A 111,660-nucleotide genomic window follows, 5' to 3' on the forward strand; every position below is an offset into this window, starting at 1 on the left:
GCTTAGCAGGCACGCAAGGCGGGGGCAATGGGGTGGCGCTTCCCGGGTGCGCGGAACGCATGCGGGGCCGACGAAAATCGGGGTGGGGAGGCCGGGCGCCTGCGTTGGCGGCTTTTTTACCCAATGTCGGTATCGTTCCGGCGATCTGGCGCGTTGTCCGTTTGAAGTTTTGCGCGAACGTGCCTATGTCTTGCGGGTTGTATTTTTGAAGGAAGGGTGTTGACCTCGTGACCGTCATCGTCGTGCTGGCCATGATCTTCGCACTGCTGGCGTTGCGGCTTTACTCTGTGCTCGGCAAGCGCACGGGTCATGAGCAGCGGCAGCTTCCCACGCCGGCCGACGATCGTCCGGCCGCGCCCATGCCGTCCTCCGGGCAGGTCGATAATCGCACGCCCGCGCAGCGCGCGGCCGACAATGCGGTGGCAGTGCCGGCCCAGCCCGGCCTGCGCGCGATCATCGCGACCGACCGCAACTTCGATGTCGCGCAGTTTCTGGGCGGCGCGAAGGCGGCCTATGGCATGATCCTCGAAGCCTATTGGAAGGGCGACCGCGAGACGCTGCGCACCTATTGCGCGGACGATGTGTATGAGGCGTTCAGCGCCGCCATCGACCAGCGCGAGGCCGATGGGCTGACCATGGACAACAAGCTCGTCCGCATCGAGGACGCGCGGATCGACGCTGCGCGCGTCGAAAGCGGCACCGCGTTCATCGCGATCCACTTCGAAGCCGATCTGTCCGCTGTCACCCGCGACCGGGACGGCAATGTTGTGGCCGGATCGCTGGACGATGCCATCTCCACGGCGGAAACCTGGACGTTCAGCCGCAATCTCTCCAGCCGGGATCCCAATTGGGAGCTGGTGGAGACGGACGAAGGCTGATCGCGCGCAGGCGGATCGCCATGCCGGCTCGTTTTCAGACTCGTTTCAAGCAGCTTTCCGCTCTGGCAAGCGCGCTGGCGCTTGCGGCGTGCGGGAGCATGATTCCGCCGGGTGGGCCTGGTCAGCGACCCGTCCCCTCCCGGCCTTCTTCGCCCGCCACGCCGCCGCAACCGGCAACCCCGCGTCCGCCGCTTACCCCGGTCCCTGCGCCTACCCCTGCGCCCGATCAGGCTGAGCTGGCGCCCGCCGTGGCGGCCGGCCTGACGCCAGGGCCAGCGATCGACACGGTCCTGCCGACCGCATCCGAGCGGATGGGGCAAGCCTTGCGCGCCTTCCGCCTCTCCTGCTCCTCGCTGCTGCGTCGCCGCGACCAGAGCGGCCTCACTGGCAATGCCGACTGGCAAACGGCCTGCGCGGCGGCGGCAAGCTGGAGCGAGGCAAACGCGCGCGAATTCTTCCGTCGCTATTTCGAAGCCGTGCAGGTCGGTGACGGCAAGGCGTTCGCGACCGGTTATTACGAACCGGAAATCGCCGGCTGCCGCACGCGCGCCGCGGGCTGCGAGACGCCGATCTATCGCAAGCCGGACGATCTCATCGAGGTCGATCTCGGCCTGTTCAGCGAGAGCCTCAAGGGTCGGCGCATCAGGGGCAAGGTGCAGGGCTCCAGCTTCGTGCCCTATGATGACCGGGCGGCAATCACCGCAGGCGTGCTGAACGGGCGTGGCCTGGAACTGGCCTATGCCGTCGATCCGGTCGAGTTGTTCTTCCTCGAGGTGCAGGGCAGCGGGCGGTTGCGCCTGCCTGATGGCGGGATCATGCGCATCGGCTATGCCGGGCAGAATGGGCGCGATTATACCGGCATCGGCCGGCTGATGCGGGACCGGGGGCTGATCCAGATCGGCTCGATGCAGGACATCATGAGCTGGCTGCGCGCCAATCCGGCGCAGGGCCAGGCGATCATGAACGAGAATAAAAGCTACGTCTTCTTCCAGGAGCTGACCGGTCCCGGGCCGCTGGGTGCGCTGGGCGTGCCGGTGACGGCGGAGGTGAGCGTCGCGGCCGATCCGACCTTCGTGCCGCTTGGCGCGCCGGTGCTGCTGTCGCTCGACCGGGCCGAGCCCAACGGGCTCTGGATCGCACAGGATACCGGCGGGGCTATCAAGGGCAGCAACCGCTTCGATACCTTTTGGGGAGCCGGTGAGCGTGCCCGCGGGATTGCCGGCGGCATGTCGGCGCGGGGGAGCGCGCTGCTTCTGCTGCCGATCGGCACCTATGCCCGCCTGACCGCTGGCCGCTGAGCATGGCCCGACGGGTTCTCACGCCCGATGAGCGCGCGCTCTGGGGCAAGCTGACCCGTACCGTGACGCCCCTGCGGCGGGTCCGTCCGCTTCCGCCGGTGGAGCCGGTCTCGGCAGCGGCTTTTGCTGCGGCGCTGGATGCCCCCAAGCCGGTCAAGGGCCGAATTCCACCGAGTCGTCCCATGGCGCCGCCGCCATCCCCGCCGGCGCCCGCCGCCGTGCCCGTGCTGGACGGAAGCTGGGAGAAGCGCATTCGCTCCGGGCGGATTATTCCCGATCATGCCATCGATCTGCACGGCCTCAATCTGGCGGCAGCGCATATCCGGCTGGAACGGGCCATCGGCGATGCCCTCGCGCAGGGCTGGCGGGTGCTGCTGGTTGTGACCGGCAAACCGCGACCCGCTCCAGCGCCCGGAGAGACCCGGCGACGCGGCGCGATTCGCGCCGAAATCGGCGATTGGCTGGCGAGGAGCACCCATGCCCACCGCATCGCCAGCGTCCGGCAGGCCCATCCTCGCCATGGCGGCGATGGCGCTCTCTACGTGATTTTGCGCCGCAGCAATTAGGCAGCGCTGCGTGGCCCGGGATAGCCATGCGCACGAGGATGTCCGCACTGGCATGTCGCCCGCTGGCAGGCAGGAAACCGCCATTTGCATCCGTTCATATTCGCGCTCCGAAATGAGACAGAAATTTACCGCATTTGTGCGAAATCCCATTGGACGGAGGGTTAAGAATCGATTAACAATTGCCTCTCTTATGTGGGAGTTGAACATGAACATGAACCTCTTTGCCAAGGCGTCTGCGATCGCCCTCGGCCTTGCCGCGGTTACCCCGGCGCAGGCCGTGACCTTCCTGTACTTCCCCGGCACGTCCGCACCGACGGCGGGCTACAATGTGATCAACCAGTTCGACACGACGGCTGGCATCACCGGCTCGAACTTCCAGATTAACACGCCGCCGTCCAACTCGACCGGCGCGCCGCCGGCCTATGCGACGTTCGGTTCGTCGTCCTATCTGTCGGTTCTCGCCAACGGTTCTGCGACGATCAACTTCGGCGCTGCCAGCGCGGTGGAGTTCGACTGGGGTTCGATCGACGCCTACAACACGCTGACCGTTCTGCTGGACGGTGGCTCCAGCTTCGTGATCACGCCGGGCGGCAACTTCACCAACGACGCCGACGGCAACCAGATCCTGGCGAACACCAACGGTCTGTTCCAGATCTTCGCTGAGGGTAACGAGAAGATCGTTGGCCTGACGCTGGAATCGAGCCGCAACTCGTTCGAGATCGACAATCTCGCGACCGTTCCGGTTCCGGAGCCCGCCACCTGGGCGATGATGATCGCTGGCCTTGGCCTGGTCGGTGGCGTGATGCGTCGCCGCGCTGGCGCCACGAGCGTCACCTTCGCCTGATTTTCAATCAGTCGACAGATTTGGGAAACGCCGTCGGTTGGGAGGCCGGCGGCGTTTTCTTTTGGTTTTAGGATCGGCGGTTCAGCAGGTGAGGCGCAAGGCTGCCTGAGCGGTTCGCCCTAGTGCCGCCGCGTCAACCGAGCGTTGGGGCTGCGCTCAGGATCCGCTTGTAGATGCGCGTGAGGCTTTCGATGTCGGCCAGCGACACCGCCTCATCCAGCTTGTGCATCGTCGCATTCAGCAGACCGAACTCCACGACCGGGCAAAGCGCCGAGAGGAACCGGGCATCCGAGGTGCCGCCGCTGGTGGACAGTTCCGGTGTGACGCCGGTTTCGGCGGCGATCGCCTCGCTGATCAGGCTTGAAAACGGACCCGGCTGGGTGAGGAACGACTCGCCGCTGATCATGGCGCGCAGCGTGCCGCCTTCGGCCTCCACCAGGGTGCGGATTCGGGCAACGAGATCCTCACCGCGATGCAAATCGTTGAAGCGGATCGAGATACGGGCCGTGGCCTTTGCGGGAATGACATTGGTTGCCGGATTGCCGACATGCAGGTCGGTAATTTCGATATTGCTCGGCTGGAACCAGTCGGTGCCCTGATCCAGTTCGATCGCCTCAATGGCGGACAAAATGCGCACCAGCGGCGAAATCGGGTTTTTCGCCAGATGCGGATAGGCGACATGGCCCTGCATGCCCTCAACGCTGATCCACATGTTCACCGAGCCGCGCCGGCCGATCTTGATCATGTCGCCAAGGCGCTGGACCGAGGTTGGCTCGCCCACGAGGCAGACATCGGGCGTCACGCCGCGCTCGGCCATGTGGCGCATCAGCGCGCGCGTGCCGTAGACGGCGTCGCCCTCTTCATCGCCGGTGATGAGCAGGCTGATCGTGCCGGGCAGCGAGGTGCCCTCGGCATCGGCCTGCGCGATGGCCGCGACGAACACCGCGATGGAACTCTTCATGTCCACAGCGCCGCGCCCGTAGAGCAACTCGCCGCGCCGCTCGGGCTGGAAGGCGTCGCTCGTCCAGCCTTCGCCGGGGGGCACCACGTCCAGATGGCCGGCAAAGGCGACATGCGGGCCATCGCCCGTCCGGCGGACCGCCAATAGATTTTCCACCGGCCCGTGCGGCGGCTCGCCATCGATGAAGCGCTCGACGGTAAAGCCGAGCGGGGTCAGCATCGCTTCCAGCGCATCGAACACCGCGCCGCTCGCCGGTGTGACGGACGGGCATGCAATCAGCGCTTCGGCAAGCGCGACAGGATCGGTGAGGGACGGGGCGGTGCTCATGGCGCCTGCGTTAGCCAAGCTTGCGCGCCAAGGGAAGCGAGGTCCGCGCCCTGCGCTCCCTCTGGCGGTGATGGGCCCCCTGCGGTAGCGAGGAGGGGCGCAACACAGGAGGAGCCGACATGCCCAAGATCGAGATCGAGCAGGTGGAGCAGAGCAACAGCACGGGCTATCCGCCGCCGTTCAACGAGCCTGTGGCCGGGCGCTGGCACCGGCGGCTGGGGCGCCATGCCGGCCTGACGCATCTGGGCGCCAGCCATGTCGTGCTGGAGCCGGGCGCCTGGTCCTCGCAGCGGCACTGGCATCTGGGCGAGGATGAGTTTCTGATCATGCTGTCCGGGCAGGCGGTGCTGATCGAGGACGAAGGCGAGACCATCCTGCACCCCGGCGATTGCGTGGCCTGGGCCGCGGGCGTCGCCAATGGCCATCATCTCGTCAATCGCAGCGATACGAATTGCACCTTCATCTGCCTGAGCGCGGGGAATCGCGATGCCGGCGGGCGCTATTCAGATATCGACATGATCTTCACGGTCGGCGGCTATCAGCATCGCGATGGCACGCCTTATGGAGCCGAGCGCCTGCCGTGAGTGTAAAGGCTAAGTTGCGCGATTCTTCGTCCACCTTCTCCCCTTGCGGGAGAAGGATACGCAGCCTTGCCGCTATCAGCGGCTAGGCGGAGTTGGATGAGGGGTAGGTGATCTTTGATCTTTAGATCGCTGGACCCTCTGCCAGCTTTGACGGGGCCGTAAACCCATAAGCGGAATGACCGTGATTGATGAGATCTTAGCGCCGGTATATTTGCTCCAGCCAGTAATCGTTCATCCAATCGGCATACCCAAGTAGTTCACCTTCTCGTCGTTCATGATCGGACGACCATGGATCATCGCTCAAGATGAGATCGAGCATAGCTTGAATGCGCCATTTCTCGCTTGGAAGGGCATAAAGAATATGGTGACGGCTCCCCCAAGTGGCGTCTGATGAATGATCGTATCGAACGATCCGCCCTGCTTCGACATGGCCGTCAAACAGGCGCAGGTATCGACAAACAACCTCCGGGAAACGGTCCTTGCCATCGACAAAGTAGGCCAACGGCTTTTTCCCTGCCAACATGAGACCAAGCTCTCGATTGGTGTGGACGAGATAGGGCAGGTTACGCAGGCGTTCGTTCAGCATCTTGTCGAGAATACTGGAGCGTTAAACTTCTGCAATTGGGTCGAACGCACACCTGCGTTTACTACGCGGTGCGGGTATAGCGTCCACACTCTGGCACGCATTTACGAGTGTACGGCCTAAGGCAACGCTGCCAAGTTTCCGCATCCCTCCTCAAGGGGAGCGGGTTCGAGCTAGGTTGCAGACTGTCCCACGCTCCCCCGAAAACATCATCCCGCGCCCGCTGGCTCCAGCCGCGGAATGACCCAGCTTTCCCGCGCGGCATCGTGCAGCCATTCGCGCATCCATGGGTGGGCGAGGATGGCGTCCATATAGGCGCGCGCTGTTGGCGGTACTGCGATGGAATAGGTGACGAAGCGCGAGACGACCGGCGCGAACATGATGTCCACGGCGCCGAAGGGGCCGAAGAGATAATCGCCCTCTGCCCCGAACCGCGAGCGGGCCTGTTCCCACAGGCTTACGATGCGCCCGACGTTGGCGGCGACATCGGGGCCGAGATCGCGCGGGGGGAGGATGTGGCGGGTGTTCATGCCGCAGGTCTGGCGTAGCGGCTGGTAACCGGAATGCATTTCCGCTGCCATCGAGCGGGCAAGCGCCAGCGCTGCCGTGTGCTGCGGCCAGAAGCGGGTGCCGCCGGAGATCGCGTCGAGATAGTCGATGATGGCAAGACTGTCCCACACGGCGATGTCGCCATCCCACAGCGTCGGCACCTTGCCGCCGGATACGGCGAGGTCGCTCTGCGCCTTGCGGGCCTCCCACGCCTCGTCGAACAGCGGGACAAGCACTGTCTCGAAGGGCAGGCCGGATTGCTTGGCGGCCAGCCAACCGCGCAGCGACCAGCTCGAGTAGACCTTGTTGCCGATGATGAGCTTCAGCATCCGCACATCTCCCCTTGCTCGATCAGAGGCTGAGCATCAGCCCGGCCAGCGCCGCGCTCATCAGATTGGCGAGGCTGCCGGCGATCAGGGCCTTGATGCCGAGTCGGGCGATCATCGGCCGCTGATTAGGCGCCAGGCTGCCGGTCACTGCCATCTGGATGGCGATGGACGAGAAGTTGGCGAAGCCGCACAGTGCGAAGGTGGTGATCGCCACCGTGGCGGGCGATAGCGTGGCCTGCACCTGCCCCAGCTCGATAAAGGCGACGAACTCGTTGAGCACGACCTTGGTGCCGAACAGGCCGCCCGCGACCTGCGCCTCGTTCCACGGAATGTTGAGCAGGAGCATCACCGGCGCGAACAGCTTGCCGATTAGCATCTGGAAGCTGAGATCGGGATAGCCGAACCAGTTGCCGACCCCGCCGAGCAGGCCATTGGCCAGCGCGACCAGCGCCACGAAGGCAAGCACCATCGCGCCGACCGCGACGGCCAGCTTCACGCCAGTCTGCGCGCCTTGCGCGGCCGCCATGATGAGATTGGCGGGCTTCTCCTCCTCATGGGTGGCATCGGGCAGAATGACCGGCTCGATCTCGGCATCGTCCGGATTATCCGGCATGATGATCTTGGCCATCAAGATGCCACCCGGCGCGGCCATGAAGGCGGCGGCGAGCAGATAGTCGATCTGGATGCCCATCGAGGCATAGGCGGCGAGGATCGTGCCGGCGACGCCAGCCATGCCGCTCGTCATCACGGTGAACAGCTGGGCCGGTGTGAGGCTGGCGAGGTAGGGCCGGATGACCAACGGGCTTTCGCTCTGGCCCACGAACACATTGGCGGCGCAGCACAGGCTCTCCACGCGTGAGATGCCGGTCACCTTCTGGATGGCGCCGCCGACCCAGCGGATGACGAACTGCATGATGCCAAGATAATAGAGGATCGAGACGAGGCTCGCGAAGAAGATGATGACGGGCAGGGCGGCGATGGCAAAGCTGGTGCCGCCGACCTCCGGCCGGGCGAGCGGCCCGAAGATGAAGTTCGTGCCCGCCTGCGCATAGCCGAGCAGATTGCCCACGCCATGCGACATGGCGGCGATGGCGGCCTTGCCGGCGGGCACGTAGAGAACCAGCAGGGCGATGCCGGCTTGCAAGGCGAAGGCGGCGGCGACGACGCGTAGGCGGATGGCGCGCCGGTTGCCGGAGAGCAGCACGGCGATGGCAAGAATCGCGACGATGCCAACGAGGCCGATGAGGATGGGCATGGAGTGGCGGCTGTCCCCTGTTCGCATGGCCCGCCAAAGGGCCATCAGCGCGAATCGCTTATACAGGCGCGCTGCAGCGCGGCAATCGGCTGCGCGGCGCCGGGTGTCGTTGCACGGCGGCGCGTGGCATGCACGCACAGGGTCTCTTCCCGCCTCGCTGCAAAGGCATTAAGCGACGGGGATGACCGCACCCGCTCAGGCCTCGTCCGCACCCATCGCCCGCTCGCTGTTCGTCCTGTCCGTCTTCTATGGCGGCATGGTGTGCATCGCCGGTGTTCTCGGCAACAAACAGGTTTCGCTCGGGCCGCTCGGCGCCATCGGCTCGGCGCTCGGCTTGGGGGACTTGGCGGTAGAAGCCGGCATCTTCGCTTTCCTCCTGCTGGTCGTTGTGTCGAGCGCAGTGGCGGAACTGCATGGCCGGGCCGTCGCCAACCGGCTGGTGCTACTGGGCTTCATCCCGTTGATCGTCTCGATCCTGCTCTCCGTGGTCGTGCTGGCCCTGCCGGCCGCGCACGAAATGGCGCCGGAGCGGCAGGCAGCCTTCGCCATGATCATGTCCGGCACGCCGCGCATCTGGGCGGGCGGCATCGTCGCTTACGGTATTTCGCAGATCCTCAACGTCACCATCTTCGCTGCGCTCAAGGGGCAGGCGGGGAGCCGGCTGCTGTGGCTGCGCGCCGGCACGGCGAGCGTGCTCTCGCAGATCGTCGATACGCTGCTGTTCGTCACCATCGCCTTTTACGGCGTCTTTCCCATCGGGGCGCTGCTGGTGGGGCAGATGCTCGCCAAGGTGCTGCTCTCGGCCTTGCTGGTGCCGCCGGTCATCTATGCGTTCGTGGCACTGGGGCGCCGGCTCGACCGGTAATGTAAATCCGTTCGGGCTGAGCTTGTCGAAGCCTCGCTATTCTTCTTTAGGGAGGGAAAGAAGTAGCACGGCCCTTCGACAAGCTCAGGGCGAACGGGGAGGTAAGGGATTCCAGATCCCTCCATTCTTGCAGCGCGGGCCGCAAAGCCTTATGCGCCCGCGCATGACCGATCACGCACCCGATCCCGCCCTGCTGGCCAAGGCCGAGACCCTTACCGAGGCGCTGCCCTATATGCAGCGTTATGCCGGCGAGACGTTCGTCGTGAAATATGGCGGCCATGCCATGGGCGACCCGGAAGCCGCGCGCGATTTCGCCGAGGATGTCGTGCTGATGAAGATGGTCGGCATCAACGTCGTGGTCGTCCATGGCGGCGGGCCGCAGATCGGCGCGATGCTCAAGAAACTGGGCGTCGAGAGCAAGTTCGTGAACGGCCTGCGCGTGACCGATGAGGAAACCGCGAAGATCGCCGAGATGGTCCTCGCCGGATCGATCAACAAGGAGATCGTCGGCTGGATCGCCCAGGCAGGTGGCCGCGCGGTCGGCATTTCCGGCAAGGATGGCGGTCTGGTGCTGTGCGAGAAGGTCGGCGGAAAGCGCGAGCCGGACCCGAACAGCGGCATCGAGCGCAATGTCGATCTGGGCTTCGTCGGCGACCCCGTGAAGGTCGACCGGCGCATTCTCGACAGTCTCTCGCGCGACGGCATCATTCCGGTGGTCGCGCCGGTCGGCATTGGCGCCGACGGGCACACCTATAATGTGAATGCCGATACGATGGCGGGTGCGATTGCCGCTGAACTCGGCGCCAAGCGCTTCTTCCTGCTCACTGACGTGGCGGGCGTGCTGAACAAGGACAAGGATCTGCTGAGCGATCTGACCCCGGCGAAGATCGGCGGTCTGGTCGAGGATGGCACGATTTCCGGCGGCATGATTCCCAAGGTGGAAACCTGCGTGAAGGCTGTCGAGGGCGGCGTGGAAGCGGCGGTCATTCTGGATGGTCGCATTCCGCATGTCATGCTGCTGGAGGTGTTTACCCGCCAGGGCGCCGGCACGTTGGTGCATCTGTAACGCGCGGCGCGCGGGGGCTATGGCGGTAGAAAATTACCGCCCTCAAGCAACTTGCAGCCGCTAGGCCCGCTGGGCTAGACTCTTTTCAACCTTCCACCACAGGACGAACCATGGCCGTTGCCCTTATCCAGACCTTGGCGATCCTGCTGAATGTCGCCTGGTGGATCATCATCGTTCAGGCCATATTGAGCTGGCTGATCGCGTTCAACGTGATCAACACCAGCAATGATATCGTGCGCAGCATCTGGGTCGCGCTGGACCGGCTGACCGAGCCGCTCTATCGGCCCATCCGCCGGATCATGCCGGATCTCGGCGCGCTCGATCTCTCGCCGATGGTCGTGCTCATCATCATCATCATCCTGCAGGGGCCGGGCCTGACCGCGCTGGCAAGCCTGCTGCTCTGAGCGGACGTGCGCCGTGCCGCTTCGTCGTGACGGCGCAGACCTGCTGCTGGCGATTCGCCTGACGCCCAAGGCTGCGCGCGCGCGTGTTGGCGGGACGTTCACGGATGCCGCCGGGCAGCGCTGGTTGCAGGCCAGCGTCACCGCGCCGCCGGACAAGGGCAAGGCCAATGCCGCCCTGCTGACGCTGCTCGCCCGACATCTGCGCGTGCCCGGATCGTCGATTTTGCTGGAGACAGGGGATACCAACCGGCTAAAGCGCCTGCGCATTGCGGGTGCTGATCCGCACACGGAACAGTCTTTGAGAGAGATCGCTGAGAAGGAGCGAAGCGCGACATGAGTTTGGGCAAGGAAATCGACGGCAAGGCATTCGCGGCGAAGCTACGCGGGCGGATGGCTGAGGCAGTCCCCGCTTTCGTGGAGAAGACCGGGCGCAAGCCGGGCCTCGCGGTGGTGCTTGTCGGTGAAGACCCGGCGAGCAGCGTCTATGTCCGCTCCAAGGGCAAGGCGACGGTCGAAATCGGCATGAACAGCCTTGAGTTCAAGCGCCCCGCGACGATCAGCCAGGAAGAGCTGATCGAGCTGGTCGAAGAGCTGAACGCCGATGATAGCGTGGACGGCATTCTCGTCCAGCTGCCGCTGCCTGCCCATCTCGATGACAAGGCGGTGATCGCCACCATCGATCCCGCCAAGGATGTCGATGGCTTCCATGTCGTCAATGCCGGCAAGCTGGCGGTGGGCGATCCCACCGCGCTGGTGCCCTGCACGCCGCTTGGCTGCCTGATGCTGCTCAAGGACGAGCTGGGCGACCTCTCCGGCAAGGAAGCGGTTGTCATCGGCCGCTCGAACATCGTCGGTAAGCCGATGATGCAGCTGCTGCTGGCCGAAAGCTGCACCGTGACCGTGGCGCACAGCCGCACGCATGATCTGGCCGGCGTGGTCCACCGCGCGGACATCGTGGTTGCGGCGGTCGGCCGGCCGGAAATGGTCAAGGGCAGCTGGATCAAGCCGGGCGCTGTGGTCATCGACGTGGGCATCAATCGCGTGAAGGGCGATGAGGACGGCAAGAGCAAGATCGTCGGTGACGTCGCCACCGCCGAGGCGATCAACCATGTCGCGGCGATTACGCCCGTGCCGGGTGGCGTCGGTCCGATGACCATCGCGGTGCTGTTGCGCAACACTTTGGTCGCCGCGCACGTTCGCGCGGGTCTGCCCGCACCCAAGGGCCTTTGATCCGCCGCGCTGCCTTTGCCTTGCTCGCCACGCTCTCCTTGGGCGTGGCGGCTGGTCCTGCGCAAAGTCAGCGCCAGATGATGCCGAGCGTCGGCGTCGGCACGGCCAATCCCAGCGCCATCGTCGCTGCCGAACTGGGCATGGCCCGCCAGGCGCGCGAGGAGGGGCAATGGACGGCGCTGCGCAAGCTGGCCGACAAGGACGCCGTGATCTTCGCGCCCGGCCCGCTCAATGCGCAGGCTTGGCTCAAGCAGCAATCGGACCCCGCCCAGCCGGTGCGCTGGAGCCCGCAGCAGATTTTCATCGCCTGCGATGGCAGCTATGCCGCCGCGACCGGGTCGCTGGAGCGGGCGAACGGGCAAGCGGCGCGGTTCGTCACGCTTTGGCGCCAGCAGCGCAAGGGTGATTATAAGTGGGTGATGACGGCCACCAGCGACACGCCATGGAGCGGCGAGGCGGACGGCATGATCAAGGCCTCCGTCGCCGATTGCGCGCGGCGGGATGAGCGGCCGGAGCGGCGCGATCGCGATATCGTGCGCCTGCCGGACCCGCCGCCGGCCAGCGGGTCGGCGCAGTCCGAGGACGGGTCGCTGCGCTGGACATGGGCGGTGAGCGGCGATGTGCGGACGCTGGAGGTCTTCCTGCGTCGCGGTGCCGGTGAGGAGCGGGTCATTCAAGAGACGGTGGCGGAGCGCCCGCGATGATGGAGCTCTTCCTCGCGGCGTTCATCACGCTGTTCGTCGTCATCGACCCGCCGGGCACGGCGCCGATCTTCAGCAGCCTCACCATGGGCGCGAGCGGCGCCCAGCGTCGCAGCATGGCGGTGCGCGCGGTGATCGTGGCGGCCTGCATCCTGCTCGCCTTCGCGCTGGCGGGAGAAGCGTTCCTGCGCACCCTCGGCATCACGCTGGAGGCGTTCCGCATCGCGGGCGGCATCATGCTGTTCTTCATCGCCATGGACATGGTGTTCGAGACGCGGACGCGGCGACGCGAAGACCGCGCGCAGAAGATCAAGGAAACGCCGGAAATCGAGGATGTCGCCATCTTCCCTATGGCGATGCCGATGATCGCCGGGCCGGGGTCGATCGCGACGATCATGCTGTTGATGGCGCGGGCGACGGGTCCGCAGGAGACGGCGATCGTGCTCTTCGCGCTCGCGGCCAATCTGCTGCTGATGCTGGCAGCGCTCCTGGCGGTCGGCCCGATCATGCGGGTGTTCGGCGGTCAGGTGGAGGCGGTCATTACCCGCTTGCTGGGTGTGATTCTCGCGGCGCTTGCGGTCCAGTTCGTGATCGACGGATTGCGCCAGAGCATTCTCTGATTTGAGAGGTAAGGGGCCGGAGAGACGGCTCCCCGACCCTTCCCATCATACCGTTCAGCTCGCGACGGCGGGCACGATCTTGATTTCCACGCGGCGGTTCTGCGCCTTGCCGTCAGCGGTTTCGTTACTGGCGACCGGGCGCGTCTCGCCATAGCCCATCGTCGCCATGCGGACCGGATCGACGCCGCGACGTCCAAGATAATTGGCCACGGCCTGCGCGCGACGCTCGGAGAGTGCCTGATTATAGGCCTCGCTGCCGTCGGAATCGGTGTGACCCAGCACGTCGATCATCGTCTTGGGATATTCCGCAAGGGTCGAGGCCACCTGATCCAGCGTGGACTGTGCCTGCGGCTGCACCGTGGCTTGATCGGTCGCGAAGGTGATGCCGGACGGCATGCGGAGCAGCAATTCATCGCCCTGACGAACGACATCGACGCCGGTGCCGGCGGTCTGCTGGCGCAGCTTCCTCTCCTGCGCATCCATATAAGCGCCGACGCCCGCGCCGGCCACGGCACCAATGCCCGCGCCGACGATCTTCTCCGTGCGGTCGTTGCGGCCGCCCAAAATGTCGCCGAGCAGATAGCCGCCGAGCGCGCCACCGACGCCGCCGATGGCGGCCTTCGAAATGGTCCGATTGCCGGTTTCGGGATCGGTCACACAGCCGGAGAGGGCCAGCGCCGCCAAAGCGGTACCGGCAAGCGCGAAGGGGGAATGGCTGCGAAGGCTCATGATTATCTCCTCAAGTCTGGCCTCCCACGCTGTTACGCGGGAACCCAGCCATTAACGGCGCGGGAACCTGATTAGTTCCTGAACGAGGGAACTCTTGCCGGCCTGCGATGTTGCCCGGCAATGTTGCAAGTGGCTTTCCGTAGCGAAAGCCGCTAAGCTTTCAGCCAACAACCCCCTTTAGAAGAGACCATGCCGCCTTTTCCCTGGCTCGATGCCGCCATCGTCCTCGCGCTGATTGCGCTCAACGGCGTCTTTGCCATGTCCGAACTGGCCATTGTCTCGGCACGCCGGCCACGGCTGGAGGCCATGACCCGCAATGGCAAGCATGGGGCACGGGCCGCGCTGGGCCTCAGCGCTGAGCCGGGCCGCTTCCTGTCCACCGTCCAGATCGGCATCACGCTTATCGGTATTCTCGCCGGTGCCTATTCGGGCGATAAACTCGGTGGCCCGCTGGGCGCGATCTTCGCCTATCTGGGCATGTCCGCGAACCTGGCCCAGAACACCGGTTTTGGCGTTGCGATCGTCGCGACGACCTATGTCTCGCTGATCATCGGCGAGCTGGTGCCCAAGCAGCTTGCGCTGCGCAATCCCGAGCCGTTGGCCTGTTTCGTCGCGCCGTTCATGATCATGCTGGCGCGGGTCGCCGCGCCGATCGTGTGGGTGCTGGATCAGTCCAGCGAGGTCATCTTCAAGCTGATGCGCCTCAAGCGCGAAGGCTCGGACCATGTGACCGCGGAGGAACTGCAGCTCATCGTGGCGGAAGCCAGCCGGCACGGCGTGATCGAGGAAAGCGAGCGCGCGATCATTTCCGGCGTGGTGCGACTGGCCGACCGGCCGGTGCGTGAAGTGATGACGCCGCGCCGCGATGTCGACTGGCTGGATGCCGATGCCAGCGCCGAGCAATTGCGCGAGAAGCTGCTCGCCACCCCGCACACCCGCCTGCCGGTGGCGCAGGGCAGCGTGGAGGACATTATCGGCGTCGTGCAGGCGCGTGACGTGATGGCCGCGCTGTTCCGGGGAGAGGCGCTGGACCTGCGGGTACTGATGCGCCCCGTTTCCATCGTGCCCGATCAGGTGGATGCCATGGACGCCCTCAATCGCCTGCGGGAGGCCGACGCCCCCATGGTGATGGTGCATGACGAATATGGCCATTTCGAAGGCATTGTGACCCCGGCAGACCTCATGTCCGCCATCGCTGGCGAGTTCGCGTCGGACAGCGATCTTTACACCCAGCCGATGGTCACGGAGCGGGAGGATGGCAGCCTGCTCGTCTCCGGCCAGATGGCCATCGACGCGCTGGCCGAGCGCATCGACCTCGATCTCTCCGAAGACCGCGACTACGCGACCGTTGCCGGCTTTGCGCTGGCCGTGCTGCGCCACCTGCCCGAAGAGGGCGAGCATTTCAGCGAGCAGGGCTGGCGGTTCGAGATCGTCGATATGGACGGGCGCAAGATCGACAAGCTGCTGGTCAGCGCGGAAGATTAAGCCGCACGCGCGGGCGTTCGCTCAGGCATAGGCATAAGGCCCGCCCGCCTCCAGCGCGCGCTGATAGGCAGGCCGTGACTGCACCCGGTCCAGCCAGGCGATGGTCGCGGGACGGCTCTCGTCCAGCCCGCCCCGGCTGCGCGCGGCCTCCAGCGGAAAGCTCATCATCACATCAGCGCCGCTGATCTGGTTGCCGGCAAACCACGGACGCCGACTCAGCTCGGCTTCGACATAATCGAGATGCACGTCGATCATCGGCTGGATGCGCTTGACGGCGACCTTGCCGACCAGCGGAATGCGGGAGAGCACGAGCTTGAGCAGCAGCGGCGGCATCATCGATCCTTCCGCATAATGCAGGAACATGCGGTATTGCAGCTTACCGTCAGCGTCATCGGGCGGCCCGAACTGGCCGGATTTCTCCACCAGATACTCCACGATCGCGCCGCTCTCGATCAGCGCGCGGCCCTCGTCTTCCAGCACCGGCGACTTGCCGAGCGGATGCACCGCCTTGAGCGCAGCGGGCGCAAACATCGTTTCGGGATCGCGCTCATAACGGCGCAATTCATAGGGCAGCCCCAACTCCTCCAGCATCCACAGGATGCGCTGCGAGCGGGAATTGTTGAGATGGTGGACGATCATAGGCGTGCCCTTGCAAATGATTGATCCCCCGCGCCCTTGTCCCTGATGGCAAGGGGCAGAGTCAAGGCAAGGGGCCGTGGTCTATGGGTCAGGCGATTAGTCCGCTGCGCTGCCGGCTTCCCGCGCGATTTCCCGCCATCCGAGGTCGCGCCGGCAGAAGCCGCCGGGGAAATCGACCTGATCGACCAGCGCATAAGCGGCGTCGCGTGCCTGTGTGACCGTGGCCCCGCGCGCGGTGACGTTCAGCACGCGGCCGCCGCTGGCCACGAGTTGCCCGTCCTTGAGCGTCGTACCGGCGTGGAAGATCTTGGCACCATCGGGTGCCGTCGGAAGCGCGATGGGCGCGCCTTTCTCGGGCGTGCCGGGATAGCCCTTCGCGGCCAGAACCACGGTGAGCGCCGGGTCGGGCGCGAAGCTGGGGCCGCTGGCCTCGTCGAGCGTCCCTTGCGCGACGGAGAGCAGCAGCGCGACGAGATCGCTGGTCAGCCGCATCATCAGCACCTGGCATTCCGGGTCGCCAAAGCGGCAATTATATTCAATGAGCTTGGGGCCGTCCGTGGTGAGCATCAGCCCCGCGAACAGCACACCGGAATAAGGCGTGCCGCGCGCGGCCAGCGTCGTCACCGTCGGGCGGATGATCTGGTCCATCACGGCATCCTGCAGGGCAGGTGTGAGCACCGAGGCCGGACTATAGGCGCCCATGCCGCCGGTATTGGGGCCGGTATCGCCTTCACCCACTCGCTTGTGATCCTGCGCCGAGCCGAAGGCGACGACATGCGTGCCATCGGTGAGGGCGAAGAAGCTGGCTTCCTCGCCTTCCATAAATTCTTCCAGCACCACTTCCGCGCCCGATGCGCCGAAGCTGCCGCCGAACATGTCGCGGATCGCCTCTTCGGCCTCTGCGCGCGTCTGCGCGATGATGACGCCCTTGCCGGCGGCGAGCCCATCGGCCTTCACCACCACCGGCAGGCTGAAGTCGCTCAGCGCCGCCAGCGCCATCTCGGCGCTGGTGCAGCGGACATAGCCGGCCGTTGGAATGGCGGCATCGCGGCAGAGATCCTTGGTGAAGCCCTTGGAGCCTTCAAGCTGGGCGGCAGCGGCGCTCGGTCCAAACACCGGGATGTCGACGGCGCGCAGGCTGTCGGCAATGCCGTCCACCAGCGGAGCCTCCGGGCCGACGACCACGAGGGCAATGCTGTTAGCGCGGCAAAAATCGATCACGGCGGCATGATCGGCAAGGTCGATATCGACCAGGCGCGCCGCCTCGGCTATGCCGGGATTGCCCGGTGCGGCGAACAGGCCGATGCAGAGCGGCGATTGCGCCAGCTTCCAGGCGAGGGCATGTTCGCGCCCGCCACCGCCGAGCAAAAGGATATTCATGAGCGATTTTTCCGTCAGTGAGGATGCGTCCGGCCGCCTGTTAGCGCAGGAGCGCGCGGGGGACAATCTGACCGCGCTCAGCATTTCCGAACTGTCCGCCCAGCTCAAGCGCACGGTGGAGGACCGCTTCGGCTTCGTGCGCCTGCGCGGCGAAATTTCGGGCTTCAAGCGGGCCGCCTCCGGCCATGTCTATTGCTGCCTCAAGGACGATGCGGCGGTGATCGACGGGGTGATGTGGAAAGGCACGGCGGGCCGGCTCGCCTTCCGGCCCGAGGATGGGCTGGACGTGATCGTCACCGGCAAGGTCACGACTTATCCCGGACGCTCCAAATATCAGATCGTCATCGAGAGCATGGAGCTGGCCGGCGAGGGCGCACTGATGCAGCTCTTCGAGAAACTCAAGGCACGCTTGTCCGCCGAAGGACTGTTCGATCCCGCCAAGCGCCGGCCAATCCCGATGCTGCCCGATGTGATCGGCGTGGTGACCTCGCCCACCGGCGCAGTGATTCGCGACATTCTCCACCGGCTTGCCGATCGCTTTCCGAGCCGCGTACTGCTCTGGCCCGTGCTGGTGCAGGGGGAGGGCGCAGCGGCACAGGTGGCAGCGGCGGTGCGTGGCTTCGGCGCGTTGCCGGCCGATGGCCCGATTCCGCGCCCCGACGTGCTGATCGTGGCGCGCGGTGGCGGCTCGATTGAGGATTTGTGGTCGTTCAACGAGGAAGTCGTGGTGCGGGCGGTGGCGGAGTCACCGATTCCCGTCATTTCCGCCGTGGGCCATGAGACGGATACGACCTTGTGCGATTTCGCTGCCGATCTCCGCGCGCCGACGCCCACCGCTGCTGCGGAGATGGCCGTGCCGGTCCGCGCCGACCTCGCCGTGCAGGTCGCCGAGCTACGCGCCCGGATGCAGCGCTGCGTGGCGCGCGGCCTGGACCGCAGCCGCGAGCGATTGGAAGCGCAGCGGCGGCTCCTCCCGCGCCCGGACGTGCTGCTGGCCCAGGCCCGCCAGCGCGCGGACGATCTCGGCGACCGGCTGCGGCGGGGCCTTTCCCACCGGGTGAGCCGGGCGCGCCACGAGCTGGCGGATGCATCCGGCGCATTGCGGCCCGCGTTGCTGCAGAGCCACCTCGCGCGGGAGCGGCAGAAGCTTGCCAACGTCCGGCTCTCGCCCCTCGTGCTCGAGCGCCGGCTGGGCGACGCGCGGCGGCAGCTGGATGGGCTGTGGCGGCTGGCCCAGTCGCTCAATCCCGATGCGCCGCTCAAGCGTGGCTTCGCGCGCGTGATGGCGCAAGGCCGGCTGGTGCGCTCCGCCGAGGAGGCGCGCGCGGCGGGGCGGGTGACGCTCAAGTTCGAGCAGGATGAGGTGACCGCACTGACGCAGCCCGCTGCTGTCGGCGGCGACTCTCCGCCGCCGGCGCCCCGGCCGGCGCGCAAGGCCGCCCCTTCCGCGACGCCAGCGCGGCAGACCGACCTGTTCGACTGACGGCGCGCCCTTGCCTCGCGCCAGCCGCGCGGCCATGAGTGCGGCATGACAGTTTTCCGCTTCCGCTCTCGTTCTGTTCTGGCGGGAGGTCTGCTCGCCGCACTGGCCGGCTGTTCGACCGTCCCGCCGCCGCCGCCGGAAGCCAGCGCGCTGCCCATCGAGGACGTGCCCGATCTCGCACTGCCCCAAGGGCCGGCGACGTTGCAGGTTCGCGGCACGCCCCGGCAAGGGGCACTGCTGCGCGGTCTCGTCCCCGTCGGCACGCTGGGTCTTACGCTCGATGGCGTGCCGGTGGCCGTGGACGCCGAGGGAAACTTCATCATCGGGCTGGACCGCGATGCTCCCGCCACCATGACGCTGGAAGCGACCGGGCGCGATGGGCGCAAGCAACGGCGCGTGCTGACGATCGCGCGCGGCGACTGGAAGATCCAGAACGTCAATGCCTCGATCACGGGGAGCGCCACCAGCGAGGAATTCCAGCAACGGCGGGCGGGCGAACTGGCGCGCATCGTTGCCGCGCGGGGAGATCCGCAACTGAGCAATGGCTGGCGGCAGACATTCATCTGGCCGGTGAAGGCGCGCATTTCCGGCGTGTTCGGCTCGCAGCGCATCTATCGGGGCACGCCGGGCAGCTACCATAGCGGGCTCGATCTCGCCGGTGGGCAGGGCACTGTCTATGTCGCGCCGGCGGACGGCGTTGTCGTGCTCGCCAGCGAAGCGCCGTTCACGCTGGAAGGCAAGCTGCTCATCATCGATCACGGCATGGGCCTCAACAGCGCCTTCCTGCACAGCGATCGGCTGCTGGTGAAGGAAGGCGATGTGGTGCGCCAGGGCCAGCCGCTCGGCGAGATCGGCGCGACGGGCCGCGTGACAGGTCCGCATCTGCACTGGAGCATGAAGTGGAACGATGCGCGGATTGATCCGTTACCGCTGGTACAGGGCCAAGCGGCTCGCTGATCGACAATCAGGCTGGATGCCGTAGCGTCCGGCTGTCGGTCTCATTTGCTGCATTGCAGCACGATGTGCCAAGGCCACAGTGGCGGGTGCGGCGGTCTGAAAATGCCCCCTTTGAGCATCGGACGCTACGGAAAGCTACCCCGTGGGTCGCTCCGATTTCGCCACGAATTCCATGTTGATTCGAGCTGCGGTGTGAGAAGATTAACAAATAGTTTCTAGGGAAACTGCGGTTCGGGACGATTTGTGTCGTGCTGTGTAGATCGCCGCTAATATTGTTACAGCGGACCGCAGGGGCCGGAGGCACCCGGATCGGCGATTTTGTTGCATGAATGTGACATGTACGGGAAAATAGCCCCTTCATGCTGCACCTGCGCTTTACACCTTTAACCAATCCGCACAGTTTCACGGCCATATAGCGCAGGGGCCACGCGTGTTGTCGTCGGGAGACCGAGAGGGCGACGCACGATCCCCGCGTTTCGTGCGGCCGGATATTCCCGGCCGCAGTTCGCAAATTCCAGAGCAAGGGACTGGATCGTGAAGAAAACAACATCGCAAACATTGCTGAAGCTGGCAGCTGCACCTGCCGTCCTCGGCCTCGCCATGCTGAGCTCCGCCGCACATGCGCAGGAACCGCAGAACGCGGATGCCGCCGAGGATGGTGAGGTGATCGTCGTTACCGGTTCGCGCATTGCGCGGCCTGAACTCGAAGTTGCCAACCCGATTGTGGCCGTGACGGCGGAAGCCATCGAGCGTACTGGGCAGATTAACGTTGCAGACGTACTCCTGCGCAATCCTGCGCTAACCGCCTCGATCGGTTCTTCGCTATCGGGCGGTGCTGACTCGGGCTTCGGCACGACTGGCGCGAACCTGCTCGATCTGCGTAATCTCGGTACCAACCGCACACTCGTTCTGGTGAACGGCAAGCGCCATGTTGCGGGTCTTCCTAACTCTGCAGCGGTCGACATCAACTCGATCCCGCAGGATCTCATCGAAAAGGTCGACGTGCTGACGGGCGGCTCTTCGGCAGTCTACGGTGCAGATGGCGTGTCGGGCGTCGTCAATTTCGTTCTCAAGCGGAATTTCGAAGGACTGACGGTCCGTGGTCAGACAGGTGTCTCCAGCAAGGGTGACGCTGGCTCGCAGTTCATTTCCGCTGTGGCTGGCAAGAACTTCGCTGACGATCGCGGCAATATTGCGGTTGCTTACGAATATTCTAATTCGGGCCGTCTGCACAGCTCGCAGCGCCGCTTTACCGGCGATCCCTCCGTCTATACTGAAATTCTCCGCAATCAGGATGATATTCCGGATAATCCGAACGTCTACGACCGGATTGTCTATGGCAATCTGACGTGGGCGGACAGCGCGCCGGACGGGGCCGTCGACCTAGATCTTGATGGTATCCCCGATTTCACCGGTTCTGGTCTCCCCTATGATCGCGGCCTCCCCTTGGTCGGCGGCAATGCGCGCGCTGTTGGTGGGTCCAATACGCCGGTCGCCGGATATTTCGGTGACCTGCAGCCGCAAATTACCCGTCACGCCGTGAACGCGCTGGCCAGTTATGAGTTTGCGCCTGCGCTGCGCTTCTACGCCGAAGGCAAGTACGTGAAGACGGACTCCTACTCGGTCGCCCAGCCTTCCTTCGACTTCTATACATATCTGCAACCGGATAATGCATATCTTGTCGATCGTTTCGGTCCCGGCGCGGCGCCGGATGGCGCACTCCTGTCGCGTGACAATATCGACTTTGGCCTGCGCGGCGAAACCGTCGAGCGTGAGACGGTTCGGATCGTTGCCGGCTTCGAGGGCGAGTTGACCGATAATCTGCGTTACGACGTGTCATACATTTTTGGCCGGACTTCGAGCCGCAACTCGCAAACTTCCAATCTCATTTCAGACCGTTACTTCGCGGCGCTCGATGCGGTGCGCGATCCTGTGACGAACAACATCGTTTGCCGGTCTACGCTTGATCCCACCAGTGACATCGATCCCGAAAACTTCGGCGCTCCGGCGTCAACGTTTACTCCGGGCGCCAACAGCCCCTGTCGGCCGCTCAACATGCTTGGGTATGGCGTTGCCAGCCGGGAGGCTCTTGATTTCGTCCTGGCTGACAACCTCAGCAAGTCTCGCGTATCGCAAGAAGTGATCTCGGGCTACATATCGGGCGATACCGAAGCGGTATTCAGCTTGCCGGGTGGACCGATCGGTTTCGCGATCGGTGGCGAGTATCGTCGTGAAACCAGCCGTTCTGATCCCGATCAGATGGTGCAGAATGGCGAGTTCCGAGACTTCGCCGCGATCGCGCCCAGCAGCGGATCTTTCAACGTCAAGGAAGTGTTCGCTGAGCTCAGCGTTCCGGTGTTCAGCAATGTTCCGCTGGCCGACACCCTGTCCTTTGGCGCAGCCATCCGTTATTCGGACTATTCGACGATTGGAACCACCACCACCTGGAAGGTGGACGGTGTCTACGCTCCGATCCGTGACATCCGCTTCCGTGCGACATATTCGGAAGCAGTTCGCGCACCGAATATCGGAGAACTGTTCCGTACCCCGAGCGGTACATTCGACTTCGTCGTCGATCCTTGCGACGTCACGCGTCTGAACGACGGCACTCAGTACCGCGCGGCGAACTGCTCTGCGATCCTTTCCGGACTGGGTCTGACTCCGGGGCAAATCGCTGCTTTCAGCCCCTCGACGGATTCGCAGGCGACGACGTCACGTCGTGGTCTCACTGGGGGCAACCGGAACCTGCAGGAAGAAACTGCGCGTACGTGGACTGCCGGTGTCGTTCTCCAGCCGAGCTTCATTCCAGGCCTCAGCCTGACATTCGACTGGTATGACATCAAGATCGCTGGCGCGATCAACACGCCGACTCCGACCGAACTGGCCGAGCTCTGCGTGGATCAGCCGACGATCGACAATGTCTACTGTCAGAACATCTTCCGTGATCCGACCAGTGGCTTCGTACTGGGTGATGGCAACGATCCTGCGCGCCGGAACGGCTTCATCATTGGCCCGGAAAACGTCGCGGCGTTCCGGACCGCAGGCGCCGACTTCTCGGTCAACTACGTTTTCACACCGGGTAACCTTGGCCAGTTCCGCTTTGGCCTGACGGGCGGATATCTGGACAAGATTACCTTTGTTCCGACGCTGGGCGCGGATGTCGACGACGACATTCTGGAGCGCTACAATCCCCGCTGGCGCGGCACGCTGGATCTGTCCTGGAAGCTTGACAATGTCAGCGCAAGCTACGGCCTGACCTACTGGAGCAAGACCCGCCGCTACACGACGGAGCAGATTGCTGCCAATCCGGACCTGACGGATCCCAAGTACTTCTACTATCGTCCATTGTTCCAACACGATGTGCGGGTTGCACTGGAAGTCGAGAAGCGGTTTCAGCTCTATGCCGGTGTGAACAATCTGTTCGATTACCGGCCAGACATCGGGATGCTGAGCTACCCGATCTCGGGCGTCGGTCGCTATCTCTACGCCGGTGCCAAGATCACGCTCGGTCCTGTATTCTGATCTAGCAACTCAAACATGAACGGGCCGGGAAGAGCCATCCTCCCGGCCTTTTCTTTTGCCTTTCAAGTTCGGCCTTGCCTCACCCCACCGTCAACACCAGCGCCCCATCGCCCTCATCGACGCGCACGGTTGCGCCGTCGGGCACTTCGCCGCGCAGGATCAGGTCGGCGAGCGGGTCTTGCAGATATTTCTGCACCGCGCGCTTCAAGGGGCGGGCGCCGTAGACCGGATCATAGCCCACCCGGCCGAGCCAGGCGCGGGCGCCGTCGGTGAGGTCGAGCGTCACCTTGCGATCCTTGAGCAGCTTGCCGACGCGAGCGACCTGGATGTCGACGATCGGCCCCATATGCTCCGCGCCCAGGCGGTGGAACAGGATGATCTCGTCCAGCCGGTTGAGGAACTCGGGGCGGAAGTGCGCACGCACCACGTCCATCACCTGATCCTCGACCTTCTCCACCGGCTCATCGTCGCCAAGGCTGGTGAGGAACTGGCTGCCGAGGTTGCTGGTCAGCACGATGATCGTGTTGGTGAAGTCCACGGTGCGGCCCTGGCCATCGGTCAGGCGGCCATCGTCGAGCACCTGGAGGAGCACGTTGAACACGTCGCCATGCGCCTTCTCCACCTCGTCGAACAGCACGACCTGATAGGGCCGGCGGCGGACGGCTTCGGTCAGCACGCCGCCTTCCTCATAGCCGACATAGCCCGGCGGTGCGCCGATCAGCCGCGCGACGCTGTGCTTCTCCATGAACTCGCTCATGTCGATGCGCACCATCGCATTGCTGTCGTCGAACAGGAATTCGGCGAGCGCCTTGGTCAGCTCCGTCTTGCCGACGCCCGTCGGGCCGAGGAACAGGAAGCTGCCGAGCGGACGGTTGGGGTCCTGCAGGCCGGCGCGTGAGCGGCGCACGGCGGTGGAGACGGCCTTCACCGCATCGGCCTGGCCGATCACCCGGCGACCCAGTTCCTCCTCCATGGCCAGCAGCTTCTCGCGCTCGCCTTCCAGCATCTTGTCGACCGGAATGCCGGTCCAGCGCGAGACGACGCTGGCGATGTCCTCGCTGGTCACTTCCTCACGCAGCATCGCGCCCTTGGAGGCGGACTGCGCCTCTTCGAGCTGCTTCTCCAGCGTGGGGATGGTGCCATATTGCAGCTCGCCAGCCTTGGCATATTCGCCGGTGCGCTGCGCCTGCTCCAGCTGGATGCGCGCGGCATCGAGCTGTTCCTTGAGCTTGGCCTCGCCTGCGATCTTGTCCTTCTCGGCCTGCCAGCGGCCGGTGAGTTCGGCCGATTGCTGCTCCAGATTGGCGAGGTCGCCTTCCAGCGCCGCCAGCCGGTCCTTGCTCGCCTGATCGGTCTCCTTCTTCAGCGCCTCGCGCTCGATCTGGAGCTGCATGATCCGCCGGTCGAGATTTTCGATCTCCTCGGGCTTGGATTCCACTTCCATGCGGATGCGGCTCGCGGCCTCGTCCATCAGGTCGATGGCCTTGTCCGGCAGGAAGCGGTCGGTGATGTAGCGGTTGGAGAGCGTCGCGGCGGAGACGATGGCCCCGTCCGCGATCCGCACGCCATGGTGCGTCTCGTACTTGTCCTTGATGCCGCGCAGGATGGAGATGGTGTCCTCCACCGTCGGCTCGCCAACGAACACCGGCTGGAACCGCCGCTGGAGGGCGGGGTCCTTCTCGACATATTTGCGATACTCATCGAGCGTGGTCGCGCCGATGCAGTGCAACTCGCCGCGCGCCAAGGCCGGCTTCAACAGGTTGGAGGCATCCATCGCGCCTTCGGATTTGCCCGCGCCGATCAGCGTGTGCATTTCGTCGACGAAGAGGATGATCTGGCCGTCCGCGCCCTTCACCTCGTCGAGCACGCCCTTGAGGCGCTCCTCGAATTCGCCGCGATACTTCGCGCCGGCGATGAGGCTGCCCATGTCGAGCGCCATCAGCGTACGGTCCTTGAGCGTATCGGGCACGTCGCCATTGGCGATGCGCAGCGCAAGGCCCTCGGCGATGGCGGTCTTGCCGACGCCGGGTTCGCCGATCAGCACCGGGTTGTTCTTGGTGCGGCGAGCGAGGATCTGGATGGTGCGGCGGATTTCCTCGTCGCGGCCGATCACCGGATCGAGCTTGCCATCGCGGGCGGCCTCGGTGAGGTCGCGGGCGAATTTCTTGAGCGCGTCGTAGCGGTCCTCGGCGGACGCGGTGTCCGCCGTCCGCCCGCCGCGCAAGGCATTGATTGCCCCATTGAGCGCCTCGGCCTTCACGCCGGCGGTGGCCAGCGCCTTGCCGGCGGCGGTCGTCGTCGCCAGTGCCAGAGCGAGCAGCAGCCGCTCGACGGTGACATAGCTGTCGCCCGCCTTCTGCGCGACCTGCTCGGCGGAATCGAGCACGCGTACGGCGTCATTGTCGAGGCCCGGGGTTTGCTGCGCGCCCGATCCGCTGACGGCGGGCACCTTGGCCAGCGCCGCGTCGGTCTCGCGCAGCGCGGTCGCGGCATCACCGCCCGCCGCCTTAATGAGGCCGCTGGCCATGCCCTGCTCATCCTCGAGCAGCGCCTTGAGTAGATGCTCCGGACTGATGCGCTGGTGGTTCATGCGGATCGCAACAGTCTGTGCGCTCTGCAGGAAGCCTTTGGCCCGGTCTGTGAACTTTTCGAGATTCATACTATCTCCCTTCGCCCGCCACAGATGGTGTTGCTATTTCGCAACACAAGAGGGCGGTGCGTTTTTCTCCGGCGCGATCCGGGCAGCATGATCGACCGCTGCCAATATGCCATGCCAGCTTCGATATGATCAACGCTCAAGCTCGCTGGCGGGTCCTCAATCCGGGGCCGGTTCGATCCGGCGCTAGGCTTGGCCGCCGCCTGCCGCTATGGTCCGGCCATGGTTCAGGCCGTCGCTGCTACGGGTGGCGACCTGTTGATATTCGTCGGAGATTCTATGCGTCTGACTGTTCGTCGTTCGACTGCCCTCATGTATCTGGGCGTTTGCAGCCTTGCCCTTACGGCATCCGTGCCGGCCTGGTCGCAAGCGCAGCCCGCCCCCCGTCCAGCAGCCACCGCGACGGCCAGCGCAGCCGTCAAGCCCGCGCCGCTCGCCGATCTCATCAAGCGAGTCGACATTCCCTACGAGACGTTCACGCTGCCCAATGGCCTGCGCGTGATCGTGCATACCGATCGCAAGGCGCCGGTCGTCGGCGTGACCGTCTATTACCGCATCGGCTCCAAGCATGAGCCGGAAGGCAAGACCGGCTTTGCGCATCTCTTCGAACATCTGATGTTCGGCGGGTCGGAGAATGTGCCCAATTTCGATGAGCCTTTGGTCTCGGCCGGCTCCACCCCGACCAATGGATCGACGTGGTTCGACCGCACCAATTATGTCGAGACGGTGCCGACGGGCACGCTCGATCGCGCGCTGTTCATGGAGGCGGATCGCATGGGCCGCCTGCTCGGCGCGGTGACGCAAGGCAAGCTCGACGCCCAGCGCGCCGTGGTGCAGAACGAGAAGCGGCAGGGTGACAATCAGCCCTATGGCCTGGTGGAATATGTGCAGCTTGAGACGCTGCTGCCCAAGGGCCATCCCTATGGCCACTCGACCATCGGCTCGATGGCGGATTTGGACTCCGCCTCGCTGGAGGATGTGAAGGGCTGGTTCCGCGATCATTACGGGCCGAACAACGCGATCCTTGTGCTGGCCGGCGATATCGACGCCGTCACGGCCAAGGCGAAGGTCGAGAAATATTTCGGCGGCATCGCGGCGGGGCCGGCGGTCAAGCCGGTTGCCGCGCCGATCCCGACGCTGCCCGCGCGGGTCGACAAGGTGATGAAGGACCGCGTGGCGACCACGCGCATTTATCGCATGTGGGTGACGCCGGGTCGCAATGACAAGGATGCGCCTTTGCTCTCCGTGGGTGGCGCGGTGCTCGGCGGTCTCGCCAGCTCGCGGCTGGACAATATCCTCGTCCGAGACGAGCAGATCGCGGTGAGCGTGACCGCGGGCGTGCAGCAGTTCGAGCAGCTCGGTTTCTTCATGGCGACGGCGGATGTGAAGCCCGGCACCGATCCGGCGCTGGTCTCCCGCCGGCTCGATGAGATTATGGGCGATTTCATCAAGACTGGCCCAACAGCCGACGAAGTCACCCGCGTGGCCACCCGGCAGGTGGCCGGCGAGATTGCCGCGCTTGAAGTGGTCGGCGGATTCAGCGGCAAGGCGTCCACCTTGGCTGAGGGACTGTTATATTCGGACGATCCTGCCCAGTACAAGAAGGACCTGGCGGCCATCGCCGCCGCGACGCCCACGGCCGTGACGGCGGCGATGCAGCGCTGGCTCACCCGCCCGGTGTTTGCGCTGACGGTCGAGCCCGGTGAGCGGGAGGCCTATGCGGACGCCACCGTCGCCGCGCCGGGCGAGAATGCGCCGGCGGACGTCGCGGCGCCCAAGCCGACGCTGGCGATTCCGGACGTGACGCAAAATCCGGACCTCGATTTCCCCGCTGTGGAGACGGCGACGCTTGGCAATGGCATCAAGCTGCACGTCGCGACCCGCTCGACCGTGCCGACGGTCAGCATCGCGGTCAATTTCGACGCTGGGCTTGCCAGTGACCGGCGGGACCGGATGGGGCTGGGCACGCTGATGCTCGACCTGCTGGAGGCCGGCACCACCAGCCGCTCGACCATCCAGATCGCCGAGGAGCAGGAGCGGCTCGGCGCCAGCATCTCGACCGGGCAGAGCATGGACCGCACGTCCATCTCCCTGTTCGCGCTCAAGCCCAATCTGGCGCCTTCGCTCGACCTGCTGCAGGATGTGATCCGCAACCCCGCCTTCGCGCCGAGCGAGATCGAGCGGCTGCGGACCATCCAGCTTGCCGGCATCGCGGCGGAAAAGACGCAGCCCAGCGGCCTTGCCAACCGGGCAATCTCGCCGCTGCTCTATGGCCCGCAGCATCCTTATGGCGTGGTCAGCGCGCGGGGTGAGGAGACCACGGTGAAGGCGATCACGCGCGACGACCTCGTGCATTACCATGGCGGCTGGATCGTCCCCAGCAAGGCAGAGATCTTCGTCGCCGGGGACATCACCATGGCCGAGATCAAGCCCCTGCTGGAGGCGCGCTTCGGCAATTGGCCGCAGAACCGCATGGCCTCGCCGGTCAAGGATTTCTCGGTGGCGGTGCCGACGCCCAAGCCGGGCATCTACCTGATCGACCGGCCGCAGTCGCCGCAGTCCGTCATTCTGGGCGGGGTCGTCACCAAGGCGACCGGGCGCGATGACCTGGTCGCGTTCAACATGGCGAACACCGTGCTGGGCGATGACTTTCTCTCGCGGCTGAACGCGGACATTCGGGAGGCCAAGGGTTGGTCCTATGGCGTGCGCGGTGCGCTCAGCCGGCGGCTGGAGCGCAGCCCCTATCTGGTCAGCGCACCGGTGCAGGCGGACAAGACCGGCCCGGCCATCGCGGCGATGCGGGATCAGATCGTCAGCTTCCTGGGGCCGAAGGGGGTGACGCCGCAGGAATTCGCGCGCGTGGTCAATGGCGAGATCGCCGGGCTGCCGGGTCAGTTCGAGACGACGGGCGCCGTGCTCGGGCAGATGCAGGCTGACGCCCTGTTCGGCCGGCCGTTCAATTACGTCGAGACGCTGCGGGCGCGCTATCAGGCGCTCACTCCGGCCCAGCTCGACGCGGCGGCGAAGCAGCTGATCGATCCCGCACAGCTGAGCTGGGTGGTGGTTGGCGACAAGAGCCAGATTGCGGACCAGCTCAAGCCGCTGGGGTTGCCCGTCACGGAGATCACCCCCGATGCGGCCCCCGCTCGCTGAATAACGTTCATTCCGGAAGGAGAGATGAAATGGCCAAAGTAGACGGCGCTTATGATTGCACCACCAAGACCCCGATGGGGGATCAGGCGAGCGTGTTCACCGTCGTGACGGATGGAGACACGTTCAACGGCACCAATGCGGGGCCGCTCGGCTCGCTCGATGTGAAGAACGGCAAGGTGGATGGCAACCGGCTGACCTGGACCATGGAGATGACCATGCCCATGCCGATGACGCTCACCTGCGAGGCAATCGTGACCGACGGCAAGATCAGCGGCACCATCGATGCCGGCGCTTTCGGCACCATGGCGATGACGGGTACGCGCCGCGGCTGATGGCCCGTCCGCCAGCAGCAGATCATAGAAAAGGGCAGCCTCCCGCTTGGAAGGCTGCCCTTTCTTTTTGGCGCTGTGGCGCGTGTCAGTCGACCGTAACGGTGACTGCGCGACGGTTCTGGGCCCAGCTGGCTTCATCCGAGCCGAGTGCGACCGGGCGCTCCTTGCCGTAGCTGATCGTGTTGATGCGACCGGCATCGATGCCGAGCGACGCCAGATAGTTCTTGGCGGCATTGGCGCGACGCTCACCGAGCGCGAGGTTGTATTCGCGGGTGCCGCGTTCGTCGGCATGGCCTTCGACGGTCACGCGCTTCTGCGGGTAGCGCATCAGCCACTCGGCCTGGCTGCGCAGCACGTTGCGATCCTCATCGTCGATGTCGCTCTCATCCGTATTGAAGAAGATGCGGTCCGAGGAGACGCTGGCGACGAAGTCTGCCTGGCTGCCCGGGGTCGGGCCGCTCGGCGTGGGCGTGGGTGTCGCGGCCGGCGGCGGTGCCGTGTCAGCCGGTGCGGGGGGAAGAGTCTCCGGCGCCTTCTTGGCACAGGCCGAAAGGGCGAGCGCGGCACTGGAAACCAGCAGCAACAGGGGTGTGGTACGCATGGGGGCTTCTCCTACTGTCCTGAACACAAACCGGTTCGTCGTATGGTTGGGGCGTTTTGCCGACAAGTCAACCTGAAGATATGAAAACAAAGATGAATTATTGGTTCCCCGTTACTGAAGCAGCGGCCCCCAAGCAGGGTCCGAGCCGTCCACCGGCGTTACGATCTTGCGCTCGTTCACGCCGGTCAGATCGACCTGCCAGATGGAGGAATTACCGGAGCGACCGGCTGCGGTGCGGAAGAATTGCAGCACACGGCCATTGGGCGACCAGGTCGGCGCTTCATCCTGCCAGCCATTGGTGAGCAGACGCTCGTTGCTGCCGTTCACATCCATCACACCGACCCGGAAGTTGCCGGCGATTTTGGTGAAGGCGATGAGGTCGCCGCGCGGGCTCCACTCGGGCGTGGCGTAACGACCACCGCCGAAGCTGATGCGGCGCTGGCCCGAGCCATCCGCATTCATCACATAAATCTGCTGCCCGCCCGAGCGATCGCTCTCGAACACGACGCGCGTGCCGTCCGGCGAGAAGGAGCCGCCGACATTGATGCCCGGCGTGTTGGTCAGCCGTGTCGGGCGACCACCGGCGACGGGAATCTTGTAGATGTCCGTGTTGGCGCCGCTCGCCATCGAATAGAGCAGCGTGCGGCCGTCTGGTGACCAGCGCGGGGCGAAGATGGCGCCGCTGCCTTCCAGCAGTACGCGTTGGCGGCCCTGATCGACATCATAAATGTAGATGCGCACATTGCGGCCGACATAGCTCACATAGGCAATGGAGCGATAATCCGGCGACCAGCGCGGGGTGAGTGCCAGGCTCTGGCCGTTGGTGATGAAGCGATGGTTGGCGCCGTCGCTATCCATGATGGCGAGGCGCTTGACGCGATTGTCCTTGGGGCCGGTCTCGGCGATGTAGGCGATGCGGCTATCGAAGAACGGGCTCTCGCCAGTCAGGCGCGAATAGACAAGGTCGGCGCAGCGGTGGGCGGCGCGGCGCCAGTCGCGGGGCGCGACGACATAGCCCTGTCGGGCGAGCTCGGTGCCGAGCGACACGTCATAGAGATAGCAGCCGACCGTGATCTGCGAATCGCCGCCCGCCGAGCGGACGAAGCCCTGCACCAGCGCCTCGGCATTCATCGCGGACCAGCGCGCGAAGACGGGGCTGGTGACTTCCGCCATGGAGGGTGCCTGCACGCCATTGGGGCCGAGCGGCGTGAACAGCCCGGAGCCGCGCAGATCGTTGGCGATCACCTCGGCGATACGCTGGCCAAGCGACCGGGTGGAGCCAGCCGGCGTTTCGACATTTTGCTGGGTCGGCATAGCCGGAACGGCGATCCGCAGATCGCTCTCGACCGGATTGGTGACGTCCACGCTGAGCTGCGCCGTGGCGGGCATCGCGATGAGCAGGGCCAGCAGGGCGCTGGCACCGCGCAGGGTTTTGCGTCGAAGGCTGAGCATCATCATGGTCACAGACTCGCATAGATGCGGAGCGGCCGGAGCCACTTCCACTGTTCATAAAATTCGGCGGGCAGATTCTTGAACGGTGCGGCGCGCATCACGGCCTGCACGGCCCGCTCGGCATGGAGATCGGCCTGGGCGCGATTGCTGGCCGTCACGCCCTCCTGCCCGACGACCTCGACCCGGCCATCGATGCGCCCGTCCGGTGTCAGGTGGACACTGAGCAGCGTCACCAGCTTTTCGGCATCGGCGCCCGAGGGTGGGCGCCAGTGCGGCTTGATCTGGCGGGTGATCTCCGCATTGAGCGCACGGGCCGCGACCGGGCTGAGCTTGGCGTTGGAGCCGCTGGTGTTGGGCGTCGCGCGGCTGGAGGCCGTCTCGGCGTCGATGCCCTTGAGGAAATCGTCACCCAGTCGCGAGGCGCGCTGACGCGGCGCCTCCTCACGCGCGGGGCGGGAGGGCGCGGGCTTGGCGGCCGGCGTCTCGCGCGTGCTCGCCCGCTGTTCGCGCGGCTTGGGCGCGGGCGGCGGTGGGGGAGCCGGCTTGGGCGTCGGTGCCTGCGCGCGGGGCGGGGGTGGCGGTGCAACCGGTTCGGGCTGTGCCGGCGGCGTGGGCGCCGCGGCGGCGGGCGGCGGCGGCGCAGCATCGGGCTCGACCTCGCCGATTTCCGGCGCGGTGGCGGTTTGCGGCACGTCCGGCGCATGCTCGCGGGTGAGGCTTTCGAGCGCGACAGCATCCGCAAAGGTCACGTCGATCGTCGACGGCGGTTTCAAATCGGCGCTCTTCTGGAACAGGCCGAGCGACAGCGCGCCGAGCAGAAGCACATGGCCCGCCGTGGAAATTCCCAGTCCTAGACGCTCGCGCTGGTCCATTCCCCGCCCTTATTCGCCCGTCACTGAACGCACGGTGGACGGATCCGATCCGCCCATGCCGATCCCGGTGGTGACGAGCGCCACCCGGTCCAGCCCGGCGCGATTGAGCTCGCCCATCACGCGCATGACGCGGCCATAATCGAGCGCGGCGTCGGCGCGCAGGAACACCTGTTCGTCCGGGCCCAGGCCAGCGCGCAAGGCATTGAGCCGGTCCGGCAGGGCATCGTCGCTCACCGGATCGTCATTGATGAAGACCGCGCCCTCCGGATCGACCGAGACGATGGCGGGCTTCTTGTCCTGATCCAGCGCGCTCGCGCGGCTCTCCGGCAGGCGCACGGGCACACCGGTCACCAGCAATGGGGCGGTCACCATGAAGATGATGAGCAGCACCAGCATCACGTCGACCAGCGGCGTGACGTTGATGTCCGCCATGGGCGCGCGTCGCCCGCCCCGCCGGTTGGAAGGCAGGTTCATGCCCATCAGGATTCAAGCTCGCGGCTGAAGGTGGTGTAGAGCCCGTCCGAGAAGCGCTGAACTCGCGTCTCCAGCCGGTTCACTCCGTGGCTGAGGCGATTGTAGCCGATCACCGCCGGAATGGCTGCGAACAGGCCGATGGCGGTCGCGAACAAGGCCTCGGCAATGCCCGGCGCCACGACCGCGAGGCTGGTGTTCTGCTCGCCGGCAATGGCGATGAACGCGCGCATGATGCCCCACACCGTGCCGAACAGGCCGACGAACGGCGCCACCGAGCCGACAGTGGCAAGAATGTTCAGCCGGTCCGAAATCTTGTCGATGGTGCCGGCAAGAGCAGAACCCATGGCCGTGGCGAGCCGATCGCGCGTGCCATCCGGGTTCATGCCGCGCTGGGCGGTGGAGCGGCGCCATTCGGCGATGCCGGCATTGAGCACCTGCGCGCTCGGCAGGTCTTCGCGGCCGCGCTCCTTGGCGAAGGCGTCCATGTCCTTGGCCTGCCAGAAGGCGCGCTCGAACTCGTCGCATCCCTTGCGCATCCGCCGGAGCCTTCCGGCGAAGCTGAAAATGATGCCCCAGGTCCAGACGCTGGCCAGCAGCAGGCCGACCATCACCGCCTTCACGACGAGATCCGCCTGGAGGAACATGTCCACCGGCGACAAAGTGAGCGCGTTGTCCGGCGCTGCGGCAGCAAGCATGAGGGTGAGAGTCATGGGCGGGGGTGTTTCTCCGGTCAGGAAGGAATCGGCGCGAGCCGGCTGAAGCGATCGATCCAGTCAGCCGGCTGACGGCGCGGGCGACCGGTGCTGTCGAGGAAGGCCACGGTGACGCTGCCTCGGGTCAGTTCCGTGTCCTCGCGCCAGACCGACTGGGTTATAACGCAGCGCGCCGCGCCGAGTTGCGTCAGCTGGCTGCGCACGGTGAGATCATCGTCCAGACGGGCCGGCGCGCGGTAGCGCAGCGCGATGTCCGTCACCGCATACACGCCCTCGCCGGCTTCCTGCGCCGCGCGCTGATCGATGCCGAGCTGGCGCAGCATATCCGAGCGGGCGCGCTCCATATAGCGCAGATAATTGGCGTGGTAGACGACGCCGGAAAGGTCTGTGTCCTCGAAATAGACGCGCACGGGGAAGCGATGTTCTCCGTTCTCAAACTGTCCCGAAGCGGGATGAAGGGCGCTTTGCGAAGGCATGGGCGACCAGTCCTAACCGACGCGACTCGCGGCGGGAAGCCTTTTCAAGCGTCAGAACGCAGCAGATCTTCGTTCTATCGCATGGGACCGGGGAGGATCGCTTGCCGCTCGTCGCCTCAGTCGAACAAACCGTCCTGGCTGCCCTCTGGCGGATTGAGGCCGAGATGCTTCCAGCCCGGCGCATTCAGGATGCGGCCACGGGCGGTTCGCGCGATGATCCCCAGCTGGAGCAGATAGGGCTCGATGACATCCTCGATGGTGTCGCGCGGTTCGGAGAGGCCAGCGGCCAGCGTCTCGGCACCGACCGGGCCGCCTTTATATATGTCGGCGATCATCCGCAGGTAGCGGCGATCCATCAGGTCGAGGCCGAGCTGGTCGACCTCCAGCCGGGTCAGTGCGGCATCGGCGGCGGCGGCATCGACGACATCATGGCCGGCGGCGTGAGCGAAATCACGGACCCGCCGTAGCAGCCGTCCGGCAATGCGCGGCGTACCACGGGCGCGGCGGGCGATTTCGCTCGCGCCATCGGGGGCGATCGGCAGGTCGAGCAGCCGCGCGGCGCGGGTGATGACATGCTCCAGCTCATCGACGGTATAGAAGTTGAGCCGCACGGGGATGCCGAACCGGTCGCGCAGCGGCGTGGCCAGCATGCCCTGCCGCGTCGTCGCGCCGACCAGCGTGAAAGAGGGCAGATCGATCCGCACCGAGCGGGCAGAGGGGCCTTCCCCGATCATGATGTCGAGCGCGCGGTCCTCCATCGCCGGGTAGAGAATTTCCTCCACCGCCGGATTGAGCCGGTGAATCTCGTCGATAAACAGCACGTCGCCTTCATCGAGATTGGTAAGCAGCGCGGCGAGATCGCCCGCCTTGGCGATGACCGGACCGGACGTGGCACGGAACCCCACGCCCATCTCACGCGCGACGATCTGCGCCAGCGTCGTCTTGCCCAGGCCCGGCGGGCCGAAGAACAGCACATGATCGAGCGCTTCGCCGCGTGCGCGGGCGGCATTGATGAAGATCCGCAGATTCTCGCGCGCGCCCTTCTGCCCGACGAAATCGTCCAGCGTCTTGGGGCGCAGCGCGGCATCCATATCTTCAGGCGTGCGGCCGGCGGTGAGGAGGGGGGAGCTTGCCATCAGCCCGGCACCCTAGCGCGCGTTGGCCGGCCCGTCACTTGGCAGCCTTTCGCAGCGCGAGGCGGACCAGAGCATCCAGTGAGGCGCTGTCGCCCAGCTCGTCCAGCGCGGCGCTGACGGCGATGCTCGCTTCGCCCGGCTTGAAGCCCAGCGAGGCGAGGGCGGAGAGCGCATCGGCCTGCACGCCCGTCGCGGCCGGGATCGCCGCGCCGCTCGCATCCAGCCCGATAGAGAAGGACCCGGTGGCGATGGCGCCCACCTTGTCTTTCAGTTCGCGCACGATCCGTTCGGCGAGCTTGGGGCCGACGCCATTGGCGCGGGCGACCATCGCCTTGTCCTGCGCGGCAATGGCGCGGTGCAGGTCGCTCGGCTCCAGCGCGGAGAGAATGGCCAGCGCCACGCGGGCGCCAACACCTTGCACGCCGGTGAGGAGGCGGAACCAGTCGCGCTCCGCCTCGCTCGCGAAGCCGACCAGCCGGATGAACTCCTCGCCCACCAGCATCTCGGTATGCACGGTGACGGCTCCGCCCACGCTGCCCAGCGCGGACAGGCTGCGCGAGGACATGCCGACGAGATAGCCCACGCCACCGACATCGATGACGGCACTATCCAGTCCGGTGGAGACGAGCAGGCCTTTCAAATGCGCGATCATGAGGCGGGTGTAGCGATGTTCCCGCTTCGTTTCCACCGTTTCTGAATGAGGCGCGCGTGGCTATTCATTCCCTTGCAGGTAGCCGCGCGGCCCGCCTAAGAGAGCAGCGCAGCGCGGCGTCCTTTTCCGTCCCGCTGATTGACAAATAAGCCCGCTTTGCCTATCCGCGCGCCTTCGGACAGACGGCCGCTCCTCCCGGATCGGGGCGAGGCGGCCATTTTTGTCGAGTCTGCAGAACCTGATTCGATTTTGAGGAATGAACGATGAAGCGCACCTTTCAGCCGAGCAACCTTGTTCGCAAGCGCCGCCACGGTTTCCGCCTGCGCATGGCGACGGCAGCCGGCCGCAAGCTGCTGAACGCGCGCCGCGCCCGCGGCCGCAAGAAGCTGACCGCCTGATCGAGCCCGGCGCGGACGGCGCGCTGCGGCGCGTCGTGGGTCGCATGACCCGCCGCGCCGACTATCTGGCCGCCAATCGCGGCCAGCGCGCACCCATGCCAGGCTTCGTACTGCTGGTGCGCGATCGGGGCGATGGCGATCCTACGGCCCGCCTCGGCATTACCGTCACCAAGAAAATCGGCGGCGCTGTCATCCGGAACCGGATGAAGCGCCGTTTTCGTGCGCTTGCGCGCGAGATCCTGCCTGCGCACGCCATTGCCGGCGCCGATCATGTGCTGATCGGCCGCGAGGGCGGGGTCGAGCGCGATTATGCCTTGCTGGCCGCCGAGCTTGAGAAAGCGCTGCGGCGCGTCGCCAGCGGCAAGGGTGCCCCGCCGCGCGAAGGTGGACGGGGTCGGGGTGGTCGCGGCTCCAGTGGGAGCAAGAGGGTGACGCCCCCGGCGCCTCACAATGACCCTGCGCCGCGCAATGAGCCGCCCGCATGATGTCGATGAGGGATTGTCGCTCTGGCCCCGCACCATCCGTGCTCCTGCGAAGGCAGGAGCCCAGGGCGGCAAGGGCAGTCGGTTGGGCCTTGGGCTCCTGCCTTCGCAGGAGCACGGTGGTCGAGTCTGGAAGACCATGGCGTCGCCGCATACTCGACCACTCCGCCCCATGATCGCGCGCCTTCTCATCCTCGTGGCGCGCTGCTGGCAGATCGGACCGAGCCGGATTCTGCCGCCCTCCTGCCGCTATTCGCCGAGCTGCTCCCAATATGCCATCGAGGCCCTGCGGAAATATGGGGCGATAAGGGGTGGCTGGCTGGCGTTGAAGCGGCTATTGCGCTGCCACCCATGGGGCGGCTGCGGCCATGATCCGGTGCCCTGACGCCGAATCCCCTGACATGAGCTGACAAAGAGACGGAAGCCAAAGAGACGTGGACGACAAGCGCAACATCCTTCTCGCCGTGGTGCTGACCATTGCTATTCTCTTTGGCTGGCCGGTCATCAGCAATTATTTCTTCCCGCCATCGGCCCAGCCGATCGAGCGAGCCGAGCAGCAGGCGAAGCAGCAGGGCGCAGCGCCCAATGTGCGCGGCGGGCCGCTGGCCGAAGGCGCGCAGGCGATTCGCCCGATCGAGGCCGTGCTGGGCGAAAGCCAGCGCGTCGCCATCGAGACGCCCAAGCTGCGCGGCTCCATCAATCTGCGCGGCGCGCGCATCGACGATGTCGTGCTGCCGACGCATCGCCAGACGGTGGATGAAAAATCGCCGCCGGTCCGCCTGCTCGCGCCGAGCGGCACGGCCGATGCCTATTTCGCGAGCTTCGGCTGGAGCGGCGAAGGCGTGCGCGTGCCGGATGCCAACACAGTGTGGACGGCGGACGGCACCAAGCTGACCCCGCAGACTCCGGTGACGCTGCGCTGGAGCAATGGCGCGGGGCAGACCTTCCTCATCCGCCTGTCGATCGACGAGGATTATCTGCTCACCGTCGCGCAGACGGTTGAGAATGCGGGCGGCAATGCCATCGCCGTCCGCAACTATGGCCTGCTCTCGCGCCTTGGTCATGGCAAGGACAAGTCGACCTGGACGATCCACACCGGCCCCGTAGGTGTGTTCAACGGATCGGCCAATTACGACATCGGTTTCCAGAATCTTGATGGCGAGGCGCCAGGATTCTTCGCCCAGATTTTTGGGACCAAGACGGTTGCTGGGGTTAATGCATTCAGCACCACTGGAGGATGGATCGGGTTTACAGACCTGTACTGGCACGCTGCCCTGATTCCAGCGCAATCGCTTCCTGTGGATGCGCGCTTCCTATGCAGCGAACGTAATCAGGCAGAGTGCGCCAAAGAAAAGAATCGCTATCAGGCCGACCTGACCTACGCGCCCGCCGTCGTCCAGCCCGGCACCTCGCTCAGCACGACGAGCCGGCTGTTCGTGGGCGCCAAGGAAACCCCGGTGCTTGACCGCTATATGGACCAGCAGGGCATCGCACTGTTCGACCGCGCGATCGACTGGGGCTGGTTCCGCTGGTTCGAGAAGCCGATCTTCTATCTGCTCGACTGGCTGTTCCGCCACATCGGCAATTTCGGCGTGGCGATCATCTGCCTCACCTTCATCGTGCGTGGCCTGATGTTCCCGGTCGCCCAGCGGCAGTTCGCCAGCATGGCGGCGATGCGCGCCATCCAGCCGAAGATGAAGGCGCTGCAGGAGCGCTACAAGAACGACAAGCCCAAGATGCAGCAGGAGATCATGGCGCTGTACAAGACGGAGAAGGTCAATCCGCTCGCGGGCTGTCTGCCGATCTTCCTGCAGATCCCCATCTTCTTCGCGCTCTACAAGGTGCTGATGCTGACGGTGGATATGCGCCACCAGCCCTTCTACCTGTGGATCAAGGATCTGTCCGCGCCCGATCCGGCGCACATCCTCAACCTGTTCGGCCTGCTGCCGTTCACGCCGCCCTCGTTCCTCGGCATCGGCGTGCTGGCGGTGATCCTCGGCATCACCATGTGGCTGCAGTTCAAGCTGAACCCGGCGCCGATGGACGATGTGCAGAAGCAGATCTTCTCGCTGATGCCCTGGATGATGATGTTCATCATGGCGCCGTTCGCGGCCGGCCTGCTGATCTACTGGTGCACATCCAACATCCTCACCATCGCGCAGCAATGGTGGCTGTATCGCCAGCATCCCGTGCTGGGGCAGCCGGCAGCGGATACGGCGAAGGGTTGAGGCGAGGGGAAGATCGAGCAGCGGGACCCCGGGTCAAGCCCGGGGTGACGGTGGGGAGCAAGCGCCCTATCCCACTTGCGCTTCCAGGGATGATCTCATTCCAACTTCGTCACCCCGGGCTTGACCCGGGGTCCCGCTGATCTTCGGGATCGACCGCACCCCGCTTTCCCGCTCCTTGCCCTTTCAGGTGACGGGCGCCGCGTCTGGCGCTAGGGGGATGGCATGAACCAGACCGACACAGATCAAGCCCAGAGCGATCAGGACACCGCCGCCCGCATCGAGGAGGCCCGCCGGATCTTTTCCGGGCCGATCAGCTTCCTCAAATCCGCGCCGGGGCTGAACTTCCTGCCGCCAGCGGATGTGCCGGAGGTCGCCTTTGCCGGGCGTTCCAATGTCGGCAAGTCCTCGCTCATCAATGCGCTGACCAACCGCAATGGCCTTGCGCGCACATCCAACACGCCGGGGCGCACGCAGGAGCTCAATTTCTTCGACGTGGGCGAGCCGCTGCGCTTCCGTCTCGTGGATATGCCCGGCTATGGCTATGCCAAGGCGCCCAAGGATGTGGTGAAGCAGTGGCGCTTCCTCGTGAACGATTTCCTGCGCGGGCGTGCCGTCCTCAAGCGCGCGCTGGTGCTGGTCGATGCCCGCCACGGCCTCAAGGATGTCGACCGCACGCTGCTCGACATGCTGGATGAAGCAGCGGTGAGCTACCGTATGGTGCTGACCAAGGCCGACAAGGTGAAGGCGACCGACCTCGCTGTCGTCACCGAGCAAACCGCGGCAGAAGTACGCAAGCGCCCGGCGGCCCATCCGCAGATCATCCCGACATCGAGCGAGAAGGGCATGGGCCTGCCGGAGTTGCGCGCGGCGGTGATTGAGGCACTCGACTGAGGGCTGGCGGCGGGGGCTGGGCGCGGCATCTCAGGGATGCCGTTCGCGCTATTGGCCCCCTCCTGCCGCAACATGGCTTATGTCGGGCGTCTCCATCGCGCCGAGCGCCTTCGAGCATTGCAGGCGATAGTGCAGGCAGCTCTCAGCCCAATACCAGCCTATCGCCCTGCAAATCCAAAAGACCTGGCCGCTGACGGTCAAAGCCGAGAATCCCCCGTTTCACCTCTGGCAGCCGCTTCAAATGTCGTCGCTTATATCGTCCGCGTCGAGACTCGGGGGGGCGGGTCAGACATTTCGAGCCGTCAGATCACTTGGAAAACTCTCGCTTGCGGTCGACGGGCGTAACCGGACCGCGCCGCCATTTTTGGACCAGGGCATCGGCACGCGTCTCATAATAATCGGCCGGGCCGCCCCCGCGCGACACCGGCACGGCATGGGTGGTCTGATAGATGCCGTCGAGGATGCAGTCCTGATTGATGTGCACATGCACGACCTGGCCGAACACCACCCGGAAGTCGCTGGGGACGCCATCCAGATCCTTAAGGTGGATGATCTCGGTCACCTTGCATTCGAACTGGGCGGGACTCGCCGCCACGCGGGGCGGCGCGACATCGATCGAGGCGATCTTCTCGATCCCCGCCATCTCGAACTCGTCGACCTCGGGCCCCACCTCGTCCCCGGTCAGGATCATCACGTCGGTGACATCGCGGCCAACCAAGTTCCAAACGAATTCACCGGTTTCTCGCGCATTGCGGACGCTGTCTTTCTCCCCACCCGAGGAGAAGCCGATGATCAGCGGGCGGTAGCTGGCGATGTTGAACAGGCTGAACGGAGCGAGATTCGCGACCCCCTCGGCGCTGACCGTGCTGATCCAGCCGATCGGGCGGGGCGCGACGATCGCGTTGGCCGGCTGGTGCTTGAGACGATGGCCCTCGGCCGGGCGATAGGAGTGAAATTCTCTCATGATGGCGCAGGTCCCTTGGCAAGCTTCACTATGCCGGAATTATTTCCGGTTTCTGACTCGCTAGGCCTATAAGGCGTGTCTGCGCTTCCGTCTAAGATATTTTCGCGGGGTGTGATTGGAGGCCGCATTCACGACATTTCGCCCGCCACGCGGTTTTGCGAGGCGGGCCGATAGCGGCAACGATGCAGGACGGCCCTAAGCCAACCGGTCTAATCGCGCTGCATCGCCCGACCCATGCGGGCGAAGGCGGCGTTCATTTTCTCGGCCAGCGCTTCCTCTACGCCGGTGTCGATCAGCGCCTGCGCCATCGCTTGCGTCCATTGCCGGGTTTCCACATCGCCAAAGCCGATCTGGCGATGCGCGGACATGATGCAGGCGCCGGGCTTTTGCGTGAACCAGTCGCGTGGGCCGCCGAGCCAGGCGGTGAGGAACCCGGTCAGCGATTCCCGCATCGGCGCGAGATCGGGCTCGTGAATCGCCCGCAATTCGGCAAAGCGCGGGTCCTGCTCCATGAGATCATAGAAGCGCTCGACCAGCGCGCGCACGGCCGGCGTGCCGCCGATCTCGTCATAGGGCAGCGGCGCGGGGTCGGGTGGGGATGCTTCGGCGGTGGTCGATTGGGTCATTCGGCGTGGCTCATGGCGCAGGGCTCCTCATCATGAGGCTTGCATGTCAGGGCCGGCGCCGCGTCGCCTTGCGCTGGATCAAGCCGCGGAGGGATCGCCTGGTGCGCAACCTGGTGCGCAACCTGGTGCCCAGCCGGGGGACGCGAGCGTGAAACCGGCAAAGTCGAAACCCGGGGTGACGATGCACGAGACAAGCGCCCAGCCTCGGCCGGCCGCGGCGGCCTGCCAGTGGTGCGGGGCGATGACATGCTGCGGGATCTCGCCCGCCAGCACATCGCCGCCGAGGCGTAGGGCTGTCACCGGGCCTTCGTCGCCCGGCGCGGTGGAGAGGCTGAGCGCGTGGCCAGCGTGCCAGAGCCAGGTCTCGCTCGCATCCACCTTGTGCCAATGGGAGCGCTGCCCGGCCTCGAGCAGGAAATAGATCGCCGTCGCCCCGGCGCGTTCGCCGGGCATGGCCTCAGCCCGCCAGGTCTCGCGATACCATCCGCCTTCCGGATGCGGCTGGAGAGCGAGGCGGTCGATAAGGGCGCGGGCGGTGGGATCGGTCATGAAATCATTATGAGACACCATTATATTACTGGGCAAGAAATCTCGATTGCCCGCATTCCAGATTGGCGATAACGCCGTGTTGAAACAGGAGTTTAGGGGGGATCATGAGGGGGTATCGTGCTTTTGCGCGCCGTTGTCTGGCGCTCGGAATTCTTGCAGCATTACCGGCCGAGCCGGTGCTGGCGCAGGGGACGGTCCTGGTGCCGGTCGGCGGCGACAATCCGCCTCCCGTCCCGCAGTCGCCGCCTGTCGACCCCGATGACAGGCCGGAAGACATCGCCAAGGACGCTGCTCGCGACCTTAAGGACACGCGCTTCTACAACAAGCCCGGCGCAACCCGGGCGGACTATGACCGGGACTGGCAGGAATGCCGCCTGATCGCACGCGGATCGCGTACACCTGCGGGGACCGTCCCGTATTATTATAACCCCGCAGTCATTTCTCCACTTGCTGCGGGTATTGGGGGCGGGCTTGGCGGACTGATCGGCGGCATGATCGTGCAAGGCGAGCAGCGGCGGGCCAATCGGCGCCAGTGCCTGCTCATTCGCGGCTGGCGGTTGGTGGAGGTGCCCAAGTCGCAGCAAGAGAGCCTGCTCGCAATGGGCGATGCACAGCGTGACGCCTATTTTGGCGGGATCGTGGGTGCGCAGACGGTTGAAGGCGAGGTGACCACGCGCACGAGCTTTACGCAGGTCGAAGATCCGGCACTAACCCTGGACGCGCCGACTGCCGGGCCTGGCAGCCTGTTCGCGGGCAAAAAGATCGATCCAGGGGCGGCTATTGCGCTGGGAGAGAATGAGGGGCTGGTCGTCCTGGCATTTCGCCGTCCGATGGTCGCGAGCGCAGGACGCTCAGCCAGCGTCAGTCTCGCCCGCTACGATGTAGAAAAGCAGGATCTGGTCTACCAGCCGCGCGACTGGAAGAAAACGGGCGATGGCACCACCTATCGCCTCAATATCGCCAGCGCGGACAAGAAGCAGAACTATGAGGTCCAACTTATCCGAGTCACTGCCGGCGATTATGCGCTGGACAGCATGGTGGCTGGCCCTGCGGTTGCCACCAGCAGCAATTGCTTTGGTGCTCCCCGTCTACATGTGGCGCCGGGCTCGGTTGTCTATGCGGGCGATTTCGTGCCTGTCATGGGCGCAAGCCTTTCGACTGGCCAGAAGGTGCAGAGCGCCATATTCTGGACAAGCAACATCGAGCAGGCGCGAACGGTGATCTCCGCGCGCCACGCCGATCTTGCGGCTCGCATGGCTGCGGCGCAGTGGCACAATCAGGCCACCTACGCCTGTTCTGCGGTGACGATGGACCGCTATGATCTGCCAGAGCGCGCCCTCGCGTCCTTTCCCGACTCGTTCGGCCCGACTGCGGCGTCCGAATCTGTCGAGCCCGTGGGTGCTCCCGAGATACCTGCGGTACCGCCCTCTGCCGAAATGGCTTCTGTCGCAGCGTCACAGTAGAAGGGGTGTCGTCCCGCTTGACCGCGCGGTCCCGCGCCAGGAAGGGTGGGGCGCGACCATGACGTCCCTCTATCGCCTCGATGCCAGTGCCGCGCAGATCGGCGCGGCGCTCCATGCGGATGCCGGTGAGGACCCGTGGCCGGGAGGCTATATGACGCCGGGGCGCTATGGGCCGGTGATCGTGCATGGGCGCGATGGCGTGCGCCGGCTGGTGCCGCGGCTATGGGGCGTGCCGCCGCCGCCGGCCGCGGCTCTGACGGGCGGCGCGCCGGTCGCGCATGTGCGCAATGTCGAGAGTCCGTTCTGGGTCGGCACGCTGCGGCATACGGAGTTCCGCTGCCTGGTGCCGGTTACCAGCTTTCAGCTCTGGTCGCAGGCGCCTAATCCACGCACCGGCAAGCGCGTCGCGCATCGTTTCTCGCTGCCGGATGCGGCGATCTTCGCGTTCGCGGGCATCTGGCGGGACAGCGAGGTGGCGAGTTTTGCGCTGCTGACCTGCGAGCCGAACCGGCTGGTCGCCTCGGTCAACCCGCGCACCATGCCGGTGATCCTCCACGCTGAAGATCATGGCCGCTGGCTGCGCGCGGACTGGAAAGAGGCGCAGCGGCTGGTTGCGCCTTATCCCTCGCAGGCGATGACGATGGATGAGGCGGGGCCGCGCTAGACAGTCCCCTTCGTCATTCCCGCGAACGCGGGAATCCAGAAGCCAGCGGAACTGCCCATGCGCCCCTGGATTCCCGCGTTCGCGGGAATGACGAGAGAGGAGGTCGGGACGCTCGCCAATGCCGCCCTTCGGCTACTTCGTTTGTGTTGCGTACAAATAGGGTGCAACCTACACTATGCGCCACCGGCGACGAGTCCGTGCTTGCGCCGCAGAGACAAGAGGAGAGGCCCATGGCCAGGATCATCGGCGGTTTCGCCGTTTCGCACACGCCGACCATCGCGTTCGCCAAGGATGCGAACAAGCAGACCGATCCCGTCTGGGCGCCGATCTTCGAGGGATTCGAGCCGGTCAAGCAATGGCTGGCGGACGAGAAGCCCGATGTGATCCTGTATGTCTACAACGACCACATGACCTCCTTCTTCACCCATTACTCGCATTTCGCGCTGGGCATTGGCGAGGCGTATGAGCCGGCGGACGAAGGCGGCGGCAAGCGCGATCTGCCCGCGATCAAGGGCGATCCGGACCTTGCCAAGCACATCGCCGAGTGCATGGTCGCTGACGAGTTCGATCTGGCCTATTGGCAGGGCATGGGGCTGGACCATGGCGCCTTCTCGCCGCTTTCGGTCCTGCTGCCTCACGAGAATGGCTGGCCCTGCCGCCTTGTGCCGCTGCAGTGCGGCGTGCTTCAGCATCCGATCCCCAAGGCGCGCCGCTTCTGGAAGTTCGGCCGCTCGCTGCGCCGCGCGATCCAGAGCTATCCCAGGGACATCAAGGTCGCGATCGCGGGCACGGGCGGGCTTTCCCATCAGGTCCATGGCGAGCGCTGCGGGTTCAACAACACCGCCTGGGACATGGAGTTCATGGAGAAGCTCACCAACGATCCCGAATCACTGCTCGACGCGACGGTGACCGATCTCGCCAAGCTCGGCGGCTGGGAAGGCGCCGAGGTGGTGATGTGGCTGCTGATGCGCGGCGCGCTCTCCGAACAGGTCGAGAAGCTGCACCAGAGCTACTTCCTCCCGTCAATGACGGCCATCGCGACGATGCTGTTCAAGGATTTGGGCGATCCGGTGCCGCCGGCCGAGACCGATGAGCAACTGCGTGCCCGCGCGTCCCGCGAGCTGGCGGGCGTCGAGGCGATCGAAGGGACCTATCCTTTCACCATTGACCGCGCGGTCAAGGGCTTCCGCATCAACCACTTCCTCCACCGCCTGATCGAGCCGGAGTTCCGCAAGCGGTTTGTCGAGGATCAGGAAGGGCTGTTTGCCGAGTCGGATTTGAGCGAGGAAGAGAAGGAGCTGATCCGCAGCCGCAACTGGATCGGCATGATCCATTACGGCGTCATCTTCTTCATGCTGGAGAAAATGGCCGCGGTGCTCGGCATCGGCAATATCGACGTTTATGCCGCCTTCAAGGGCCTGAGCGTTCCCGATTTCCAGAAGACCCGCAATGCCGCAATCACCTATTCGGTGGCCGGCAAACAATAAGGGGCGCGCCGCGGATGCTTTGTGAGAGGGCGGCGGACCTTGGTTTGCCGCCCTTTCTCACGGGGTATCTGACAGCCTGCCGCATTTGCGCCACACCATATCGACCTTCGCCCGGACGGCGACAAAGTAGATTGCAAACTAACAGAATCTGATGAATAGATAGCTCCCTAACAACGATAATTTGTCTGGGAGACTTTGCAATGAAGAGATCTGCGCGCGTGCTGCGTCAGCACGCCTGTTTCGCGGCCCTCGCCACCGTCCTCGCTTTCCCTGCTTTCGCGCAGGACAGCGCCCCCCAAAGCGATAGAGCAGATGCAAGCGACGAGGCCATCGTGGTCACCGGATCGCGCATCGCCTCCGGTTTCGACCGGCCGACCCCCGTGGCGGTTCTGGGCGCTGAGCGACTGGAAACACGCGGCATCACCAATCTCGGCGATGCGCTGAACGAACTGCCTGCCTTCCGCGCGACCAACTCACCGGCCTCGACCGGTCTGGGCGCGGCGGGCGGCTATGTCGGCGGTCGCATCCTCGATCTTCGTGGTCTGGGCGCGGTGCGCACGCTGACCCTCGTCGACGGCAAGCGCTTCGTGCCGTCCACCACGCAGGCGACAGTCGACACCAACATGATCCCCTCGATCATGCTCCAGCGTGCCGAGGTCGTCACGGGCGGCGCGTCCGCCGTCTATGGTTCGGACGCCGTGTCCGGCGTCGTCAACCTGCTCATCGACAAGGCGTTCACGGGCTACAAGGCCAATGCCCAAGTCGGCTTTTCGCAATATGGCGACAATTTCACCACCCAGTTCGGCGCGGCCGGCGGTTGGCAGATCGGCGAGACGCTGCATCTGCTCGTGGGCGGCGAATATGAAAAGGCGGAGGGTGTGGAAAGCTGCCCCTCGCGCGACTGGTGCGCCAATGGCTTCATCAACATCAGCCGCAATCCCGGCGTGACGAGCCTGCCCGCCAACAACATCCTGGCGGGCGTCTACCCCTGGACGGCGCCCTATAACGGTATCACCACGCCGCCGAGCTCCGCTTATGCCGGCCGCCTCGTCCCGGCTCTCCGCGCGATCGACGGCATCGGCTTCCGCGCCGACGGCACGCCGTTCCGCACCACGCAGGGCACGCTGGCCAACAACCTCTATCAGCTTGGCGGCACCAATGATGGGCCGGGCGAGAACATCTATTTCGATTTCCCGATCGTCTCGCCGACCAAGCGCTATAACGCCATGGCGTTCGCCACGTGGGAAGCCACGCCGGCCCTGACGATGGAGTTCGGCTTCAACTACGGTCATGGCGAAGGGCGCCACCGCGCGGTGCCGTATCGCAATACGGCCATCACCATCCAGCGCGACAACCCGTTCATTCCGACCTCCGGCAATCCCGCGCTGGACCTGCGCACCATCATGGATGCTAATGGCCTCACCAGCTTCACGCTGGGCAAGGGCTTCAAGGATATTGGCCCGGGCCAGCTGGTCGTGAAGAACGATGTCTATCGCGCCGTCGCGTCCGCCAAATATGAGATTTCGCCCAACTGGTCGGCGGACATCTATTATCAGTTCGGCCGCAACGAGTTCCGCAGCGACATCACGGGTGGCACGATCACCTCGCGCATTCTCAAGGCGCTCGACGCGGTGGCCGGGCCCGGCGGGGCGCCGGTGTGCCGGGTGAATGCCGATGCCAGCACAACCAATAACGACCCTGCCTGCGTGGCCCTCAATCCCTTCGGCTCCGGCCAAGGCGCCACCTTCGCGGCGGCCAAGGCCTATGTCACGGCCGATGCCTTCCAGACCAACATCACCACCCAGCATGTCGTCGCTGCCAACGTCACCGGCTCGCTGTTCGATCTGCCCGCCGGGCCGCTCGGCGTCGCCGTGGGCGCGGAATATCGCAGCGACAGCGTCAGCGGCGATGCCGATGCCAATTCCAAGGCGCTGGCCTTCTTCACCGGCAACGGATCGGTCATCTCGGGCAAGATTCAGGTGGTCGAGGCTTATGGTGAGGCCGAAGTGCCGATCCTGCGCGACACGGCGTTCTTCCGCGAACTGAGCCTGAACGGCGCCGTCCGCCGGACCCACTACAAGCGGTCCAGCGACTTCTTCCCGAGCAGCACGGTCAATGTGACCACATGGAAGGTGGGCGGCGTCTGGGCGCCCGTCGATGCGGTCCGCTTCCGCGTCACCAAGTCCCGCGACATCCGCGCGCCCAACGTCTCGGAACTGTTCGGCCCGATCACGAGTGCGTCCGGCATTCTCAACGATCCGGCGCGTGGCGGTCAGCAGACGGTCGTGCCGATCACGCTGGGCTCCAACCCCAATCTGCGGCCGGAAAAGGCGGACACGTTCACCGCTGGCATCGTCTTGCAGCCAAGCGGTGGGATGCTCGGGCGGTTCCGGGCGTCGGTCGATTATTATGACATCAAGATCAAGGATGCGATCAGCACGCTCGGCCAGCAGAACATCGTGACGCGCTGCTCGCAGGGCGATACGCTGAGCTGCTCGCTGGTCACGCGCGATGGTGGTGCGGCCAATGGCGTCATCACCAATGTTCGCGACGTGGTTCAGAACGTCAACCAGCTCAACGCGCGCGGCATCGACATGGAGCTGAACTATCGCCAGCCGGTCGGCGCGGCCAGCGCAGTCAACCTGTCCGTCATGGCCAGCCATGTCATCGATCTGGTGACCGTGGACGCCGTGGGGCCGGTCGAACGGGCCGGCCAGACGGGTCTGCGCGGCGGTACGCCTCCGGGCATCCCCGACTGGACGGTTGACGCGACCGTGGGCCTCGACCTGGGTGAGCTGTTCTCGCTCTCCACCCATGTTCGCTGGATCAACAAGGGCTTCTACAACGCGGCGTTCATCGGCGCCGAGCAGCCCGGCTATGTGATCACGGCCTCCAGCAGTTCCAGCACCAACGCCATGCCATCGCGCACCTATGTCGACATGATGGGCACGGTGAAGGTGCCGGTCGGCGGCGATAACAAGTTGAGCGTCTATTTCGGCGTGGACAATGTGTTCAATGTCGATCCGCCGAACTTCCCCGGTGCGAACGGCAGCGGTAACAACGTGCTCTTCAACCCGGTTGGGCGCATGTACAAGGCCGGCATCCGCACGTCCTTCTGATCCCCCTGCCGTGCCGGGCGCGTTTCGTCCGGCACGGCACCCTTTGGCGCACAGGCCGGCCGACGGATCGCTCTTGACGGAGCGGGTGCAGGTGCGGGAGGTCTGCTGGAACGGCACGTAAGGGAGAATGATGGTCGACAAGGCTCCGTCCGCACAGGGTTCCACCAGCGAAGAGGACGCGGCGACATCGCGCAGCCTTCCGCGATTTGGCGGTTTTCCCATTGAGGATGCCACGCGACATCTCTCCAATTTCTACGCCGGGGCCAAGCACGACGAGCGGACCGTCACCTTTTTCCGGACCACGCGCGCGCTGGTCGTCGCGGCACGGCGCTGGCGCAAGCTTGCCAATGACAAGGTCCGCAGTGTTGGGCAAAGCATGGCGCGGTGGGAGACGATGTATCTGCTCGCCTGCGCCCGCGACGACCTCTCCCAGCGCGAACTGGCCCAACTGATCGGCGTCGAAGGGCCGACCATGGCCCATATGCTCAACACGCTGGAACGCGACGGCCTGATCGAACGCGCGCAGAGCCAGGTCGACCGCCGGGTCGTCCACAACCGGATCACCGAAAAAGGGCTGGCCGCCACGCGAGACATCATGGCGATCACCAATGATTTGCGCGCGGACATCCTGCGGGACATTCCACCTGAGAAGCTGGCCATTGCGCTGGAGGTCCTGGAACAGGTCCACGCCCGGCTGGACGATTACTGCTGAGGCGCGGTCATGCGGCTGGTTACGGCCGTCCCGTTGTGGCCTCTTCCTTCAGCGAGAACAGCACCGGCCATTCCCAGGCGCCCCGGCAGACCGGCATGGAGCGGGCTTCCGTCAGCCGAAAGCGGGTGCCATCCCAGCGGTAGGTCTCCGCCGTGCCGCAGTCGCCAAGGCCCCGGCCCTTGGCGAAGCTGGAGAGTTCACCACGTGAAGGATTCCAGCGGGCATTCATGATCAGCGGCGGGGCGCTGGCATCGCCGGTGAAGCCGGGCAGATGATCGAACGGGGCGAAGGCAATCGTCCGGTTGCCGGGCTCGCCGCTCGCGATCAGCGGGACGGCGCTCACATTATATGCGCCCGCATCGCAGGGCAGCAGCAGCAGGACATGCCCCGCATCGAGCGTATGGAGATCGGGCTGGCGACTGCTCTCCAGCCCACTCTCGCACTGCGCCAGGCGCTGGGCGGTGGCTTGCTCTTGCGGCGTGAGCGCAGGCGTCGCGGTTTCGGCGAGGAGCGGGATCGTCTTGGGCAGCACGGGGTCGGCCGGCAGGGCGCGCGCCATGTCGGCCGGGCCATCACCGATGGCGGCCAGCGCGCCGCGGCTGCCGATGCGGCCCTGCTGCTCATCCATATAGCGCAGTGCCGCTGCGACGCCTTGCAGCGACGGGGCGCCGATGACCGTCCGGTTGCGATCGTACAGCTCGAACACGTAGCTGGAGCCCATGGACCGCACGACCTCCAGCGCGGTCTGGCCATCAAGCGCAATCGTGTCGCCATCGACCTTCTGCCGCATGCGGCGCGTGCCATCGATCATGAAATCGACCCGATCGCGCAGCCGGTCGGCCAGCAGCACGCGCAGGCTGGTGGCGCCTGCGGGGCCGCCATCGCGGTGAATGAGGACCAGCAGCCGGTTGGGCGTATCCACCCCTTCCGGATTCAGCGATACCGCACTGCAGGACAGGCGATTGTCGCACCCCACGGCCCAGTTGTCGAAAACACGCAGACGACCAAGCACCGGTTCTGCCACAACGGGCGCGGTCGAGAGGACAGACCCCGACGTCTGCTCGCCGCGCGGCGGGGCAGCGGGCGCGACCGTTGCCAGGCCCGTGAGAGCCAGCGCGCCCATGCGCAGAAGCCGTGAAATCCTTGTCATTCCGCCAGTCATAATGCAGTTGAAGCCAATGGTGTAGCGCCAAGCTGCATGTGTTGCGACAGCCCGTGGTCAGCAAGCCGGGCCAAGTGGATCGAAAGGACACAGATATGCGCAGAATCGCTGTGATCGGCGCCGGCCAGATGGGCGCGGGCATTGCGCAGGTGAGCGCTCAGGCCGGCATGGATGTGCTGCTGCGCGATATCGATCTCGCGCGTGCGGAAAAGGGCAAGTCCGGCATCGAGAAGCGACTCGCGCGCGCCGTGGAGAATGGCAAGCTGGAGCAGGCGGATGCGCAGGCGGCGCTGGCACGGATCACACCCGTGGTGGCGCTCGATGATGTCGCCGGGTGCGATCTGGTAATCGAGGCCGCGACCGAGCGGGAGGACATCAAGCGCGCAATCTTCGCGGAGGTGGGCGCGGTTCTGGCGCCGGATGCGATCCTCGCGACCAACACCTCGTCCATTCCGATCACGCGGCTCGCGCAGGCGGCGCCCGATCCGGCGCGGTTCATTGGCGTGCATTTCTTCAATCCTGTGCCGGTGATGGCGCTGGTGGAGGTCATTCGCGGCCTCGCTACCTCGCCACAGACGGTGCAGGCGGTGGAGGCCTATGCACAGGCGCTGGGCAAGGAGGTCGTCCATGCGTTCGACGCGCCGGGGTTCATCGTCAACCGCATCCTGCTGCCGATGCTGAACGAGGCGATCTTCGCGCTCGGCGAGGGCGTGGCCAGCGTGAGGGATATCGATAACGCGATCAAACTGGGCCTCAACCACCCCATGGGTCCACTGACTTTGGCCGATTTCGTGGGCCTCGATACCTGTCTGGAGATCTGCAAGGTGCTGCAGGACACCACGGGCGATCCCAAATTCCGGCCCGCGCCGCTGCTCGTCAAGTATGTCGAAGCCGGCTGGCTGGGGCGCAAGACGGGCAGGGGCTTCTACGATTATGCCGGCGACGAGCCCGTGCCGACGCGGTGAAAGGCCTTTCGGGGCGCGCGCTGGCCGCACAGCAAGGAGCCCCGTGTCCGCAGACACGAGGCTCCCGCTCCCACATCGTAAAGGCTGTGCTTAGCTGAAGCTGATCGCCATGTTGGGGCGGCGTGCGCGCAGCGTGCGGCCGATCGCAGCGAAACCGATGATCATCATTGCCCAGGTGGCCGGCTCCGGCACGGCGGGCTTGACGGTGTAGAACAGCAGGTCCTGCTTGCTGCTGTTGGTCGCGACCCAGAAATCCAGATTGCTGTTAATCGTGCCCTTGTTGGCAAGGTAGGAATTGGCGGTGTTGATCAGCGTGGACTCGCCTTGGCTCGCCCATTCGAGCTCGAAGTAACCGGCGCCCACGTTCTTCGAGTTGCTCGTTTCGTAACGAGTCTCCCAGAGCGCCAGTTGCAGGGCAGCGGACTGAGTCTTGTCGCCACCGGCGTAGTTGCTGACCAGCGAGGCGACATCATTGTAGAGCGCGCCACCGAGATAGTTGCTCAGCGACACGACATTGAACGTGCCGGTGCTCGAGTTCTGGGTGACTTCGAGGCAGTAAGCTAGGAAGTTGACCGCCTTGCCGTCCCATGTGCCGGAGATATTCTGGGGCGAGAACGAGCCGTCGTATGAGGTGCTGCTCCAGCCCGAACCAATGCTCACCTCGCCGCTCGGGCTGCTATACTGCGTCGAGAGGCTGTTGATGACGAAGGTGCTCGCGTTCGCGGCAGTTGCGGAGGCGATAGCGGCTGCACCGGCAGCGAGAGCGATAAGCGTTTTCTTCACGGCGATGTTCCCTTCAAAAGTCCTGAAGCCGGTGTGAAGGAATACATCTCGATACAAAATGGCATTAACTACGATTGGACGCTCGTTAACTTCGATTATCGCGAAATAATCAGGGAATTCTGAGGGGAAATTTTAAGAGATTTAGTTAATGCCCCAAATGGGGTCATTAACTACGATGAGCGTTTATAAGACGCTACATTTGCGAGTGGTTTGAGGCTGCGAATCGGGAAACAATGAAGGGGCGGCGGCGCCGCTGCCGCATTTCACGATCGTCACGCCGGGCTTGACCCGGGGTCCAGCTGGCCTTCTTGCGAAGAAGGCGTGCCGCTTGAAACGTCCGAACACGGAAAGCCGCAATGTATTTGGCGATGCGTGCGAAAGAAAAGCTGGACCCCGGGTCAGCCCGGGGTGACGGTGAGGGGGCTCAATTTCCCCTGATGTTCTCGCCGCCCTCATCGCCGGCATCCTCGGCCTGCGCCGCTGCGAGGTCCTGCAGCAGGGCGTCCACATCGAGCGGCTGGCTGCGGTCGTGCGCCTCGATGCGATCGCGCAGGCCCTGTGCCCACGTCGCGCTGGGGCCGCCGTGCGGATCGAACGCTAGCGGACCGAGGTTGATCAGCGCGTCATCATAGCGCTGGTCCCGCAGCAGCTGCATCACCAGCATCGTACGGAGATTCTGGTCGAACGGCGCCAGCACCACGGCGCGCTCCAGCCCGGCCACCGCATTCTCCGTCGGGCGCCGGCCCTGCTCAAGGAAGCTGCGGTAGAAATATTGCAGGGGCAGGGGATGATTATTCTCGATCCTGTTGAGCTCGATGAACGGGCGTCGCGCTTCGGCATAGGCAGCGCTGGCGTCGGGGGCGGACTCCGCCTTGCGGAACAGCGCCTTTCCTTTCGCCAGATAGGCGCTCACCTGCCGGTCATCGAGAGCGAGGGCGGTGTTGGCAGCGGCAAGGGCAGCATCCTCATGACCCGCTTCCAGCTCGGCTTCGGCCAGCGTGGCGTGCAGCGCGGCATCGTTCGGATAGCGCGGCGCCAGAGCGCGCAAGTCCGCCACCAGCGTCTCCAGTTCCTCGGGCGAGGGACGGTTCTTGAGCTCGATCCGCAGCGGCATGGCCGCCGCTTCGCCCGCGCTCAGCGCGCGGACCGAGACGGGGCCGGGCTTGAGTGTGGCGGCAGGGAGCTCCAGATAGGTCATCCGGCTCTGTCCCAGATATTTGTCCAGATCCCGCTGCAGGGCATTGAGATCGCCAAATGCGCCTGTCGCCGCGTCAGTAAGGCTTTTGCCACTGCGCAGCAGGCGCAGATAGATCGCCAGTTGCCCGGGACGCTCCTTGCTGAACGTGAGGTAATGATAAAGCAGCCAGCTCCGCCCGTAGAAGGCAGCGCCCTGGGAGGCGGATTTCGGATAATGGCCCGAATTGAGGATTTGCGCGACCGGGATGACATCGCCGTACATCAGGTCGCCGGCGCGGTGCCGCGCTGGCATCCCCAGGCCGACATTGCCGTTCTTGCGGAATTGGGCAGAGGCGAAGAACTCGGCGGCTCCCTCCGAGAACCAGAGCGGCATGCCGTAGCTGCTGGTCGAGATCAGATAATGGTGCGCATATTCGTGCAGCAAAGCGAGCATCGGCATATCGAGCGTGGTGTTGCTGGTCTTTACCCGGGGGACGATGGCGAAGGCGTCGCCCGCGCGCGGCACGTAGAACGCGTAGGTATATTTGCTGTCCCCGCCCTGCAGCCTGCGCACGTCCTTGTCGCTGCGCACGACATAGACTGTCACGCGGTTGGACGGGCTGGGCGGCTCCATCTCAACCGAGAGCACATAGCCCATGGCATGGTGGAAGCGTTCGAGCTGGTCGGAGAATTGCTTGATCTCCTCCGGTTTCTGGTCGGCATAGATGACGAAATTCTCGCTGGAGGCTTCCAGCCAGGCCGCTTGCGCAGGCGGTGCCATGGTCGCAAAGAACAGTGCGGCCCATGCTAACAGTTTGATCGGCATTGCTATTCATCTCCCCCACGGCCGGACGCTAGGCAGGCGCGCGAGGGACGACAAGCGTGAAATGAGGCTGTCCGCGATGCACGATGTCTTTTTTAGAGCAACCCTCGCCACCAATATGCCGCCCGCACGTTGCGCGGGGATGAAACTGCGTATCCATGCCGCGATCGATTATGCGCTGCCCCAGCCGACCGATCTCATCCTCCATATCGAAGCGGCGCATCTGCCCGAGCAGACGGTGTCCGACGCCCGGCTGGACCTGAGCGTGCTCGATCATTTCGCGCGTGTCGCCGCGCACGACCATATCGGCGAGCGTGTGCTGATGCGCGCGCAGGGGCAGCTGAAGGCGGATTATCATGCGACGGTAGAGATCCACCGCCTGCTGGCCGATGTGAGCGGGCTGGAGGCGCTGCCCCCGCACATGCTGCCGGGCGAGGCCGTGCAGTATCTGCTCGATTCCCATTATTGCCCCGGCAGCCAGTTCATCAGCTTTGTCGGCGAGACGTTCGGCGATCTGCAGGGCGGGCAGCGCGTGGCGGCGATCCGGGATTATGTCAGCGGACATTTCCATTATCTGCCCGGCGTCAGCACGCCCGAAACGACGGCGCTGCAGACCTTCGTGCGCCGGCAGGGCGTCTGCCGCGATTTCGCCCATATGGTGATCGCGCTCGCCCGCGCCTCCTGCATCCCCGCCCGCTTCGCCAGCGTTTATGCGCCCAATGTCACCCCGCAGGACTTCCACGCGGTCGCCGAGGTCTTCCTGGATGGCAGCTGGCATCTGGTCGATGCGACCGGCATGGCCACGGAAGGGGAGATGGCCAAGATCGGCATCGGTCGGGATGCGGCGGACGTGGCCTTCCTCACCTCCTTCGGCCCGGTCATCATGAACAGTCAGACGGTCGAGGTTGAGGTAGTCGAGCAATAAAGCCGGCGTCCCGGCTCAGGCCGGCTCAGGGCGCCGCATTGCCCTTGAAAGGATGCGCATCGGACCAGGCACAGCCCGAGCGCAGTGCATCGCCGATCTGGAGCGTGGCCACGAACGGGTAGGTGCGGTCGGACATGCCGTCCGAACAATCGCCCGGCGTCAGCGTCATAGTGAAGGGCGCCGCGCTCAGCGTGCCGCTCCACGAGAGACCGCCGCGCCCATCGAACCGCTCCACCGCGATCCGCTCGCCCTTGGGTGTCTCGGGCGTTTCATAGACCAGCGTCTTGCCGGCGACCTGGCCACCCCAGAACGGTTCAGTGCCCGTGAAGCGCACGGTCTCGTTCGCCGCAATCTCCGAATAAGGGCGATTATCGTCGCGATTGCCCGGCACATTGGGCTCATCGCCATGCGACTGGCAACCGGCGAGCAGCAGCGCGAGGGGCAGCGCCCGGACGATGTTGAGGGTGACGGCGTCGATCATGCCTTCCCTCTGCGCCCGCTATGCTTTGCGGGCAAGCGCTTTGCGATGCGGGCGGGCTATCATGGTCGGGCAGGTCGGGGAGAGATGGAGCGCACGCCCGATCCATCACTGTGAGCGGATCAATCGATTGGCATTTGCGAGTGGTTCTCAATAAATGGTCAGCCACCCCGCTGCCGTCCCCGGCGCGCGGAATGAGATTGAGGACTGCCATGCCCCGTGACCTGACCAAGACGCTGACCTATCTGGCCGTTCACCTGACCGTGGGGTTCACGGTGGCATATCTGCTCACCGGATCGCTGGCGATGGCTGGCGGCATCGCGCTCATCGAGCCAGCGGTGAACGCGGTGGCGTTCTTCTTCCATGAGAAGGCCTGGAAGGCGGCGGATGCCCGCGCGGCGGCGGCTCCAGCAGCGGTTCCGGGCGCTGCGTTCGATACGCGCATGGCGGCGGTGCGCTGGGGGTGATCGTCCGACGGACAGGCGATCCGCGAATAAACGCGCTTTTGCAGGGCGACAGGCGTAGGATGCGCGCTGCGGGCTGATGCGCTCGTGAACCCGAGAGGAACGCCAATGGCCAAGGGCCAGAAAAAGTCGAACAAGGAAGTCCGCAAGCCGAAGGCGGAAAAGCCGCCCAAGCAAAATGCGTCCCAGCCCAGCCAGAAGACCGGCGTGGTCAAGGGGCTGGAGAATATGCGGAACAGCTAAGGTCAGGCGCGCGATGCCCACCTCCTGGCGACGACGCGCCGCCCGGTGGGTGCTGGCGGCGGCCTATCTGGTCGCCGGCCTGGCACATCTGCGCACGCCCGCCGGCTTCATCGCCATCACGCCGGACTGGGTGCCCTGGCCGGCGCAGGTGGTGATGCTGACGGGCCTTGCCGAGATCGCCGGGGCGCTTGGGCTGATGATCCCGCCGCTGCGCCGCGCGGCGGGCATCGGCCTCGCGCTCTATGCGCTGTGCGTCTGGCCGGCGAACCTCAACCATGCGCTGGGTGACATCGCCATCGGCGGCACGCATCTGGGCTGGTGGTATCATGCGCCCCGGCTGGCGCTGCAGCCGGTGATCATCTGGTGGGCGCTGTGGGCGAGCGGCGTGACCGACTGGCCCTGGCGGACCGGCGCCGCGCGCAAGCCCTAGCGCGCGCTGCCCGCGCCGCCCTTCTTCGCGCCGGCAGATTTGGCGGGCGCCTTGGCACCGGCTGGATTCCCGCCGGCTGGCTTCCCATTAGCCTGCTTGGCCTTGTGCGCGGCAATGTCCGCATCGATTGCCGCGATCCGCTCCCGCTCGGGCGTGTCGCGCGGCAGGCCTTTCAAGCGGCAGGTCGCCCACAGGGCCTTGCGCTCGGATTCCAGCGCCTTGAGATACAGATCGGCCATGCCGGCTCCTATGGGTTGCGTGGGAAAGGGGTGCCATCCCCTAGCGCATGGCAGGCGAGGAGGACAGAGCCGTGCGCGGCGCACGGGCGGCTCAGGCGAGCGTGACGAAAATCTCCGCCTCGATCACCCATTGCCCGGCCACCTCGCGCCACTTGGCGGTGTAGACGCCCGAGGCCGCCAGCGCGCCACTCTCCCGCGCGACGCCGCGCCATTCGCCCTGCTCCAGTGCGATCGGCTCGACCGGCGAGACGGTGATGGCGGCGGGGATGCGCTCATAGACGAGCCGGCTGGGCGAGGCGAACTCGCGCTGCCACACCCTCAGCTGAGCGGCCCGCCCGGCGATGACCGCGCTATCCGTGCCGGTGATCATCACGCAGTCCTTGCCCAGGATCGCGCCGATGGCCTGCGCGTCGCCATCGGCAATGGCGCGATTGAAGGCGGCGCGTCGGGCGCGGATGGGGAGGTCGGTGGGGGTGGTCATACGGCCCGTGCCAGAGATAGTGACGCGATTGACATTGTACAAAGCTCTGTCCATATTTAGGATATGCAGGCTGTATCCTATTCCGAAGCGCGCGAGAATTTGAAGTCGATGATCGACAAGGTCGTTGCGGATCGCGCACCGCTGGCCATCACGCGTCAGCGTGGTGAAGGAGCGGTGCTGGTCTCCGCGAGCGAATGGGCGTCGATCGAGGAAACACTGTACCTGCTGAGTTCGCCCAAAAATGCCGAGCGCTTGCTGGAAGCCGTGCGGGGCTTCGAGGCGGGCGGTGCCGGTGTTGATAACGAGGGCGTGCCACTCCCGTGAACGTGACGTTCTGGCCGACGGCGTGGGAAGATTATCGCCATTGGCAGGACCATGACCCCAAAATGTCCGAGAAGCTCAACGGGCTGATCGAGGAATGCCGGCGACATCCCTTCAAAGGCACCGGCAAGCCTGAGCCGTTGGGTGGCAATTTGTCAGGCTGGTGGTCGCGTCGGCTCAACCATGAGCATCGGCTGGTGTATCGGGTGGCGGGGAGCGGGAAGGACCAGACGCTACAAGTGGCGCAGTGCCGGTATCATTATTGAGAATTGGCCTAGTAATCCCCACATCGCGCTTGAGGGGAACGATTAGATGCGGTTTGATGCGGCAACTCTGGGATATGTCGAGGACGCTCTGAGCGAATGCTTTAATTACCACAAAGCCTTAGACAGATATCTTATTCGATCCGGTGTGCCTGGCGAAATGCTCAAGGCTGCTCGGGATCGAGCAGAGCTTATCGCGTCGAACTCCTCAAACAGAGAATATGACAGAGCGCCTAAGAGATTCGTTGTTCAGGAAGTTTTATCGGATCTTGATTCGGCGGGGGCCGAAGGCACCCGTATTGTATCCGCAATTGTTACGGGTTTGACGAGCGGCAATTTCCCGGACGCTTCTGCATCGGCATTGGCCGCAATTGAAGGATTGAAAAATAAGCAGAAGAGCGACGCTTTCGAAGCGCGACGTATTCGGGAAGAGAAGGAACTTCTCCGCTCCCAACAACGAGCAACCGAGGAGCGTAAGCGGACGGATGCTCTTTTAAAAAGAGAACAGGCACGCGTTATACTACATGAACGTTTCCTTAGTTTAATGACGGAAGGCAATGCACAAGCCCGGGGATATCTGTTAGAATCTTTCCTAAATGACCTATTTGAACTTGAAGGATTGGATCCTCGTTCGTCTTTCAAGTTAAAAGGTGAGCAGATTGACGGATCATTCTCTTGGCGATCCCGAACCAATCTCATCGAAGCGAAATGGGTAAAGAGCCCAATTGCGGGCGCAGAATTTGGTGCATTCATCTATAAGATTGAGGGAAAGACTGCAGATACGAGAGGGATATACATATCGATCAATGGCTATTCCGTGGAGGCGCTGAAAGGGCTTAATAGCAAAGGCTCACTGAAATTCATCTGCATTGACGGAGCGCATGTTATGCGAGTTGTCGCTGGAGGGGAAAGGCTGCCAGAGCTCATGGAGAAACTCTGGCGCCATGCCGACGAAACTGGCGAAGCTTATCTGCCAAACAATAAAATTGCCTAGAGAATTACAAGGTGGATATCCCGCCGCCTTGGCCCTCAATCCCGCTCCCGTCCCCCACTCCCCATATACAGCTCGCTCCCCGTCTCGCGGAACACCTTGCTCATCTCTTCCATCCCCTTGAGCGCAGCGGCCTTGCTCGCCGCCGCCGTCTCTGCGCCTGTCGGCCCGGTGGCGATGAAGCCTTCCACGCCCTGATTCTGCTTGCCGGCGAAGTCGCGCACTTCCTGCGTGATCTTCATCGAGCAGAATTTCGGGCCGCACATAGAGCAGAAGTGCGCGGTCTTGGCGCCTTCTGCGGGCAGGGTCTGGTCGTGATATTGCTCGGCGGTTTCGGGATCGAGGCTGAGGTTGAACTGGTCGCGCCAGCGGAACTCGAAGCGGGCGCGGCTCAGCGCATCGTCGCGGACCTTGGCGGCCGGGTGGCCCTTGGCGAGATCGGCCGCGTGAGCGGCGAGCTTGTAGGTCACCACGCCGACCTTCACATCGTCGCGGTCGGGCAGGCCGAGATGCTCCTTGGGCGTGACGTAGCAGAGCATCGCCGTGCCATACCAGCCGATCTGCGCGGCGCCGATGCCGCTGGTGATGTGGTCATAGCCCGGCGCGATGTCCGTGGTGAGGGGGCCGAGCGTGTAGAAGGGCGCCTCGCCGCAGACCTGCAGCTGCTTCTCCATATTCTCCTTGATCTTGTGCATGGGCACATGGCCCGGCCCTTCGATCATTACCTGCACATCCTGCTTCCAGGCGCGGTGGGTCAGCTCGCCCAGCGTGTACAGCTCGGAGAACTGCGCTTCGTCATTGGCATCGGCAATGGAGCCGGGGCGCAGGCCATCGCCAAGGCTGTAGGCGATGTCATAGGCCTTCATAATCTCCGTAATCTCGTCGAAATGCTCGTAGAGGAAGCTCTCCTTGTGGTGCGCGAGGCACCATTTCGCCATGATCGATCCGCCGCGCGAGACGATGCCGGTGACGCGCTTGGCGGTCATCGGAATATAGGCAAGGCGCACGCCGGCATGGATGGTGAAATAATCCACACCCTGCTCGGCCTGCTCGATGAGCGTATCGCGGAAAATCTCCCAGGTCAGGTCCTCGGCAATGCCGCCGACCTTCTCCAGCGCCTGATAGATGGGCACGGTGCCGATGGGGACGGGCGAATTGCGGATGATCCACTCGCGCGTGTCGTGGATGTTGCGGCCGGTGGAGAGGTCCATCACCGTGTCCGCGCCCCAGCGGATCGACCAGACCATCTTGTCGACCTCGGCCGCCACGTCGCTGGCCACGGCGCTGTTGCCGATGTTGGCGTTGATCTTCACCAGGAAGTTGCGGCCGATCGCCATCGGCTCGCTCTCGGGGTGGTTGATGTTGTTGGGGATGATCGCGCGGCCGCGGGCCACCTCATCGCGCACGAACTCGGGCGTCACATAATCGGGGATGCTGGCGCCGAAGCTCTCGCCATCGCGGACATAGTTGGCGAGGCGGGCGCGCCCGAGATTTTCGCGCTCGGCGACATATTCCATCTCCGGCGTGATGATGCCGCGGCGGGCATAATGCATCTGGGAGACATTGGCGCCGGCCTTGGCGCGCAGCGGCCGCTTGACGACATTGGGGAAGGGGCGGACGCCGCCGGAGCGATCCGGGCCGAGCTGGCCGTTGTCCTCAGGCTTCACCGCGCGGCCATCATAGGCCTCGACATCGCCGCGCCCGAGGATCCAGTCGCGGCGCAGGGCAGGGAGGCCGGCCATGATGTCGATCCGCGCGTCCGGGTCCGTATAGGGGCCGGAGGTGTCGTAGACGCGCACCGGCGGCTCGCCGGAGCTGGGCTCGAGGTGAATCTCGCGCATCGCCACGCGGTGCGGGCCGACATGGATCTTGCGGCTGCCACGAATGGGTCCGGTGGTGACGCCGATTTCGGCCCCTTCGACTGCCTGCCTTTGGCAGTCGCTCAGGACAGGCTTTGTGGGGATGTCAGCCATAGGGATGAGCCTTTCTGTGAACGGAGGAATCAGAGGAAACCGGCGCGGCCGGTGAGCCCGGCAATGCCGAGCAGAAGACCAAGGACGATCGCGGCGATCGCCCAGATGCGGGTGGCGGTGGCGGAGGAGACCGCGCGGCCGATGCGCAGCAATGGCCCCGGCACGGCGATCAGCAGCGCGCCCTTGATGAGCGCACCCCAGCCAAACAGCGTGACGAGGGTCGCGAGCGGATCGGTCAGACTGCTGTGGGCGAGCACGAGGGCCGCCCCGATGGCGAAGGTCACCGCACCGGCGAGCAGCACCAGCCCGGGCGCGCGGTCGAAATCATCCAGCAGCGCCCGCCAGCGTTGCGGCGCAGAGAGGCCGGCAAGGCCAATAAGAATGAGATAAAGCCCCAGCACCTGCGCCAGTTGCAGGGTAAGCACGCTGCCCGTCATCATCGCCGCCACCCTCCTCTCAAGGGCCGGCGCGCCTGTGGCTAAGGGAATGAGGGTGGCAAGACTGGCCACGCTCCGCTCCCTCCGCCGGTACGAGCCGGTTCAGGTTCAACGGGTCGGATGGCGCTACCCATCCCTCTCAGCCAGTCAGCAGGCTCCCCGGGGAAGGGCTATCCTTACCCTGCTTTGTCGACGGGGCCAAGCTGTAAACCGGGCTCGCCGAAGAGCAGTCGCGTCAGAGACTGCGCGTCCGGGGCCGGTTGGAAGCGGGAAACGGGCAGCAGGCGCAAGCCCGGGCGTAGGGCTTTGTTCCCGTTTGCATCTGCCTTGCTGTGCTTGGCGATCTTTCCATCCAAGCTAGGCATTTTTTCGCCGGGCATGCCTCCGTAGAAGCCATATCCAGTGATCAACAGCGTTCTGAGATCATGACGCATAAGAACGACGCAACCTGAAGGCTTATCCTCCAGGCGCTTTTGAACAGGAAAATGGCGAGCGCGCCCGGCCGCATGGAGCGCCTTGAGCTGAATGTGCCTCACCACCCCGCGCGCTTCGATGATCACGTCATGCCCGGCATTGTCGACCTCGCTATGCGAGACAGCGAGGTCGAATTCGCCTTCCTCCCAAAGCTGACTCCCTATTGCCGCAAGAAAACGGTGTTCGAGAATTGCCTCTCGGGTCGATGAGTGCGTGAAAAGCGCTTGGGTCCAACGTTCCATGGCGCACCGGCGTACCGGCGCGCCGCCATTTCGTCAAAATGTGTAGGCCAGTCCCGCGCCGAACATCCATTGGTTGCGCGATCCGGCGAGGCGCACCACCGGGCTGTCGGCGATGTCGCCGAGCAGGCGGGTATAGGCGACGCCACCCACCAGCGAGAGGCCGCCCGACAGATCACCCGTCAGGGCGATGTTGCCGGCGGCGGCGAGCGTCCAGTCCTTCCAGCCGCTGCTGGCGGTGTAGACGGGCAGGGTGCTTGCGGCGCTCTGTGCGGGGGTGATCGAGAAATAAGTGCCGGCATAATCGCCATCGACATGATTGGCGCTAAAGGACACGACCGCGAGGCTCTTGGTGCTCAGCGGTGTCATGTAGCTGACCGAAGGCGTGATGATCGTGCCGCCATGGGCGCCCGCGACATCCTTGCGCGCGGTGACCGTTGCGGAGAGGCGGTCATAATTGCTGGTGATGAGGCCCCAGCGGGCAATGCCGGCATAGCCGCCCAGCTCGACCGAGGTGCCGACCTTGCCGAGCGCGCGGATGCGCTCGTCGTCGATCTTGTCGACATTGGTGCGGTTGAGGCCGATGGTAGCGACCGGACCGAGCTGGAAATCCCAGCGCGAGCCGCCATCGTTGATCAGATCGATGCTGGCGCGGTTTCCGACATACAGGAAGTTGAGGCCGCCCAGCTTGCCGACCGCACCGGGAACCGGCGTGATGCTGGTGCCGTTGGCGCCCTCATATTCCGGGATCACTGCGGCGCCCAGGCCGATGGTCAGCCGGTCCCCCGCGCGGGCGCGTGCGGCTTCGCGCTGCTCGGCGGCTTCGCTTGCCGCCGTCGCGGTCTGGCCGAGGGCGGGTGCCGACAAAGCGGGTGCGACGGCCAGAATGGCGAGAAGACAAGGGGATAGGGAGGGGAAAGGGCGCAAGTTGAAACTCCGACAAGAGGCTGATCCGTGCAACGCCGCAGGAGGCAGAAGGCTCCCGCTGCGCCGATCACGCCCGTCTCTGCGTCGACAATCCTGTCCGTCTGCGTCCTTCCGGCATCACGCAGGATGCCGTGCGCGGTCAGTTGAGCCGCATCAGTCCCGCTACGGTGAGGGCCAGCCCGCAGACCAGCGTCAGCGCCAGCCAGATGCGCTGCATGTTTGCCAAATTGCGCAGCCAGAAGTGGAAGTAGAGGTCCGAGAAGGCGAGCACGACCAGCGCCTCGATCATCATGATGCCGCCAATGGCCTTCATGATGCAGGTGAGGATGTCCGCCGGAATCCATGGATTGGCGAGATAGACCGCGGCGCCGAGGATCAGTTCAACCAGCCCGCAAAGCAGTTGCAGCGCAGGCGACTGCTCGATCTCCTTGACCATCGTCTGCCACAGGCCAGGCTTGCGCAGCGCGCCGATGGCGGCGGCCAGCGTAAAGGCCCCGAGCAGCATCGCCGCCCAGGCCGTTACATCAATCATGTCGAACTCTGCCACTGATCTCTCCCGATGATGTCCACCCCCGGGCAGCATGGGGCAGGCGATTGGCCCGGGGCCTTATGGGCTCCTCGGCTGGCGCGGACTTTAGCGCGGGCGCGCAGCCGGTCCAGATGGAATTTTGGGGGATTTTCTGACGGCGGTGAAGGAAGGTTGCCGGTGGGCTTCATGCCCTCTCCCCTTGAGGGAGAGGGATGCGCAGACTTGGCAGCTTGCTGCCTTAGTCGAAGCTGGGAGAGGGGTGAGCGATCCCCAGGATCGCGCGGATCAGAGATCCGCCACCCCTCATCCAACTCCGCCTAGCCGCCAGAAGGCGGCAAGGCTGCGTATCCTTCTCCCTCAAGGGGAGAAGGGTGAAGGGTGTTCGTTATATCCTCTTGGCTTGACACACGTCGCCCGCCGGGGGGTGTCAATGCGGCCGCGGCGCGCTATGGCGCGGGCATGAGCGACAGCGCCCCGCATACTCCCCCGCCTTTCCGCGTGCCGGCCGATCCGCAGTCGGCGCGGTTCGCCTTCAGCACCGCCGCCACGGACGGCAAGGCCCGCACCGGCGAGATCGTCATGAAGCGCGGCGTGATCCGCACGCCGGCCTTCATGCCGGTCGGCACGGCGGCGACCGTCAAGGCGATGCGCCCGGCGGAAGTGCGCGCGGCGGGCGCGGATATCATCCTCGGCAACACCTATCACCTGATGCTGCGGCCGGGTGCGGAGCGGGTGGCGGCGCTGGGCGGGCTGCATGCGCTCTCCGGCTGGGAGCGGCCGATCCTCACCGATAGCGGCGGCTATCAGGTGATGAGCCTGTCTGCGCTCACCAAGGTCACCGAGCAGGGCGTCGCCTTTGCCAGCCATATTGATGGTTCGCGGCATATGCTCAGCCCCGAGCGATCGATGGAAATCCAGCGGCTGCTCGGCAGCGACATCGTGATGTGCTTTGACGAGTTGGTGCCCACGACCGCCAGCCGCGATGCGCAGGCGCAGGCCATGGAGCGTTCGATGCGCTGGGCGGCGCGCTCGCGCGCGGGCTTCGATGCGGGCGGAGACCATGCCGCGCGGGCGGCGCTGTTCGGCATCCAGCAGGGCGCGCTCGATGAGGAGCTGCGCAAGCAGTCCGCGCAGGCGCTCGTGGAGATCGGCTTCGATGGCTATGCGGTCGGCGGCCTCGCGGTGGGCGAGGGGCAGGAGGCGATGTTCGCCTGCCTCGACCATTGCGTGGGCCATCTGCCGGTGGAGAAGCCGCGCTATCTGATGGGCGTGGGCAAGCCGGACGACATCGTCGGCGCGGTGGAGCGCGGCATCGATATGTTCGATTGCGTGCTGCCGACCCGCTCCGGGCGCAACGGGCAGGCCTTCACCTGGGCCGGGCCGCTCAACATCCGCAATGCGCGCTTTGCCGAGGATCCGACGCCGCTCGATGCGCGCTGCACCTGCCCGGTCTGCGGCAGCGTCAGCCGCGCCTATCTGCATCATCTGGTCAAGGCCGGCGAGATGCTGGGCGCGATGCTGATGACCCAGCACAATCTCCATTTCTATCAGGCGCTGATGGCAGGGCTGAGGGATGCGATCGCCGCCGGGCGGCTCACCGAATTCGCGAGCCGCTTCCGCGCCGATTATGCGAGCAAGGCGTTTTGAGCGCGGCGATGACGCTCGCCGATTTCGACATCGACCTGTTCCTGCGGGAGTACTGGCAGCGCAAGCCGCTGCTCATCCGCAATCCGTGGGCCGAGTGGGTTAATCCGCTGGAGCCCGATGATCTCGCCGGCCTCGCCTGCGAGGATGAGGTGGAATCGCGGCTGATCACGCAGGCCGGCACGGACTGGGCGGTGGAACACGGCCCGCTGGACGAGGCACGCTTTGGCGAGCTGGGCGAGGTGCCTTGGACGCTGCTGGTGCAGGCGGTCGATCATTATGTCGAAGAGGTGGCCGCGCTGATGGCGCCCTTCCGCTTCATCCCCAATTGGCGGATGGACGATGTGATGGTGAGCTACGCCACGGACGGCGGCGGCGTGGGGCCGCATTTCGACCAATATGACGTGTTCCTCATCCAGGGCGCGGGCAAAAGGCGCTGGCAGATCGGCGGGCTGTGCGACGAGTCGACCCCACTCCGCCCCCACGACGACCTGCGCCTGCTCGCAGACTTTGTGCCCACGCAGGAGTGGCTGCTGGAGCCGGGCGACATCCTCTATCTGCCACCGGGCATCGCGCATGATGGCGTGGCGGTCGGGCCGGACTGCATGACCTATTCCATCGGCTTTCGCGCGCCTTCCCAGCGCGACCTGATCGAGGACTGGAGCGCCCATGTCGCAGAAGGGCTGGCCGAGGATGATCGTTATGCCGACCCCGGCCTGCCGCTACAGACCAATCCTGGCGAGATCACAGCCGAGGCACTGGCGCGGCTGCACGATCTGGCGACGCAGGCACTGGCGGATCGCGGCGGATTCGCGCGCTGGTTCGGGCAAGCGAGCAGCACGCCCAAATATCCGCAGGCAGACTGGCGGCCTGAAGCGCCGGTGCTGGCGGAGGACGTGCAGGATGCGCTGAACGACGGCTTGCCGGTGCTACGCAATCCGGCGAGCCGCTTCGTGTTTGTCCGTGACGGGGCGGATGCCTTGACGCTGTTCGTCGATGGCGAGGCGTTTGCCTGCGCGGGGGAGGCGGCGCGCTTCGCCGAGCAGCTCTGCGCAGGGGATGACGTGCCGGTGAAGACCCCGGATGCGGCGGTGCTGGCGCTGATCGCGGCGCTGGCCAGTCAGGGCAGCGTCACCCTCGATCCAGAGGATTAAGCGGACGATGGCGCGGCTCATCCTCTTCAACAAGCCCTATGGGGTACTGCCGCAGTTCACCGATGCGCGCTCGCCCTCGCCACGCCCGACTCTCTCGGCCTATATCGATGTACCGGGCGTTTATCCTGCCGGTCGGCTGGACCGCGACAGCGAGGGGCTGCTGCTGCTCACCGATGATGGCCGCTTGCAGGCGCGCATCTCCGATCCCCGCTACAAGACGCCCAAGACCTATCTCGTGCAGGTGGAAGGCGAGCCGGACGAGCCGGCGCTCGAGCGCTTGCGGCGCGGCGTCATGCTCAACGACGGCATGACCCGCCCCGCGCAGGCCGATCGCATCGCACCGCCGGACCTCTGGGAGCGCGATCCCCCGATCCGCGTGCGCAAGAGCGTGCCCGATTGCTGGCTGCGCCTCACCATCAGCGAAGGCCGTAACCGCCAGGTGCGCCGGATGACCGCAGCAGTCGGCAATCCCACGTTGCGTCTGGTGCGCTGGCAAGTGGGGAACTGGACGCTGGACGGACTGGCGCCGGGAGAATGGCGCGAGGTGGCGGTTTAGGCCTCCCAATCCTCACGTCGGATTGAAATGCGCATTTGATAGGATTAAATCCTACTGGTTCGCCCCGCAGGAGTTTACCATGCCATCTACGCAGCAACTGAGCGTGACATTGCCCATCGATATGGCGGCGCAGGTCAAGGCGCGGGTCGCGTCGGGTGAATATGCCAGCGAAAGTGAAGTGATCCGGGATGGGCTGCGAGCTCTTCAGGCGCGAGAGCAGGCTGTGGAGGCCTGGCTGCGTGAAGACGTCGCGCGGACCTATGATGCGATGCAGGCTGACCCGCGCCGCGCGCGGTCTCCGGCGGACGTGAAGGCCGCGCTGGCCGCAGAACGCGCCGCCACGTCCTGATCGAATGCAAAGCGTGGTCAGTTTTGCGCCGGAAGCCGAAGCGCAACTGATCTCCTTGTTCCGCTATATTGCTCGCGAAGCGTCGGCCGATATCGCCAGTCGCTACGTCGGAGCCATTGTCGAGCGTTGCGAGAAGCTCGCCGATTTCCCCCACCGCGGGACACCGCGCGACGACCTTCGCCCTGGTCTGCGCACGATCGCTTTCCGGAGGCGGGTGACGATTGCTTATTCGGCCATCGGCGTGAGCGTCACCATTCTCGGTATTTTCTATGGCGGGCAGGATTTCGCGGCCTTGCTTGCCGATGACGCTTGAGGTGCGCTCGCGTCACGCGCACCCACTCTTTCCGCACAACCCTCCTGCCGCTAAGAGGCGGCAATGGAGAGCCTGACCACCACCCCCGTTGCCGATGCCCTTGATCGCGCGCGCACGCATTCGCCGTTTCTGGCGCGGCAGATCGATGTCTATCCCGAGCTGGTTGCGCTACTGCTTCAGGGGCAGGCGGAGGCGGCGTGGGAGGCCGGGCGGGCGCTGGACCGCGATGCGGCGGTGGATCGGCGGCTGCGGGTGCGGCGCAGTGCGCTGGCGCTGGTCGCGGCAATTGCCGATCTGGCCGGACTCTGGGATCTGGATATCGTCACCCGGCGGCTTTCCGACTTTGCCGACGAAGCCATCCAAACGGCGCTGAACGCAGCCTTTGCCGAGCGCTATCCGGATGAGGCGCCGCGCGGCATCGCGGTGATCGCGCTGGGCAAGCATGGCAGCCGGGAGCTCAATTACAGCTCGGACATCGACCCGATCCTGATCTTCGATCCCGACACGATTCCTACGCGCGGCAAGGAAGAGCCGCAGGAGGCAGCGCTGCGGTTGGCGCGGCGGATGGTGGCGCTGCTCACCGAGCGGACCGGGGACGGCTATGTCTTCCGGGTCGACTTGCGGCTGCGCCCATCGCCCGAGGTTTCGCCGATCATCCTGCCGGTCGAAGCGGCGATCAGCTATTATGAGAGCGCCGCGGTCGGTTGGGAGCAGGCCGCTTTCGTGCGCGCCCGTGCGGCGGCCGGCGACATCGCGCTGGGCGAGGAATTCCTCAGCACGATCCGGCCATTCGTCTGGCGGCGCAGTCTGGATTTCGGTGCGATCCGGGCGATTAGCGACGTCTCGCGCCGCATTCGCGCGCATTATGCCAGTGGCCAGCGCTTTGGCCCCGGCTTCGATTTGAAGCGCGGGCGCGGCGGCATTCGCGAGGTGGAGTTCTTCGCGCAGGCGCACCAGCTCATTCAGGGCGGGCGCAATCCCGCGCTGCGGGCACCGGCCACGCGTGCGGCGCTGCGCGTGCTGGGCGAGGCGGGGTTGATCAAGCCTGACGAGCGCGCGCGGCTCGATGCGGCCTATGTGATGCTCCGCACGATCGAGCATCGTCTGCAGATGGTCGATGACCGGCAGACGCACATGCTCCCGGAAAGCCCGGCCGCGCTGGACAATGTCGCGCGGCTGGCCGGCTATGCCGAGGGCGCGGCGCTGCTCGCGGCATTGCGGCCGCATGTCGAGGCGACCGGCCTCACTTTCGATGGGCTGGTCGGCGAGGATGAGGAAGGCGATGATCGCCTGCCCGATGAGCCGCGCGCACTGGCGCAGCGTCTGGAGGACATCGGCATCGAGGAGACCGAGCCGTTCGTCGCGCGCATCACCCGCTGGCGCGACGGCAGCCTGCGCCCGCTGCGCAGCGCCCCGGCGCGCGAGGCGCTGGAGGAGCTGCTGCCCGGCCTGATGCGCCAGATCGCCCGTGCGCCGGCGCCGCTGACTGCGCTCAACAAGCTGGATCAGGTGATCGAAGGCCTGCCCACGGCGGTCAATCTGCTGCGCCTGCTGGTCGCGCGCCCGGCACTGGCCGAGACGCTGGTGACGATCCTCTCGCACGCGCCCACGCTCGCCGATGCGCTGGGGCGGCGCGCAGCGCTGTTCGACGGGCTGATCGACCAGAGCGCGCTCGATCTGCCGCCCGATGTGCCGACGCTCATCGAGACGATGCGCACGCATGATGCCGGCGATGACTTCCAGCACCGGCTCGATCATGTCCGCCATGTCGTGGGCGAGCGGCGCTTTGCGCTGGGGGTGCAGATCGTCAGTCGCGAGGTCGATCCACTTGAGGTTGGCCGGGGCTATGCGCGGGTGGCGGAGGCGGCGGTGGACGTGCTCGCCGCAGCCGCCGTGGCGGAGTTCGAGCAAACCCATGGCCGCGTGCCGGGCAGCGAGCTGGCCATCCTGGCGCTCGGGCGCTTTGGTGGCGGATTGCTCACCCACGCCTCCGATCTCGATCTGATCTTCCTGTTCAGCGGCGATTTCAACGCGGAATCGGACGGGCGCCGGCCCTTGGGCGCGACGCTCTATTATAACCGCCTCTCCCAGCGGGTGGTCAACGCCCTCTCCGTGCCGACGGCCGCCGGAGCGCTCTATGAGGTCGACACGCGGCTGCGCCCCTCGGGCAATCAGGGCCCGCTGGCGGTCAGCTTCGAGAGCTTTGCGCGCTATCAGGCCGAGGCGGCGTGGACTTGGGAGCATCTGGCGCTCACCCGTGCCCGCCCGGTGTTCGGATCGCCCAGCGCCCGTGCCGCGCTGGACGAGATTGTCCGGCAGACGCTGATGGTGGAGCGCGACCCCGCGCAACTGCTCACGCAGGCGGTGAAGATGCGGCGCGACATCGCCACCCACAAGCCGCCGGCCGGGCCGCTCGACGTGAAGCTGATGCCGGGCGGCCTCGTCGATCTGGAATTCCTCATCCATGTGACGCAGCTCACCCATCGCACCGGCTTCTCGCCCAGCCTCAACATCGCGCTGGAGAGGCTGGTTGCCGCCGGGCTGCTGGACAGCGCGCTGCGTGAGGCAGCGGACCTGCTGACCCGCTATCTGGTGGTTGCCCGCCTCGTTGCGCCGCAATCGAGCGAGCCGGTGGAGGAAAGCCGCTGGCTGGTCGCACGGGCCTGCGGGGCCCGCGACTGGGGCGAGATGCTTGCCCGAATCGATGCCGCGCGGCAGATCATCGCCACGAGCTGGAACGCGCTGGCCGGCCAGGCGGCGCCATCGGAAGGAACGACATGATGCTCAGCCAAGGCGATACCCTGCCCGACGTCACTCTCACCGGTGCGGACGAGGCGCCGATCCGGCTCGCGGATTTTCGTGGCAAGCCGCTGGTCGTCTATTTCTACCCCAAGGCCGATACGCCGGGCTGCACCACCGAAGCGATCGACTTCACCGGGCTGATCGATGATTTCGGCGCGCTGGGCGTGCCGGTGATCGCGGTCTCCAAGGATGCGCCGGCCAAGCTCAAGCGCTTCGCCGACAAGCACAGCCTCGCCGTCACGCTGGCGTCCGATGGCGATGGCAGTGTGTGCGAGGCCTTCGGCACCTGGGTCGAAAAGAGCCTTTATGGCCGCAAATATATGGGCATCGAGCGCGCGACCTTCCTGGCCGATGCGGACGGAAAGATCGTGCGCGTGTGGCCCAAGGTGAAGGTGAAGGGCCACGCCGCCGAGGTGCTGGAGGCGGTGAAGGGGCTGGGGTGAGGGAGAAATTAGAAGATCCCGCGATTTATCTCTCTTATTCTCACAGTCAGCTTGAACGGGAACAGTGTCACTACACCCCACAGAGTCAGGAACAGCGGGACATGGAAAAACGGAAACCATCTGCTTCCAAACTCGAATTCAAATTTTTCCGGGAATGCCAACGTCATCCATACGGCTAGCCATAGTGGGGCTAACCATAGCATCCAAATCACGGCATTCCGCAGGCGTCCTGCGGGCGCAAATCCCAGACCTACAGAAGCGGCAATCGGGATCAAGATCAGAATGAATTCCACGAAATCATCGTATGCTTGTTTCCGTCGGTCGGCAATTTTGTCTTGAGCGATGGTAGCTGGGGAGAACCTAAAGCTTGATCGCGCAATGGACCCTGAAACAAGTTCAGGGCGACGAGAAGTAAATGTCCGCGATCCTGTCATGTTCTGACATTCCGTTGCCCGGGTAGATTCTCAGACCGTCAAATGCGCTTCTCCTTAGATGCCGTTCGTGCTGAGTAGGCGCTGAGTAGCGCCGCAGGCGCGTAGCGAAGAGCGGTATCGAAGCACTGTGGTGCTGGTGGGGAGGCCTTCGATACGCCGCTTCGACAGGCTCAGCGGCTACTCAGGACGAACGGCGGCAAGCGATGCGGCGATTCGTAAAATCCATCCCCATTGTTATCCCCAGGTTCCACAGGGCGCACACCCTCGGCTCTTGCGCCGCACCTCGGAAGAGAGGACAATGCCTCCCCCATGTCAGAAAACACGATCCGTCTTGCCCCGGTGCCCGATGTGCCCGGCTCTGAAGCCCGTATGCCGCGCAATGTGGAGGCGGAGGCTGCGCTGATCGGCGCGTTGATGATCGACAACCGGATCGTCGAGGACGTGCAGATGGAGCTGCGCGCCGAGCATTTCTTCGAGCCGCTGCACGGGCGCATTTATGAGGCGATCCTCAAGCTGGTCGATCGCAACATGGTCGCCAATCCGGTCACGTTGAAGCCGCTGCTGGAAAGCGATCCGGCGCTCAAGGAACTGGGTGGCCCGGCCTATCTGGCGCAGCTCACCGGCAGCGGCGCGGCGGTGATCGGCGCGCGCGATTTTGCCCGGCAGGTCTATGATCTGGCGCTGCTGCGCGAGCTGGTCGGCGTCGGACGGGAGCTGGTCGACAAGGCGCTCGACACCTCCGATGCCATCGACCCTAAGGGGCAGATCGAGCAGGCGGAACTGGCGCTCTACGCCGTGGCCGAGCAGGGCGGCGACACCGGCAGCATGAAGACCTTCGCGCAGGCGACGCGGCTTGCGGTCGGCATGGCGGAGAAGGCGCTCAATTCCGGCGGCCATGTCTCGGGCATCACCTCGGGCCTGGATGGCTTGAACAACCGCACCGGTGGCCTTCATCCGTCGGACCTCATCATCGTTGCTGGGCGCCCCGGCATGGGCAAGAGCTCGCTGGCAACCAACATTGCTTACAATGCCGCCAGCCGCTGGATGCGCGACATGGCCGACGGCATTCCGCCGGAAAAGTCGATTGGCGCGCCCGTTGCGATCTTCAACCTGGAAATGTCGGCCGACCAGCTGGCGACGCGTATCCTCGCCGAGCAGTCGGGCATCAGCGGCGAGAAGCTGCGCATGGGGCGGATCAACCATAGCGAGTTCCAGAACCTCGTCCGCGCCTCGCGCGAGTTGCAGGATCTGCCGCTGTTCATCGACGATACCGCTGGCCTCACCATCGCGGCGATGCGCACCCGCGCCCGTCGCCTCAAGCGCCGGCACAATATCGGCATGATCGTGGTCGACTATCTCCAGCTGCTGCAAGGCTCGGGCAAGACTGGCGACAGCCGCGTCAACGAGATTTCCGAGATCAGCCGTGGTTTGAAGACGCTCGCCAAGGAGCTGATGGTGCCGGTGATCGCGCTCTCCCAGCTGAGCCGCGCGGTGGAAAGCCGCGAGGACAAGCGCCCGCAACTCTCGGACCTGCGCGAATCCGGCTCGATTGAGCAGGACGCCGATATGGTGTGGTTCCTCTACCGAGAGGACTATTATGAGATGAGCAAGGAGCCCAAGATCGAGGACGAGGGCGCTTATGCCGCCTGGCGCGAGAAAATGGACCGGATCACCGGCCATTCCGAGCTGATCGTCGCCAAGCAGCGCCACGGCGCCACCGGTAAGGTGCGGCTCTACTTCGATTCCAAGATCACGCGGTTCACCGATCTGGCGGATGACAGCTATGCCGGGGCGGATGATGGTTATGAGTGAGGTGCGGGGCTAGCCCCGAACCTTCAGGTGCCGCTCGTGTCGAGCGAAGTCGAGACACGGAGAGCGCTGTCCTTGGGTGTCTCGACTCCGCTCGACACCAACGGGGATGAGCGGCGGTTGTAGCTGATCTCGTGTTCCTGCGAAGGCAGGAACCCAGGGCGCAATCGACCGGCTTCTCCGCCCTGGGCTCCTGCCTTCGCAGGAGCACGTGGGTGTGATGATGGTGCAGTGGACTTAAACCGCCTGTCCTGCCGCATGCGCGCTGGCCCAGGCCCACTGAAAATTATACCCGCCCAGCCAGCCGGTCACATCCACCGCCTCGCCAATCACGTACAAGCCCGGCACCGCCTTGGCCTCCATCGTCTGCGAGGAGAGACCCGCGGTATCGACGCCGCCCGCTGTCACCTCCGCCTTGGCATAGCCCTCACTGCCATTGGGCATGAACGTCCAGTCCGCCAGACGCGCTTGTGCGGCGGCAAGGGCGCGGTCGGGCAGGTTGCCGAGCTCCGCTTCCAGCGCGAGATCGGCCGCCAACCGGTCCGCGAGGCGCTCGGCCAGAGCGGCGCGGAGCAGGCGGCGCAGGGTCGTGCGCGGGGCCTCGCGCTTGGCGGCAAGCAGCCAGTCGCGCGGATGATCGGGCAGAAAGTCGATGCCGACGCCCTCGCCATGGCGCCAGTAGGAGGAGATTTGCAGAATCGCCGGACCGGAGAGGCCGCGATGTGTGAACAGCGCCGCCTCGCGAAAGCACGTCTTGCCGGTGCGGGCAACGACATCGGCCGAGACGCCGGACAGCTCTCGGAACAGCGCATCGTCGCCGCTGAGGGTCAGCGGCACCAGCGCCGGGCGGGGCTGCACGACCTTGAGGCCGAACTGGCGGGCGAGATCATAGGCAAAGCCGGTCGCGCCCATCTTGGGAATGGACGGCCCGCCGGTGGCGACGACCAGCACCGGCGCGGTCGCGATGCCACGCGGTGTGTTGACGTGGTACTGGCCATCGGCATGGGTGACCTCGCGGATGGGGCAGGCGCAGGCGATGTCGACAGCGCCCTTCGCGCACTCCTCCAGGAGCATGGCGACGATCTGCCGCGCGCTGCCGTCGCAGAAGAGTTGCCCCAACGTCTTCTCGTGCCAGGCGATGCCATAACGCTCGACCAGCGCGAGGAAATCCTGCGCGGTGTAGCGGCTCAGCGCCGACTTGGCGAAATGGCGATTGCTGGAGAGGTAGCGATCCGGCGCGGTGTGGAGATTGGTGAAGTTGCACCGCCCGCCACCGGAAATGAGGATTTTCTTGCCTGGCTCATCGGCATGATCGAGCAGCAGCACCTTGCGCCCCCGTTGCCCGGCCACCGCCGCGCACATCAACCCCGCTGCGCCGGCGCCGAGGATGATGGCGTCATAAGGGGTGGGGGAGGTGGGCATGGGGGCTTTCGGCTGGGGCGGCGATCGGGGTGAAGGTTCCTACGGCCTAGCTGCCGGCGGCGCTAAACGGAAGGGTTGGATGAATTCCCCTCAATTCCCGCCGTCACCCCGGGCTTGACCCGGGGTCCGCTTCTCTCTGGTGTGATCGACTGTCTCTGCTTCTGCGAAGCTCTGCGGGGAGCAGGCAGTGCCGAAGGGAAAGCTGGACCCCGGGTCAAGCCCGGGGTGACGATAGATGAAGCGGCAATCCCGGAAAGGCCCCGAGGCTTTCGACGCAGAGCTTCCCCTCAAAACGCCGGCTGGTTCGCCGGGTCTTCGGGGTCCGCCAGCGGTGTGGAGCTGGTGTGGATGCCGCATTCCACCTTGTCCCAGCCGCGCCAGCGGCCGGCCCGCGGGTCCTCGCCCGGCATCACCTTGCTGGTGCAGGGTTCGCAGCCGATCGAGAGATAGCCCTGTGCCTCCAGCGGATGGCGGGGCAGGTCGTGGGCGGTGAAATAGGCTTCCAGCGCCGCCTTGTCCCAATCACCCAGCGGATTGATCTTCAGGCGCCCGTCCTCGATCTCGAAGCGCGGCAGGTTCTGGCGCGTCACGGACTGGAAGGCCTTGCGCCCGCTAATCCAGGCATCGAGGCCCTGCTTGGCGCGCGCCAGCGGCTCGACCTTGCGGATTTCGCAGCAGCCATCGGGGTCGTAGGACCAGCGCAGACCCTTGTCGTCCTTCGCCGCCAGCACGTCGGCCTTGGGCTCGACCACGCGGCTGTCGGTGAAGCCGAGCGTGCGGATCAGCGTATCGCGATAGTCCAGCGTTTCCGGGAACATCTTGAGCGTATCGACGAAGATCACCGGCACGCTCTTGTCCGCCTGCGCGATGAGGTGGAGCAGCACCGCGCTTTCCGTGCCGAAGGAGGAGACGACGGCGACCGTGCCGAGCGCATCCTCGGCGAACAGCGTCTTGAGCATCGTGCCCGCATCCACGCCGGCGAAGCGCGCGTTGAGCGCGTCCGCATCTGCCTGCGTCCAGCGCGGGGCGGCGTCGATCCGGTCGATCTGGCGAGCGGCTTCAGCCATTGCTTGCTCCGTGGCGCTGCGCCCAGATCGGCGCGCGCGGATCGACGGTCTTCTGATAGACGCCGGGGAAGCGGTTGAGCGCTGCCTCGATCAGCGCAGGGTCGAGCGGCTTGTCCGGCCGGAAGCTGTCAAACCCACAGCGAACCATATGGCTGATCTGATCGACCGCGACATCGCCCACCGCGCGCAGCTCGCCGGCATAGCCAGCCTCGCGCAGGATGCGTGCCGCCGAATAGCCGCGTCCGTCGCCGAACACGGGGAAGTTCACCTCCACCAGCGCCACGCGGTCCAGATGCGGCAGCAATTCGCGGGCGTCCTCGCCCGGCTCGATACGCACCGCGGCCGAATTGCTCTGGCCGGAAAAGGCCTCCAGCGTCACGGCGGGCAGTTCGGCTGCCTCGCCGCCTTCACGCAGGGACAGATATTCAAGCATAAAGTGCCTCCTTGAACGGGGCCATGCCGATCCGGCGGAAGGTGTCGACGAAGCGCTCGCCCTCCTGCCGGTTGGCGAGATAGACGTTGGTGGCCTTCTCGACCGCATCGACAATGCCGTTCTCGTCGAAACCAGGACCAGTGATCTGGCCAAGGCTGACATCGTCCGCGCCGGAACCGCCGAGCAGGAGCTGGTAATTCTCCACACCCTTCCGGTCGACGCCGAGAATGCCGATATTGCCGGCATGATGGTGGCCGCAGGCATTGATGCAGCCGCTGATCTTCAGCTTCAGCTCGCCCAGCTCCTTTTGCCGATCGAGATCGGAGAAGCGCTGCGCGATCTTCTGCGCGACCGGGATCGAGCGCGCATTGGCAAGGCTGCAATAATCCAGGCCCGGGCAGGCGATGATGTCGCTGATGAGATCGAGATTGGCGGTGCCAAGATCGGCTTCTTCCAGCGCCTTCCACAGCGCGTAGAGATCCGCCTTCTTGACATGCGCCAGCACGATGTTCTGGGCGTGGGTGACGCGCAGCTCATCGAAGCTGTATTTCTCCGCCAGCTCGGCCATCAGGTCGATCTGCGCGGAGGAGGCATCGCCCGGAATGCCGCCAATGGGCTTCAGGCTGATGTTGACGATGGCATAGCCCGGCACCTTGTGCGGCTTCACCTGCGTGCTCACCCAGGCCGCGAAATCCCGGTCGGAGAGGTCGATCTCGTCCGAGAGGCCGGTCTCATAGGCCGGCGGCGCGAAGTGATCGGCAATGCGCGCCAGTTCGGCAAGCGGCGGATCGAGCCCGAGCGTCTTCATATGCGTGAACTCTTCCTCGACCTGGCGGGTATATTCCTCCCGGCCCATTTCGTGGACGAGGATCTTGATCCGCGCCTTGTACTTGTTGTCGCGTCGGCCGTGGCGATTGTAGACGCGCAGGCACGCCTCCAGATAGGAGACGATTTCAGCGAAGGGCACGAAGTCGCGGATTTCCGGCGCGACCATCGGCGTGCGGCCCATGCCGCCACCCACGAACACGCGAGCGCCAATCTCGTCATCCTTCTTCACCAGCTCGATGCCGATGTCATGCAGGCGCATGGCCGCGCGATCCTCTGCGCTCGCGATCACCGCGATCTTGAACTTGCGCGGCAGATAGGTGAACTCCGGGTGGAAGCTCGACCACTGGCGCAGCAGCTCCGCGAGCGGGCGCGGATCGGCGACCTCGTCGGCGGAGACGCCGGCATATTGGTCGGATGAGATATTGCGGATGCAGTTGCCGCTGGTCTGGATGGCGTGCATCTCCACCGATGCGAGATCGGCCAGAATATCCGGCGCATCCGCGAGCTTGATCCAGTTATACTGGATGTTCTGGCGGGTGGTGAAATGGCCGTAATCGCGGTCATATTTGCGCGCGATGTGGGCGAGCATGTGCATCTGCTTGCCCGACAGCGTGCCATAGGGAATGGCGACGCGCAGCATATAGGCGTGCAGCTGGAGATACAGGCCGTTCATCAGGCGGAGCGGGCGGAACTGCGCCTCGCTCAGCTGCCCGTCGAGGCGACGCTGGGTCTGGTCGCGGAATTCGGCAACGCGGGCATCCACCATCGCCTGATCGTAAGTGTCATATTGGTACATGTCAGATCACCCAGTTGCCGGCATTGGGGTCGGCGGGTTTGAGGCTCAAGTCGAGGCGCACGGTCGGGCCGAGCGCGCGGATACGCTCCTTGATGTGGGCGGGGCGGATATTGCCCTCGCCATCCTGCTCGCCGTCGATCACATAGGCTTCGTTCACGCGACGCGCGGCGGCTTCGGCCTGGGCGATTTCCGCGCCCTTCTCGCCGACGTCCACGGCGTCGTTCACATGGATGGACCAGCCTTGGCCAGTCCACCAGATGACGTCGCCGGTGGCGAGATCATTGCCGGTCAGGATATTCATGTCGTCAGTGGCTCCCCGCACCTGTGCTGTGCTGAATGTGAAATGATCCAAGCGGCAGGCAATCGAGCGCATCGGCATGCCGCACGACCTCGCCCACCACGATCAGCGCCGGACTCGCGACCGCCTCGCGCGCCACAAGATCGCCGAGATCGGCGAGCAGGCTGCGCAGCACGCGCTGATCGCGGCGCGTCGCTTTCTCAATGACCGCGACCGGCGTCGAGGGCGAGAGCCCGTCGCGCATCAGCTTCTCGGCAATGTCCTGGCTGGTCGCGAGGCCCATGTAGATGACGAGCGTGCGACCCGGCCCGGCAAGGCCGACCCAATTCTGCTCAGAGAGGCCCTTGCACTGCCCCGCGACGAAGCTGACGATGCTGGCATCCTCGCGATGCGTGAGTGGCAGGCCGGCACTGGCGCCGCCGCCGACCGCCGCGCTGATGCCGGGCACGACCTCGCAGCGCACACCAGCCTCGCGGCAGGCCTCCAGCTCTTCGCCTCCCCGCCCGAAAATGAAGGGATCGCCGCCCTTGAGGCGCACGACGTCACGGCCCGAAAGCGCCTCGCCGACGAGCAGCGAATTGATCGCCTCCTGCTTCATCGAATGGCGCGAGCGCTGCTTGGCGACCGAGATCAGCTCCGCCTCCGGCGAAGCCAAAGCGAGGATGGCGGCATCGACCAGACCGTCATGCACGATCAGGCTCGCCCGGCCGATCAAACGGGCAGCACGCACCGTCAGCAGATCAGGATCGCCCGGACCTGCGCCAACGAGATAGACCGTGCCGGCCGTAAAGGACTCAGAGTGCGCCATGGGTGGTAGATGCGTTCGAGCACCCAAGCCCGCAACCGACGCTTGCTTTAGCAGGCCGAAGCGAAACTATTGTGGGGGCTTTGGGTGGTGGCAGAGGTGGTGCCAATAGCGGGTCAGGAGAGCGCTTCGGTGGCGATCTGACTGCTGCGCGGCAGCAAAGCGTCTGAGCGAACAGGACGACATTGCTGCCAAGTCTTCAACCTTCTACCCTTGAGGGAGAAGGATACGCAGCCTTGTCGCCAATAGGCGGCTAGGCGGAGTTGGATGAGGGGTGGAGGATCGTTGATCCGCGCGATCCAGCGGATCGCTGACCCCCTCTCCCAGCTTCGACTACGCAGCACGCTGCCAAGTCTGCGCATCCCTCTCCCTCAGGGGGAGAGGGTAGAATACGCCCGCCCTCGATAACCTATCTAGCTTCGGTGGGCGGTTGGGTGGCGGACATGCGGACCTAGGCACCAACCACCAAGCTTGCGCCACCGCTTCCCGCCATTGCCAATTCGCCGCCACGCCCTAGATCGGCATCATGCCGCTTCATATGACCAAGATCGCCTTTCAGTCGGAGAGCGCCGCCACCTTGCGGGAGTGGCTGGAAAGCCATGCACAGGCCGGAGAGGGTGGCGAGGCGCGGTTGACGACACGCTATCTGCCCAAGCGGCATGAGGAGATGGCCGGCGGGTCGCTCTATTGGGTACTGGCGCATCAGATCGTCGGGCGCAGTCCGCTGCTCGGGTTCGAGGCGCGGCCGGACGGGCGGCAGTGGATTCGCCTCGCGCCGCGGCTTATCCCGGTGGTGCCGCGACCCAAGCGCGCCCATCAGGGCTGGCGCTATCTGGCCCACGAGGATGCGCCGCCGGACATGGGGGAGGGCGAGGGCGGCGACATGCTGCCCGATCAGCTGGCGGCCGATCTTGGCCGGCTCGGGCTGATCTAGGCGCCCCGCTGCCCGCCCTCAGGGGAGCAGCAGGCTCGCATCGCCATAGCTGTAGAAGCGATAACCCTGCGCAATGGCATGGGCATAGGCTGCCTGCATCCGCTCACGCCCCATCAGCGCGCTGACCAACATGAACAAGGTCGAGCGGGGCAGGTGGAAATTGGTCATCAACCCGTCAATGGCGCGGAAGCGATAGCCCGGCGTGATGAAAATGCGCGTCTCGTCCGCGAACGGCCGGATGATGCCATCTTCCCCGGTTGCGCTTTCGAGGAGGCGCAGGCTGGTCGTGCCCACCGCGATCAGGCGCCCGCCATTGGCACGGACTGCATTCAGCCGATCCGCCGTGGCCTGGTCGATCCGCCCCCATTCGGCATGCATCCGGTGTGCGTCGGTATCGTCGGCCTTGACCGGCAGGAAGGTGCCGGCGCCGACATGCAAAGTAAGCGTCGCCTGGCCGATACCGGCCTCAGCGAGCGCTGCGACGAGGCCGGGCGTGAAGTGCAGGGCTGCGGTAGGCGCCGCGACGGCACCGGGTTCCTGCGCGAACATCGTCTGATAGTCCTCGCGGTCCTGCTGGTCGGTGGGCCGCTTGCTGGCGATATAGGGGGGCAGGGGCATCTGGCCGGCGCGTTCGAGCAGCAGCTCCACCGGTTCGTCGCCGAGGAAGCTGAGCGTCATGCCGCCATCCGCATCGCGATCGCCGGCTTGTGCCTGCACGCCTTGCGCAAAGGCGATGATGTCGCCGGGCCGCACCCGCTTGGCGTTGCGCACGAAGACCTGCCAGTCACGCGGGCCGAGGCGCTTGTGCAACGTCACCCCGACCTTTGCCTCGCCGCGTTGCCCCTCCAACTGGGCGGGGATGACGCGCGTATCGTTGAAGACAAGGCAGTCGCCGGCACGGAGCACGGTCGGCAGATCGCGCACGCCCATATCGCGCAGGCCCCCGTCCTGGCCTTGGAGCACCAGCATCCGCGCGGCATCGCGTGGCGTGGCCGGACGCAGGGCAATCCGCTCGGGCGGCAGGTCGAAATCGAAAAGGTCAACGCGCATGGCTGGCGCCCTTAGCGTCTGCGGCGGGCATTGAACAGGTGCCGGTCAGCGCGGTGCGGCTGGCCGGTAATCCCTCGCGCGTGTCGGCGCGCTCAGCCTGCCGTGCTGCTGCCGGCGGGCGCGGCGGCCTGCTGATCGCTCTGGATATAGGCGCGCACGATGGTTGTCGGCTGGGCCGGCGGCTCGCCCTTGGCGATCTGGTCGACACCGGCCATGCCATCGATCACCCGGCCCACAACCGTATATTTGTGGTCCAGCTGCATGCGCGGCATCAGCATGATGAAGAACTGGCTGTTGGCGCTGTCATCGCTTTGCGCGCGCGCCATGGAGACGGTGCCCCGCATGTGCGGCAGCCAGCTGAACTCCTGCTTGAGATCCGGCAGCGGCGAGCCGCCGGTGCCATCGCCCTTCGGGTCGCCGCCCTGCGCCATGAAGCCATCGATCACGCGGTGGAACTTGAGGCCGTTGTAGAAGCCTTCCCGCGTTAGCGTCTTGATCCGCTCGACATGGCCGGGGGCCACGTCCGGGCGGAGCAGGATGCGTACGGTGGCGCCGTCCGAGAGCGTCAGCACCCAGGTGTTTTCGGGCGTGACCGGCGTCATCGCGACAAGCGGCTTGTCCGTGGACTTCTCCGCGTCCTCGCGCAGGGCGTCGGCATCCTTCTGCGCGCGGGCCGCCATTTCGGCCTTCGCCAGGGCATCCTGCGCACCGCCGCCCGGCTGGGCCTGCGCGGAATTGGCGCTGGCCAGCATGAGGCCGCAGGCGGCGGCAAGCGCAATGCCGGAGCCAAACAGTCGGGTAACACGCATGTCGTCCATCCTCATTTCACGGCCGAACCGGGCCCGGCCGCCAACTAGCGTCGCATGGCTGAACCAATGATGACCCGTCAAGTCTCGTCTGCCCTGCCGGCGTCGACGCTCATGCCGAGCCGCGCCATCACATCGGTGCGAACGCCGGGCGAAACGAACTTGCCGATGTCGCCGCCCAGCCCTGCAATTTCCTTCACGAGGCGCGAGGCGATCGGCTGCAGCGCAACGTCGGCCATCAGGAACACCGTCTCGATGCTGGCATCGAGATACTGGTTCATCCCCGCCATCTGATACTCATATTCAAAGTCCGCCACCGCGCGCAGGCCGCGCAGGATCAGCGAGGCCCCGACCGAGCGGGCATAATCGATCAGCAGCGAATCGAAGGGCCGCACGTCGATCTCCGCATCGATTCCCGCGCATTCCCGCCGGATCATCGCCAGCCGCTCGTCCAGCGTGAACAAAGGCGACTTGCTGGGATTGGTCGTCACGCCGATCACCAGCCTGTCGACCAGCTTCGATCCGCGCCGGATGATGTCCATATGGCCGAGCGTGATAGGGTCGAAGGTTCCCGGATAAAGGCCGATGCGGTGAACCATGTGCGCGTCCTTAATAGCTGCGGCTGATCGCGAAATCGGCAATGTCGCGCAGCAGATCGGCTTCCTCGCCAAAATCGCGCAGATGGTCCTTGGCCTGCGCCACCAGTAGGGAGGCCTGCTGCCGGGCCTTCTCCACGCCCATCAGCGAGGCAAAGGTTGCCTTGCCGGCGGCGGCGTCCTTGCCCACGGCCTTGCCGGTGACGGCGGCATCCCCTTCGATGTCGAGCAGATCGTCGGCGATCTGGAAGGCGAGGCCGACATCATGCGCATAGCCGCGCAGGCTCGTGCGTCGCTCCTCGGGGATCCGCGCGAAAATGGCGCCGGCTTCCAGGCAGAAGATAATGAGCGCGCCGGTCTTGAGCAATTGCAGTCGCGTGATCGCCGGCAGATCGAACTGCGTCGTTTCAGCGACGAGGTCCATCATCTGCCCGCCGGCCATGCCTGCCGGACCGCTGGCCAAGGCCAGGCTGGCGATCAGTTCGCAGCGCACGGTCGCATCGGCATGGGTGCGCTCGTCCGCCAGCACGGCGAAGGCGAGATCGTGCAGGCAGTCGCCGGCGAGGATCGCCGTCGCCTCATCGAAGGCGCGATGAGCCGTCGGCTTGCCGCGCCGCATATCGTCATTGTCCATCGCGGGCAGATCGTCGTGGATCAGCGAATAGACGTGGATGCACTCGACGGCGAGGCCGGCGCGCACCGCGCTTTCCCAGCCGATGTTGAAGAGGTCGCAGCTTGCCTTCACCAGCAGCGGGCGCAGGCGCTTGCCGCCGCCGATGGCGCTATAGCGCATCGCTTCATAAAGCCGGGCGCGCTGGTCCTCCGGCACCGGCAGCAGCCGGTCGAACTGCACGTCGATCGCTTGCGCAATCTCCGTCAGGGCGGTTTCGAGCCGGGTTCCGGCGTCCTCGCGCATCAGCGGATCATTCACTGGGATAAGGGGCCGTCCGGGCGGCGGACCCATCGGCGCTCGCCGTGATCTGCTCGATCCGGGCCTGCGCGGCATCGAGCCGCTTCTGGCATTGCAGCCGCAGATCCTCGCCCTCGCGATAGAGGGTGATGGACTGGTCCAGCGGCACGTCGCCGCGCTCCAGTTGCTGGACAATCGCCTCCAGGCGCTTGAGCGCGTCCTCGAAGCTGAGGGTGCCGCTATCGGTCTCGTCTGCCATGCCCATGCATTGACCCGGCTCCCCCACAGGGTCAAGCGTGCTCTCAGCGCTACCCCGAAAAATGGCGTATTGTCACGCAAATCAAGTTGACCTCGCCGGAGCGAATCGCAATAGCCGCGATGCTATGAAAACCCTCACATACCCCTCAATCGCGCTTTGCGCGGCCGCGCTCGCCTTGTCTGCGTGCAAGTCCGAGCCTGAAACCTTCAACACTGGCACGAATGACCCAATGGCTGCGGAACTGGCTAATGCCGGTAACGTCGCTCTGCCTCCCATGCTCCGTGCCAGCACCACCTATCGCTGCAAGGACAATAGCCTGATCTTCGTCGACTTCATGACAGACGATGTGACGGCGAACCTGCGCACCGAACGTGGCGGCCCGATCACCGGTCTCAAGGCACCGGAAGCCGGCCAGCCCTTCGTTTCCGCCGATGGCGCGACGAAGCTGGAAGGCGCCGGCGAGACGGTCACGTATAACGGTCAGGCCTGCAAGGCGGGCTGACCGGCTGATCTTGGTTCAACCGCACGGTCCGCCCTGGCGGGCCGATGCTCAAAGAATGGCCGACCCGAGAGGGTCGGCCTTTTTCGTTACGAGGGCCGATCGGGCGGTTGTGCCCGCCCGCTGGCGGCGATAAAGGCCGCTCATGTCGACCAGCACCACCCCAAGCGCCTCAGGCATCACCCCCGAAATCGTCGCCGAACACGGTTTCACGCCCGAGGAATATGAGCGCGTTGTCAACGCCATCGGCCGCGAGCCGAATATCACGGAGCTCGGCATCTTCTCGGTGATGTGGAGCGAGCACTGCTCGTACAAGTCCAGCCGCATCCACCTGAAGAAGTTGCCGACCGAGGCGCCCTGGGTGATCTGCGGCCCTGGCGAGAATGCCGGTGTCATCGACATTGGCGATGGGCAGGCGGCCATCTTCAAGATGGAGAGCCATAACCACCCGAGCTACATCGAGCCCTATCAGGGCGCGGCGACGGGTGTCGGCGGCATCCTGCGCGATGTGTTCACAATGGGCGCGCGCCCCATCGCGAACATGAACGCGCTGCGCTTCGGGCGTCCGGATCATCCGCGCATGAAGCACCTTATCTCCGGCGTGGTGCGGGGCATTGGCGGTTACGGCAATTGCGTGGGCGTGCCGACGGTCGGTGGCGAGACCAATTTCCATGCCGCTTATGATGGCAACATCCTCGTCAATGCGATGACGGTGGGCGTTGCGGAGACAGACAAGATCTTCTATTCCGCTGCCTCCGGCGTCGGCAATCCGATCGTCTATGTCGGCTCCAAGACCGGGCGCGACGGCATCCACGGCGCGACCATGGCCTCGGCCGATTTCGGCGAGGATTCCGAAGAGAAGCGCCCCACCGTTCAGGTTGGCGATCCGTTCACCGAAAAGCTGCTGATTGAGGCGTGCCTCGAACTCATGGCCTCTGACGCCATCGTCGCGATTCAGGACATGGGCGCGGCAGGCTTGACCAGCTCGTCGGTGGAAATGGCGTCCAAGGGTGGCGTCGGCATCCGGCTGGACATGGACAAGGTGCCGCAGCGCGAAACCGGCATGACCGCCTATGAGATGATGCTCTCGGAGAGCCAGGAGCGGATGCTCATGGTGCTCAAGCCCGGCAAGGAGGCATTTGCCGAGGCGATCTTCCACAAATGGGAGCTGGATTTCGCGGTCATCGGCGAAGTGACCGATACGGGCCGGATGGTGCTGGTCCACCATGGCGAGACGGTGTGCGACATCCCGCTCGGCCCGCTGGCCGACGACGCCCCGCTCTATGATCGCCCGCATGTGCCGACCCCGCCGCTCGCGCCGCTCGCCAGCGCGCCGGATAGCAAGGACCCGGCAGCCGATCTGCTCGCGCTGATGGGCTCGCCTGATCTCGCGTCGCGCCGCTGGATCTGGGAGCAATATGACCACATGGTCGGCGCCGACACCGCGCAGGCGCCCGGTGGTGACGCTGCCGTCGTGCGCGTGCATGGCACCAAGAAGGCGCTGGCGATGAGCACCGACTGCACGCCGCGTTATTGCTACGCCGATCCGGTGCAGGGCGGTCGCCAGGCGGTGGTCGAGACGTGGCGGAACATCACGGCAGTGGGCGGCCAGCCGCTCGCCATCACCAACTGCCTCAACTTCGCCAATCCGCAGCGGCCGGAGATCATGGGCCAGATCGTTGGCTGTCTCGAGGGCATGAGCGAGGCCTGCCGGGCGCTCGATTATCCCATCGTGTCGGGCAACGTCTCGCTCTACAATGAGTCGAAGGCGACGGGCGGCGGCAGCGCGATCCTGCCCACGCCGGCGATCGGCGGGGTCGGCCTGCTCCCGGATGTCGAGCGGATGTGCACCATCGCGTTCAAGGACGTGGGCGACATCATCTTCCTCGTCGGTGAGCGCACCGGATCGCTCGGCCAGTCACTCTGGCTGCGGCAGGTCCATGGGCTGGAAGGCCGTGATGCGGGGCCGCCGCCGCCGGTCGATCTCGCCACCGAGCGCCGGACCGGCGATTTCGTGCGCGAGGCCATTCGCTGCGGCGCCATCACGGCCTGTCACGACGTGTCGGATGGCGGCGTCGCCGTCGCGGTGACGGAGATGGCGCTTGCCGGCGGCATCGGCGCGATCCTCGATCAGCCGCTGGCCGGCACGACGGCGGAAACCTATTTCGCCGAGGATCAGGGCCTGTATGTCGTGACTGTGCGCGATGCGGCGCTGGTCGAGATGCTCAGCCATGCCGAGGCGCGCGGCGTCACGGTCGCGCGGCTGGGTCGCACCATTGCCAATCGCATCATCTTCGAGCTGCCGGAGAGCGATCACTCGGTCGCGCTGGCCGATCTGCGCACCGCGCATGAAGGCTTCTTCCCGGCCCTGATGGACGCCTGACCGGCGCCCGTCGGTGCCGGCTCAGGGCACCATGCGGCCGGGTCAGGGCACCATGCGGAAAGTGTATTCGTAGCCGCTCTGCGGGGCACCGGTGATGCCTACAATCTTGACGGTGTAGGTCGTGTTGGCCTGCAGGCCTGTCACGCGCCACTCGATGTTGTTCGGCACCCCATATCCGTCATTGTCATACTTCACGTTGGTGACAGGCAGGCTCGTGCCACCGCTGCTGACCGTGATGATGGCGCCGCTAAAGCCGACGTTTCCGTTGGCGCCATAGGCCCCGGTCTTGTTGGCGAGCACGGTGAATGAGAGAATGTCGCTCGCGCCGAAGTAACGCTGCGGATAATTGCCCTGTGGATAGGCGATGAAATCGGGCAGGCTGCTCGGGGCTGGTGCCGCGACGCTGGTGCTGAAACCAAATACCTTCATCGTCGCGCCATCTGCGCGTTCGCCCGAAGGCAGCTGATAAACCGACCGCCCGTAGGCGATCTGACCGAGGAACGGGTTCAGGATCCAGCGACGGTGGCCGATCGAGAGGCTATTGCGCTCCGTCATCCACCCCGCCAGCAGATCGTCTTCGGTCCGCCATGGCAATGACCCCCATCCGCCGATGAGATTGCCCGAGGCAGCGGCGTCGCGACCTGCGGTCGTATAGCATGTCCATGTGGGTGGAGGATTGTGGTCGAGCGTCCTGTTCGCGGCCATCATGAGCGAGGAATCGTCGACGCCCTGATTGGCGGACGCAGCGTAAACGACGGCGGGAAGCCCATGCAGCGCGCGCACCGCATTCACTTTGGCCAGCATGTCCATCCGCACGCTCGTCTTGAGCACGCCGGTGTTGCACGAGGCGACATTCGGCTGGGTGTCGTAGAGCGCGGCCGCCGCCGCCGTCCAACTTGTCGGCGTTGGGGTGGGGGTCGGCGTCGGCGTAGGACTTGGCGTGGGTGTGGGCGCCGGGGTTGGCGCTGGCGTGGGGGTTGGTGTCGGCGCGACCGTGATTGGCGTCGATCCGCCACCGCCACTGCCACTGTCACTGCCACCGCAGCCGGCCAGCGAAAGGGCCAGCAGGCTTGAGGCGAGCCCCATCCATATCCGCTGTCCGCGCGGCACGTCCGACCTGTTGAGGATATCTGCAGCCCGCATCTTGTCCGTCCGTTCCCAGCTTTGCCACGGCTTTTGGCACCGTGTCGTTCTGGCGCAGGCTAGGCGCGGAACTATGGCAAAACTCTAAACGGGGCTGCGGTTCGTCGGGCGGCAGAAACGCTGCATCGCTTTCAGTCGCGGCGGAGAATATATTCCTCGTCGCGGTGGTCACCGACATGGAACAGATAATCGCCGACCTTGTGGAAGCCGGCGGCCGCGTAGACTGCCTGCGCCCGGTCATTGCCGGACCAGACGCCCAGCCAGCTTGGCCCCGGATAGCGCTCTGCAAGCCAATCCAGCGCGCTTTTCAGCAAGGCGCCTCCCAACCCGTACCCTTGATGGCCGCGACGGACGTAGAGTTGATAGAGTTCGCCGGAGTGCGCGGTGACCTCGGGGTGCGGCAGCTTGCTCGGCCCGGCATGGGCGTAGGCGACCAGCTCTCCGGCAACCGTAGAGCACACCCAGCTGGCGTGGGTCGGGTCTGCCAGTTCGCGGGCGACGGCCTGCGCGCCATAGGCCTCGATTTCGAACCGGGCGAGGTCATCGGGCGGATAGGGGACCGCGAAGTCCTCCAGAAAGGTCTCGCGAAAGCAGGTAAGCTTCAGCCTCGCCAGGGCTTCGGCATCCTCGGCTACTGCCCTGCGCAGGGTCGGTCGATCAGTCATGCCACAGCCTGCCATAGATGATGTGGTAGTTTGAAGCCCCGCCATCCGCATCGAACCGCGCCATCACGCGGCGGAGCAGAGCGGGCGCGAGGCGGCGATAGGCGGGCTGCGGCACCCGCGCGCCGATGGCGTGGAAATGCCGGGCCAGCGCCAGCCCGCCGAGCGCGGGCAGCGGGACCAGCTCCTCGGCAAGATCGCACTGGCCCAAAGCCTGCGCCATCGCGGCCACCTCATCGCGGCTGGGATAGTCGCGCAGACCGCAGACCAGCCCTTCGCGCGCATGGGCTGCGCGCCAGTCACTGAAGCTCTCGGCGCCCATCGTGGCGAAGCACAGGCTCCCGCCCGGCGCCAAAAGGCCGTGCAGGCGGGCGAGGGCGGCCGGCAAATCCTCGAACCACTGGAAGGCGAGGCTGGAGAGAATGAGGTCGAAGCGCTGGGTGCCCAGATCCGGGCGTTCTCCATCCATCACCAGCAGCCGCGCAGGGCTGCCGGCCTCACGCATCGCCGCAATCATGCCGGGCGCGATGTCGGTGGCGGTGATCGCCGCATTCGGCCAGCGCTCCACAATCAGCCGCGTCAGCAGGCCGGTGCCGCAGCCGATCTCCAGCACGGTTGCCGGATCGCGCGCACCGGTATCGGTGCCGCCCGTCGCAAAGTCGAGCAGGCGCGTGGCGACATGGCGGTGCACGCCGGCATCGCCCTCATAGCGGGGCGCCGCCGCGCCGAATGCGGCGCCGATGCGTGTCTTACAGTCGCTGACCATCGCCGCGCGAATGCACCAGCTTGGGGTGGACGTCACGCCAAAAGGCGATAGAGCAACGACCAATCGAACAAGGCGCCGGCCCGCTCATGCGCCCGGCCCGCAACCAGGACAGCATAGCGCATGGCCGATGAGGGCTTTCGGATCGAGGGACTGGATTTTCTGAGGGGGTGCGCCGTGATGGGCATCCTGCTCGGCAATATCGTGACCTTCGGGCTGCCCTCTGCAGCGGGGTTCAACCCGTTCACGGTGGGGACGCAAGGGCCAGCGGATCTGGCGACCTGGTTCGCGACCTTCCTGCTGGTCGATGGCAAGATGCGTGCGATTTTCGCGATGCTGCTGGGTGCGTCCATCCTGCTGGTGATCGAATCGGCAGAGATGAGCGGGCGGGACGGGCTGCAGGCGCATCGCCGGCGGATGCTGTGGCTGCTGCCCGTTGGTCTTGCGCATTATCTGCTGCTCTGGTCGGGCGATATCCTCGTCCAGCTGGCGCTGTGCGGCCTCATCGCCACCCTGTTCATCCGGTTCGAGACGCTCGGCCTCATCAAGCTCGCGCTGGCCCTGCTGCTGCTCCAGTGGGCGATCAATCTGGTGGCGGTGTGGCCCGCCTTCTCGCTCCGCGCAGCGGCGCGGGCTCCGGGAGCCGCACCGACCATCGTCGAGCATTGGCAGGCCTATGCGGACTCAGCCGGCATGGGCGCGAGCCGGGCGGTTGCCAATGAGATCGCGCTCTATACTGGTGGCTATGCTGGCATTTTTGCCGAGCGGATCGGCGCCGCGCCGCGGGCGGCGCTGAATCAGATTCTCTATTCCTGGCCCGAATGTCTGGCCTTCATCGCGCTCGGCATGGCGATGCTCAAGGGCGGTTTTATGGCGGGCCAGTGGCCGGTCCCCCAATATCGCGCGACATGGCACCGGGCGATGCTGGTCGGGCTGGTGCCGATGGCGGGCCTTGGCATCTGGGTGCTGCTGTCGGGCGATCCGCTCGCGGCGCAGGCGGCCCTGTTCGGCTGGTCGGTGCCGCTGCGTCTGCCCCTGGCCGTCGCTCTGGCCGCGCTGGCGATGGGACTGGCGGCGCAGCATCCGCAAGCGCCGCTGGTTCGAGCCATTGCGACGATTGGCCGGCTGGCCCTCTCCAATTATCTGCTCACCAGCTTGCTGATGACCGCCCTGTTCTACGGTTATGGCGTAGGGCTGTTTGGGGCGCTGACGCGGACGCAGCTTTTTCTGGTGGTCCTGGCGATGTGGGCTGTGATGCTCGCCTGGTCGGTCCTTTGGCGGCGATCGATGGGGCAGGGGCCTGTCGAACGGCTCTGGCGGCTGGCGGCGCGTCGCGGACAGCGTTGAGATAACAAAGGCTCAAAACGCTCTGGCGTCGGCTGAACGCTTGCGGCATAGTTGTGCAATGCAGCATAAACTTGGGTCCCGTTAAACATCGATGCGCAGGCTTCCCCCTCTCACCGCCCTCGAGGCTTTTGTGCAGGTCGCGCGCACCGGCTCGGTAAAGGCCGCAGCGGAGGAACTGGCTCTGTCAGCCCCCGCGCTCAGCCGCCGCATCCAGGCGCTCGAGCGATTTCTGGGCTACAACCTCTTCGAGCGCAAACACCAGCAGCTGGAACTCAATCAGAACGGCCATGCCCTGATCAAGGAGATCGCGCCCGCCCTCGATGCGCTGGGCGCGGCTATCGAGAGTGCTACCGGCGGCGCGCGGACGATGCGGGTGCGGCTGGGCATGTTGCCCTTGTTCGCCAGCCAGCGCCTGTTCCCGCGGCTGGGCGAGCTACACAAGCAGCATCCCGATCTCCATCTGGACGTGGACACCAGCCCCAATGCCATTGCTCGGCTGGGTGAAGGGCTGGACGCGGCCATCGTGCTGGCGCGGGATGTCGATCCCTCGCTATACGGCCGCGAACTGGATCGGGATCTTGTCTACCTCATCGGATCGAAGGCGCTGCTGGAAGGCCCCCGGCCGGTCACGCGCCCTGAGGACATCGCCCGCCAGACCCTGCTGGTTCACCGCGACATGTCGGCGACGTTCGACGTCTGGAAGGAAGCGGTCGGCCTGCCGAATCTGACGCCGGCGTCGATCGACTATTATGATTCGGGTGCGCTGATGCTGGAGGCTGCGGCGCAGGGACTCGGCATCGCCGCGATGCATGGGCGCCATTTCAAGGAAGCGCATGACCCCCGGATCGTGCGGCTGTTCGATTATCATGTCGAAAGCCCCTATCGCTATTTCTTCGTCTGCCGCCCGAAAGCCATGGAAAAGCGCGCGGTGCGCATGTTCCACGACTGGGTGATCAACGCCGAGATCTGACCGGGCCGGGCCGTCATCGGTCTGCGCTGTCGACGATTTGTAAACGCTGCCACCCTTATGGCGTGCCTTCGCTCGAACGGGCAGAAGGTCGCACACGCACATGCCGAAGGTTCTGACAGTCGATGACAGTCGCAGCATGCGGGCGTTGCTGCGCATGACGCTGACCGGCGGCGGCTATGAGGTGGTCGAGGCCGAGGATGGCCAGGCCGCGCTCGACTGGCTGGAGGCCAATGAGGCCGATCTGGTCATCACGGACATCAACATGCCCCGGCTCGATGGCTTCGGCTTCATCGAGACGTTGCGGGCGCAGGGCCGGCGCCATGTCGATCGGCCGGTGCTGGTGCTCACCACTGAATATAGCGAGGAAAAGCGCGCCCGCGCCCGGGAAGTCGGCGCGACGGGCTGGCTGGTCAAGCCGTTCGATCCGGAGCGTCTTCTCGCGGCCGTGCGGCATGTGACGCTCTGACCAGCCAGTCCCTGTGCTTTTCAGGACGAGCGGCGCACAAAGCCGATCCATCACCCCCATCTTGCCTCTTCCCAGCGCCCCCACGGCGCACTAGTGAGACGGTTCCGTGACAAGCGAGCGAGGGGCGATGGCGAGCAAGAGTTCCGCACTGACCGATCGTCGGTCAAGCGCCGGGGATTATCTGAAATTCCTTCACGCCTGGCTGCGCAAACCGCGCCAGACGGCCTCCATCGTGCCGAGCAGCCCGCATCTTGGCCGGCTGATGGCCTCGCAGATCGACCCGCAAGGCGGCCTCGTCATGGAGTTCGGCGGCGGCACGGGCGCGCTCACCCGGCAGATTTTGGCGACCGGCCTGCCGCGCACGCATCTGGAAGTGGTCGAGATCAATCCCGGTTTTGCGCGCAACCTGCGGCGCGATTTTGCGGGCGTTTCGATCATCGAGGCGCCGGCTCAGGCCGTGCTCGGCCAATGCACGGGCGGCGAGGGTGCCTATCAGTGCGTGATCAGCGGTTTGCCGCTGCTGGCGATGAGCAAGACTCTGCAGAGCGCGATCGTCAGCGAGGCCTTCCGGCTGCTGCGCCCGGGTGGCGCGTTCATCCAGTTCACTTATTCGCCGCGCCCGCCGCTGGCCGAGTCGGTCGCCGATGCGCTCGATCTGGGCGTGGAGCGGATCGGCACCATCGTGCGCAACGTGCCGCCGGCGACGGTGTTCCGTTACCGCCGCGCCGCGGACATTGCGGCCATGGACAGCGCGCAACTCGCCTTCTGATGTGAGCGGAGACCAGCCCGGTCTTGGTAGGCGCGGGCTTTTCTCCAATGGGCAGTCGCCTTCGCCCTCCGGCCTCGCTAGAATGGACTGATGCAACGCTATGATGTCATCATTCTGGGCGGCGGTCTTGTTGGGCTGACGCTGGCCGTCGCACTCGAACGCCATGGCGTGCGCAGCGCTATTGTCGATCCGGCGGCGCCCGCGCGCGTACCGGCGCAGAGTTTCGATGGACGCACCTCCGCGATTTCCTCGGCGAGCTGGCGCCAGTTCGAGGCCATCGGCATCGCGCCGCGCCTCGCCGGCAAGACCTGCCCGATCGACCGGATCTGGGTGAGCGAAGGGCTGACCGGCGGCGCGCTGGATTTCGCGCCCGATCCCGATGATGGCGCCATGGGCTTCATGGTCGAGAATCGCGAACTGCGGGCCGCGATCGAAGCCACGGCGGACGCGGCTAACATCGTGCGCTTCCAGCCCGACCGGGCCGTGGAGACAGTGCGGGATGCGCATGGCGTGCGCGTGCGGCTGGAAAGCGGCGCCGAGATCGGCGCGAGCCTGCTCGTCGGCGCGGAAGGCCGGGGCAGCCCGACGCGTGCGGCTGCCGGCATCACAGTGGCGAAATGGGATTATCCCCACACCGCGCTGGTCACGGCCATCGAGCATGACGATCCGCACGGCAACACCGCCTATGAAATCTTCTATCCCGGCGGGCCGTTCGCGCTGCTGCCGATGCTGCCGGGCAATCGCTCGGCCATCGTCTGGACGGTGCCGACCAAGCACGCGGCCGCCTATCTCAAGCTCGGCGAGCACGCCTGGCTGGCGGAGGCGGAAAAGCGGATGGGGAATTTCCTCGGCCGCATTCGCCTTGCCGCACCCATGCAGAGCTACCCGCTCGGCTATCACCGCGCCGCCCGGATCATCGATGAGCGGCTGGCTTTGGTTGGCGATGCTGCCCACGGCATCCATCCGATCGCCGGCCAGGGGGTCAACCTTGGCTATCGTGACGTCGCGGCGCTCACGCAGGTGATCGTGGAAGGCATGCGCACCGGCATGGAGCCGGGCGATGCGCAACTGCTCGCCCGCTACCAGCGCTGGCGGGCGCTGGATGCGCTGAGCGTAACGATCATGATGGATGGCCTCGTCCGCCTGTTCGATGTGCCGGGCCGGCCGGTCTCGGCAATCCGTCGGCTGGGCTTGTCCGCCGTGCAGAAGCTCGGCCCCCTCAAGGATCGGTTCATGGCGGAAGCGCGCGGCGAAAGCGGCAGCCGGCCCAAATTGCTGCTGGGCGATCTGGTCTGACCGCCTGACAGCTTTTTGCATTTCAGTCGCAATTCAGCCCGTCACCTTCAAAGCTTTGTTTACCACAGCCGGCTAGAAGGGCCGCGTTGGAGGAGATCAGGCATGTCTGCCGCGCAAGTGCCGTCTGAGAGTTTTGGTGGGAAGCTGGCCCGGTTGGGCCGCATTCTGGGCATCACGGAAGGTGCGTCGGAGGGCGCGCACGTCGTCGAGGGGGCTCGGCGCGAGGAAGGCAATGCGCATCTTCGCCGCGAGAGCGAGCGGCGCAAGATGATCTACGAAGAAGTCGGCAGCTTTCTCTTCGCCCATGATCTCGATCTGACGCCGCTCAACTTCGGGCTGGCGCTGGATTACATCACCGGCAACGACATCGCCGTGGAAAAGGCGGTCCGCGCGATCCTGATGGAGCGCGGGAAGCTTACCAATGGCGCGGTCGAGCAGATCATCGTCGACCAGCGGGCCGAGGAACTGACCCCTGATACGCTGGCCGACATGCTCAAGAAGGTCGAGGCCAATCTCGATCAGATCACCGGCATTGTCGATCAATCCAGCACCTCCGCCAAGGATTTCGGCGTCGCCTTGCAGAAGCAGGCCGCCTCGCTGGAGCAGTCGGATGCCGGGGAAGCGCTGGGCAATCTCATTCTGCTCACCCGCAGCATGATCGAGAAGACGCGCGAAGTCGAAAGCAAGATGCGTGAGGGGCAGACGCAGACGCGGCTGCTGCAGAAGAACCTGGAGAGCGCCCGCAAGGCGGCCGAGCAGGATCATCTGACCGGCCTGCCGAACCGCCGCGCCTTCGAAAACACGCTGCGTGAGGAAGCCGTCAAGGCGCGCGAAGACGGCGAATCCCTGTGCGTTGCCTTCTGCGATATCGATCATTTCAAGGTCATCAACGATACGCATGGCCATGATGCCGGCGACCGGGTGCTGAAGTTCGTTGCCGGCCTGCTCGCGAAGATCTCCGGCGATAAATGTCATGTCGCGCGTCACGGCGGCGAGGAATTCGTCATGCTCTTCCGGGGGCTGACCGTCGCGGAGGCCGCCAAGGTGGTCGATGACGCGCGCATCGACATGGCGCAGCGCAATCTCGTTGACCGCAAGACCGGCGAACGCATGGACCGCGTAACCTTCTCAGGCGGCGTGGCGGATGTCTTCGGCTACACCGAACCGCGCGATGCGCTCAAGGCTGCGGATCGCGCCCTGTATCTGGCCAAGGAACATGGCCGCAACCGCGTCTATATCGCGGCTGAAACCGAGCACTGAGCGCGGTCAGAAATCCGGCTGATCGTAATATTTAGGCGGCGTCACGATCTCCATCCGCTCGGCGAGCAGCGGGCGGAAGGAGGGGCGTGACTTGATGCCGGCATACCAGCGCTTGGTCTGGCCATGGCCTTCCCAGTCGATGCCGCCGAGATAATCCGCGACGGAGATATGCGCGGCGGCGGCGATATCCGCCAGACTCATCGTTCCGCCGGCCAGCCAACTGCGATGGTCGAGCAGATAATCGAGATAATCCATATGCGTGTTGGCCCGCCGCATCGCCTCGCGCAGCGCCCCGGCATCGGGTGAGGTGCGGGAGACGACCCGCTTGATCATCCGCTCATTGAGCAGCGGCGCCACGACATCGCGGTAGACGATCTGGTCCAGCCAGGCGACGAGCCGGCGCACTTCCGCGCGATCAAGCGCGGAGCCCGCGATCAGCGGAAACTTGTCCACCGTCTCCTCGAAATATTCGCAGATGGCCTGACTGTCCGCCAGAGTCGCATGGCCGTCGTCGGCCACGATCACCGGCGTGGTGCCTGCAGGGTTCAGATCAAGGAATTCATCCCGACCTTCCCAGGGCGATTCGCGCACCGTTTCGTACACGATGCCCTTTTCCGCCATGAGAAAGCGGACCTTGCGCGAGAAGGGACAGAGCGGAAACTGATAGAGATGCCACATGCGCGGCTCTTAAATCGCCAGCGAGGCCGATCATAGCTGAAACTTGCGCTGCTGGAACCAATGGCGGCGAGGGGACTTGTTCCAGAGACAGCATCCCCCACGGCGGAGTGCCCGAGAAGGCGAGATCTGATAAGGGACAGGACCATGAACACCAGCACACGCACATGGGGGTTTATCGGCGCCGTCTTGTTGGCGGGCGGAACCGGCGGCGTGGTGCTCGGCAAATTCGTCACGGCAAATGGGGCGGGCCGCCCTACCGGTGCAGACGAACTGGCGGCTTATTGGAGCGAGGCCGGCGCCGAGGAAACGTCTTCGTCCTTAGAGGATCGCGCCTATGCAAGCGCAGCGATGCGTGATGGGCCATCCAGCTACCATTGTGAAGGATGCGATGCGGGGCTGAACCGCCACCGGGATTATCTGGAACCGATGCCCGCGGACTATGCGCCGTTGCCGCCTTATGAGGCGGTCGACTTGCAGGAGCCGACGCGACCAGTCCCGGCGGAACGTGTTTCTGTCTCGCCGCCCTCAGCGCCCTTGCGCGTGCAGGAGCCGGCTCCGGCGAAGGTTGCCGCGCGTCTCGCTGCCGCGCCTGTCATCGCCGCGCCGCTTCTGCAGGAATGATTGGAACCCACCGCTGAGGCGCGTCGCCGCGCTTCTCAGTCGCCCTGCGCCAAGAAAAACCCCCGGCGTGACCACCGGGGGTCTTGTCTTTATTCCGCCGCGACGACCTCTTGCTTGTCGGACAGCGGCTGCTTGAGGCGGCTGAGCATTTCCTTCGGGCAAACCTGCCAGAAGTGATCGCGGTTGCGCTCCCAGCTGTGCAGGATGGACTTGGCCCAGTCGCTGTCCGTGCGCGCGACATGCTCCTCGACCAGATCCTTCAGCACGCCTTCCCAATGGGCGCTGTCCAGCCGCTGCCAGACGATGCTCTCGGCATTGGCATGGGCCGGGAAGGTGCGGCTCTCATCATAGATGAAGGCCATGCCGCCGGTCATGCCCGCGCCGAAATTGGCGCCGACCTTGCCGAGGATCACGGCGGTGCCGCCGGTCATATATTCGCAGCCATTGGCGCCGCAGCCCTCGACGACGACCTGCGCGCCGGAGTTGCGGACCGCGAAGCGCTCGCCGGCCTGACCGGCTGCGAACAGCTTGCCGGCGGTGGAACCGTAGAGCACCGTGTTGCCGATGATCGTGTTCTCCTGGCTCGCCAGCGGGCTGGAGACCATCGGCCGCACGGCGATGATGCCGCCCGAGAGACCCTTGCCGACATAGTCATTGGCATCGCCGAATACTTCCAGCGTGATGCCCTTGCACAGGAAGGCGCCCAGCGACTGGCCGGCCGTGCCGCGCAGACGGACATGGACGTGCCCATCCTGCAGGGTCGACATGCCGAACTTCTTGGTGATCAGCGCCGAGAAGCGCGTGCCCACGGCGCGGTGCGTGTTGCGCACCGTGTAGGTGAGCTGCATCTTCTCGCCACGCTCGAACACCGCCTGCGCGTCCGCGATCATCTGCGCATCGAGGCTGTCCGGCACTTCGTTGCGCCAGGTCGGCAGGTTGAAGCGGCGCTTGTCGTCGTCCGCATCCACCTTCGCAAGGATCGGGTTGAGGTCCAGATCGTCCAGATGCTCGGCGCCGCGGCTGACCTGCTTGAGCAGTTCTGTACGGCCGATCACCTCATCCAGGCTGCGATAGCCCAGACGCGCCAGGATCTCGCGCACTTCCTCGGCGATGAAGGTCATCAGGTTGATGACCTTTTCCGGCGTGCCCGTGAACTTGGCGCGCAGGCGCTCGTCCTGCACGCACACGCCCACCGGGCAGGTGTTCGAGTGGCACTGGCGGACCATGATGCAGCCCATGGCGACGAGGCTCAGCGTCCCGATGCCGAATTCCTCGGCGCCCAGGATCGCCGCGATCACGATGTCGCGGCCGGTCTTGAGACCGCCGTCGGTGCGCAGCTTCACCTTGTGGCGCAGGCCGTTGAGCGTGAGCACCTGATTGGTCTCAGCCAGGCCCATTTCCCACGGCAGACCGGCAAACTTGATGCTGGTCTGCGGCGAGGCACCGGTGCCCCCGACATTGCCGGACACGAGGATGACGTCGGCATGCGCCTTGGCGACACCCGCCGCGACCGTGCCGATGCCCGCCTGGCTCACCAGCTTCACGCAGACCCGCGCGCGCGGGTTGATCTGCTTGAGGTCGTAGATGAGCTGGGCCAGGTCCTCGATCGAGTAGATGTCGTGATGCGGCGGCGGCGAGATCAGCGTCACGCCGGGCGTCGAGTGGCGCAGCTTGGCGATGAACTCGGTCACCTTGAAGCCGGGCAACTGGCCGCCTTCGCCGGGCTTGGCGCCCTGCGCGACCTTGATCTCGATCTCCTCGCAAGCGCCCAGATATTCGGCGTGAACGCCAAAACGGCCCGAGGCGATCTGCTTGATGCTCGAATTGGCGTTGTCGCCATTCTCATAGGGCTGGAAGCGCGAGCGATCCTCGCCGCCCTCGCCGGAAACGGCCTTGGCGCCGATCCGGTTCATGGCGATGGCCAGCGTCTCATGCGCCTCGGGTGAGAGCGCGCCCAACGACATGCCGGGGGTGACGAAGCGCTTGCGGATTTCGGTGATCGCCTCGACCTCGTCGATCGGCACGGCCTGATCGGGATAGTTGAACTCCAACAGATCGCGCAGATAGACCGGCGGCAGCTCCGAGACGCCCCGCGAGAACTGCAGGTAGGTCGAGTAGCTGTCCGTGTTCACGGAGGTTTGCAACAGGTGCATGAGCTGCGCCGAATAGGCATGGGCATCGCCGCCCGCCCGGTGACGGTAGAAACCGCCGATCGGCAGCGTGGCGACGGCCTTGCTGAACGCCGCCTCATGGCGGACGAGCGCGTTATACTGCAGCGAGGCATAGCCCTCGCCGGAGATCTTCGAGGGCATGTTCGGGAACAGATCGTTCACGATGGCGCGCGAAAGACCCACTGCCTCGAAGTTGTAACCGCCGCGATAGCTGGAGATCACCGCGATGCCCATCTTGCTCATGATCTTGAGCAGGCCCTCGTTGATCGCCGTGCGGAAGTTCTCGAGGCACGCCTCCAGGCTGCGGTCGCCCAGCAGACCGCGCGCATGGCGGTCAGCGATGCAGGCTTCGGCAAGATAGGCGTTCACCGCCGTGGCGCCCACGCCGATCAGGACCGCGAAATAATGCGTGTCCAGACATTCGGCGGTGCGCACGTTGATCGACGCGTAGGAGCGCAGGCCCTTGCGGACGAGATGGGTGTGAACCGCCGCCGCCGCGAGGATCATGGCGATGCCGACGCGGTCCGGCCCGATGGCTTCATCGGAGAGGAACAGCTCGGTCTGGCCGGCGCGTACGGCGATTTCCGCCTCGTCGCGAATGCGGTTGATGGCAGCGCGCAGGGCATCCGGCGGGCCATCGGCCGGGAAGGTGCAGTCGATTTCTGCCACCGTCTTGCCGAAATAGCGCTTCAGCCGCGACCAGTCGTCGCACAGCAGCACCGGCGATTCCAGGATCATCACCTCGCTGTTCTGGCGGTCTTCCTCCAGAATGTTGGCGAGGTTCGAATAGCGCGTCTTCAGGCTCATCACATGCCGCTCACGCAGCGAGTCGATGGGCGGGTTGGTGACCTGGCTGAAGTTCTGGCGGAAGAAGTGGCTGATCGTGCGCGGCTTCTCGGTGATCACCGCGAGCGGGGCATCATCGCCCATCGAGCCGACCGCTTCCTTGCCATCCTCGGCCATGGGGCTGAGGATCAGCTCCATGTCCTCCATGGTGAGGTTGGCGGCGACCTGACGGCGTGCCAGCTCGGCGCGGTCCCACTGCGGGCGCGCGTCACTGGCTGCGGCGGGGAGGTCGTCCGCCGTGCGGAAGCCCTTCACATAATCCGCATAGGGACGCTCGCCGGCAATCCGGTCCTTGATGGCGCGGTCGTCATAGACCTGGCCGGCATCGAGATCGACGGCGATCATCTGGCCGGGGCCGAGGCGACCCTTCTTGACCACGGTGGTCTCCGGCACCACGACCATGCCCGTCTCCGAGCCGACGATCAGCAGATTGTCGGAGGTGAGCGTGTAGCGCAGCGGACGCAGGGCGTTGCGGTCCATGCCGGCCACGGCCCAGCGGCCATCGGTCATGGCGAGCGCGGCCGGGCCATCCCACGGCTCCATCACGGAGGCGAGATAGTTGTACATGTTCTGGTGGGCCTGCGGCACATCGTCATTGTGCTGCCAGGCCTCGGGCACGAGCATGATCTTCGCGGTCGGCGCATCGCGGCCGGCGCGGCACAGCGTCTCGAACACGGCGTCGAGCGCGGCGGTGTCGGACGCACCCGCCGGGATCACCGGCTTGATGTCGCCGGACTGCTCGCCAAAGGCCAGCGCCGCCATCTTGATCTCGTGGCTCTTCATCCAGTTCTTGTTGCCGCGGATCGTGTTGATCTCGCCATTATGGGCCAGCGACCGGAAGGGCTGGGCGAGCCACCACTGCGGGAAGGTGTTGGTCGAATAGCGCTGGTGGAAGATCGCCACGCGGCTCTCGAACCGCTCGTCGGTCAGGTCCGGATAGAAGACCGAGAGCGATTCCGCGAGGAACAGGCCCTTGTAGATGATCGACTGGCACGAGAGCGAGCAGACGTAGAAATCGTTGATCTGCGCCTCGATCACCTTCTTCTCGATGCGGCGACGCACGAGATAGAGATCGCGTTCGAACTCGGCGACGTCCTGCTCCTCGGGCATCGGGCCGGAGATGAGGATCTGCTCGATCTCGGGGCGAGTGCGCTGCGCCTTTTCACCGATGACGGAGACATCGACCGGCACCTGCCGCCAGCCATAGATGCGGTAACCCGCCTGGATGATCTCGGCCTCGACCAGCGTGCGGCAGGTCTCCTGCGCGCCCAAATCCGTGCGCGGCAGGAAGATCATGCCAACGGCAAGGCGGTTGGGCAGCGGCTTGTGGCCGGAGGCGGAAATGGCATCGTCGAAGAAGCGCACCGGCAGATCGACATGGATGCCGGCACCGTCGCCGGTCTTGCCATCGGCATCGACAGCACCGCGGTGCCACACGGCCTTGAGCGCATCGATGGCGCTCTCGACCACACGGCGCGAGGCCTTGCCATCCGTCGCCGCGACGAGGCCGACACCACAGGCGTCCCCCTCGAATTCAGGGCGATACATGCCCTCACGGGCGATCCGGTCGCGTTCGGTTTCAGGAACCATGGTGGTTGTTCTTTCAACTGCGGAGTTGCGATTGATCTCGGTCATGCGGCGACCGCCTGCTTTTTGGGCGTCCGGGCACGCAGATAGCTGTGCATATGGTCAGCCACGTCGCGCCCATCGCGGATGGCCCAGACGACGAGGCTGGCGCCGCGCACGATGTCGCCGGCGGCGAACACGCCATCGACGCTGGTCATCATGTTGCGATGGTCGACGCGCAGCGTGCCCCAGCGGGTGACGGCGAGGCCCGGCTCGCCGAACAGCACCGGCAGATCCTCGGGGTCATAGCCCAGCGCCTTGATGACGAGATCGGCGGGAATGCTGGTCTCGCTGCCCGGCTCCGGCTCCGGCGCGCGGCGGCCGGAAGCGTCCGGCTGGCCAAGGCGCATGCGCGTCATCTTCACACCGGTGACCTTCTCCGTGCCCTCGAAGGCGACGGGGGCGGAGAGCCAGACGAACTCGACGCCTTCCTCCTCGGCATTCTGCACCTCGCGCTGCGAGCCCGGCATGTTCTCCCGGTCGCGGCGGTAGAGGCAGCGCACCGACCTGGCGCCCTGGCGGATCGAGGTGCGCACGCAGTCCATGGCGGTATCGCCGCCGCCGATCACCACGACATCCTTGCCGGTAGCGAGCAGCGAGCCATCCTCATGGGCGGGGACATGATCGCCAAAGCCGGCCTTGTTAGAGGCGGTGAGGAAATCGAGCGCCTTGACCACGCCGGTGGTCCCGACGCCGGGCGCCTTGATGTCGCGCGCCTTGTAGACGCCGGTTGCGATCAGGATCGCGTCATGCCGCTCGCGCAGCTCGGCCAGCGAGGCGTCCTTGCCGACCTCGAAGCCCATGTGGAACTGGATGCCGGCATCCTCCAGCCGCTTCACGCGGCGTATGACGACCTCTTTCTCCAGCTTGAAGCCGGGGATGCCATAGGTCAGCAGGCCGCCGGCGCGATCGTGACGATCGTAGACATGCACCTCATGCCCCGCCGCGCGCAGATATTCCGCCGTGGTGAGGCCACCGGGGCCAGCGCCGATGATGCCGACCGAGAAGCCGGTTGCCTTGCCGACCTGCACCGGCTCGACCCAGCCTTCTTCCCAGGCGGTATCGGTGATGAACTTCTCGACCGAGCCGATGGTGACGGCGCCATGGCCGGAAAATTCGATGACGCAATTGCCCTCGCACAGCCGGTCCTGCGGGCAGATGCGGCCGCAGATCTCGGGCATGGTGGAGGTCATGTTGGAGAGCTCATACGCCTCGCGCAGCCGACCTTCCGCTGTCAGGCGCAGCCAGTCCGGGATGTGGTTGTGCAGCGGGCAGTGTACCGAGCAATAGGGTACGCCGCACTGCGAGCAGCGCGCGGCCTGATCCTCGGCCTTGGGTGTTTCGAACCCGTCCGAAATCTCATGGAAGTCATGCGCGCGTTCGTTCGCGGACCGCTTCTCCGGATAGGATTGCGGGCGAATGACGAATTTGAGCATCGGATTCTCGGCCATGGGCGGGGTCCTTCCTTTCGGCGCCGCACATAGGGACGACAATCGCGGAAGTCACGCGTTTCTCAACATTAAGGACAGTATAGCTGACCTATAATGTGGCGCACGGCCATTTTTTAGGGTTTGGACAGGTTATCTAAACCCCTTATAGGTCCGATCCGGTCCTACCGCATCAAAAGGGCGATCAGAGCGATCGACCCGGCTATGATTCGGTACCAGGCAAAAGGCTTGAAACCGTAGCGGGTCACGACGGCGACAAAGCCCTTCACGACGAACAGCGCAGTGAGGAATGCCATGCCGAAACCGATGGCGATCATCCCCAGATCGTCGGCGTTGAGCAGCGCGCGATCCTTCCAAAGCGCATAGACCGTCGCTGCAAGCATGGTGGGTACGGCCAGGAAGAAGCTGTATTCGGCCGCCGTCTTGCGGTCGACGCCCATGGTCAGCGCCCCCAAAATGGTCGCGCCGGACCGGCTGACGCCCGGAATCATCGCGATGCACTGCACCAGGCCGATGCCAAGCGCGGTGGTAAATGGCATGGTTTCTACGGACTTGACCCGCACGGTCTTCACCATCCGCTCCAGGATTAGCATTAGAATGCCGCCGATGATGAGGGCGACCGCCACGATCATCGGGGTCTGGATGGCGGCGCGCACCGCTTCATAGGCGAGAACGCCGATGACCAGCGCCGGCGCAAAGCCGAGGAACACGTTGCGCGTGAAGGCGATATCGTCCGGCCGGCCCTTCAGCAGGCCCGTGCCCACGCCCCAGAAGCGCTGCCAATAGACAGCCATCACAGCGAGAATGGCACCGAACTGGATGGCGATCTTGAACGTCACGGACGATTCGCCGGTAAAGCCCAGCAACTCGCTCGCCAGAATGAGGTGGCCGGTCGAGGAGACGGGCAGAAACTCGGTCAGCCCTTCCAATATGCCCAGCAGAATGGCGGTGAAGACGTTGCTATCCATGCGGGCGCAATCCTTGAAACGAGGCGGGTGTCTGACGCGGGCGGGCAGGGGCGCGCCGCGAGCGCCAGTGCCCCCAACGGATGGTCGTCAGGCCCGTGCCGTGACGCCGAACCGCCCTTGCTTGCGATATTGCTCCAGCCATGCCGGCGCAATCGCTGCCATCGGGGCAGGGGTGATGCCGAAACGCTCGAAGCCCGCTGCGCCCGGCGCAACGACATTGTCGCTCAACAGCATCTCGAACTGGTCGCGCGTGATCGGCGCGCCGGGTGCCCAGCCGGTCAGCATGGCCAGTGCCTTGGCGACACCGTCGGGGATGGGCAGGAAGCTGCACGGGCGACCGATCTCGGCCGCGATCCAGCTGTTGATCTGGCGCAGGGAGAGCGTGTCTGGGCCGCCCAGCTCATAGGTCTGACCGGCGTGATCTTCGGGTTGCGTCGCGGCCTGCGCGATGGCGCGGGCGACATCGACCACATGCACCGGCTGAAAGCGCGTTTCGCCGCGGATCACCGGGACGATCTGGCCGGGCAGGGTCGATCCCGAGGCGATCAGGCGGGCAAAGCGGTTGGTGAACTGGTCGTCCTGCCCGAACAGGATCGAGGGCCGCACGATGGTCGCGCGCGGGAAGGCGTTGCGGACTGCCGCCTCGCCCTCGGCCTTGGTCCGCCCATAGGCAGATGAACTGGCAGCGTCTGCGCCGATGGCGGAGACGTGAACCAGCGCCTCAAGGCGCGCCGCCGCCGCGGCCTCGGATATGGTCTGTGCGCCCACCACATGCGCGGCGTGCATATCGCCGGTCAGCAGGCCGACGAAGTTGACTGCGGCGGATGCGCCCGTGAGGGCCGCGGCGACCTGATCGGCGCGGGTGATGTCCACGGCCGCGAACTGGATCTGGCCCATGCCGCCCAGCGTGCGCAGCGCAAAGGCCTGACGCGGATCGCGCTGGGCGATGCGCAGGCGATAGCCCTTCGCCAGCAGCTCCTGCGCCACGTGGCGGCCGACGAAACCACCACCCCCAAACAACACAATCGGCTTGTCCGTCGCTATCATGACTCTGTTCCGTCGTCCTTGCCCCGAGGGCCTGTCTGTCCGCGTTTGCGGTTCTCCTCTCCCTTGCATCAGGCCGCCATCCAAAACAACCGGGTGGATGCGCGACTCGACAAACGGCGGCGCAAATCGCGAGCGATGAGCGCATGAACCGGCCGCACGACGCCCTGCGGGGTGGAATATGGCGTGGCCCGCAAAAATAATTTCGCCGGCTTATTTCGCCCATGCAGCGTAAGAATAAGTTGCACATAAATGCACAACCTGCCGGGGATCGCGGCTGTGCGCTGTCTTGTCAGGGCCGGCATCGTCCAGACTGCCGGTGGGCACGGCTAGGGTCAAGGCAACGCGACCGACTTTGCAGGGTTGCACCTGCGACGGTCGACGATGGGCGTAAACTTTTGAACATATGCCACAATATGCGAAAATTCGACTTGATGGCGGATGATCGCCCCGTGCGAGGGTGCGACGCGGCCGCGATTTTGCGCAATTCATCGAACAACGCCGCTGGCGCGACTTCCGCGAGTTGAGCGCCACGCGAAAACTTGTCTCCTGGCGTACTGCGACATTGCAAGGGGCGCATGGCTTTCCTGCCATGCAGCATCAAAAAATGGCTGATTTCTGCGGCGCAGCGACGATTTTGCCTTGTCCGTGAACGCCCGCAGACCTATCTGGACGGCAAGCGCACTCAAGAACGCTGGACAGGTTCAGGAACGATCCTTGAGAGCGTCACGAGCCTGACTTCATCAAGAGTTACCGAAAAGAAAAATTGAGTTTGCAGGAGTAACAGACATGAAAATCGTTGCCGCCGCCCTCGTCGCGGCTGGTCTGCTCGTCGGTTCGAGCGCCGGATTCGCCAAGCCCCGTGAAAATGTCGAAGTGCGCGTCTCCACGGACGGCGTGAACTTCGCCGATGCCGAGAGCGTCGATCAGTTCCGCGGTCGCGTCGCTCGTGAAATCGCCGCTGCCTGCAACCCGGGCAACCGCGTCAACGCCGATCTGGCGCCGGACTTCAAGTGCCGCAAGTCGATGAAGCAGGTCAGCGAGACCCGCATCGCGCAGCTGTCCAACAGCAATGCGCGCATGGCGACCATGGACTGACCCATCACGATCTCATCGTCGTTGAACGGCGCGCCCTCGGTCATCGAGTGGCGCGCCGTTTGCGTTTGGGGTGTTGCGCATATCGCTGGCGTGGCCGGCTAGCGGGGCCCGATCATTCCGCCGGCTGGGCCGTCCCATCGGGCTTGCCGTTCTTGCCCATCAGCGCACGCAGGCGGCGGGTGACGGTCTGGGGCGAGGATGTGCCCCGCGCGAACCGGCTGTAGAGCAAAGGCACCACGAACAGGGTGATGGCCGTCGCGATGCTGACGCCGAACACGATCACCCAGCCGATCGAGGAGCGGGCATGCGCGCCGGCACCGCCGCCGATTGCCAGCGGAATAGCGCCTGCGACGGTGGCGATGGAGGTCATCAGGATCGGCCGGAGGCGGCGGACGGAGGCATCGCTGATCGCCACCAGAAAATCCCGGCCCTCGTCACGCAACTGGTTGGCATATTCGACGATCAGAATGCCGTTCTTCACCGCGAGGCCGACCAGCATGATCATGCCGATCTGGCTGAACAGGTTGATGCTCGTTCCCGTCACCGCCAAGCCGATAATGCCGCCCGCAGCGCCGAGCGGCACGGCGGAAATGATCACCAGCGGGTGGACGAAGCTCTCGAACTGGGCGGAGAGCAGCAGGTAGATCACCACCACGGTGAAACCGAAGGCGATCCAGATCGAAGTGCCGGTCTGCATGAAGCTGCGGCTCTCGCCTTTATAACCCACCGCCGTCACTTCCGGCGACTGGCGCGCCTGCTCATTGAGGAAGTCGAGTGCGCGCCCGAGAGAATAGCCCTCGGCCAGGCCGCCGCTTAGCGTGATGGCGCGCATCTTGTTGAAGCGGCCCAGCTCGCGCGCCGTCGCCGCCTGCTTGACGATCAGCAGGTTGGAGAGCGGCACCAGCGCCCCGCCAGCGGCGCGGACATAGACTTTCGCCAGCGATGCCTCGTCGTCGCGATTGAAGGATTCCGCCTGCAGGACGACATAATATTCCTCGCCGTCGCGCACATAGGTCGACGTGCGCCGCGATCCCATCATCGTCTGCAGCGCCTGGCTGATGTCATTGACGGAAATGCCGAGGTCCCCAGCCCGCTGATGATCGATCTCGATCAGCAGTTGCGGCTTGTTCTCGACATAGTCGGCGTCGAGATTGACGATGCCGGGATTGTCGCGCGCCGCATCCAATATGCGGTCGCGCGCGACGGCCAGATCCTCATAGCTGGTGCCGGCGATCACGAAGCTGATCGGCTGGCCGCCGCGCGAAAGGCGGTTGGTGACGGTGGCGTTGCCGCGCACGGATGGCAGGCCTGCCAGCCGCTTGTTGACCTCCTGCGCGACGCTCTGCGAGCTTTCCTTGCGCTCGTCCCAATGCTTCATGAACACCGAGAGGCTGCTGCTGTTGAAATCGTCGGTGCCGCCGCCGAAACCGCCGATGCGCGCATTCATCCCGCGCACCGGGCCATCCTCGGCGACCATGGGCAGGACCAGCGTTTCGGCCTGGTGCAGATATTTGTCGGCCTGCGCGAAGCCCGTCCCTTCCGGGCTGTTGAGGCGAACCTGGATCACGCCGGTGTCCTCCGCCGGGGCGAGTTCGGAATCCAGACTGCGAAACAGCACCGCGCTGCCGGCAATCAGCAGTACGGACGCGACGATCACCGGCAGGGGGCGGCGGAGCACCGAGCCGAGCGCGTTGCGATAGCCGTTTTCCGTCCGCTCCATCAACCGGTCGATCTTCGCGGTCAGGCGGCCGCGCGCGCTGCCCTTGAGCAGCTTAGAGCACATCATCGGCGTCAGCGTGAGAGCGAGGAAGCCCGAGACGCCGACCGCCGCGATCATCGCCACCGCCAGTTCGCGGAACAGCGAGCCGGCCTGGCCGGAGAGGAACATCACCGGCACGAACACGGCGCACACCACCATGGTGGAGGCGACCACGGCAAAGCCGACCTGCCGCGCACCGTAAAAGGCGGCGAAGAGCGGGTCTTCACCTTCCTCGATGCGGTGATAGACATTCTCGAGGACGACGATGGCATCGTCGACCACAAGGCCGATGGCCAGCACCAGCGCCAGCAAGGTGAGCAGGTTGATCGAATAGCCGGCCAGCCACAGCACGCCGAAGGTCGTCAGCAGGCAGATCGGCACGGTGATCATCGGCACCAACGTCGCGCGGAGGCTGCCGAGGAAGAAGAATACCACGATGGTGACGAGCAGTGCCGCCTCGAAGATGGTGTGCCACACGCCGCGAATGGCCTCGTCGATGAACATGGTGCTGTCGCCGCCCATGCGGATCTCGACGCCCTCAGGCAGGTTCTTGCTCAGCTCCGCAACCGCAGCCTTGGCGGCCTGCGCCACCGCCAGCGTATTGGCGCCCGACTGGCGAACGATGCCGAGGCCCACCCCGGTTTCGCCATTGTAGCGGAAGATCGAATAGGGATTTTCCGGCCCTTCCTCGATGCGCGCGACATCGCTCAGGCGCACCTGATAGCCATCGCTGCCACGGCCGATGACCAGCTGGGCAAAGTCCTGCGGGGTCGTGAAGTCGCGCTGGACGCGGAGCGAGAGGTTTTGCGCCTCCGCCTCGATTCGCCCGGCGGGCAGCTCGACATTCTGCCGGCGCAGCGCGGCCTCGACATCGCCGGGGGTCAGCCGAAAAGCCGCCAGCCGATCGGCATTGAGCCACACGCGCATGGCGGGCTTGGCCATGCCAAGTTCGACGATCTGCGCCACGCCATCGATGGTCGAGAGTCGGTCAACCACGACCCGCGAAACGAAATCGCCGAGCTTGGTGCGGTCCCAGCCCGGCGCCATCACGGCAAAGAAGATGATCGGCTGGGAATCGGAATCGACCTTGCGCACTTCCGGTGGCAGGGCGTCGTCCGGACGGTCTGCCGCGCCGCCGGCGACCCGATCGCGCACGTCGTTGGCGGCTGCATCCACGTCGCGTCCGGCGCGGAACTCGATGACGATGCTGGAAGTGCCGTCGCGCGAGGTCGAGCTGATCGTCTCGATCCCCTCAATACCGGCAAGCCGCTGCTCCAGCGGCTGGGTGATGCGGTTCTCGATCACGCTGGCATTGGCGCCGGTGTAGCGCGTTTCGACCGAGACGATGGGTGGGTCGGTGTCCGGATATTCGCGCACGGACAGGTTCATGAAGCCGACGAAGCCGATGATCGCGAGCAGCAGGGACATCACGGTGGCGACCACTGGCCGCCGCACCGAAATATCCGAAAGGATCATGGCCGCGCTTCCGGCGTGGCGGCGCCCTTGGGCGCGATCTCTTCAGTCTGCGCGCTATTGCTGCTCTCGACCTCGGCCAGACGCACGGGCCGGCCTTCCGCCACCTTCACCACGCCTTCGGAGACGACCAGCGCATCCTGCGGCAGGCCGCTCACTTCCATCAGGCCATTGTCCCGTAGGCCGGTGCGCACGTCCATCCGCTTGGCCTTGCGGTCCTTGTCGAGCGTGTAGACATAGCGCCGGTCACCCTGGCTCAGCACCGCAGTCTCGGGCACGGCGAGCGCGGTGCGCTGCCCGGTCTCGATGCGGACGGTCAGCAACATGCCAGGCTTGATCCGCGCGCCGGGATTGGGGAGCGTCGCGCGGACCATGACGGCGCGGCTGGCGGGATCGATCACCGGATCGATGGTGCTGATCGTGCCCTGCAGCACGTCATCGGGATAGGCCGAGGAGGAGGCCCGGATCGGCTGGCCGATGCGCAGGGCGCCGAGCTGCGTTTCCGGCACGGTGAAATCCAGCTTGATGCGCGACAGGTCGCTGATCGTCACCAGTGGCGTGCCGCTGTTGACGATGGCGCCCTCGGAGATGGTGCGGAGCGAGAGATAGCCGGAGAAGGGCGCGCGGATCAGGCGGTCGCCAAGCTGGGCCTTGATGCCATCCTGACTGGCCCGGGCCTCACTCAAGGCGGCGCGCTGCTGATCGAGCAGCGCGCGGGTGGCGAAGCCCTGCTCATACAGGCTGTTGACGCGGTCGAGCTGCGAGGCGGCCTCGCTGGCGCTGGCACGCGCGCCGGCCAATGCTGCCTGCTCCTGCGCGTTGGAAAGCACCGCCAGCAACTGGCCGGACCGGACGAACATGCCATCATCGAACATCAGCCGCTCGATCCGCTCGGTCACATTGGCGGCAAGCGTCACCTGCTCATTGGCGCGCGCGGTGCCGACGGCCTGAATCTCGTCCCGGAAGACATGGGTGGCAGGTTTTGTCGCCGACACCAGGGGCGGCTGCCGCTTCTGCTCGGTCTCGCCCTTGCCGCATGCCGCGAGAAGGGCGAGACCGAACAGCAGGGTGCCCTGCCGCCAGGAGGAGAGAGGATGCCCGGCGGCGCCCGGCAGCCGGTTTAGAAGGTCCACGGCGTCATCCATATCGATAGTAGATTTTGTCTACTTTGCCCCAGTTTCGATCAGCCAGCCACTGCTTTTTTGTGCAGTCGCTCAATGGCATCCAGCGAGGAGAGCAGAGCGCCCTCCATCCAGCAGCCATAATAAGACGCATGCTCGCCCGCGAGGACGATGCGGCCATCCATGGCGACCAGATTCTGGTAGTGCTGCGCGCGCGCCGCCTCCGACCAGGTGGCGCAGCATCCCATGATCCACGGCGTGCGGCTCCAGGCGAGGGAGACGCCGTTCATGAACTGCTTGCGATAGTCTTCGGGGTGGAACACCGATCCTTGCGCTAGCGCGGTTTCGATGCGCTGCTGCGGCGTCATGCCTGCCAGCGCATAGCCGCCGGCGCCGCCCGCAAAGGCCCCGAGCAGCACTGCCGGCTTGTCCGCGAAGAAGTCGAAGTTCGGGTAAGAGATCAGCGAAATCTGCTGGTCGGTGAAGCTGTGGCCACCATAGATCGCGTCCTTCTCCTCCCAGAAGCGGCTGCGCATCTCCAGGCCCATTTTCACCGAGTTGGAATAGGGCACGGCGGCGATGGCGGCCTTGAGCGGCGCGCTCGCCTGCAGCTCGAGCTGATTGAGCACACCTAGCGGAATTGTGCAGACGCAATAATCCGCTTTGGCCTCGTGCATGGCGCTGGAGGTCAGGTCCTGCCAGGAGACGGTCACACCTTTCTCGCCCTGCGCGATCTTCGTCACCTTCGCATTGTAGGTGATCAGGTCGCCGACCTGCTTGGCAAAGCCCTTGCCGATCATGTCCATGCCGCCCTTGGGCTGGAACATCGTCGTCTGCATCACATTGGTGAAGAAGAAGCTCATCTGCTGCCACACGCCGGAATCCAGCACATCGCCCAGATCGTTGATCTTGGAAGGCGTCGGCGCGCCGTTGATGCCGCCGCCGGGCGCGCGATCATAGCCGCGCTGGCCGGAGGCACGCAGGCCGCTGGTATAGTTCAGGTCGCTATCGAGCAGGCCCCATTCGCGCAAGGCCTCGACCAGCTTCTCCTTGTCCTCCTTGGTAACCTTCTGATCGAGCGCGCCAGCATTCAGCGCTTTGCCGAGCAGCTCGGAGACATGGCCCTTATAATCGACGGCCAGTTCCTTGTAGCGCTGGGGCTTGCCGCCGAACGCCTTGCTGTTGTGGACCCAGGCATTGTGATTGAGCTGGATGAACGGCTCCAGCTCGACACCAAAGGCCTTGGTGTAGTGGAGCAGGGTGCGGTGATGGTGCGGGATGCGCCACGGGCCGGGGTTGAGGTAATTGCCCGGCTGGAATTCGCAGGTCTGCGTCGTGCCGCCGACCTCGACCACCTTGTCGCCACCGCGGATCGAGTAGTTCCGCCCGCCGGGGCGGTTCTGATATTCGAGGATCTGCACGGCATAGCCGGCCTTGCGCAGCTCATAGGCGGCAAGCATGCCGGCCAAGCCCGCGCCGAGCACCAGCACACTCGCTCCCTTGGGCGCGCCGGAGAGCTTGGGCGGGCCAGTGAACTGGGTTTCGGCGGCATGGCCGAAGGCAGTCATGGCCTGATACATGGCCATGGCGCCGCCCGCCTTGCCAATCATCGCCAGCAGGTCACGCCGTGTCGGAGCCGTAAATTCGGTCATGCTCATGTCCCCTAAAAGTGCCGGGCCGTCCCCACGGCTCAGCACGTGCTGCAATCACGCGTCGACGATCCGTTCGCGGCGATGACGCGCTTGACGTCGGCGGCCGTGACCGGATCGGGATAATTGTTGAAATGGCTGCGCGCGTAGGTCGCGACGGCGGCCATCTGCTCGGGTGTGAGCATATCCGTGAACCAGGGCATGCCGCCGCGCC

The 111,660-nt window shown here is 65.2% G+C and carries 110 protein-coding genes and 1 riboswitch (1 of these 111 cut by a window edge); of the genes, 56 read left to right on the forward strand and 54 right to left on the reverse strand.

The features are described from left to right. The first annotated feature begins 227 nt into the window (after window positions 1–227). The 4 genes from M2332_RS13145 to M2332_RS13160 all read left to right on the forward strand — a co-directional run bounded on the left by M2332_RS13145 (window position 228) and on the right by M2332_RS13160 (window position 3,586). Entirely contained in the window at window positions 228–878 is a 651-nt protein-coding gene (locus tag M2332_RS13145) for a Tim44/TimA family putative adaptor protein (RefSeq protein ID WP_264574404.1), read from the forward strand. 20 nt (window positions 879–898) lie between these two features. Continuing rightward, window positions 899–2,176 (forward strand): murein transglycosylase A, encoded by a 1,278-nt coding sequence (locus M2332_RS13150; protein ID WP_264574405.1) that lies wholly within the window; start codon window positions 899–901, stop codon window positions 2,174–2,176. Window positions 2,177–2,178: 2 nt separating this feature from the next. Next, on the forward strand, window positions 2,179–2,742 hold the full coding sequence (locus M2332_RS13155; RefSeq protein ID WP_264574406.1) for a Smr/MutS family protein: 564 nt from the start codon (window positions 2,179–2,181) through the stop codon (window positions 2,740–2,742). Window positions 2,743–2,947: 205 nt separating this feature from the next. Next, window positions 2,948–3,586: a PEPxxWA-CTERM sorting domain-containing protein gene (locus tag M2332_RS13160; protein WP_264571982.1), complete on the forward strand. Its 639-nt coding sequence runs from the start codon at window positions 2,948–2,950 to the stop codon at window positions 3,584–3,586. 133 nt (window positions 3,587–3,719) lie between these two features. On the opposite strand, the gene dapE is transcribed toward M2332_RS13160, so the two are convergent. Then, window positions 3,720–4,874, reverse strand: coding sequence for a succinyl-diaminopimelate desuccinylase (dapE, locus tag M2332_RS13165; protein ID WP_264574407.1), 1,155 nt, complete (start codon window positions 4,872–4,874; stop codon window positions 3,720–3,722). Window positions 4,875–4,993: 119 nt separating this feature from the next. On the opposite strand from dapE, the gene M2332_RS13170 reads away from it, so the two are divergent. Continuing rightward, window positions 4,994–5,458 carry a cupin domain-containing protein gene (locus M2332_RS13170; RefSeq protein WP_264574408.1) on the forward strand — a complete coding sequence of 155 codons (465 nt, stop codon included), beginning with the start codon at window positions 4,994–4,996 and terminating at the stop codon, window positions 5,456–5,458. 196 nt (window positions 5,459–5,654) lie between these two features. Here M2332_RS13170 and M2332_RS13175 read toward each other — a convergent pair whose 3' ends face one another. The 3 genes from M2332_RS13175 to M2332_RS13185 form a co-directional block, all read right to left on the reverse strand. Continuing rightward, window positions 5,655–6,044 carry a hypothetical protein gene (locus M2332_RS13175; protein ID WP_264574409.1) on the reverse strand — a complete coding sequence of 130 codons (390 nt, stop codon included), beginning with the start codon at window positions 6,042–6,044 and terminating at the stop codon, window positions 5,655–5,657. 206 nt (window positions 6,045–6,250) lie between these two features. After that, window positions 6,251–6,919 carry a glutathione S-transferase family protein gene (locus tag M2332_RS13180; protein WP_264574410.1) on the reverse strand — a complete coding sequence of 223 codons (669 nt, stop codon included), beginning with the start codon at window positions 6,917–6,919 and terminating at the stop codon, window positions 6,251–6,253. Window positions 6,920–6,941: 22 nt separating this feature from the next. Further along, complete coding sequence (locus M2332_RS13185) at window positions 6,942–8,174, reverse strand: NupC/NupG family nucleoside CNT transporter (protein WP_181558667.1); 1,233 nt, start codon at window positions 8,172–8,174, stop codon at window positions 6,942–6,944. 181 nt (window positions 8,175–8,355) lie between these two features. Between M2332_RS13185 and M2332_RS13190 the strand changes: the two genes are divergently transcribed. The 7 genes from M2332_RS13190 to M2332_RS13220 all read left to right on the forward strand — a co-directional run bounded on the left by M2332_RS13190 (window position 8,356) and on the right by M2332_RS13220 (window position 13,060). Further along, window positions 8,356–9,039, forward strand: a complete 684-nt coding sequence (locus M2332_RS13190) for a queuosine precursor transporter (protein ID WP_264574411.1) — start codon at window positions 8,356–8,358, stop codon at window positions 9,037–9,039. A gap of 151 nt (window positions 9,040–9,190) precedes the next feature. After that, window positions 9,191–10,105, forward strand: coding sequence for an acetylglutamate kinase (gene argB, locus M2332_RS13195; protein WP_181558669.1), 915 nt, complete (start codon window positions 9,191–9,193; stop codon window positions 10,103–10,105). A 110-nt stretch (window positions 10,106–10,215) separates the two neighbouring features. Next, the gene (locus tag M2332_RS13200; RefSeq protein WP_181558670.1) at window positions 10,216–10,509 is read left to right on the forward strand and encodes a YggT family protein; all 294 of its coding nucleotides are present in this window, start codon (window positions 10,216–10,218) and stop codon (window positions 10,507–10,509) included. Window positions 10,510–10,522: 13 nt separating this feature from the next. Beyond that, window positions 10,523–10,846: a DUF167 domain-containing protein gene (locus M2332_RS13205; protein WP_181558671.1), complete on the forward strand. Its 324-nt coding sequence runs from the start codon at window positions 10,523–10,525 to the stop codon at window positions 10,844–10,846. Continuing rightward, on the forward strand, window positions 10,843–11,739 hold the full coding sequence (folD, locus tag M2332_RS13210) for a bifunctional methylenetetrahydrofolate dehydrogenase/methenyltetrahydrofolate cyclohydrolase FolD (protein ID WP_181558672.1): 897 nt from the start codon (window positions 10,843–10,845) through the stop codon (window positions 11,737–11,739). The genes M2332_RS13205 and folD overlap by 4 nt, the downstream gene beginning before the upstream one ends. Then, window positions 11,736–12,443, forward strand: a complete 708-nt coding sequence (locus M2332_RS13215; RefSeq protein ID WP_264574412.1) for a hypothetical protein — start codon at window positions 11,736–11,738, stop codon at window positions 12,441–12,443. Before folD ends, M2332_RS13215 begins: the two co-directional genes overlap by 4 nt. Next, window positions 12,440–13,060 (forward strand): MarC family protein, encoded by a 621-nt coding sequence (locus M2332_RS13220; RefSeq protein ID WP_264574413.1) that lies wholly within the window; start codon window positions 12,440–12,442, stop codon window positions 13,058–13,060. Before M2332_RS13215 ends, M2332_RS13220 begins: the two co-directional genes overlap by 4 nt. Before the next feature lie 54 nt (window positions 13,061–13,114). Here the strand turns inward: M2332_RS13220 and M2332_RS13225 are convergent, their stop codons facing one another. Next, entirely contained in the window at window positions 13,115–13,789 is a 675-nt protein-coding gene (locus tag M2332_RS13225; protein ID WP_264574414.1) for an OmpA family protein, read from the reverse strand. A gap of 189 nt (window positions 13,790–13,978) precedes the next feature. Between M2332_RS13225 and M2332_RS13230 the strand changes: the two genes are divergently transcribed. After that, window positions 13,979–15,274 (forward strand): hemolysin family protein, encoded by a 1,296-nt coding sequence (locus tag M2332_RS13230; protein ID WP_264574415.1) that lies wholly within the window; start codon window positions 13,979–13,981, stop codon window positions 15,272–15,274. A gap of 21 nt (window positions 15,275–15,295) precedes the next feature. Here the strand turns inward: M2332_RS13230 and M2332_RS13235 are convergent, their stop codons facing one another. Together M2332_RS13235 and purD are read right to left on the reverse strand one after the other, a co-directional pair. Continuing rightward, window positions 15,296–15,913, reverse strand: coding sequence for a glutathione S-transferase family protein (locus tag M2332_RS13235; RefSeq protein ID WP_264574416.1), 618 nt, complete (start codon window positions 15,911–15,913; stop codon window positions 15,296–15,298). A gap of 96 nt (window positions 15,914–16,009) precedes the next feature. After that, window positions 16,010–17,293 carry a phosphoribosylamine--glycine ligase gene (gene purD, locus M2332_RS13240; RefSeq protein ID WP_264574417.1) on the reverse strand — a complete coding sequence of 428 codons (1,284 nt, stop codon included), beginning with the start codon at window positions 17,291–17,293 and terminating at the stop codon, window positions 16,010–16,012. On the opposite strand from purD, the gene xseA reads away from it, so the two are divergent. The 3 genes from xseA to M2332_RS13255 all read left to right on the forward strand — a co-directional run bounded on the left by xseA (window position 17,292) and on the right by M2332_RS13255 (window position 23,255). After that, window positions 17,292–18,776, forward strand: a complete 1,485-nt coding sequence (gene xseA, locus M2332_RS13245) for an exodeoxyribonuclease VII large subunit (protein WP_264574418.1) — start codon at window positions 17,292–17,294, stop codon at window positions 18,774–18,776. The genes purD and xseA overlap by 2 nt on opposite strands. 45 nt (window positions 18,777–18,821) lie before the next feature. Further along, window positions 18,822–19,733 carry a M23 family metallopeptidase gene (locus M2332_RS13250; RefSeq protein WP_264574419.1) on the forward strand — a complete coding sequence of 304 codons (912 nt, stop codon included), beginning with the start codon at window positions 18,822–18,824 and terminating at the stop codon, window positions 19,731–19,733. Between the two features lie 534 nt (window positions 19,734–20,267). Continuing rightward, window positions 20,268–23,255: a TonB-dependent receptor plug domain-containing protein gene (locus M2332_RS13255; RefSeq protein WP_264574420.1), complete on the forward strand. Its 2,988-nt coding sequence runs from the start codon at window positions 20,268–20,270 to the stop codon at window positions 23,253–23,255. Between the two features lie 79 nt (window positions 23,256–23,334). On the opposite strand, the gene clpB is transcribed toward M2332_RS13255, so the two are convergent. Next, on the reverse strand, window positions 23,335–25,914 hold the full coding sequence (gene clpB, locus M2332_RS13260) for an ATP-dependent chaperone ClpB (protein ID WP_264574421.1): 2,580 nt from the start codon (window positions 25,912–25,914) through the stop codon (window positions 23,335–23,337). Between the two features lie 276 nt (window positions 25,915–26,190). On the opposite strand from clpB, the gene M2332_RS13265 reads away from it, so the two are divergent. Continuing rightward, a complete protein-coding gene (locus tag M2332_RS13265) occupies window positions 26,191–29,064 on the forward strand; it encodes a M16 family metallopeptidase (protein ID WP_264574422.1) in 2,874 nt (957 codons plus the stop codon). 29 nt (window positions 29,065–29,093) lie between these two features. Further along, a complete protein-coding gene (locus M2332_RS13270; protein WP_181558682.1) occupies window positions 29,094–29,396 on the forward strand; it encodes a hypothetical protein in 303 nt (100 codons plus the stop codon). Between the two features lie 85 nt (window positions 29,397–29,481). Here the strand turns inward: M2332_RS13270 and pal are convergent, their stop codons facing one another. The 8 genes from pal to ruvA form a co-directional block, all read right to left on the reverse strand. Next, window positions 29,482–29,997, reverse strand: coding sequence for a peptidoglycan-associated lipoprotein Pal (gene pal, locus M2332_RS13275; RefSeq protein WP_264574423.1), 516 nt, complete (start codon window positions 29,995–29,997; stop codon window positions 29,482–29,484). Between the two features lie 111 nt (window positions 29,998–30,108). Beyond that, the gene (gene tolB, locus M2332_RS13280; protein WP_264574969.1) at window positions 30,109–31,452 is read right to left on the reverse strand and encodes a Tol-Pal system beta propeller repeat protein TolB; all 1,344 of its coding nucleotides are present in this window, start codon (window positions 31,450–31,452) and stop codon (window positions 30,109–30,111) included. Between the two features lie 5 nt (window positions 31,453–31,457). Next, the gene (locus M2332_RS13285) at window positions 31,458–32,321 is read right to left on the reverse strand and encodes a TonB C-terminal domain-containing protein (protein ID WP_181558684.1); all 864 of its coding nucleotides are present in this window, start codon (window positions 32,319–32,321) and stop codon (window positions 31,458–31,460) included. Between the two features lie 9 nt (window positions 32,322–32,330). Next, entirely contained in the window at window positions 32,331–32,801 is a 471-nt protein-coding gene (locus M2332_RS13290) for an ExbD/TolR family protein (protein WP_181558685.1), read from the reverse strand. Next, entirely contained in the window at window positions 32,801–33,505 is a 705-nt protein-coding gene (gene tolQ / locus M2332_RS13295; protein ID WP_264574424.1) for a protein TolQ, read from the reverse strand. Before tolQ ends, M2332_RS13290 begins: the two co-directional genes overlap by 1 nt. A gap of 20 nt (window positions 33,506–33,525) precedes the next feature. Then, window positions 33,526–33,984 (reverse strand): tol-pal system-associated acyl-CoA thioesterase, encoded by a 459-nt coding sequence (gene ybgC, locus M2332_RS13300; RefSeq protein ID WP_264574425.1) that lies wholly within the window; start codon window positions 33,982–33,984, stop codon window positions 33,526–33,528. 116 nt (window positions 33,985–34,100) lie between these two features. After that, window positions 34,101–35,120 carry a Holliday junction branch migration DNA helicase RuvB gene (gene ruvB / locus M2332_RS13305; RefSeq protein ID WP_264572002.1) on the reverse strand — a complete coding sequence of 340 codons (1,020 nt, stop codon included), beginning with the start codon at window positions 35,118–35,120 and terminating at the stop codon, window positions 34,101–34,103. Between the two features lie 34 nt (window positions 35,121–35,154). Further along, on the reverse strand, window positions 35,155–35,772 hold the full coding sequence (gene ruvA, locus M2332_RS13310; protein ID WP_264574970.1) for a Holliday junction branch migration protein RuvA: 618 nt from the start codon (window positions 35,770–35,772) through the stop codon (window positions 35,155–35,157). A gap of 263 nt (window positions 35,773–36,035) precedes the next feature. Between ruvA and rpmH the strand changes: the two genes are divergently transcribed. From rpmH to yihA, 5 genes are all read left to right on the forward strand, one after another. Next, window positions 36,036–36,170: a 50S ribosomal protein L34 gene (rpmH, locus tag M2332_RS13315; RefSeq protein WP_014074358.1), complete on the forward strand. Its 135-nt coding sequence runs from the start codon at window positions 36,036–36,038 to the stop codon at window positions 36,168–36,170. A gap of 44 nt (window positions 36,171–36,214) precedes the next feature. After that, window positions 36,215–36,655, forward strand: coding sequence for a ribonuclease P protein component (rnpA, locus tag M2332_RS13320; RefSeq protein ID WP_264574971.1), 441 nt, complete (start codon window positions 36,215–36,217; stop codon window positions 36,653–36,655). A 169-nt stretch (window positions 36,656–36,824) separates the two neighbouring features. Next, entirely contained in the window at window positions 36,825–37,037 is a 213-nt protein-coding gene (gene yidD, locus M2332_RS13325) for a membrane protein insertion efficiency factor YidD (RefSeq protein ID WP_264574426.1), read from the forward strand. 49 nt (window positions 37,038–37,086) lie between these two features. Then, on the forward strand, window positions 37,087–38,880 hold the full coding sequence (gene yidC, locus M2332_RS13330; protein WP_264574427.1) for a membrane protein insertase YidC: 1,794 nt from the start codon (window positions 37,087–37,089) through the stop codon (window positions 38,878–38,880). A gap of 222 nt (window positions 38,881–39,102) precedes the next feature. Beyond that, window positions 39,103–39,771, forward strand: coding sequence for a ribosome biogenesis GTP-binding protein YihA/YsxC (gene yihA, locus M2332_RS13335; protein ID WP_264574428.1), 669 nt, complete (start codon window positions 39,103–39,105; stop codon window positions 39,769–39,771). Window positions 39,772–40,078: 307 nt separating this feature from the next. Here the strand turns inward: yihA and M2332_RS13340 are convergent, their stop codons facing one another. The 3 genes from M2332_RS13340 to M2332_RS13350 all read right to left on the reverse strand — a co-directional run bounded on the left by M2332_RS13340 (window position 40,079) and on the right by M2332_RS13350 (window position 41,910). Further along, window positions 40,079–40,735 carry a flavin reductase family protein gene (locus M2332_RS13340; protein WP_264574429.1) on the reverse strand — a complete coding sequence of 219 codons (657 nt, stop codon included), beginning with the start codon at window positions 40,733–40,735 and terminating at the stop codon, window positions 40,079–40,081. Window positions 40,736–40,944: 209 nt separating this feature from the next. Continuing rightward, the gene (locus M2332_RS13345) at window positions 40,945–41,361 is read right to left on the reverse strand and encodes a group II truncated hemoglobin (RefSeq protein WP_264574430.1); all 417 of its coding nucleotides are present in this window, start codon (window positions 41,359–41,361) and stop codon (window positions 40,945–40,947) included. A gap of 78 nt (window positions 41,362–41,439) precedes the next feature. Further along, window positions 41,440–41,910 carry a cupin domain-containing protein gene (locus M2332_RS13350; protein ID WP_264574431.1) on the reverse strand — a complete coding sequence of 157 codons (471 nt, stop codon included), beginning with the start codon at window positions 41,908–41,910 and terminating at the stop codon, window positions 41,440–41,442. 104 nt (window positions 41,911–42,014) lie between these two features. Between M2332_RS13350 and M2332_RS13355 the strand changes: the two genes are divergently transcribed. From M2332_RS13355 to M2332_RS13375, 5 genes are all read left to right on the forward strand, one after another. Beyond that, the gene (locus M2332_RS13355; RefSeq protein ID WP_264574432.1) at window positions 42,015–43,373 is read left to right on the forward strand and encodes a hypothetical protein; all 1,359 of its coding nucleotides are present in this window, start codon (window positions 42,015–42,017) and stop codon (window positions 43,371–43,373) included. Window positions 43,374–43,431: 58 nt separating this feature from the next. Next, window positions 43,432–44,037, forward strand: coding sequence for an SOS response-associated peptidase (locus tag M2332_RS13360; protein WP_264574433.1), 606 nt, complete (start codon window positions 43,432–43,434; stop codon window positions 44,035–44,037). 230 nt (window positions 44,038–44,267) lie between these two features. Continuing rightward, window positions 44,268–45,524, forward strand: coding sequence for a gallate dioxygenase (locus tag M2332_RS13365; RefSeq protein ID WP_264574434.1), 1,257 nt, complete (start codon window positions 44,268–44,270; stop codon window positions 45,522–45,524). Between the two features lie 200 nt (window positions 45,525–45,724). Further along, window positions 45,725–48,643: a TonB-dependent receptor domain-containing protein gene (locus M2332_RS13370; protein WP_264574435.1), complete on the forward strand. Its 2,919-nt coding sequence runs from the start codon at window positions 45,725–45,727 to the stop codon at window positions 48,641–48,643. 130 nt (window positions 48,644–48,773) lie between these two features. After that, window positions 48,774–49,355, forward strand: coding sequence for a MarR family winged helix-turn-helix transcriptional regulator (locus M2332_RS13375; protein WP_264574436.1), 582 nt, complete (start codon window positions 48,774–48,776; stop codon window positions 49,353–49,355). 19 nt (window positions 49,356–49,374) lie between these two features. Here the strand turns inward: M2332_RS13375 and M2332_RS13380 are convergent, their stop codons facing one another. Then, window positions 49,375–50,478 (reverse strand): DUF1176 domain-containing protein, encoded by a 1,104-nt coding sequence (locus tag M2332_RS13380; RefSeq protein ID WP_264574437.1) that lies wholly within the window; start codon window positions 50,476–50,478, stop codon window positions 49,375–49,377. Window positions 50,479–50,612: 134 nt separating this feature from the next. Here M2332_RS13380 and M2332_RS13385 point away from each other — a divergent pair, with 134 nt between their 5' ends. Further along, window positions 50,613–51,482 (forward strand): 3-hydroxybutyryl-CoA dehydrogenase, encoded by an 870-nt coding sequence (locus M2332_RS13385; protein ID WP_264574438.1) that lies wholly within the window; start codon window positions 50,613–50,615, stop codon window positions 51,480–51,482. Window positions 51,483–51,572: 90 nt separating this feature from the next. Here the strand turns inward: M2332_RS13385 and M2332_RS13390 are convergent, their stop codons facing one another. Continuing rightward, window positions 51,573–52,265 (reverse strand): PEPxxWA-CTERM sorting domain-containing protein, encoded by a 693-nt coding sequence (locus tag M2332_RS13390; protein ID WP_264574439.1) that lies wholly within the window; start codon window positions 52,263–52,265, stop codon window positions 51,573–51,575. Between the two features lie 424 nt (window positions 52,266–52,689). Then, on the reverse strand, window positions 52,690–54,267 hold the full coding sequence (locus M2332_RS13395; protein ID WP_264574440.1) for a hypothetical protein: 1,578 nt from the start codon (window positions 54,265–54,267) through the stop codon (window positions 52,690–52,692). A 139-nt stretch (window positions 54,268–54,406) separates the two neighbouring features. Here M2332_RS13395 and M2332_RS13400 point away from each other — a divergent pair, with 139 nt between their 5' ends. Continuing rightward, on the forward strand, window positions 54,407–55,189 hold the full coding sequence (locus tag M2332_RS13400) for a transglutaminase-like domain-containing protein (protein ID WP_264574441.1): 783 nt from the start codon (window positions 54,407–54,409) through the stop codon (window positions 55,187–55,189). A gap of 25 nt (window positions 55,190–55,214) precedes the next feature. Here the strand turns inward: M2332_RS13400 and M2332_RS13405 are convergent, their stop codons facing one another. Beyond that, entirely contained in the window at window positions 55,215–55,670 is a 456-nt protein-coding gene (locus M2332_RS13405) for a COG3650 family protein (RefSeq protein WP_264574442.1), read from the reverse strand. A 209-nt stretch (window positions 55,671–55,879) separates the two neighbouring features. Between M2332_RS13405 and M2332_RS13410 the strand changes: the two genes are divergently transcribed. The 3 genes from M2332_RS13410 to M2332_RS13420 all read left to right on the forward strand — a co-directional run bounded on the left by M2332_RS13410 (window position 55,880) and on the right by M2332_RS13420 (window position 56,804). After that, the gene (locus M2332_RS13410; protein WP_264574443.1) at window positions 55,880–56,134 is read left to right on the forward strand and encodes a DUF2061 domain-containing protein; all 255 of its coding nucleotides are present in this window, start codon (window positions 55,880–55,882) and stop codon (window positions 56,132–56,134) included. Window positions 56,135–56,239: 105 nt separating this feature from the next. Next, window positions 56,240–56,374 (forward strand): hypothetical protein, encoded by a 135-nt coding sequence (locus tag M2332_RS13415; protein ID WP_264572020.1) that lies wholly within the window; start codon window positions 56,240–56,242, stop codon window positions 56,372–56,374. A 13-nt stretch (window positions 56,375–56,387) separates the two neighbouring features. Then, window positions 56,388–56,804, forward strand: coding sequence for a DoxX family protein (locus M2332_RS13420; protein ID WP_264572021.1), 417 nt, complete (start codon window positions 56,388–56,390; stop codon window positions 56,802–56,804). Here M2332_RS13420 and M2332_RS13425 read toward each other — a convergent pair. Continuing rightward, window positions 56,801–57,043, reverse strand: coding sequence for a hypothetical protein (locus tag M2332_RS13425; RefSeq protein WP_264572022.1), 243 nt, complete (start codon window positions 57,041–57,043; stop codon window positions 56,801–56,803). The genes M2332_RS13420 and M2332_RS13425 overlap by 4 nt on opposite strands. A gap of 91 nt (window positions 57,044–57,134) precedes the next feature. Next, on the reverse strand, window positions 57,135–57,524 hold the full coding sequence (locus M2332_RS13430) for a nuclear transport factor 2 family protein (RefSeq protein WP_264574444.1): 390 nt from the start codon (window positions 57,522–57,524) through the stop codon (window positions 57,135–57,137). A gap of 63 nt (window positions 57,525–57,587) precedes the next feature. On the opposite strand from M2332_RS13430, the gene M2332_RS13435 reads away from it, so the two are divergent. From M2332_RS13435 to M2332_RS13445, 3 genes are read left to right on the forward strand one after another with little or no spacing between them, the layout of a single operon-like run. Continuing rightward, window positions 57,588–57,848, forward strand: coding sequence for a type II toxin-antitoxin system Phd/YefM family antitoxin (locus tag M2332_RS13435; protein WP_264574445.1), 261 nt, complete (start codon window positions 57,588–57,590; stop codon window positions 57,846–57,848). Further along, entirely contained in the window at window positions 57,845–58,111 is a 267-nt protein-coding gene (locus tag M2332_RS13440) for a Txe/YoeB family addiction module toxin (RefSeq protein WP_264574446.1), read from the forward strand. The genes M2332_RS13435 and M2332_RS13440 overlap by 4 nt, the downstream gene beginning before the upstream one ends. A gap of 46 nt (window positions 58,112–58,157) precedes the next feature. Next, the gene (locus tag M2332_RS13445) at window positions 58,158–59,102 is read left to right on the forward strand and encodes a hypothetical protein (RefSeq protein ID WP_264574447.1); all 945 of its coding nucleotides are present in this window, start codon (window positions 58,158–58,160) and stop codon (window positions 59,100–59,102) included. A gap of 35 nt (window positions 59,103–59,137) precedes the next feature. On the opposite strand, the gene thiC is transcribed toward M2332_RS13445, so the two are convergent. The 5 genes from thiC to M2332_RS13470 all read right to left on the reverse strand — a co-directional run bounded on the left by thiC (window position 59,138) and on the right by M2332_RS13470 (window position 63,696). Then, window positions 59,138–61,072, reverse strand: coding sequence for a phosphomethylpyrimidine synthase ThiC (thiC, locus tag M2332_RS13450; protein ID WP_264574448.1), 1,935 nt, complete (start codon window positions 61,070–61,072; stop codon window positions 59,138–59,140). A gap of 29 nt (window positions 61,073–61,101) precedes the next feature. After that, the gene (locus M2332_RS13455) at window positions 61,102–61,512 is read right to left on the reverse strand and encodes a DUF2065 domain-containing protein (RefSeq protein ID WP_181558712.1); all 411 of its coding nucleotides are present in this window, start codon (window positions 61,510–61,512) and stop codon (window positions 61,102–61,104) included. 58 nt (window positions 61,513–61,570) lie between these two features. Further along, a riboswitch (TPP riboswitch) is annotated at window positions 61,571–61,681 on the reverse strand. 4 nt (window positions 61,682–61,685) lie between these two features. After that, window positions 61,686–62,225 carry a hypothetical protein gene (locus tag M2332_RS13460; protein ID WP_264574449.1) on the reverse strand — a complete coding sequence of 180 codons (540 nt, stop codon included), beginning with the start codon at window positions 62,223–62,225 and terminating at the stop codon, window positions 61,686–61,688. 33 nt (window positions 62,226–62,258) lie between these two features. Beyond that, on the reverse strand, window positions 62,259–63,089 hold the full coding sequence (locus M2332_RS13465; protein WP_264574450.1) for a MipA/OmpV family protein: 831 nt from the start codon (window positions 63,087–63,089) through the stop codon (window positions 62,259–62,261). A 199-nt stretch (window positions 63,090–63,288) separates the two neighbouring features. Further along, window positions 63,289–63,696: a hypothetical protein gene (locus M2332_RS13470; RefSeq protein WP_264574451.1), complete on the reverse strand. Its 408-nt coding sequence runs from the start codon at window positions 63,694–63,696 to the stop codon at window positions 63,289–63,291. Window positions 63,697–64,137: 441 nt separating this feature from the next. Between M2332_RS13470 and tgt the strand changes: the two genes are divergently transcribed. The 7 genes from tgt (at window position 64,138) to bcp (ending at window position 70,939) form a co-directional block, all read left to right on the forward strand. Further along, the gene (tgt, locus tag M2332_RS13475; protein ID WP_264574452.1) at window positions 64,138–65,325 is read left to right on the forward strand and encodes a tRNA guanosine(34) transglycosylase Tgt; all 1,188 of its coding nucleotides are present in this window, start codon (window positions 64,138–64,140) and stop codon (window positions 65,323–65,325) included. Between the two features lie 8 nt (window positions 65,326–65,333). Then, window positions 65,334–66,476 (forward strand): cupin domain-containing protein, encoded by a 1,143-nt coding sequence (locus M2332_RS13480; RefSeq protein ID WP_264574453.1) that lies wholly within the window; start codon window positions 65,334–65,336, stop codon window positions 66,474–66,476. 7 nt (window positions 66,477–66,483) lie between these two features. Further along, the gene (locus M2332_RS13485; RefSeq protein ID WP_264574454.1) at window positions 66,484–67,032 is read left to right on the forward strand and encodes a pseudouridine synthase; all 549 of its coding nucleotides are present in this window, start codon (window positions 66,484–66,486) and stop codon (window positions 67,030–67,032) included. Between the two features lie 79 nt (window positions 67,033–67,111). Continuing rightward, a complete protein-coding gene (locus tag M2332_RS13490) occupies window positions 67,112–67,381 on the forward strand; it encodes a type II toxin-antitoxin system ParD family antitoxin (protein WP_264574455.1) in 270 nt (89 codons plus the stop codon). Window positions 67,382–67,385: 4 nt separating this feature from the next. After that, a complete protein-coding gene (locus M2332_RS13495) occupies window positions 67,386–67,694 on the forward strand; it encodes a type II toxin-antitoxin system RelE/ParE family toxin (protein WP_264574456.1) in 309 nt (102 codons plus the stop codon). 63 nt (window positions 67,695–67,757) lie between these two features. Continuing rightward, a complete protein-coding gene (locus M2332_RS13500) occupies window positions 67,758–70,475 on the forward strand; it encodes a bifunctional [glutamine synthetase] adenylyltransferase/[glutamine synthetase]-adenylyl-L-tyrosine phosphorylase (protein WP_264574457.1) in 2,718 nt (905 codons plus the stop codon). Continuing rightward, window positions 70,475–70,939 carry a thioredoxin-dependent thiol peroxidase gene (gene bcp / locus M2332_RS13505; protein WP_264574972.1) on the forward strand — a complete coding sequence of 155 codons (465 nt, stop codon included), beginning with the start codon at window positions 70,475–70,477 and terminating at the stop codon, window positions 70,937–70,939. The genes M2332_RS13500 and bcp overlap by 1 nt, the downstream gene beginning before the upstream one ends. An 8-nt stretch (window positions 70,940–70,947) precedes the next feature. Here bcp and M2332_RS13510 read toward each other — a convergent pair whose 3' ends face one another. Next, a complete protein-coding gene (locus M2332_RS13510) occupies window positions 70,948–71,232 on the reverse strand; it encodes a hypothetical protein (RefSeq protein WP_264574458.1) in 285 nt (94 codons plus the stop codon). A 450-nt stretch (window positions 71,233–71,682) separates the two neighbouring features. Between M2332_RS13510 and M2332_RS13515 the strand changes: the two genes are divergently transcribed. Next, entirely contained in the window at window positions 71,683–73,185 is a 1,503-nt protein-coding gene (locus M2332_RS13515) for a replicative DNA helicase (protein ID WP_181558720.1), read from the forward strand. A gap of 234 nt (window positions 73,186–73,419) precedes the next feature. On the opposite strand, the gene M2332_RS13520 is transcribed toward M2332_RS13515, so the two are convergent. The 6 genes from M2332_RS13520 to cobA form a co-directional block, all read right to left on the reverse strand. Then, entirely contained in the window at window positions 73,420–74,604 is a 1,185-nt protein-coding gene (locus M2332_RS13520) for an NAD(P)/FAD-dependent oxidoreductase (RefSeq protein ID WP_264574459.1), read from the reverse strand. 287 nt (window positions 74,605–74,891) lie between these two features. Next, window positions 74,892–75,671, reverse strand: coding sequence for a phosphoadenylyl-sulfate reductase (locus tag M2332_RS13525; RefSeq protein ID WP_264574460.1), 780 nt, complete (start codon window positions 75,669–75,671; stop codon window positions 74,892–74,894). Continuing rightward, the gene (locus M2332_RS13530; protein WP_264574461.1) at window positions 75,664–76,104 is read right to left on the reverse strand and encodes a DUF934 domain-containing protein; all 441 of its coding nucleotides are present in this window, start codon (window positions 76,102–76,104) and stop codon (window positions 75,664–75,666) included. The genes M2332_RS13525 and M2332_RS13530 overlap by 8 nt, the downstream gene beginning before the upstream one ends. After that, the gene (locus M2332_RS13535) at window positions 76,097–77,728 is read right to left on the reverse strand and encodes a nitrite/sulfite reductase (RefSeq protein WP_264574462.1); all 1,632 of its coding nucleotides are present in this window, start codon (window positions 77,726–77,728) and stop codon (window positions 76,097–76,099) included. Before M2332_RS13535 ends, M2332_RS13530 begins: the two co-directional genes overlap by 8 nt. A gap of 1 nt (window position 77,729) precedes the next feature. Next, a complete protein-coding gene (locus tag M2332_RS13540) occupies window positions 77,730–78,029 on the reverse strand; it encodes a DUF2849 domain-containing protein (RefSeq protein ID WP_181558725.1) in 300 nt (99 codons plus the stop codon). Window positions 78,030–78,033: 4 nt separating this feature from the next. Beyond that, window positions 78,034–78,834 carry a uroporphyrinogen-III C-methyltransferase gene (gene cobA / locus M2332_RS13545; RefSeq protein ID WP_264574463.1) on the reverse strand — a complete coding sequence of 267 codons (801 nt, stop codon included), beginning with the start codon at window positions 78,832–78,834 and terminating at the stop codon, window positions 78,034–78,036. A 523-nt stretch (window positions 78,835–79,357) separates the two neighbouring features. Here cobA and M2332_RS13550 point away from each other — a divergent pair. Continuing rightward, on the forward strand, window positions 79,358–79,765 hold the full coding sequence (locus M2332_RS13550) for a DUF1489 family protein (protein ID WP_264574464.1): 408 nt from the start codon (window positions 79,358–79,360) through the stop codon (window positions 79,763–79,765). 18 nt (window positions 79,766–79,783) lie between these two features. Here M2332_RS13550 and queA read toward each other — a convergent pair whose 3' ends face one another. From queA to M2332_RS13575, 5 genes are all read right to left on the reverse strand, one after another. Next, the gene (queA, locus tag M2332_RS13555) at window positions 79,784–80,815 is read right to left on the reverse strand and encodes a tRNA preQ1(34) S-adenosylmethionine ribosyltransferase-isomerase QueA (protein ID WP_264574465.1); all 1,032 of its coding nucleotides are present in this window, start codon (window positions 80,813–80,815) and stop codon (window positions 79,784–79,786) included. 92 nt (window positions 80,816–80,907) lie between these two features. Continuing rightward, window positions 80,908–81,624: a peptidylprolyl isomerase gene (locus M2332_RS13560; RefSeq protein WP_264574466.1), complete on the reverse strand. Its 717-nt coding sequence runs from the start codon at window positions 81,622–81,624 to the stop codon at window positions 80,908–80,910. Window positions 81,625–81,701: 77 nt separating this feature from the next. Then, window positions 81,702–82,220, reverse strand: coding sequence for a pantetheine-phosphate adenylyltransferase (gene coaD, locus M2332_RS13565; protein WP_264574467.1), 519 nt, complete (start codon window positions 82,218–82,220; stop codon window positions 81,702–81,704). A 10-nt stretch (window positions 82,221–82,230) separates the two neighbouring features. After that, the gene (locus M2332_RS13570; RefSeq protein WP_264574468.1) at window positions 82,231–83,133 is read right to left on the reverse strand and encodes a polyprenyl synthetase family protein; all 903 of its coding nucleotides are present in this window, start codon (window positions 83,131–83,133) and stop codon (window positions 82,231–82,233) included. Between the two features lie 7 nt (window positions 83,134–83,140). Next, on the reverse strand, window positions 83,141–83,386 hold the full coding sequence (locus tag M2332_RS13575; RefSeq protein WP_181558732.1) for an exodeoxyribonuclease VII small subunit: 246 nt from the start codon (window positions 83,384–83,386) through the stop codon (window positions 83,141–83,143). Between the two features lie 124 nt (window positions 83,387–83,510). Here M2332_RS13575 and M2332_RS13580 point away from each other — a divergent pair, with 124 nt between their 5' ends. Then, window positions 83,511–83,888: a hypothetical protein gene (locus M2332_RS13580; RefSeq protein ID WP_181558733.1), complete on the forward strand. Its 378-nt coding sequence runs from the start codon at window positions 83,511–83,513 to the stop codon at window positions 83,886–83,888. A gap of 142 nt (window positions 83,889–84,030) precedes the next feature. Continuing rightward, window positions 84,031–86,268, forward strand: coding sequence for a phosphoribosylformylglycinamidine synthase subunit PurL (gene purL, locus M2332_RS13585; protein ID WP_264572051.1), 2,238 nt, complete (start codon window positions 84,031–84,033; stop codon window positions 86,266–86,268). Window positions 86,269–86,310: 42 nt separating this feature from the next. On the opposite strand, the gene M2332_RS13590 is transcribed toward purL, so the two are convergent. From M2332_RS13590 to M2332_RS13600, 3 genes are all read right to left on the reverse strand, one after another. Continuing rightward, window positions 86,311–87,354, reverse strand: a complete 1,044-nt coding sequence (locus M2332_RS13590; RefSeq protein ID WP_264574469.1) for a CAP domain-containing protein — start codon at window positions 87,352–87,354, stop codon at window positions 86,311–86,313. 188 nt (window positions 87,355–87,542) lie between these two features. Beyond that, the gene (locus M2332_RS13595) at window positions 87,543–88,076 is read right to left on the reverse strand and encodes a GNAT family N-acetyltransferase (protein ID WP_264574470.1); all 534 of its coding nucleotides are present in this window, start codon (window positions 88,074–88,076) and stop codon (window positions 87,543–87,545) included. Beyond that, window positions 88,069–88,875 (reverse strand): methyltransferase domain-containing protein, encoded by an 807-nt coding sequence (locus M2332_RS13600; RefSeq protein WP_264574471.1) that lies wholly within the window; start codon window positions 88,873–88,875, stop codon window positions 88,069–88,071. The genes M2332_RS13595 and M2332_RS13600 overlap by 8 nt, the downstream gene beginning before the upstream one ends. An 84-nt stretch (window positions 88,876–88,959) precedes the next feature. Here M2332_RS13600 and M2332_RS13605 point away from each other — a divergent pair, with 84 nt between their 5' ends. The 6 genes from M2332_RS13605 (at window position 88,960) to M2332_RS13630 (ending at window position 94,944) form a co-directional block, all read left to right on the forward strand. Then, complete coding sequence (locus M2332_RS13605) at window positions 88,960–90,183, forward strand: DUF418 domain-containing protein (RefSeq protein ID WP_264574472.1); 1,224 nt, start codon at window positions 88,960–88,962, stop codon at window positions 90,181–90,183. Between the two features lie 91 nt (window positions 90,184–90,274). Continuing rightward, window positions 90,275–91,153: a LysR substrate-binding domain-containing protein gene (locus M2332_RS13610; protein ID WP_264574473.1), complete on the forward strand. Its 879-nt coding sequence runs from the start codon at window positions 90,275–90,277 to the stop codon at window positions 91,151–91,153. A 100-nt stretch (window positions 91,154–91,253) separates the two neighbouring features. Next, window positions 91,254–91,619, forward strand: coding sequence for a response regulator (locus M2332_RS13615; protein WP_264574474.1), 366 nt, complete (start codon window positions 91,254–91,256; stop codon window positions 91,617–91,619). A gap of 127 nt (window positions 91,620–91,746) precedes the next feature. Beyond that, window positions 91,747–92,388, forward strand: a complete 642-nt coding sequence (locus M2332_RS13620; protein ID WP_181558740.1) for a class I SAM-dependent methyltransferase — start codon at window positions 91,747–91,749, stop codon at window positions 92,386–92,388. Window positions 92,389–92,478: 90 nt separating this feature from the next. Then, window positions 92,479–93,684, forward strand: coding sequence for an FAD-dependent monooxygenase (locus M2332_RS13625; RefSeq protein WP_264574475.1), 1,206 nt, complete (start codon window positions 92,479–92,481; stop codon window positions 93,682–93,684). Window positions 93,685–93,786: 102 nt separating this feature from the next. After that, the gene (locus tag M2332_RS13630) at window positions 93,787–94,944 is read left to right on the forward strand and encodes a sensor domain-containing diguanylate cyclase (RefSeq protein ID WP_264574476.1); all 1,158 of its coding nucleotides are present in this window, start codon (window positions 93,787–93,789) and stop codon (window positions 94,942–94,944) included. Window positions 94,945–94,950: 6 nt separating this feature from the next. Here the strand turns inward: M2332_RS13630 and M2332_RS13635 are convergent, their stop codons facing one another. Next, on the reverse strand, window positions 94,951–95,622 hold the full coding sequence (locus M2332_RS13635) for a glutathione S-transferase family protein (RefSeq protein WP_181558743.1): 672 nt from the start codon (window positions 95,620–95,622) through the stop codon (window positions 94,951–94,953). Between the two features lie 144 nt (window positions 95,623–95,766). On the opposite strand from M2332_RS13635, the gene M2332_RS13640 reads away from it, so the two are divergent. Next, window positions 95,767–96,243, forward strand: a complete 477-nt coding sequence (locus M2332_RS13640; protein WP_264574477.1) for a hypothetical protein — start codon at window positions 95,767–95,769, stop codon at window positions 96,241–96,243. An 89-nt stretch (window positions 96,244–96,332) separates the two neighbouring features. Here the strand turns inward: M2332_RS13640 and gltB are convergent, their stop codons facing one another. The 4 genes from gltB to M2332_RS13660 all read right to left on the reverse strand — a co-directional run bounded on the left by gltB (window position 96,333) and on the right by M2332_RS13660 (window position 104,349). Further along, complete coding sequence (gene gltB, locus M2332_RS13645) at window positions 96,333–100,850, reverse strand: glutamate synthase large subunit (protein WP_264574478.1); 4,518 nt, start codon at window positions 100,848–100,850, stop codon at window positions 96,333–96,335. Window positions 100,851–100,891: 41 nt separating this feature from the next. Further along, on the reverse strand, window positions 100,892–102,337 hold the full coding sequence (locus M2332_RS13650) for an NAD(P)-dependent oxidoreductase (RefSeq protein WP_264574479.1): 1,446 nt from the start codon (window positions 102,335–102,337) through the stop codon (window positions 100,892–100,894). A 161-nt stretch (window positions 102,338–102,498) separates the two neighbouring features. Beyond that, complete coding sequence (locus tag M2332_RS13655) at window positions 102,499–103,302, reverse strand: undecaprenyl-diphosphate phosphatase (RefSeq protein ID WP_264574480.1); 804 nt, start codon at window positions 103,300–103,302, stop codon at window positions 102,499–102,501. Between the two features lie 87 nt (window positions 103,303–103,389). Continuing rightward, the gene (locus M2332_RS13660) at window positions 103,390–104,349 is read right to left on the reverse strand and encodes a complex I NDUFA9 subunit family protein (RefSeq protein WP_264574481.1); all 960 of its coding nucleotides are present in this window, start codon (window positions 104,347–104,349) and stop codon (window positions 103,390–103,392) included. A 575-nt stretch (window positions 104,350–104,924) separates the two neighbouring features. Between M2332_RS13660 and M2332_RS13665 the strand changes: the two genes are divergently transcribed. Together M2332_RS13665 and M2332_RS13670 are read left to right on the forward strand one after the other, a co-directional pair. Then, a complete protein-coding gene (locus M2332_RS13665; protein WP_264574482.1) occupies window positions 104,925–105,116 on the forward strand; it encodes a hypothetical protein in 192 nt (63 codons plus the stop codon). Window positions 105,117–105,135: 19 nt separating this feature from the next. Further along, entirely contained in the window at window positions 105,136–105,444 is a 309-nt protein-coding gene (locus tag M2332_RS13670) for a UrcA family protein (RefSeq protein WP_264572066.1), read from the forward strand. Between the two features lie 112 nt (window positions 105,445–105,556). Here the strand turns inward: M2332_RS13670 and M2332_RS13675 are convergent, their stop codons facing one another. The 4 genes in view from M2332_RS13675 to M2332_RS13690 are tightly spaced (at most 38 nt apart) and all read right to left on the reverse strand, a layout consistent with a single transcriptional unit that may run on beyond the window. Next, on the reverse strand, window positions 105,557–108,679 hold the full coding sequence (locus M2332_RS13675; RefSeq protein ID WP_264574483.1) for an efflux RND transporter permease subunit: 3,123 nt from the start codon (window positions 108,677–108,679) through the stop codon (window positions 105,557–105,559). Next, the gene (locus M2332_RS13680; RefSeq protein ID WP_264574484.1) at window positions 108,676–109,821 is read right to left on the reverse strand and encodes an efflux RND transporter periplasmic adaptor subunit; all 1,146 of its coding nucleotides are present in this window, start codon (window positions 109,819–109,821) and stop codon (window positions 108,676–108,678) included. Before M2332_RS13680 ends, M2332_RS13675 begins: the two co-directional genes overlap by 4 nt. Window positions 109,822–109,859: 38 nt before the next feature. After that, entirely contained in the window at window positions 109,860–111,449 is a 1,590-nt protein-coding gene (locus tag M2332_RS13685; RefSeq protein ID WP_264574485.1) for a flavin monoamine oxidase family protein, read from the reverse strand. A gap of 38 nt (window positions 111,450–111,487) precedes the next feature. Further along, window positions 111,488–111,660, reverse strand: partial view of a c-type cytochrome gene (locus M2332_RS13690; RefSeq protein ID WP_264574486.1) — the 3' end only. The gene runs 265 nt beyond the window's last position; 173 of the gene's 438 nt are visible here — the last part of the coding sequence; the start codon falls outside the window, past its right edge — the gene reads right to left on this strand; it ends in the stop codon at window positions 111,488–111,490.

Source organism: Sphingobium sp. B11D3A, from assembly GCF_025961695.1.
Taxonomy (GTDB): Bacteria; Pseudomonadota; Alphaproteobacteria; order Sphingomonadales; family Sphingomonadaceae; genus Sphingobium.

Excerpts from the sequence above, each read along its gene's own strand:
- M2332_RS13480 (WP_264574453.1), top strand. The coding sequence starts at position 65,334 with ATGACGCTCGCCGATTTCGACATCGACCTGTTCCTGCGGGAGTACTGG.
- M2332_RS13425 (WP_264572022.1), bottom strand. The coding sequence starts at position 57,043 with ATGGCCGATCTGTATCTCAAGGCGCTGGAATCCGAGCGCAAGGCCCTG.
- purD (WP_264574417.1), bottom strand. The coding sequence starts at position 17,293 with ATGAATATCCTTTTGCTCGGCGGTGGCGGGCGCGAACATGCCCTCGCC.
- tgt (WP_264574452.1), top strand. The coding sequence starts at position 64,138 with ATGAGCGACAGCGCCCCGCATACTCCCCCGCCTTTCCGCGTGCCGGCC.
- M2332_RS13540 (WP_181558725.1), bottom strand. The coding sequence starts at position 78,029 with ATGAATATCCTGACCGGCAATGATCTCGCCACCGGCGACGTCATCTGG.
- M2332_RS13370 (WP_264574435.1), top strand. The coding sequence starts at position 45,725 with ATGAAGAGATCTGCGCGCGTGCTGCGTCAGCACGCCTGTTTCGCGGCC.
- M2332_RS13155 (WP_264574406.1), top strand. The coding sequence starts at position 2,179 with ATGGCCCGACGGGTTCTCACGCCCGATGAGCGCGCGCTCTGGGGCAAG.
- rpmH (WP_014074358.1), top strand. The coding sequence starts at position 36,036 with ATGAAGCGCACCTTTCAGCCGAGCAACCTTGTTCGCAAGCGCCGCCAC.
- M2332_RS13670 (WP_264572066.1), top strand. The coding sequence starts at position 105,136 with ATGAAAATCGTTGCCGCCGCCCTCGTCGCGGCTGGTCTGCTCGTCGGT.
- M2332_RS13355 (WP_264574432.1), top strand. The coding sequence starts at position 42,015 with ATGAGGGGGTATCGTGCTTTTGCGCGCCGTTGTCTGGCGCTCGGAATT.
- yihA (WP_264574428.1), top strand. The coding sequence starts at position 39,103 with ATGAACCAGACCGACACAGATCAAGCCCAGAGCGATCAGGACACCGCC.
- M2332_RS13590 (WP_264574469.1), bottom strand. The coding sequence starts at position 87,354 with ATGGGGCTCGCCTCAAGCCTGCTGGCCCTTTCGCTGGCCGGCTGCGGT.
- M2332_RS13615 (WP_264574474.1), top strand. The coding sequence starts at position 91,254 with ATGCCGAAGGTTCTGACAGTCGATGACAGTCGCAGCATGCGGGCGTTG.
- M2332_RS13570 (WP_264574468.1), bottom strand. The coding sequence starts at position 83,133 with ATGCGCGAGGACGCCGGAACCCGGCTCGAAACCGCCCTGACGGAGATT.
- coaD (WP_264574467.1), bottom strand. The coding sequence starts at position 82,220 with ATGGTTCACCGCATCGGCCTTTATCCGGGAACCTTCGACCCTATCACG.
- M2332_RS13495 (WP_264574456.1), top strand. The coding sequence starts at position 67,386 with ATGCAAAGCGTGGTCAGTTTTGCGCCGGAAGCCGAAGCGCAACTGATC.
- M2332_RS13535 (WP_264574462.1), bottom strand. The coding sequence starts at position 77,728 with ATGTACCAATATGACACTTACGATCAGGCGATGGTGGATGCCCGCGTT.
- M2332_RS13435 (WP_264574445.1), top strand. The coding sequence starts at position 57,588 with ATGCAGGCTGTATCCTATTCCGAAGCGCGCGAGAATTTGAAGTCGATG.
- M2332_RS13675 (WP_264574483.1), bottom strand. The coding sequence starts at position 108,679 with ATGATCCTTTCGGATATTTCGGTGCGGCGGCCAGTGGTCGCCACCGTG.
- M2332_RS13610 (WP_264574473.1), top strand. The coding sequence starts at position 90,275 with ATGCGCAGGCTTCCCCCTCTCACCGCCCTCGAGGCTTTTGTGCAGGTC.
- rnpA (WP_264574971.1), top strand. The coding sequence starts at position 36,215 with ATGACCCGCCGCGCCGACTATCTGGCCGCCAATCGCGGCCAGCGCGCA.
- ybgC (WP_264574425.1), bottom strand. The coding sequence starts at position 33,984 with ATGCCTTCGCAAAGCGCCCTTCATCCCGCTTCGGGACAGTTTGAGAAC.
- M2332_RS13190 (WP_264574411.1), top strand. The coding sequence starts at position 8,356 with ATGACCGCACCCGCTCAGGCCTCGTCCGCACCCATCGCCCGCTCGCTG.
- cobA (WP_264574463.1), bottom strand. The coding sequence starts at position 78,834 with ATGGCGCACTCTGAGTCCTTTACGGCCGGCACGGTCTATCTCGTTGGC.
- M2332_RS13455 (WP_181558712.1), bottom strand. The coding sequence starts at position 61,512 with ATGATGACGGGCAGCGTGCTTACCCTGCAACTGGCGCAGGTGCTGGGG.
- M2332_RS13270 (WP_181558682.1), top strand. The coding sequence starts at position 29,094 with ATGGCCAAAGTAGACGGCGCTTATGATTGCACCACCAAGACCCCGATG.
- M2332_RS13360 (WP_264574433.1), top strand. The coding sequence starts at position 43,432 with ATGACGTCCCTCTATCGCCTCGATGCCAGTGCCGCGCAGATCGGCGCG.
- M2332_RS13485 (WP_264574454.1), top strand. The coding sequence starts at position 66,484 with ATGGCGCGGCTCATCCTCTTCAACAAGCCCTATGGGGTACTGCCGCAG.
- M2332_RS13490 (WP_264574455.1), top strand. The coding sequence starts at position 67,112 with ATGCCATCTACGCAGCAACTGAGCGTGACATTGCCCATCGATATGGCG.
- folD (WP_181558672.1), top strand. The coding sequence starts at position 10,843 with ATGAGTTTGGGCAAGGAAATCGACGGCAAGGCATTCGCGGCGAAGCTA.
- M2332_RS13530 (WP_264574461.1), bottom strand. The coding sequence starts at position 76,104 with ATGCTTGAATATCTGTCCCTGCGTGAAGGCGGCGAGGCAGCCGAACTG.
- yidD (WP_264574426.1), top strand. The coding sequence starts at position 36,825 with ATGATCGCGCGCCTTCTCATCCTCGTGGCGCGCTGCTGGCAGATCGGA.
- M2332_RS13630 (WP_264574476.1), top strand. The coding sequence starts at position 93,787 with ATGTCTGCCGCGCAAGTGCCGTCTGAGAGTTTTGGTGGGAAGCTGGCC.
- M2332_RS13185 (WP_181558667.1), bottom strand. The coding sequence starts at position 8,174 with ATGCCCATCCTCATCGGCCTCGTTGGCATCGTCGCGATTCTTGCCATC.
- M2332_RS13635 (WP_181558743.1), bottom strand. The coding sequence starts at position 95,622 with ATGTGGCATCTCTATCAGTTTCCGCTCTGTCCCTTCTCGCGCAAGGTC.
- M2332_RS13150 (WP_264574405.1), top strand. The coding sequence starts at position 899 with ATGCCGGCTCGTTTTCAGACTCGTTTCAAGCAGCTTTCCGCTCTGGCA.
- clpB (WP_264574421.1), bottom strand. The coding sequence starts at position 25,914 with ATGAATCTCGAAAAGTTCACAGACCGGGCCAAAGGCTTCCTGCAGAGC.
- M2332_RS13230 (WP_264574415.1), top strand. The coding sequence starts at position 13,979 with ATGCCGCCTTTTCCCTGGCTCGATGCCGCCATCGTCCTCGCGCTGATT.
- M2332_RS13515 (WP_181558720.1), top strand. The coding sequence starts at position 71,683 with ATGTCAGAAAACACGATCCGTCTTGCCCCGGTGCCCGATGTGCCCGGC.
- M2332_RS13500 (WP_264574457.1), top strand. The coding sequence starts at position 67,758 with ATGGAGAGCCTGACCACCACCCCCGTTGCCGATGCCCTTGATCGCGCG.
- M2332_RS13365 (WP_264574434.1), top strand. The coding sequence starts at position 44,268 with ATGGCCAGGATCATCGGCGGTTTCGCCGTTTCGCACACGCCGACCATC.
- M2332_RS13395 (WP_264574440.1), bottom strand. The coding sequence starts at position 54,267 with ATGCCGATCAAACTGTTAGCATGGGCCGCACTGTTCTTTGCGACCATG.
- ruvB (WP_264572002.1), bottom strand. The coding sequence starts at position 35,120 with ATGGCAAGCTCCCCCCTCCTCACCGCCGGCCGCACGCCTGAAGATATG.
- M2332_RS13655 (WP_264574480.1), bottom strand. The coding sequence starts at position 103,302 with ATGGATAGCAACGTCTTCACCGCCATTCTGCTGGGCATATTGGAAGGG.
- M2332_RS13285 (WP_181558684.1), bottom strand. The coding sequence starts at position 32,321 with ATGGACCAGCGCGAGCGTCTAGGACTGGGAATTTCCACGGCGGGCCAT.
- M2332_RS13405 (WP_264574442.1), bottom strand. The coding sequence starts at position 55,670 with ATGATCGACGCCGTCACCCTCAACATCGTCCGGGCGCTGCCCCTCGCG.
- M2332_RS13605 (WP_264574472.1), top strand. The coding sequence starts at position 88,960 with ATGGCCGATGAGGGCTTTCGGATCGAGGGACTGGATTTTCTGAGGGGG.
- M2332_RS13550 (WP_264574464.1), top strand. The coding sequence starts at position 79,358 with ATGCCGCTTCATATGACCAAGATCGCCTTTCAGTCGGAGAGCGCCGCC.
- M2332_RS13595 (WP_264574470.1), bottom strand. The coding sequence starts at position 88,076 with ATGACTGATCGACCGACCCTGCGCAGGGCAGTAGCCGAGGATGCCGAA.
- M2332_RS13400 (WP_264574441.1), top strand. The coding sequence starts at position 54,407 with ATGAAACTGCGTATCCATGCCGCGATCGATTATGCGCTGCCCCAGCCG.
- M2332_RS13620 (WP_181558740.1), top strand. The coding sequence starts at position 91,747 with ATGGCGAGCAAGAGTTCCGCACTGACCGATCGTCGGTCAAGCGCCGGG.
- queA (WP_264574465.1), bottom strand. The coding sequence starts at position 80,815 with ATGCGCGTTGACCTTTTCGATTTCGACCTGCCGCCCGAGCGGATTGCC.
- M2332_RS13175 (WP_264574409.1), bottom strand. The coding sequence starts at position 6,044 with ATGCTGAACGAACGCCTGCGTAACCTGCCCTATCTCGTCCACACCAAT.
- xseA (WP_264574418.1), top strand. The coding sequence starts at position 17,292 with ATGAGCGATTTTTCCGTCAGTGAGGATGCGTCCGGCCGCCTGTTAGCG.
- M2332_RS13680 (WP_264574484.1), bottom strand. The coding sequence starts at position 109,821 with ATGGATGACGCCGTGGACCTTCTAAACCGGCTGCCGGGCGCCGCCGGG.
- thiC (WP_264574448.1), bottom strand. The coding sequence starts at position 61,072 with ATGGCTGACATCCCCACAAAGCCTGTCCTGAGCGACTGCCAAAGGCAG.
- M2332_RS13560 (WP_264574466.1), bottom strand. The coding sequence starts at position 81,624 with ATGCGTGTTACCCGACTGTTTGGCTCCGGCATTGCGCTTGCCGCCGCC.
- tolB (WP_264574969.1), bottom strand. The coding sequence starts at position 31,452 with ATGATGCTCAGCCTTCGACGCAAAACCCTGCGCGGTGCCAGCGCCCTG.
- M2332_RS13170 (WP_264574408.1), top strand. The coding sequence starts at position 4,994 with ATGCCCAAGATCGAGATCGAGCAGGTGGAGCAGAGCAACAGCACGGGC.
- M2332_RS13625 (WP_264574475.1), top strand. The coding sequence starts at position 92,479 with ATGCAACGCTATGATGTCATCATTCTGGGCGGCGGTCTTGTTGGGCTG.
- M2332_RS13375 (WP_264574436.1), top strand. The coding sequence starts at position 48,774 with ATGGTCGACAAGGCTCCGTCCGCACAGGGTTCCACCAGCGAAGAGGAC.
- M2332_RS13575 (WP_181558732.1), bottom strand. The coding sequence starts at position 83,386 with ATGGCAGACGAGACCGATAGCGGCACCCTCAGCTTCGAGGACGCGCTC.
- M2332_RS13445 (WP_264574447.1), top strand. The coding sequence starts at position 58,158 with ATGCGGTTTGATGCGGCAACTCTGGGATATGTCGAGGACGCTCTGAGC.
- M2332_RS13650 (WP_264574479.1), bottom strand. The coding sequence starts at position 102,337 with ATGGCCGAGAATCCGATGCTCAAATTCGTCATTCGCCCGCAATCCTAT.
- M2332_RS13350 (WP_264574431.1), bottom strand. The coding sequence starts at position 41,910 with ATGACCGATCCCACCGCCCGCGCCCTTATCGACCGCCTCGCTCTCCAG.
- M2332_RS13265 (WP_264574422.1), top strand. The coding sequence starts at position 26,191 with ATGCGTCTGACTGTTCGTCGTTCGACTGCCCTCATGTATCTGGGCGTT.
- ruvA (WP_264574970.1), bottom strand. The coding sequence starts at position 35,772 with ATGATCGCGCATTTGAAAGGCCTGCTCGTCTCCACCGGACTGGATAGT.
- M2332_RS13250 (WP_264574419.1), top strand. The coding sequence starts at position 18,822 with ATGACAGTTTTCCGCTTCCGCTCTCGTTCTGTTCTGGCGGGAGGTCTG.
- M2332_RS13420 (WP_264572021.1), top strand. The coding sequence starts at position 56,388 with ATGCCCACCTCCTGGCGACGACGCGCCGCCCGGTGGGTGCTGGCGGCG.
- M2332_RS13460 (WP_264574449.1), bottom strand. The coding sequence starts at position 62,225 with ATGGAACGTTGGACCCAAGCGCTTTTCACGCACTCATCGACCCGAGAG.
- M2332_RS13410 (WP_264574443.1), top strand. The coding sequence starts at position 55,880 with ATGCCCCGTGACCTGACCAAGACGCTGACCTATCTGGCCGTTCACCTG.
- M2332_RS13220 (WP_264574413.1), top strand. The coding sequence starts at position 12,440 with ATGATGGAGCTCTTCCTCGCGGCGTTCATCACGCTGTTCGTCGTCATC.
- M2332_RS13385 (WP_264574438.1), top strand. The coding sequence starts at position 50,613 with ATGCGCAGAATCGCTGTGATCGGCGCCGGCCAGATGGGCGCGGGCATT.
- M2332_RS13580 (WP_181558733.1), top strand. The coding sequence starts at position 83,511 with ATGAAAACCCTCACATACCCCTCAATCGCGCTTTGCGCGGCCGCGCTC.
- argB (WP_181558669.1), top strand. The coding sequence starts at position 9,191 with ATGCGCCCGCGCATGACCGATCACGCACCCGATCCCGCCCTGCTGGCC.
- M2332_RS13525 (WP_264574460.1), bottom strand. The coding sequence starts at position 75,671 with ATGGCTGAAGCCGCTCGCCAGATCGACCGGATCGACGCCGCCCCGCGC.
- M2332_RS13180 (WP_264574410.1), bottom strand. The coding sequence starts at position 6,919 with ATGCTGAAGCTCATCATCGGCAACAAGGTCTACTCGAGCTGGTCGCTG.
- M2332_RS13200 (WP_181558670.1), top strand. The coding sequence starts at position 10,216 with ATGGCCGTTGCCCTTATCCAGACCTTGGCGATCCTGCTGAATGTCGCC.
- M2332_RS13430 (WP_264574444.1), bottom strand. The coding sequence starts at position 57,524 with ATGACCACCCCCACCGACCTCCCCATCCGCGCCCGACGCGCCGCCTTC.
- M2332_RS13345 (WP_264574430.1), bottom strand. The coding sequence starts at position 41,361 with ATGACCCAATCGACCACCGCCGAAGCATCCCCACCCGACCCCGCGCCG.
- M2332_RS13660 (WP_264574481.1), bottom strand. The coding sequence starts at position 104,349 with ATGATAGCGACGGACAAGCCGATTGTGTTGTTTGGGGGTGGTGGTTTC.
- M2332_RS13685 (WP_264574485.1), bottom strand. The coding sequence starts at position 111,449 with ATGACCGAATTTACGGCTCCGACACGGCGTGACCTGCTGGCGATGATT.
- M2332_RS13160 (WP_264571982.1), top strand. The coding sequence starts at position 2,948 with ATGAACATGAACCTCTTTGCCAAGGCGTCTGCGATCGCCCTCGGCCTT.
- dapE (WP_264574407.1), bottom strand. The coding sequence starts at position 4,874 with ATGAGCACCGCCCCGTCCCTCACCGATCCTGTCGCGCTTGCCGAAGCG.
- bcp (WP_264574972.1), top strand. The coding sequence starts at position 70,475 with ATGCTCAGCCAAGGCGATACCCTGCCCGACGTCACTCTCACCGGTGCG.
- M2332_RS13665 (WP_264574482.1), top strand. The coding sequence starts at position 104,925 with ATGGCTTTCCTGCCATGCAGCATCAAAAAATGGCTGATTTCTGCGGCG.
- M2332_RS13640 (WP_264574477.1), top strand. The coding sequence starts at position 95,767 with ATGAACACCAGCACACGCACATGGGGGTTTATCGGCGCCGTCTTGTTG.
- gltB (WP_264574478.1), bottom strand. The coding sequence starts at position 100,850 with ATGGTTCCTGAAACCGAACGCGACCGGATCGCCCGTGAGGGCATGTAT.
- M2332_RS13225 (WP_264574414.1), bottom strand. The coding sequence starts at position 13,789 with ATGAGCCTTCGCAGCCATTCCCCCTTCGCGCTTGCCGGTACCGCTTTG.
- M2332_RS13235 (WP_264574416.1), bottom strand. The coding sequence starts at position 15,913 with ATGATCGTCCACCATCTCAACAATTCCCGCTCGCAGCGCATCCTGTGG.
- M2332_RS13415 (WP_264572020.1), top strand. The coding sequence starts at position 56,240 with ATGGCCAAGGGCCAGAAAAAGTCGAACAAGGAAGTCCGCAAGCCGAAG.
- tolQ (WP_264574424.1), bottom strand. The coding sequence starts at position 33,505 with ATGACTCTCACCCTCATGCTTGCTGCCGCAGCGCCGGACAACGCGCTC.
- M2332_RS13380 (WP_264574437.1), bottom strand. The coding sequence starts at position 50,478 with ATGGGCGCGCTGGCTCTCACGGGCCTGGCAACGGTCGCGCCCGCTGCC.
- pal (WP_264574423.1), bottom strand. The coding sequence starts at position 29,997 with ATGCGTACCACACCCCTGTTGCTGCTGGTTTCCAGTGCCGCGCTCGCC.
- purL (WP_264572051.1), top strand. The coding sequence starts at position 84,031 with ATGTCGACCAGCACCACCCCAAGCGCCTCAGGCATCACCCCCGAAATC.
- M2332_RS13520 (WP_264574459.1), bottom strand. The coding sequence starts at position 74,604 with ATGCCCACCTCCCCCACCCCTTATGACGCCATCATCCTCGGCGCCGGC.
- M2332_RS13340 (WP_264574429.1), bottom strand. The coding sequence starts at position 40,735 with ATGAGAGAATTTCACTCCTATCGCCCGGCCGAGGGCCATCGTCTCAAG.
- M2332_RS13290 (WP_181558685.1), bottom strand. The coding sequence starts at position 32,801 with ATGGGCATGAACCTGCCTTCCAACCGGCGGGGCGGGCGACGCGCGCCC.